The 112,928-nt window shown below is 63.9% G+C and carries 113 protein-coding genes and 1 riboswitch (1 of these 114 cut by a window edge); of the genes, 78 read left to right on the top strand and 35 right to left on the bottom strand.

Translation table 11 applies throughout. From position 1 onward, the window contains the following. The 40 genes from murB to leuD all read left to right on the top strand — a co-directional run. On the top strand, positions 1-723 hold the 3' portion of the coding sequence (gene murB / locus ACZO3G_RS01445) for a UDP-N-acetylmuramate dehydrogenase (protein ID WP_101550809.1). 186 nt of this gene lie to the left of the window's left edge; only the last 723 of its 909 coding nucleotides appear in the window; its start codon lies off the left edge, out of view; its stop codon occupies positions 721-723. A 33-nt stretch (positions 724-756) separates the two neighbouring features. Beyond that, the gene (gene rapZ, locus ACZO3G_RS01440) at positions 757-1,623 is read left to right on the top strand and encodes an RNase adapter RapZ (RefSeq protein ID WP_276874324.1); all 867 of its coding nucleotides are present in this window, start codon (positions 757-759) and stop codon (positions 1,621-1,623) included. Between the two features lie 2 nt (positions 1,624-1,625). Further along, complete coding sequence (gene whiA / locus ACZO3G_RS01435; RefSeq protein ID WP_101550805.1) at positions 1,626-2,561, top strand: DNA-binding protein WhiA; 936 nt, start codon at positions 1,626-1,628, stop codon at positions 2,559-2,561. After that, positions 2,558-2,878 (top strand): putative heavy metal-binding protein, encoded by a 321-nt coding sequence (locus tag ACZO3G_RS01430; RefSeq protein WP_101550803.1) that lies wholly within the window; start codon positions 2,558-2,560, stop codon positions 2,876-2,878. Before whiA ends, ACZO3G_RS01430 begins: the two co-directional genes overlap by 4 nt. Before the next feature lie 33 nt (positions 2,879-2,911). After that, a complete protein-coding gene (locus ACZO3G_RS01425; RefSeq protein ID WP_277138410.1) occupies positions 2,912-6,445 on the top strand; it encodes a DNA polymerase III subunit alpha in 3,534 nt (1,177 codons plus the stop codon). Positions 6,446-6,618: 173 nt separating this feature from the next. Continuing rightward, positions 6,619-7,608 carry a 6-phosphofructokinase gene (gene pfkA / locus ACZO3G_RS01420; RefSeq protein WP_101550799.1) on the top strand — a complete coding sequence of 330 codons (990 nt, stop codon included), beginning with the start codon at positions 6,619-6,621 and terminating at the stop codon, positions 7,606-7,608. 177 nt (positions 7,609-7,785) lie between these two features. Beyond that, positions 7,786-8,508 carry a 2-C-methyl-D-erythritol 4-phosphate cytidylyltransferase gene (gene ispD / locus ACZO3G_RS01415; protein WP_101550798.1) on the top strand — a complete coding sequence of 241 codons (723 nt, stop codon included), beginning with the start codon at positions 7,786-7,788 and terminating at the stop codon, positions 8,506-8,508. After that, positions 8,505-8,987, top strand: coding sequence for a 2-C-methyl-D-erythritol 2,4-cyclodiphosphate synthase (ispF, locus tag ACZO3G_RS01410; RefSeq protein ID WP_347295265.1), 483 nt, complete (start codon positions 8,505-8,507; stop codon positions 8,985-8,987). Before ispD ends, ispF begins: the two co-directional genes overlap by 4 nt. 162 nt (positions 8,988-9,149) lie before the next feature. After that, on the top strand, positions 9,150-9,380 hold the full coding sequence (locus ACZO3G_RS01405; RefSeq protein WP_158595512.1) for a putative Se/S carrier-like protein: 231 nt from the start codon (positions 9,150-9,152) through the stop codon (positions 9,378-9,380). Between the two features lie 4 nt (positions 9,381-9,384). Then, positions 9,385-10,530: an aminotransferase class V-fold PLP-dependent enzyme gene (locus ACZO3G_RS01400; RefSeq protein ID WP_276873027.1), complete on the top strand. Its 1,146-nt coding sequence runs from the start codon at positions 9,385-9,387 to the stop codon at positions 10,528-10,530. Positions 10,531-10,658: 128 nt separating this feature from the next. Then, positions 10,659-11,549 carry a diadenylate cyclase CdaA gene (gene cdaA, locus ACZO3G_RS01395; RefSeq protein WP_242970832.1) on the top strand — a complete coding sequence of 297 codons (891 nt, stop codon included), beginning with the start codon at positions 10,659-10,661 and terminating at the stop codon, positions 11,547-11,549. Continuing rightward, positions 11,539-12,843 (top strand): CdaR family protein, encoded by a 1,305-nt coding sequence (locus ACZO3G_RS01390; RefSeq protein WP_276873025.1) that lies wholly within the window; start codon positions 11,539-11,541, stop codon positions 12,841-12,843. The genes cdaA and ACZO3G_RS01390 overlap by 11 nt, the downstream gene beginning before the upstream one ends. A gap of 61 nt (positions 12,844-12,904) precedes the next feature. After that, a complete protein-coding gene (locus tag ACZO3G_RS01385; RefSeq protein ID WP_276873023.1) occupies positions 12,905-14,494 on the top strand; it encodes an NAD(P)/FAD-dependent oxidoreductase in 1,590 nt (529 codons plus the stop codon). Between the two features lie 151 nt (positions 14,495-14,645). Then, entirely contained in the window at positions 14,646-15,344 is a 699-nt protein-coding gene (locus tag ACZO3G_RS01380; RefSeq protein ID WP_101550785.1) for a hypothetical protein, read from the top strand. Positions 15,345-15,490: 146 nt separating this feature from the next. Continuing rightward, entirely contained in the window at positions 15,491-16,642 is a 1,152-nt protein-coding gene (locus ACZO3G_RS01375; protein ID WP_101550783.1) for a THUMP domain-containing class I SAM-dependent RNA methyltransferase, read from the top strand. A 146-nt stretch (positions 16,643-16,788) separates the two neighbouring features. Next, positions 16,789-17,736: an ATPase, T2SS/T4P/T4SS family gene (locus ACZO3G_RS01370; protein WP_276873020.1), complete on the top strand. Its 948-nt coding sequence runs from the start codon at positions 16,789-16,791 to the stop codon at positions 17,734-17,736. Next, a complete protein-coding gene (locus ACZO3G_RS01365; RefSeq protein ID WP_276873018.1) occupies positions 17,730-18,245 on the top strand; it encodes a stage III sporulation protein AB in 516 nt (171 codons plus the stop codon). The genes ACZO3G_RS01370 and ACZO3G_RS01365 overlap by 7 nt, the downstream gene beginning before the upstream one ends. 131 nt (positions 18,246-18,376) lie before the next feature. After that, positions 18,377-18,574 carry a stage III sporulation protein AC gene (spoIIIAC, locus tag ACZO3G_RS01360; protein WP_006875388.1) on the top strand — a complete coding sequence of 66 codons (198 nt, stop codon included), beginning with the start codon at positions 18,377-18,379 and terminating at the stop codon, positions 18,572-18,574. A 1-nt stretch (position 18,575) separates the two neighbouring features. Next, complete coding sequence (locus ACZO3G_RS01355; RefSeq protein ID WP_101550777.1) at positions 18,576-18,971, top strand: SpoIIIAC/SpoIIIAD family protein; 396 nt, start codon at positions 18,576-18,578, stop codon at positions 18,969-18,971. Further along, entirely contained in the window at positions 18,971-20,170 is a 1,200-nt protein-coding gene (locus ACZO3G_RS01350; protein ID WP_277138411.1) for a stage III sporulation protein AE, read from the top strand. Before ACZO3G_RS01355 ends, ACZO3G_RS01350 begins: the two co-directional genes overlap by 1 nt. Before the next feature lie 49 nt (positions 20,171-20,219). Next, a complete protein-coding gene (locus ACZO3G_RS01345) occupies positions 20,220-20,717 on the top strand; it encodes a hypothetical protein (protein ID WP_276871921.1) in 498 nt (165 codons plus the stop codon). Beyond that, positions 20,714-21,301 carry a hypothetical protein gene (locus ACZO3G_RS01340; protein ID WP_146021703.1) on the top strand — a complete coding sequence of 196 codons (588 nt, stop codon included), beginning with the start codon at positions 20,714-20,716 and terminating at the stop codon, positions 21,299-21,301. Before ACZO3G_RS01345 ends, ACZO3G_RS01340 begins: the two co-directional genes overlap by 4 nt. A 76-nt stretch (positions 21,302-21,377) precedes the next feature. Beyond that, positions 21,378-21,923 (top strand): SpoIIIAH-like family protein, encoded by a 546-nt coding sequence (locus tag ACZO3G_RS01335; protein ID WP_158595510.1) that lies wholly within the window; start codon positions 21,378-21,380, stop codon positions 21,921-21,923. A gap of 189 nt (positions 21,924-22,112) precedes the next feature. Beyond that, positions 22,113-22,487, top strand: coding sequence for an Asp23/Gls24 family envelope stress response protein (locus tag ACZO3G_RS01330; RefSeq protein ID WP_172439211.1), 375 nt, complete (start codon positions 22,113-22,115; stop codon positions 22,485-22,487). A gap of 78 nt (positions 22,488-22,565) precedes the next feature. Then, positions 22,566-23,081, top strand: coding sequence for a transcription antitermination factor NusB (gene nusB, locus ACZO3G_RS01325; protein WP_101550764.1), 516 nt, complete (start codon positions 22,566-22,568; stop codon positions 23,079-23,081). Positions 23,082-23,085: 4 nt separating this feature from the next. Further along, the gene (locus ACZO3G_RS01320; protein WP_276871925.1) at positions 23,086-24,033 is read left to right on the top strand and encodes a tRNA (adenosine(37)-N6)-threonylcarbamoyltransferase complex transferase subunit TsaD; all 948 of its coding nucleotides are present in this window, start codon (positions 23,086-23,088) and stop codon (positions 24,031-24,033) included. Further along, the gene (xseA, locus tag ACZO3G_RS01315) at positions 24,027-25,238 is read left to right on the top strand and encodes an exodeoxyribonuclease VII large subunit (RefSeq protein ID WP_276871927.1); all 1,212 of its coding nucleotides are present in this window, start codon (positions 24,027-24,029) and stop codon (positions 25,236-25,238) included. The genes ACZO3G_RS01320 and xseA overlap by 7 nt, the downstream gene beginning before the upstream one ends. Then, complete coding sequence (gene xseB / locus ACZO3G_RS01310) at positions 25,235-25,444, top strand: exodeoxyribonuclease VII small subunit (RefSeq protein WP_101550761.1); 210 nt, start codon at positions 25,235-25,237, stop codon at positions 25,442-25,444. Before xseA ends, xseB begins: the two co-directional genes overlap by 4 nt. Next, a complete protein-coding gene (locus ACZO3G_RS01305; protein WP_276871929.1) occupies positions 25,431-26,312 on the top strand; it encodes a polyprenyl synthetase family protein in 882 nt (293 codons plus the stop codon). Before xseB ends, ACZO3G_RS01305 begins: the two co-directional genes overlap by 14 nt. A 33-nt stretch (positions 26,313-26,345) precedes the next feature. Beyond that, positions 26,346-26,855 (top strand): divergent PAP2 family protein, encoded by a 510-nt coding sequence (locus tag ACZO3G_RS01300; protein ID WP_101550757.1) that lies wholly within the window; start codon positions 26,346-26,348, stop codon positions 26,853-26,855. Positions 26,856-26,872: 17 nt separating this feature from the next. Next, positions 26,873-28,738 carry a 1-deoxy-D-xylulose-5-phosphate synthase gene (gene dxs, locus ACZO3G_RS01295; RefSeq protein WP_276871931.1) on the top strand — a complete coding sequence of 622 codons (1,866 nt, stop codon included), beginning with the start codon at positions 26,873-26,875 and terminating at the stop codon, positions 28,736-28,738. A gap of 16 nt (positions 28,739-28,754) precedes the next feature. Then, positions 28,755-29,555 carry a TlyA family RNA methyltransferase gene (locus ACZO3G_RS01290; RefSeq protein WP_276871935.1) on the top strand — a complete coding sequence of 267 codons (801 nt, stop codon included), beginning with the start codon at positions 28,755-28,757 and terminating at the stop codon, positions 29,553-29,555. Positions 29,556-29,579: 24 nt separating this feature from the next. Beyond that, complete coding sequence (locus tag ACZO3G_RS01285; protein WP_101550751.1) at positions 29,580-30,431, top strand: NAD(+)/NADH kinase; 852 nt, start codon at positions 29,580-29,582, stop codon at positions 30,429-30,431. Between the two features lie 101 nt (positions 30,432-30,532). Further along, entirely contained in the window at positions 30,533-30,994 is a 462-nt protein-coding gene (locus ACZO3G_RS01280) for an arginine repressor (protein WP_101550749.1), read from the top strand. A gap of 40 nt (positions 30,995-31,034) precedes the next feature. Next, positions 31,035-32,711 carry a DNA repair protein RecN gene (recN, locus tag ACZO3G_RS01275; RefSeq protein ID WP_276871937.1) on the top strand — a complete coding sequence of 559 codons (1,677 nt, stop codon included), beginning with the start codon at positions 31,035-31,037 and terminating at the stop codon, positions 32,709-32,711. An 88-nt stretch (positions 32,712-32,799) separates the two neighbouring features. Further along, positions 32,800-34,026 (top strand): tyrosine--tRNA ligase, encoded by a 1,227-nt coding sequence (tyrS, locus tag ACZO3G_RS01270; RefSeq protein WP_276871939.1) that lies wholly within the window; start codon positions 32,800-32,802, stop codon positions 34,024-34,026. Between the two features lie 26 nt (positions 34,027-34,052). Beyond that, positions 34,053-34,682, top strand: a complete 630-nt coding sequence (locus ACZO3G_RS01265; protein ID WP_101550743.1) for an ECF transporter S component — start codon at positions 34,053-34,055, stop codon at positions 34,680-34,682. Positions 34,683-35,084: 402 nt separating this feature from the next. Then, positions 35,085-36,614 carry a 2-isopropylmalate synthase gene (locus tag ACZO3G_RS01260; RefSeq protein WP_101550741.1) on the top strand — a complete coding sequence of 510 codons (1,530 nt, stop codon included), beginning with the start codon at positions 35,085-35,087 and terminating at the stop codon, positions 36,612-36,614. Between the two features lie 157 nt (positions 36,615-36,771). Next, positions 36,772-38,031 carry a 3-isopropylmalate dehydratase large subunit gene (gene leuC, locus ACZO3G_RS01255; RefSeq protein ID WP_276871941.1) on the top strand — a complete coding sequence of 420 codons (1,260 nt, stop codon included), beginning with the start codon at positions 36,772-36,774 and terminating at the stop codon, positions 38,029-38,031. A gap of 15 nt (positions 38,032-38,046) precedes the next feature. After that, a complete protein-coding gene (gene leuD, locus ACZO3G_RS01250; protein ID WP_276871943.1) occupies positions 38,047-38,541 on the top strand; it encodes a 3-isopropylmalate dehydratase small subunit in 495 nt (164 codons plus the stop codon). Between the two features lie 46 nt (positions 38,542-38,587). On the opposite strand, the gene larC is transcribed toward leuD, so the two are convergent. The 3 genes from larC to larE are packed head-to-tail and all read right to left on the bottom strand — an operon-like array spanning position 38,588 to position 41,463. Next, the gene (larC, locus tag ACZO3G_RS01245; RefSeq protein WP_276871945.1) at positions 38,588-39,949 is read right to left on the bottom strand and encodes a nickel pincer cofactor biosynthesis protein LarC; all 1,362 of its coding nucleotides are present in this window, start codon (positions 39,947-39,949) and stop codon (positions 38,588-38,590) included. Next, complete coding sequence (gene larB / locus ACZO3G_RS01240; protein WP_276871946.1) at positions 39,946-40,704, bottom strand: nickel pincer cofactor biosynthesis protein LarB; 759 nt, start codon at positions 40,702-40,704, stop codon at positions 39,946-39,948. Before larB ends, larC begins: the two co-directional genes overlap by 4 nt. Positions 40,705-40,716: 12 nt before the next feature. Next, positions 40,717-41,463, bottom strand: coding sequence for an ATP-dependent sacrificial sulfur transferase LarE (larE, locus tag ACZO3G_RS01235; protein WP_276871947.1), 747 nt, complete (start codon positions 41,461-41,463; stop codon positions 40,717-40,719). Between the two features lie 332 nt (positions 41,464-41,795). Here larE and ACZO3G_RS01230 point away from each other — a divergent pair, with 332 nt between their 5' ends. From ACZO3G_RS01230 to ACZO3G_RS01210, 5 genes are read left to right on the top strand one after another with little or no spacing between them, the layout of a single operon-like run. Beyond that, positions 41,796-42,773 carry an ABC transporter permease gene (locus tag ACZO3G_RS01230; RefSeq protein WP_121585645.1) on the top strand — a complete coding sequence of 326 codons (978 nt, stop codon included), beginning with the start codon at positions 41,796-41,798 and terminating at the stop codon, positions 42,771-42,773. Beyond that, positions 42,770-43,660, top strand: a complete 891-nt coding sequence (locus ACZO3G_RS01225) for an ABC transporter permease (RefSeq protein WP_101550727.1) — start codon at positions 42,770-42,772, stop codon at positions 43,658-43,660. Before ACZO3G_RS01230 ends, ACZO3G_RS01225 begins: the two co-directional genes overlap by 4 nt. Then, a complete protein-coding gene (locus ACZO3G_RS01220) occupies positions 43,645-45,189 on the top strand; it encodes an ABC transporter substrate-binding protein (RefSeq protein WP_276871951.1) in 1,545 nt (514 codons plus the stop codon). Before ACZO3G_RS01225 ends, ACZO3G_RS01220 begins: the two co-directional genes overlap by 16 nt. 13 nt (positions 45,190-45,202) lie before the next feature. Continuing rightward, positions 45,203-46,225 carry an ABC transporter ATP-binding protein gene (locus ACZO3G_RS01215; protein ID WP_276871955.1) on the top strand — a complete coding sequence of 341 codons (1,023 nt, stop codon included), beginning with the start codon at positions 45,203-45,205 and terminating at the stop codon, positions 46,223-46,225. Next, on the top strand, positions 46,218-46,955 hold the full coding sequence (locus tag ACZO3G_RS01210) for an ABC transporter ATP-binding protein (RefSeq protein WP_486846701.1): 738 nt from the start codon (positions 46,218-46,220) through the stop codon (positions 46,953-46,955). Before ACZO3G_RS01215 ends, ACZO3G_RS01210 begins: the two co-directional genes overlap by 8 nt. A 103-nt stretch (positions 46,956-47,058) precedes the next feature. On the opposite strand, the gene ACZO3G_RS01205 is transcribed toward ACZO3G_RS01210, so the two are convergent. Continuing rightward, the gene (locus ACZO3G_RS01205; RefSeq protein ID WP_146021702.1) at positions 47,059-47,358 is read right to left on the bottom strand and encodes a hypothetical protein; all 300 of its coding nucleotides are present in this window, start codon (positions 47,356-47,358) and stop codon (positions 47,059-47,061) included. A gap of 301 nt (positions 47,359-47,659) precedes the next feature. Here ACZO3G_RS01205 and ACZO3G_RS01200 point away from each other — a divergent pair, with 301 nt between their 5' ends. The 3 genes from ACZO3G_RS01200 (at position 47,660) to sigG (ending at position 50,160) form a co-directional block, all read left to right on the top strand. After that, entirely contained in the window at positions 47,660-48,475 is an 816-nt protein-coding gene (locus ACZO3G_RS01200; protein ID WP_276871960.1) for a sigma-E processing peptidase SpoIIGA, read from the top strand. 50 nt (positions 48,476-48,525) lie between these two features. Further along, a complete protein-coding gene (gene sigE, locus ACZO3G_RS01195; RefSeq protein ID WP_277138435.1) occupies positions 48,526-49,218 on the top strand; it encodes an RNA polymerase sporulation sigma factor SigE in 693 nt (230 codons plus the stop codon). A gap of 171 nt (positions 49,219-49,389) precedes the next feature. After that, positions 49,390-50,160, top strand: a complete 771-nt coding sequence (gene sigG, locus ACZO3G_RS01190; protein ID WP_101553215.1) for an RNA polymerase sporulation sigma factor SigG — start codon at positions 49,390-49,392, stop codon at positions 50,158-50,160. Between the two features lie 44 nt (positions 50,161-50,204). Here sigG and ACZO3G_RS01185 read toward each other — a convergent pair whose 3' ends face one another. Beyond that, positions 50,205-51,590, bottom strand: coding sequence for a sodium-dependent transporter (locus tag ACZO3G_RS01185; RefSeq protein WP_101550717.1), 1,386 nt, complete (start codon positions 51,588-51,590; stop codon positions 50,205-50,207). Positions 51,591-51,771: 181 nt separating this feature from the next. On the opposite strand from ACZO3G_RS01185, the gene ACZO3G_RS01180 reads away from it, so the two are divergent. The 21 genes from ACZO3G_RS01180 to hisE all read left to right on the top strand — a co-directional run bounded on the left by ACZO3G_RS01180 (position 51,772) and on the right by hisE (position 72,482). After that, on the top strand, positions 51,772-52,071 hold the full coding sequence (locus ACZO3G_RS01180; RefSeq protein ID WP_101550715.1) for a YlmC/YmxH family sporulation protein: 300 nt from the start codon (positions 51,772-51,774) through the stop codon (positions 52,069-52,071). Between the two features lie 198 nt (positions 52,072-52,269). Then, positions 52,270-53,022 (top strand): 30S ribosomal protein S2, encoded by a 753-nt coding sequence (rpsB, locus tag ACZO3G_RS01175; protein ID WP_101550713.1) that lies wholly within the window; start codon positions 52,270-52,272, stop codon positions 53,020-53,022. 44 nt (positions 53,023-53,066) lie between these two features. Continuing rightward, complete coding sequence (tsf, locus tag ACZO3G_RS01170; RefSeq protein WP_101550711.1) at positions 53,067-53,987, top strand: translation elongation factor Ts; 921 nt, start codon at positions 53,067-53,069, stop codon at positions 53,985-53,987. Positions 53,988-54,186: 199 nt separating this feature from the next. Next, positions 54,187-54,909 carry a UMP kinase gene (gene pyrH / locus ACZO3G_RS01165; protein ID WP_101550709.1) on the top strand — a complete coding sequence of 241 codons (723 nt, stop codon included), beginning with the start codon at positions 54,187-54,189 and terminating at the stop codon, positions 54,907-54,909. Further along, a complete protein-coding gene (frr, locus tag ACZO3G_RS01160) occupies positions 54,902-55,456 on the top strand; it encodes a ribosome recycling factor (RefSeq protein WP_121585636.1) in 555 nt (184 codons plus the stop codon). Before pyrH ends, frr begins: the two co-directional genes overlap by 8 nt. A gap of 20 nt (positions 55,457-55,476) precedes the next feature. Beyond that, positions 55,477-56,193, top strand: a complete 717-nt coding sequence (gene uppS / locus ACZO3G_RS01155; protein WP_276873636.1) for an undecaprenyl pyrophosphate synthase — start codon at positions 55,477-55,479, stop codon at positions 56,191-56,193. Between the two features lie 38 nt (positions 56,194-56,231). Beyond that, a complete protein-coding gene (locus tag ACZO3G_RS01150) occupies positions 56,232-57,065 on the top strand; it encodes a phosphatidate cytidylyltransferase (protein ID WP_158595508.1) in 834 nt (277 codons plus the stop codon). A gap of 28 nt (positions 57,066-57,093) precedes the next feature. Further along, on the top strand, positions 57,094-58,251 hold the full coding sequence (locus ACZO3G_RS01145; protein ID WP_276873645.1) for a 1-deoxy-D-xylulose-5-phosphate reductoisomerase: 1,158 nt from the start codon (positions 57,094-57,096) through the stop codon (positions 58,249-58,251). Between the two features lie 94 nt (positions 58,252-58,345). Further along, positions 58,346-59,371 carry a M50 family metallopeptidase gene (locus ACZO3G_RS01140; RefSeq protein ID WP_101550696.1) on the top strand — a complete coding sequence of 342 codons (1,026 nt, stop codon included), beginning with the start codon at positions 58,346-58,348 and terminating at the stop codon, positions 59,369-59,371. Positions 59,372-59,386: 15 nt separating this feature from the next. Next, positions 59,387-60,421 carry a flavodoxin-dependent (E)-4-hydroxy-3-methylbut-2-enyl-diphosphate synthase gene (gene ispG, locus ACZO3G_RS01135; protein WP_276873649.1) on the top strand — a complete coding sequence of 345 codons (1,035 nt, stop codon included), beginning with the start codon at positions 59,387-59,389 and terminating at the stop codon, positions 60,419-60,421. A 20-nt stretch (positions 60,422-60,441) separates the two neighbouring features. Beyond that, positions 60,442-64,785, top strand: a complete 4,344-nt coding sequence (locus ACZO3G_RS01130; protein ID WP_277138412.1) for a PolC-type DNA polymerase III — start codon at positions 60,442-60,444, stop codon at positions 64,783-64,785. A gap of 163 nt (positions 64,786-64,948) precedes the next feature. Beyond that, complete coding sequence (hisZ, locus tag ACZO3G_RS01125; RefSeq protein WP_276871723.1) at positions 64,949-66,160, top strand: ATP phosphoribosyltransferase regulatory subunit; 1,212 nt, start codon at positions 64,949-64,951, stop codon at positions 66,158-66,160. Then, positions 66,157-66,804: an ATP phosphoribosyltransferase gene (hisG, locus tag ACZO3G_RS01120; RefSeq protein ID WP_101550689.1), complete on the top strand. Its 648-nt coding sequence runs from the start codon at positions 66,157-66,159 to the stop codon at positions 66,802-66,804. The genes hisZ and hisG overlap by 4 nt, the downstream gene beginning before the upstream one ends. Next, on the top strand, positions 66,801-68,096 hold the full coding sequence (gene hisD / locus ACZO3G_RS01115; protein ID WP_276871721.1) for a histidinol dehydrogenase: 1,296 nt from the start codon (positions 66,801-66,803) through the stop codon (positions 68,094-68,096). The genes hisG and hisD overlap by 4 nt, the downstream gene beginning before the upstream one ends. Continuing rightward, positions 68,086-69,153: a pyridoxal phosphate-dependent aminotransferase gene (locus tag ACZO3G_RS01110; protein WP_276871719.1), complete on the top strand. Its 1,068-nt coding sequence runs from the start codon at positions 68,086-68,088 to the stop codon at positions 69,151-69,153. The genes hisD and ACZO3G_RS01110 overlap by 11 nt, the downstream gene beginning before the upstream one ends. A 12-nt stretch (positions 69,154-69,165) precedes the next feature. Then, the gene (hisB, locus tag ACZO3G_RS01105) at positions 69,166-69,744 is read left to right on the top strand and encodes an imidazoleglycerol-phosphate dehydratase HisB (RefSeq protein ID WP_276871718.1); all 579 of its coding nucleotides are present in this window, start codon (positions 69,166-69,168) and stop codon (positions 69,742-69,744) included. Position 69,745: 1 nt separating this feature from the next. Continuing rightward, positions 69,746-70,348, top strand: a complete 603-nt coding sequence (gene hisH, locus ACZO3G_RS01100) for an imidazole glycerol phosphate synthase subunit HisH (RefSeq protein WP_276871717.1) — start codon at positions 69,746-69,748, stop codon at positions 70,346-70,348. Then, positions 70,345-71,070 carry a 1-(5-phosphoribosyl)-5-[(5-phosphoribosylamino)methylideneamino]imidazole-4-carboxamide isomerase gene (hisA, locus tag ACZO3G_RS01095; protein ID WP_276871713.1) on the top strand — a complete coding sequence of 242 codons (726 nt, stop codon included), beginning with the start codon at positions 70,345-70,347 and terminating at the stop codon, positions 71,068-71,070. Before hisH ends, hisA begins: the two co-directional genes overlap by 4 nt. Further along, positions 71,064-71,834 carry an imidazole glycerol phosphate synthase subunit HisF gene (gene hisF / locus ACZO3G_RS01090; protein ID WP_276871712.1) on the top strand — a complete coding sequence of 257 codons (771 nt, stop codon included), beginning with the start codon at positions 71,064-71,066 and terminating at the stop codon, positions 71,832-71,834. Before hisA ends, hisF begins: the two co-directional genes overlap by 7 nt. Next, complete coding sequence (gene hisI, locus ACZO3G_RS01085) at positions 71,827-72,156, top strand: phosphoribosyl-AMP cyclohydrolase (RefSeq protein ID WP_101550674.1); 330 nt, start codon at positions 71,827-71,829, stop codon at positions 72,154-72,156. The genes hisF and hisI overlap by 8 nt, the downstream gene beginning before the upstream one ends. After that, on the top strand, positions 72,156-72,482 hold the full coding sequence (gene hisE, locus ACZO3G_RS01080) for a phosphoribosyl-ATP diphosphatase (protein ID WP_101553214.1): 327 nt from the start codon (positions 72,156-72,158) through the stop codon (positions 72,480-72,482). Before hisI ends, hisE begins: the two co-directional genes overlap by 1 nt. Positions 72,483-72,540: 58 nt before the next feature. On the opposite strand, the gene ACZO3G_RS01075 is transcribed toward hisE, so the two are convergent. The 4 genes from ACZO3G_RS01075 to asd are packed head-to-tail and all read right to left on the bottom strand — an operon-like array spanning position 72,541 to position 75,798. Next, positions 72,541-73,011: an ACT domain-containing protein gene (locus ACZO3G_RS01075; protein ID WP_101550672.1), complete on the bottom strand. Its 471-nt coding sequence runs from the start codon at positions 73,009-73,011 to the stop codon at positions 72,541-72,543. A 19-nt stretch (positions 73,012-73,030) separates the two neighbouring features. Then, positions 73,031-73,780 (bottom strand): 4-hydroxy-tetrahydrodipicolinate reductase, encoded by a 750-nt coding sequence (dapB, locus tag ACZO3G_RS01070; RefSeq protein WP_101550670.1) that lies wholly within the window; start codon positions 73,778-73,780, stop codon positions 73,031-73,033. A 24-nt stretch (positions 73,781-73,804) separates the two neighbouring features. Then, positions 73,805-74,692 (bottom strand): 4-hydroxy-tetrahydrodipicolinate synthase, encoded by an 888-nt coding sequence (gene dapA, locus ACZO3G_RS01065; protein WP_101550668.1) that lies wholly within the window; start codon positions 74,690-74,692, stop codon positions 73,805-73,807. A gap of 26 nt (positions 74,693-74,718) precedes the next feature. Beyond that, a complete protein-coding gene (gene asd, locus ACZO3G_RS01060) occupies positions 74,719-75,798 on the bottom strand; it encodes an aspartate-semialdehyde dehydrogenase (RefSeq protein ID WP_276871708.1) in 1,080 nt (359 codons plus the stop codon). 130 nt (positions 75,799-75,928) lie between these two features. Next, a riboswitch (Lysine riboswitch) is annotated at positions 75,929-76,103 on the bottom strand. A 131-nt stretch (positions 76,104-76,234) separates the two neighbouring features. Between asd and queA the strand changes: the two genes are divergently transcribed. From queA to ACZO3G_RS01020, 8 genes are all read left to right on the top strand, one after another. Beyond that, entirely contained in the window at positions 76,235-77,266 is a 1,032-nt protein-coding gene (gene queA / locus ACZO3G_RS01055; protein WP_276871706.1) for a tRNA preQ1(34) S-adenosylmethionine ribosyltransferase-isomerase QueA, read from the top strand. Between the two features lie 306 nt (positions 77,267-77,572). Beyond that, positions 77,573-78,703: a tRNA guanosine(34) transglycosylase Tgt gene (gene tgt / locus ACZO3G_RS01050; RefSeq protein WP_276871703.1), complete on the top strand. Its 1,131-nt coding sequence runs from the start codon at positions 77,573-77,575 to the stop codon at positions 78,701-78,703. Between the two features lie 101 nt (positions 78,704-78,804). Next, on the top strand, positions 78,805-79,128 hold the full coding sequence (gene yajC, locus ACZO3G_RS01045) for a preprotein translocase subunit YajC (RefSeq protein WP_121585618.1): 324 nt from the start codon (positions 78,805-78,807) through the stop codon (positions 79,126-79,128). Positions 79,129-79,190: 62 nt separating this feature from the next. Beyond that, a complete protein-coding gene (locus ACZO3G_RS01040) occupies positions 79,191-79,589 on the top strand; it encodes a TIGR04086 family membrane protein (RefSeq protein WP_276871700.1) in 399 nt (132 codons plus the stop codon). 102 nt (positions 79,590-79,691) lie between these two features. Further along, entirely contained in the window at positions 79,692-79,838 is a 147-nt protein-coding gene (gene scfA, locus ACZO3G_RS01035) for a six-cysteine ranthipeptide SCIFF (protein WP_101550656.1), read from the top strand. Between the two features lie 93 nt (positions 79,839-79,931). Further along, entirely contained in the window at positions 79,932-81,296 is a 1,365-nt protein-coding gene (gene scfB, locus ACZO3G_RS01030; protein ID WP_276871698.1) for a thioether cross-link-forming SCIFF peptide maturase, read from the top strand. A 16-nt stretch (positions 81,297-81,312) separates the two neighbouring features. Next, a complete protein-coding gene (gene proC, locus ACZO3G_RS01025; protein WP_242970829.1) occupies positions 81,313-82,116 on the top strand; it encodes a pyrroline-5-carboxylate reductase in 804 nt (267 codons plus the stop codon). A gap of 180 nt (positions 82,117-82,296) precedes the next feature. Continuing rightward, positions 82,297-82,893 carry a stage II sporulation protein M gene (locus tag ACZO3G_RS01020; protein ID WP_276871696.1) on the top strand — a complete coding sequence of 199 codons (597 nt, stop codon included), beginning with the start codon at positions 82,297-82,299 and terminating at the stop codon, positions 82,891-82,893. On the opposite strand, the gene ACZO3G_RS01015 is transcribed toward ACZO3G_RS01020, so the two are convergent. From ACZO3G_RS01015 to ACZO3G_RS01000, 4 genes are all read right to left on the bottom strand, one after another. Next, positions 82,879-83,904 carry a tyrosine recombinase XerC gene (locus ACZO3G_RS01015; protein ID WP_277138413.1) on the bottom strand — a complete coding sequence of 342 codons (1,026 nt, stop codon included), beginning with the start codon at positions 83,902-83,904 and terminating at the stop codon, positions 82,879-82,881. The genes ACZO3G_RS01020 and ACZO3G_RS01015 overlap by 15 nt on opposite strands. Positions 83,905-84,062: 158 nt before the next feature. After that, positions 84,063-84,752 carry a DUF6873 family GME fold protein gene (locus ACZO3G_RS01010; protein ID WP_101550646.1) on the bottom strand — a complete coding sequence of 230 codons (690 nt, stop codon included), beginning with the start codon at positions 84,750-84,752 and terminating at the stop codon, positions 84,063-84,065. 93 nt (positions 84,753-84,845) lie between these two features. Beyond that, positions 84,846-86,036, bottom strand: coding sequence for an ABC transporter permease (locus ACZO3G_RS01005; RefSeq protein WP_101550643.1), 1,191 nt, complete (start codon positions 86,034-86,036; stop codon positions 84,846-84,848). Further along, entirely contained in the window at positions 86,026-87,129 is a 1,104-nt protein-coding gene (locus tag ACZO3G_RS01000; protein WP_276871694.1) for an efflux RND transporter periplasmic adaptor subunit, read from the bottom strand. Before ACZO3G_RS01000 ends, ACZO3G_RS01005 begins: the two co-directional genes overlap by 11 nt. 210 nt (positions 87,130-87,339) lie before the next feature. On the opposite strand from ACZO3G_RS01000, the gene ACZO3G_RS00995 reads away from it, so the two are divergent. Continuing rightward, entirely contained in the window at positions 87,340-87,525 is a 186-nt protein-coding gene (locus ACZO3G_RS00995) for a hypothetical protein (RefSeq protein WP_101550639.1), read from the top strand. On the opposite strand, the gene radA is transcribed toward ACZO3G_RS00995, so the two are convergent. The 22 genes from radA to ACZO3G_RS00885 all read right to left on the bottom strand — a co-directional run. Further along, positions 87,499-88,884, bottom strand: a complete 1,386-nt coding sequence (gene radA, locus ACZO3G_RS00990; RefSeq protein WP_276871686.1) for a DNA repair protein RadA — start codon at positions 88,882-88,884, stop codon at positions 87,499-87,501. The genes ACZO3G_RS00995 and radA overlap by 27 nt on opposite strands. Before the next feature lie 15 nt (positions 88,885-88,899). Further along, the gene (locus tag ACZO3G_RS00985; protein ID WP_276871684.1) at positions 88,900-89,652 is read right to left on the bottom strand and encodes an N-acetylmuramoyl-L-alanine amidase; all 753 of its coding nucleotides are present in this window, start codon (positions 89,650-89,652) and stop codon (positions 88,900-88,902) included. A 50-nt stretch (positions 89,653-89,702) separates the two neighbouring features. Further along, the gene (locus ACZO3G_RS00980; RefSeq protein WP_276871683.1) at positions 89,703-90,506 is read right to left on the bottom strand and encodes an HAD-IIB family hydrolase; all 804 of its coding nucleotides are present in this window, start codon (positions 90,504-90,506) and stop codon (positions 89,703-89,705) included. Then, positions 90,503-91,426 (bottom strand): RluA family pseudouridine synthase, encoded by a 924-nt coding sequence (locus ACZO3G_RS00975; RefSeq protein ID WP_276871682.1) that lies wholly within the window; start codon positions 91,424-91,426, stop codon positions 90,503-90,505. Before ACZO3G_RS00975 ends, ACZO3G_RS00980 begins: the two co-directional genes overlap by 4 nt. Beyond that, the gene (gene lspA / locus ACZO3G_RS00970; protein ID WP_276871681.1) at positions 91,419-91,922 is read right to left on the bottom strand and encodes a signal peptidase II; all 504 of its coding nucleotides are present in this window, start codon (positions 91,920-91,922) and stop codon (positions 91,419-91,421) included. Before lspA ends, ACZO3G_RS00975 begins: the two co-directional genes overlap by 8 nt. Positions 91,923-91,993: 71 nt before the next feature. Further along, positions 91,994-94,792, bottom strand: coding sequence for an isoleucine--tRNA ligase (gene ileS / locus ACZO3G_RS00965; protein ID WP_276871680.1), 2,799 nt, complete (start codon positions 94,790-94,792; stop codon positions 91,994-91,996). A 44-nt stretch (positions 94,793-94,836) separates the two neighbouring features. Further along, positions 94,837-95,583 (bottom strand): DivIVA domain-containing protein, encoded by a 747-nt coding sequence (locus tag ACZO3G_RS00960; RefSeq protein WP_101550624.1) that lies wholly within the window; start codon positions 95,581-95,583, stop codon positions 94,837-94,839. A 43-nt stretch (positions 95,584-95,626) separates the two neighbouring features. Then, a complete protein-coding gene (locus ACZO3G_RS00955) occupies positions 95,627-96,388 on the bottom strand; it encodes a YlmH family RNA-binding protein (protein WP_101550623.1) in 762 nt (253 codons plus the stop codon). Continuing rightward, positions 96,388-96,837 (bottom strand): cell division protein SepF, encoded by a 450-nt coding sequence (locus ACZO3G_RS00950; protein WP_101550622.1) that lies wholly within the window; start codon positions 96,835-96,837, stop codon positions 96,388-96,390. Before ACZO3G_RS00950 ends, ACZO3G_RS00955 begins: the two co-directional genes overlap by 1 nt. A 21-nt stretch (positions 96,838-96,858) precedes the next feature. Next, positions 96,859-97,587 carry a YggS family pyridoxal phosphate-dependent enzyme gene (locus ACZO3G_RS00945; RefSeq protein WP_277138414.1) on the bottom strand — a complete coding sequence of 243 codons (729 nt, stop codon included), beginning with the start codon at positions 97,585-97,587 and terminating at the stop codon, positions 96,859-96,861. After that, on the bottom strand, positions 97,568-98,794 hold the full coding sequence (locus tag ACZO3G_RS00940) for a biotin/lipoyl attachment domain-containing protein (RefSeq protein ID WP_101550620.1): 1,227 nt from the start codon (positions 98,792-98,794) through the stop codon (positions 97,568-97,570). The genes ACZO3G_RS00945 and ACZO3G_RS00940 overlap by 20 nt, the downstream gene beginning before the upstream one ends. A gap of 21 nt (positions 98,795-98,815) precedes the next feature. Continuing rightward, entirely contained in the window at positions 98,816-99,061 is a 246-nt protein-coding gene (hfq, locus tag ACZO3G_RS00935; RefSeq protein ID WP_101550618.1) for an RNA chaperone Hfq, read from the bottom strand. A gap of 86 nt (positions 99,062-99,147) precedes the next feature. Further along, on the bottom strand, positions 99,148-100,101 hold the full coding sequence (miaA, locus tag ACZO3G_RS00930; RefSeq protein WP_276872524.1) for a tRNA (adenosine(37)-N6)-dimethylallyltransferase MiaA: 954 nt from the start codon (positions 100,099-100,101) through the stop codon (positions 99,148-99,150). 1 nt (position 100,102) lies between these two features. After that, the gene (gene mutL, locus ACZO3G_RS00925; RefSeq protein ID WP_276872523.1) at positions 100,103-102,064 is read right to left on the bottom strand and encodes a DNA mismatch repair endonuclease MutL; all 1,962 of its coding nucleotides are present in this window, start codon (positions 102,062-102,064) and stop codon (positions 100,103-100,105) included. A 20-nt stretch (positions 102,065-102,084) separates the two neighbouring features. Further along, positions 102,085-104,688 (bottom strand): DNA mismatch repair protein MutS, encoded by a 2,604-nt coding sequence (mutS, locus tag ACZO3G_RS00920; RefSeq protein WP_276872526.1) that lies wholly within the window; start codon positions 104,686-104,688, stop codon positions 102,085-102,087. 47 nt (positions 104,689-104,735) lie between these two features. After that, a complete protein-coding gene (locus ACZO3G_RS00915; protein ID WP_101550612.1) occupies positions 104,736-105,143 on the bottom strand; it encodes a YlbF/YmcA family competence regulator in 408 nt (135 codons plus the stop codon). Positions 105,144-105,177: 34 nt separating this feature from the next. Then, on the bottom strand, positions 105,178-105,648 hold the full coding sequence (locus ACZO3G_RS00910) for a pyridoxamine 5'-phosphate oxidase family protein (RefSeq protein WP_101550610.1): 471 nt from the start codon (positions 105,646-105,648) through the stop codon (positions 105,178-105,180). A 19-nt stretch (positions 105,649-105,667) separates the two neighbouring features. Continuing rightward, positions 105,668-107,083: a tRNA (N6-isopentenyl adenosine(37)-C2)-methylthiotransferase MiaB gene (gene miaB, locus ACZO3G_RS00905; RefSeq protein WP_277138416.1), complete on the bottom strand. Its 1,416-nt coding sequence runs from the start codon at positions 107,081-107,083 to the stop codon at positions 105,668-105,670. Positions 107,084-107,209: 126 nt separating this feature from the next. Further along, on the bottom strand, positions 107,210-108,412 hold the full coding sequence (locus ACZO3G_RS00900; RefSeq protein ID WP_276872521.1) for an FprA family A-type flavoprotein: 1,203 nt from the start codon (positions 108,410-108,412) through the stop codon (positions 107,210-107,212). A 65-nt stretch (positions 108,413-108,477) separates the two neighbouring features. After that, the gene (gene rd, locus ACZO3G_RS00895; protein WP_101550606.1) at positions 108,478-108,636 is read right to left on the bottom strand and encodes a rubredoxin; all 159 of its coding nucleotides are present in this window, start codon (positions 108,634-108,636) and stop codon (positions 108,478-108,480) included. A gap of 110 nt (positions 108,637-108,746) precedes the next feature. Further along, positions 108,747-111,563 carry an excinuclease ABC subunit UvrA gene (uvrA, locus tag ACZO3G_RS00890; protein ID WP_276872520.1) on the bottom strand — a complete coding sequence of 939 codons (2,817 nt, stop codon included), beginning with the start codon at positions 111,561-111,563 and terminating at the stop codon, positions 108,747-108,749. Between the two features lie 19 nt (positions 111,564-111,582). Beyond that, positions 111,583-112,928: helicase-related protein (locus ACZO3G_RS00885; RefSeq protein ID WP_486846688.1), on the bottom strand; the 1,346-nt coding region annotated here is incomplete at its 5' end.

Here is a 112,928-nt window from a genome sequence, read left to right as displayed (position 1 = left end):
ACGATCATCGGCAGGGGATCCGACCTGCTCGTCTCGGACGAGGGGATCCGGGGCGCGGTGCTCTCCTTCGACGAGCAGGCCGCGAAGCCCGGGATGCAAGGCCCGGAGACGATCTTCTGCCCCGCGGGCGCGAGCCTGACGGCGCTCTGCGTCTTCGCGTGGCAGCGGGGGCTGTCGGGGCTGGAATTCGCCTACGGCATCCCCGGCAGCGTGGGCGGCGCGGTCTATATGAACGCGGGCGCCTACGGCGGCGAGATGAAGGATGTGCTTGAAAGCGTCCGCTGTCTCACGCCAGAGGGCGGGGAACGCGTCCTCGGCGCCGCGGAGCTGGAGCTCTCCTACCGGCACAGCTGGTTTACCGGCCGTCCCGGGCATCTCATCACCGGCGCGGCTTTCCGGCTCCAAAAGGGCGACCCCGCCGCCATCCGTGCCAAAATGGACGATCTCATGGAGCGCCGGAAGCAGAAGCAGCCGCTCGAATACCCGAGCGGCGGCAGCACCTTCAAGCGTCCGGCCGGCTCCTACGCGTCGGCGCTCATCGACCGGTGCGGGCTCAAGGGCCGCCGGGTGGGCGGCGCGATGGTCAGCGAAAAGCACGCGGGCTTCGTCATCAACTACGACAACGCCACCTGCCGCGACGTGCTCGCGCTCGTCGAACTGGTCCAAAAGGAAGTGCTGGAGAAGACCGGCTATACGCTCGAATGTGAAATCAAACTGCTCTGAGAGCGCCCGCCAGGCGGGCGGAAAAGGAAGCCTATGGAATTTGTAATCATCACCGGCATGTCCGGTTCGGGAAAATCCCGCGCGATCGCGGCGATGGAGGATATCGGCTACTACTGCGTCGACAACCTCCCGCCCAAGATGGTCAAATCCTTCACCGACCTGTGCCTCCAGGCGGAGGATAAGGTGGATAAGGTCGCGCTCGTCATCGACGCGCGCAGCCGGGAAATTTTCGGGGACATCTTCGAGGGAATCGAGGAGTTTCTGGAGGCGTCGAGCGGGTTTCAGACCCTCTTCCTCGACTGCGAGGACGCGACGCTCATCCAGCGGTATAAGGAGACCCGCCGCACCCACCCGCTGATGGACGACGAAAACACCTCGATCGAGGAGGCCATCGCGGAGGAACGGCGGCTGCTCTCCCGGCTGCGGGAGTGCGCCGACTATGTGATCGACACCACCTACCTCTCGGTCAACCAGCTGCGGGAAAAGGTGGTCGGCATCTTCCTCGACGACAAAAACCAGGCGATGCTCGTCAACTGCATGTCCTTCGGCTTCAAATACGGCCTGCCCAAGGAGGCGGACCTCGTCTTTGACGTGCGCTGCCTGCCGAACCCCTTCTACGTGCCCGAACTCAAGAGCCTGACCGGCCTCGATGCGCCGGTGCGGGAGTACGTCCTCAAATGGGAGCAGGCGCGGAAGCTGATCCCCAAGCTGTTCGACCTCGTCGACTACCTGCTGCCCCTCTACCGGGACGAGGGGAAGACCCAGCTGACCATCGCGGTCGGCTGCACGGGCGGGAAGCACCGCTCGGTGGTCTTCGCGCAGCTTCTGGAGGAGCACATGCAGGAACAGAAGGTGCGCAGCACCGTGACCCACCGGGATATCGCCAAGCGCAAGGAGTAGCCATGTCGTTCGCCTACCGCATCAAAAGTGAAATCTGCAATAACAGGCCGTTTCGCCAGCGCCGCAGGTGGGCGCTCGCCTACGGCCTTTTGCTGTTCGGACGCGCGTTCGGGCCGGAGGAGATCTCGCTGCACACCGAGCACAAATTCGTCGCGCGGCTCTACGCGGACAGCATCTCCGACCTGGTGGGCCTCGGCGGGAGCATCACCCTGCGGGAGGTCAAGCGCAAGGACCGCCGGAGCGTCTACCTCGTGACGGTGGACAGCCTCTCCGACCGGGTCGCCGTGCTCTCCCGTTTCGGGTGCAGGGCGGGGGAGGACCCCCGCCGCATCGACTTCGCGCATGTCCCCGAGGAGGAGGCCGCCGCCTTTTTGAGCGGGGCGTTTCTGGCGTGCGGCGCGGTGTCCGACCCGGAAAAGGGCTACCGCGTCGAATTCGCGACCCAGCACCAGCCGCTCGCGGACGACCTCGCGGCGCTGCTCGCGGAATATCTCGCGCCGCCCAAGCGCACCGTCCGCCGCAACGACTACCTGCTCTACTACAAGGAGAGCGAAAACATCGAGGACCTGCTGACCTACCTCGGCGCGCCCAAGTCGTCGCTCGAACTGATGGAGGTCAAGATCGTCAAGGAGCTCCGCAACCGGGTCAACCGCGCCACCAACTGCGAGACGGCCAACATCTCCAAGACGGTCAACGCGGCGCTCTCCCAGATCGAGGACATCCGGCTGATCGAAGCGTCGGGAGGCATCGGTTCGCTCGACGAGGAGCTGCGGGAGCTCGCGCGGCTGCGGCTGCAAAATCCGGACATGTCCCTGCGGGAGCTGGGCAAGGCGCTTACGAGCCCGATCTCCCGGTCGGGCGTCAACCACCGCCTGCGGCGGATATCCGAATACGCCGCGGAGCTTCGAAGGAAAGAGCACAGGGAGGAACAGGCATGATTCTGACGACGACCCCTTCGGTGGAAGGGAAGCATATTACGGAATATCAAGGCGTCGTGTTCGGCGAGGTGATCGCGGGCGTCGATTTCATCAAGGACTTCACCGCCGGGCTCTCCAACTTCTTCGGCGGCCGTTCGGGGACCTATGAGGAGGAGCTGCTCCGGGCGCGGGAGGAAGCGATGCGGGAGCTGGAGGAGCGCGCGCGGGCGCTCGGGGCCGACGCGGTCGTCGGGATTGACGTGGATTACGAGGTGCTCGGCGCGAACAACGGCATGCTCATGGTGACCGTGTCGGGCACGGCCGTGCGGCTCGGATAGGGCGTAAGAGGAACGGGCAAAGGGGGAACGGAAATGGCCGATTTTGCGCATCTGCACGTACATACCGAATACAGCCTGCTCGACGGCGCCTGCCGGATCGAGCGGCTGGTCGAGCGGGTCAAGGCGCTCGGGCAGTCGTCCGTGGCGATCACCGACCACGGCGTGATGTTCGGCGCGATCGACTTTTACAAGGCCGCCAAAAAGGCGGGCGTCAAGCCGATCATCGGGTGCGAGGTCTATGTCGCGCCGCGCACCCGCTTCGATAAGCAGCACAAGGTCGATTCCTCCCCCTACCATCTCGTGCTGCTCTGCAAAAATAACACCGGCTACCAGAACCTGATCAAGATGGTGTCCGCCGGGTTCGTCGAGGGCTTCTACTCCAAGCCGCGCGTCGATCACGACCTGCTCGAGGAGTATCACGAGGGGCTCGTCTGTCTGTCGGCCTGCCTCGCGGGGGAGATTCCCCGGATGCTCGCCGCGGGGGATTATGACCGCGCGAAGGAGACGGCGCTCTGGTACCAAAACGTCTTCGGCGAGGGAAATTACTATATCGAGATCCAGAACCACGGCATCCGGCTTCAGGAGCAGATCCTGCCCGACCTGCTGCGGCTCTCCAAGGAGACGGGCATCGGCCTCGTCGCCACCAACGACGCCCACTACATCGAGAGGGCGGACGCCAGGATGCAGAGCGTGCTGATCTGCATCCAGACAAACACCACGGTGGACGAGCCGGGCGACCTCGAATTTGAGACGGAGGAATTCTACGTCAAGAGCCGTGACGAGATGGCCGCGCTCTTCCAGAACTACCCCGGCGCGCTCGACAACACCCTCAAAATCGCGGAGATGTGCAACGTCGAGTTCGAGTTCGGCAATACCAAGCTCCCGCTCTTCGTCGCGCCGGGCGGGGAGGACAACCTCTCCTACTTCAAGCGCCTCTGCTACGAGGGCCTGCGCCGCCACTACGGCGATCAGCCCGACCCGGCCGTCGCGGAACGGCTGGAGTACGAGCTGGACGTGATCATCAAGATGGGGTACGTCGACTACTACCTCATCGTCTTCGACTTCATCAACTACGCGAAATCGGTCGGCATCCCGGTGGGGCCGGGCCGCGGTTCGGGCGCGGGAAGCCTCGCCGCCTACTGCATCGGCATCACCGGCATCGATCCCATCCGCTACAACCTGCTCTTCGAGCGGTTTTTGAACCCCGAGCGGGTCAGCATGCCCGACTTCGACATCGATTTCTGTTACGAGCGGCGGCAGGAGGTCATCGACTACGTCGTGCGCAAGTACGGCGCGGACCATGTCGCGCAGATCATCACCTTCGGGACGATGGCCGCGCGCGCGGCCATCCGCGACGTGGGGCGGGTGCTCGGCGTCCCCTACCAGCAGGTGGACGCGATCGCCAAGCTCGTGCCGAACGAGCTGAAGATGACGCTCGACCGGGCGCTTTCGGTCTCGGCGGACCTCAAGCAGATGCGCGAGAGCGACCCCAAGGTGGCCGAGCTGCTCGACATGGCGCGCAAGATCGAGGGGATGCCCCGCCACGCCTCGACCCACGCGGCGGGCGTCGTCATCACCCGCGACCCGGTGGACAGCTACGTGCCGCTCTACAAGGCGGAGGAGACGATGCCGGTCACCCAGTTCACGATGACGACGCTTGAGGAGCTCGGGCTGCTCAAGATGGACTTCCTCGGCCTTCGCACGCTGACGGTCATCAGCTACGCCGAGAAGGAGGCCGCCAAACGCAGTCCCGGCTTTCGCGCGGACAGCATCCCGCTCGACGATCCCGACACCTTCGCGATGCTCACCAAGGGGCAGTGCGTCGGCGTCTTCCAGTTCGAGTCCGCGGGCATGCGCAACGTGATCGCCCAGCTCGGCCCCGAGTCGATCGAGGATTTGATCGCGGTCATCTCCCTCTACCGCCCCGGGCCGATGGAGTCGATCCCCACCTACATCCGCAACCGCCACAACCCCGGGCTCGTCACCTACAAGCACCCGCTCCTCAAGCCGATTCTCGACGTGACTTACGGGTGCATCGTCTACCAGGAGCAGGTCATGCAGATCTGCCGCGCGCTCGGCGGCTACTCCTACGGGCGCGCCGACCTCGTGCGCCGCGCGATGTCCAAGAAGAAGCACGATGTGATGGAGAAGGAGCGGGAGGTCTTCGTTTCGGGCGCGCAGGCCAACGGTGTGCCCCGCCAGACCGCGAACGAGATCTTCGACGAGATGAGCTCGTTCGCCTCCTACGCCTTCAACAAATCCCATGCGGCGGCCTACGCCTTCGTCTCCTACCAGACGGCCTACCTCAAATGCCACTATCCGCGCGAGTTCATGGCGGCGCTGCTCACGAGCGTGCTCGACAACACCGACAAGGTCATCGAGTATATCGGCGAGTGCGGCCGCATGGGCATCAAGGTGCTGCCCCCCGACGTCAACATCAGCGGCGAGGGCTTCACGGTGAGCGGGGACGCGATCCGTTTCGGCCTGCTCGCGGTCAAGAACATCGGCCGGGGCTGCATCCGCGAGCTCATCGCCGAGCGGGAGGAGAACGGCCCCTTCCTCGACTTCTCCGACTTCTGCGAGCGGATGTACGGCAAGGAGACGAACAAGCGCGCGGTCGAAAGCCTCATCAAATCGGGCGCGCTCGACTGCGCCTGCAAGAACCGCCACAGCATGCTGGAGGGTCTTGAGGCGATCCTCGACGACATCGACGCGGCCGCCAAGCGCAATATTTCCGGCCAGATCAACCTCTTCGACAACCCCGACGTGGGGATCAAATCCGCCCACCAGCTTCCGCGTGTGGAGGAATATGAGCCCTCCGAGCTGCTTGCGATGGAGAAGGAGACGACGGGACTCTATATCAGCGGCCATCCAATGGCGCGCTTTGCCGAGATGATCGAGCAGGAGCACTGCACGCTGATCGCCGACATTTCGAACGCCGAGGAGCGGGGGAGCCATATCGCCGACGGCGCGTCGGTGCGCGTGGCGGCGATCGTCTCCTCCAAGCGGCTCAAATCGACCCGCGGCGGGGAGATGATGGCGTTCGTCATGCTCGAGGACACGAGCGGCAGCATCGAGATGCTGGTGTTCCCGAAGGTGCTCACGCAGTATTCCCACAAGTTCGCGGAGGGCAGCGTCGTCATTGTGCGCGGCAGGGTGTCGATGCGCGAGGAGGAGGACGCCAAGCTGATCTGCGAGGCCGCCGCCTCGCCCGGCGAGCCGCTGCCCGAGGGTTCGCCCGCGGGGGCGGGCCGCTATTCCGGCGCGCCGCGCCGCGAACGGGCGCCGCAGGCGCCCGCACGGCCCGCCGCGCCCCGCAGCAAAAACGCCGGGGCCTACCTGCGCATCGACAGCGCGTCGGCGCCCGTCTACGACCGGGTGAAAAACCTGCTTTCGATCTTTTCGCCCGAAAACGGCGGGACCGGCCGGGACGCCGTGTACTTCTATTTCAAGGACACGGGGAAATACAACGTGGCCGCGCACGCCCTATGGGTAGATTACAACCCCGTGCTCGAGCGGGAGCTCAAGAAGCTGCTCGGCGCGGAAAACGTCGTATATAAACAATAAATTTCGCGGGTTTTCTTTGAAATTATCCAGTACTATGATAAAAATTAATCAGGTTGAATCAAATCGCTTGCACAAAAGGGACGAATCTTCTATAATTATTTCGGTAAAATGCCGATAATCGGGCATAAGTAAGATTAGAACGCGGATTTTCCGCAGACGGAGGATGCGAGGATATGGAAAACAAGCAGAAAGCGATTGGCGTATTGACCAGCGGCGGTGACGCCCCCGGCATGAACTCGGCGATCCGCGCCGTCGTCAGGGCCGCCCTTCATAAGAACATGCGGGTGATCGGCATCCGCCGCGGCTACAGCGGGCTGCTTGCCCACGATATGTTTGAGATGAACCTGCGCAGCGTCAGCGACACGCTCCACCGCGGCGGCACGATGCTCTATTCGGCGCGCTGCCCCGAGTTCCGCGACGACAAGGGCGTGGAGCGCGGCAAGGAGGCCTGCCTCCAGGCGGGCATCGACGGGCTGGTCGTCATCGGCGGCGACGGCTCCTTCCGCGGCGCGCGCGACCTCTCCCTCAAGGGGATCCCCTGCATCGGCCTGCCCGGCACGATCGACAATGACATCGCTTCGAGCGACTATACGATCGGCTTCGACACGGCGGTCAACACCGTCATGGACATGGTCGATAAGCTGCGCGACACCTCCCAATCCCACGACCGCTGCTCGATCGTCGAGGTCATGGGCCGCCGCTGCGGCGACATCGCCCTGCACGCCGGCATCGCCTGCGGCGCGGTTTCCATCCTCGTGCCCGAGGTGCCCTTCTCGATCGACGCGATCGTCGAGAAGATGCAGCGCACCCTGCGCACCGGCAAAAAGCACTTCATCGTCATCGTCGCCGAGGGCGTGACCAGCTCGGACGGCGTCGGTACGGTCCACGACATCGCCGAGGAGATCGAGGCGCGCACCGGCGTCGAGTCCCGCGCCACGGTGCTTGGCCATGTGCAGCGCGGCGGCGCCCCGACCGCCCGCGAGCGCGTGCTCGCCAGCGAGATGGGCTACCATGCGGTCGAGCTGCTTGAAAAGGGCATCGGCAACCGCGTGGTCGTCTGCCACGAGAACAAGATCGTCGACTACGAAATCCTCGAGGCCCTCAGCATGAAGAAGGAATTCAACCGCCACCTCTACGACATCGCGGACGCGATCAGCATCTGATCTGAAAGAAAAAGGCCCCCGGAAGCGCCTGCGCTTCCGGGGGCCTTTTTTTCCGCGCGCGGATTTGCTATAATAGGACAGGATTGGCCCCGCCGCCGGGACGGGCGCGCGGGCGTATCAAAATTCGCGCAAATTTTTCTTCCCCGGGCGCTATCATGAAAAAAGGGGGTGGCGGACATGCTCTTTAACCGGAAACTGGAAAAGCCCCGCGTTGCGGCGGTCATCGCCGCGGCGGGGGCTGCCTCGCGCATGCAGGGGATCGACAAGCAGTTTGAGGAGATCTGCGGGGTCCCGGTCGTCGTGCGCACAATGCTCGCCTTTTCCGACAGCGACTGGATCGACGAGATCATCGTGGTCGCCCGCGCGCAGGATATCCCGACGATGCACGCCCTGATCCGCGCCTGGGGGGTCCCGAAGGTGCGTTCGGTGGTCGCCGGCGGCCAGACCCGCCAGCAGTCGGTCCAAAACGGCGTCGAGGCCGTCGGGTACGAGACGCAGTACGTGGCGGTCCACGACGGCGCGCGCCCGCTTGTGAACCAGCAGGTCATCGCGGACGCGGTGATCGACGCCGTCCGCTACGGCGCGGCGGCGGCGGCCGTGCCGGTGACCGACACCGTCAAGGTCGCGGATGAAAACCGGCGGATCCTTTCGACGCCCGACCGCAGCACCCTGTTCGCGGTGCAGACGCCACAGGTGTTCGAGCTCGAGCGCTACCGGCTGGCGGCGCGGAGGGCGGAGGAAACGGGGATGGACTATACCGACGACTGCCAGATGCTCGAGGCGGCGGGGTACCCGGTCTATCTCGCGCGCGGGGACTACGACAACATCAAAATCACGACGCCGGTCGACCTCGTGGTCGCGACGGCGATGGTGGAGGCGGCGGAGGGGGAACGCATATGAGCGGCATGAGAATCGGGCACGGCTACGACACGCACCGGCTCGCGGAAGGACGCAGGCTGGTGATCGGCGGGGTGGAGATCCCCTGGGAAAAGGGATTGCTCGGGCATTCGGACGCGGACGTGCTCGCCCACGCGGTGATGGACGCGGTCCTCGGCGCGCTCGCGCTCGGAGATATCGGGGCGCAGTTCCCCGACAGCGATCCGGCCTATGAGGGCGCGGATTCGGTCGCGCTGCTCGGGCGGGTGCGCGCGATGGCCGAGCAGCGGGGCTGGAAGATCGGCAACGTGGACGCGACGGTCGTCGCGCAGGCCCCGAAGCTCGCGCCATACATCCCGCAGATGCGGCGGCGGCTGGCCGACGCCTGCGGGGTCCCGGCGGAGGATGTGAACGTCAAGGCCACCACCGAGGAGCATATGGGCTTCACCGGGAGCGGGGAGGGCGTCAGCGCCCACGCGGTCTGCCTGCTGATGAGGCGCTGACTTTCCGGGGCGTTCCTGCATATGATGATACAGCGGTACCTGCACGCGTTTTGACGCGCGGACTGTACCGCTGTATTTTCTTTTGCCCGCGCAGGCGGGAATACACAGTCGGCAATGCGGCGCGTCCGCATCCATGATTTCATAGCAGGGAGAACGATGCTTATGACAAATATAGATCAGGCCGTGCTGGTGGTCCGTTCCGTCACCAGCGCGATGAAGGGCCAGAAGCTCTTGGAACAGAATGGGATTTCCGCCTATGTGGAGCGCAACACCGCGCCCAACAGCAGACAGGGCTGCGGGTACGGGCTCAAAATCCGCGGCGACGTGGCCGCCGCCGCCGGAATCCTGAGCGCGGCGGGGATCAAGGTCTCGGAAATCCAGCGGGGAGGGTGACCGGATGATCTATTTCGACAACGCGGCCACCACCTTCCCCAAACCCGCTTCCGTCAAGGACGCCGTGGATACGGCGCTGATGCGTTACGGCGCCAACCCGGGACGCAGCGGGCACGACCTGTCGGCCGAGACCGCCAAACAGGTGTTCGAGGTGCGCTCGAAGGCCGCGGAATTTTTCGGCGCGGCGGACGTGGAGGACGTCGTCTTCACCCAGAACTGCACCTACGCGGTCAACACGGTCGTCAAGGGGCTTTTCAAGCCGGGCGACCACGTCATCATCTCCGACCTCGAGCACAACGCGGTCCTGCGGCCGGTCCACGCGCTCACGGTGCAGGGGATCATCACCTACACGGTCGCGGAGACCTTTTCGGACGACGAGGAGACGGTGAACGCCTTCCGCTCCTGCATCCGGCCGAACACCCGCGCGATCATCGTCACGCACGGCTCCAACGTGTTCGGCGTCAAGCTGCCGATCGCGCGGCTGGCGCAGCTCGCACGGCAGTATGGGCTCTACTTCGCGGTCGACGCCGCCCAGACGGCCGGGATCGAGCCGATCGACGTCAAGGGGATGCAGATCGATTTCCTCTGCACGGCCGGGCACAAGGGGCTTTACGGTCCCACCGGGACCGGGCTGCTCATCACCTCGTGCGGCAAGCGCCTGCGGCCGCTCGCGGAGGGCGGGACGGGCAGCGTCTCCTACGATTACCTGCAGCCCGATTTCATGCCCGACCGCTTCGAGGCGGGCACCCTCAACACGGTGGGCATCCTCGGCATGGGCGCGGGGATCGACTTTATCCGCCAGAGCGGAATGGAGCGGATCGCCGGGTTTGAGAGCGGGGTGGCCCGGTGCGTTTACGAGGAGCTCTGCGGGGTGAAGGGCGTCCGCCTTTACACGCCCGCCCCCCAGCACGGCAAAAACCTGCCGGTATTCAGCTTCAACATCGACGGCCTCGGCTCGGAGGAGACGACCGCGAAGCTCAACGAAATGGGGTTCGCGGTCCGCGGCGGGCTGCACTGCGCGCCGCTCGCGCACAAAAAATTCGGGACCAACCACGGCGGGACGGTGCGCCTGAGCGTCGGCGCCTTCAACACGCCCGACCAGGGAAGACAGTTCGCGCAGGCGGTCCGGAAGATCGCATATGAGAAATAAAGCCAACCGCGCCATGCGCCAAAAAAAAGATTGATTTGCTGTGGATATGTGATAAAATATAAAAAGGGATTTATGCGGCCGGAATGGTTTCCGGCCGCATCGTCCGAACGTCGAAGGGGAATGAATGTATGGCCGAGCTCTGGTACAACATTGTCAGAACGTTCAGCACGTTTGAGTGGAAAGACGCGCTGGACATCCTTGTCATGGCCTTTTTGATCTACCAGGGCATCAAGCTGGTGCGCGAGACGCGCGCCGCGCAGCTTGTCAAGGGCATCGCGATGCTGCTGCTGCTCTACCTGCTCGCGCAGGCGCTCGAGATGAAAGCCATGCAGTTCATTACAAAGAATATTTTGCAGATCGGCGTCTTGGCGCTCGTGATCGTCTTCCAGCCGGAGCTGCGGCGCGCGCTCGAACAGGTCGGGCGTTCCCGCATCGGCAAGCTGCAGGTCTTTTCAGGCGGGATGAGCGAACAGGAGACGCGCGCCAAATGGGTGAAGTTCATCAACGCCCTGGTGGAGGAGGCCTCCTCCCTCTCGCGCCAGAAGATCGGCGCGCTCGTCGTCATCGAGCAGAAGACCAAGCTCGGCGACATCATCAAGACGGGCACGGTCGTCGACGCCGACCCCACGCCCGAACTGATCGGAAACATCTTTTTCCCCAACTCGCCGCTGCATGACGGCGCGATGATCGTCCGCGAGGGAAGGCTCCACGCCGCGGGCTGTTTTCTGCCGCTCTCCGATAACCAGGAGATCAGCCGCGAATTGGGCACCCGCCACCGCGCGGCGCTCGGCATGAGCGAAATGAGCGACGCGATCGTCGTGGTCGTGTCGGAGGAGACCGGCTTCATCACCGTCTGCCGCAACGGCAAGCTGGAACGGGGGCTTTCCACCGCGCGCCTGCGGGAATATCTGGAAGCGGAGCTCACCCCCGAAAAAGCCGCCGCCGAGCCTTCCGACAAGCGTTTTGACCGCAAGCGGGGGAAGAAGAGCCCCGAGGGGGAAGATACGAATGAAGTTTAACTTTGGACGCCTCCTGGACAACCGGAGGCTGCTCATGATCCTTTCTCTGGTGACGTCGGTCATCATCTGGCTGGTGATCGTCTACTACGTCGAGCCGGATAAGGTTCAGACCATCCGCAACGTTCCGGTCACCATCACCGCCGACCAGGTGGACGCGCTCGCCGCGCTCAACCTGCGCATCGTCGACAGCGAGATCGAAACGGTCGACGTGCGCATCGAGGGCGCGCGCCCCGTCGTCGGCGCGGTAAAGCCCGCGGATGTGGACATCCGCGCGGACCTCTCCGGAATCACCGCACCGGGCAGCTTCGACGTCGTCCTCTCGGGCGGCAAGACGGGCAACTACAGCGCGGGGGATAAATTCGGCAAGGGCTTCACCCTCGCGCAGACCGACGCGATCAGCCCCACCACCGTGCGCGTGCGGGTGGACCGCCAGGCGCAGAAGACCTTCCAGGTCGCCACCGACATCGAAGGGCTCCAGACGCCCGAGGACTACGTCCGCGGACAGACGAAGGTCAGCCCGCGGGAGATCACGATCTCGGGCCCGGAAACCGACGTCGGACGGATCGACAAATGCGTCGTTTCGATCAGCTTTGACGCGCCGATCACCTCCAGCAAGACCCGCACCGGCCAGATCGTCCTCTACGACGCCGAGGGCAACGAGCTCGACAGCAGTCTGCTGACGATGAGCGCCGAAACGGCGGATGTGACCATCCCGGTGCTCAAGCAGAAGGAACTGCCGGTCAGCGTCGAATATCTGAACGTCCCGTCGGGCTTCCCGATCGACTGGCTGGAGGATGAATACTCCGTCGCATCCCTGCTGGTCGCCGGGCCGGAGGAGCTGATCGACGCCTACAGCCAGCTCGACATGGGGTTCATCAACATTAACGAGATCACCATCGACAGCAACTTTTTCTCCTTTGATGTGAAGGGCTTTTTGCCCTCCGGGTTCACCAACCTCTCGGGGGTCGACACGGTCATTGTGACGATCAAGACCGCCGACATGCTCGAAGGCAACTATACGATTCCTGGCGACAACATCCGGGTCACCAACGTCCCGGTCAACTACAGCGTCACGGTGGAGTCCCCGAGCATTTCGGGGGTGCACATCATCGGGGACGCGGATGTGATGGCGACGCTTTCGGGGTCCGATCTGGTCGCGGAGGTCGACATGTCCACCAAGGACGTCTCCTCGCCCGGACCGTATACCATGCCGGTGCGGATCTCTGCGCCGGGCAAGGGGCTGGCGTGGGCGAGCGGCGACTACACCGTGCTCGTCAACATCAGGGAGCGATAGACAAACCATCCCGAGGGCGCCCGGCCTGCCGGACGCCCTCGTTTTTTGCGGAGGAGGACTTATGCCGATCATCGTCCATTCGATCACGACCTCGCTGGAGGAACCCGCGGAGGCCGCGCTTTCCCGCGCGGCCTCGCTGCTGGGCGTGCGGGCGGCGGACGCCTGCATCGTCAAAACGTCGCTCGACGCGCGCAAGCGGGACGACATCCACTTTGTGCACACCGTGGCGCTCACGCTCGGGACCCCCGCGGAGGAGGAGGCCGCCGCCTCCCGCTGCGCCGACCGACGGGTCTCCCTGCGGCGGGAGGAGCCGCTCGAGATCCCCCGCGGGACGCGGACGCTGGAACACCGTCCGGTGGTTGTAGGCTTCGGACCCGCCGGGATGTTCGCCGGGCTGCTGCTCGCGCAGAACGGCTACCGGCCGGTCATCCTCGAGCGAGGCGGGGAGATGGACCGGCGGGTCGCGGCGGTCGAGCGGTTCTGGAGGGAGGGGACCCTCGACCCCGGAACGAACGTGCAGTTCGGGGAGGGGGGCGCCGGGACCTTCTCGGACGGCAAGCTGACCACCCGCATCGGCGACCCGAAATGCGGCTGGGTGCTCCGGGAGTTCGTGCGGTTCGGCGCGCCGGCGGAGATCCTCTACCGGGCGAAGCCCCACATCGGTACCGACCGGCTGCGCGAGGTCGTCAAAAACCTGCGCGCGGAAATCTGCTCGCTCGGCGGGGAGGTGCGGTTTGACACCGCGCTGACCGACCTTGTGGTGACGGGCGGACGGCTGCGCGGCGCGCGCACCTCCGCCGGGGAGATTCCCGCCGACGTGCTGTTGCTCGCGGCGGGACACAGCGCGCGGGACACCTTTGAGATGCTCCTGCGGCGCGGTTTTGCGATGGAAGCCAAGCCCTTTTCGGTCGGCGTGCGGATCGAACACCTCCAGGCGGAGATCGACCGGGGGCTCTACGGCGATCACGCGGGACACCCCGCGCTGCCGCCGGGAGAGTATCAGCTTTCCCACCGGGTGGGGGAGCGCGGCGTCTACACCTTCTGCATGTGCCCGGGCGGCGTGGTCGTGCCCGCCGCGTCGGAGGAGGGGATGACGGTCACCAACGGGATGAGCTACCACGCGCGCGACGGGAAGAACGCCAACGCGGCGGTGGCCGTCTCGGTCACGCCCGCCGACTACGGCGGCGGGCCGCTGGGCGGGGCCGCGTTCCAGCGGGAGCTGGAACGGCGCGCCTACGCCGCCGGGGGCGGCGGCTACCGCGCGCCCGCGCAGGACATCGGGCACTTTTTCGCGGGGAAGGCGGGGCTCGACGCCGCGCGGGTGCAGCCGACCTACGCGCGCGGGGTGACGCCCTGCGACTTTCACGAACTCCTGCCGGGGTTCGTCTCGTCAATGCTCGAAACGGGGCTGCGCGCCTTCGGGAAAAAGCTGCCCGGCTTCGACGCGCCCGGCGCACTGCTCACCGGCATCGAGACGCGGACCTCCTCGCCCGTGCGCATCCTGCGCGGGGAGGATTACCAGGCGCCGGGGGCCGGGGGGGTCTATCCCTGCGCGGAGGGCGCGGGCTACGCGGGCGGCATCATGAGCGCGGCGGTGGACGGTATCCGCGCGGCGCTTGCCGTCATGGCGGAATACCGGCCGTTCGATTAGGACCGGCAGGGCAGTGGCAGCAGCAGCCGCACAGCATAGAATGGTAGTGTCCGGTGCGCCGCCCCACGGGCGGGGCGCGGACGTTGTCATCCCGGCTGTGCGGTGGTTTTGCCGCTGGGGATGGCAGTATCTCTGACTGAGGAGGTCTGCCATGAAAATCGGTGTCGCGTTTTCCGGCAGCGGCGCGGGCGCGGCGGCGGCAAACGTCTTTGTCGACGAGCTGCTAAAGCGCTCCGTTGCGGTCGATATGCTCTCGGCGACCTCGCTGGCGGCGGTTCCGTCGCTGCTGTGGTCGCGCGGGGCGGGGCCGGAGGAGCTCGAAGAGCTGATGACCCTGTTTTCGGCGTCGCAGACGCCGCAGCTGGGACTCCGGCAGCTGGATCGGATGGGGATGTTCCGCGCGCCCGCGGTGTGCGACCTTGCGGTCAGCTGTGTCGATGCCTCCACCGGCATAACGGTGATCTATTCCGACACGCTGCACTCGGACGCGTGGAACCTCAAAGTCCTGCCGCTTTCCGGCAACGAACCGGCGGCGCTCGCCTGCGCGCTGAGTCCCTACCGGGACAGCGAGCCGTTCGTCCACGAGGGAATGCGGCTGTGCGACTTTTCCGTTCGTTACGGCTGCCCGTTTTTCCCGCTCAAGATGGCGGGGATGGAGCGGATCCTGTCCGTCTCCTTCTCGGGAGGCGAATCCCCCGCGCAGGTCGCCGCCGACACCCTGTCGGCGCTGACCGGCAAAAACGCCGACCTGCATTACGACCTGCGGTTCGGCGGCGCGGATATCCCGGAGAAGATCCGGGCGTTCATGGAGGAGCATATCGCCGAGATCTACGAGAAACTGCTCTTTTAGAGCGCAGGGACGGCCCGCGAAAGCGGGCCGTCCCTTTCTGCCGAGATGTGTCTTTTTTCTTTTGTGGATTTATGCTATAATCCTATTATAAGAATGTAAAAAGAATCCCCGCGCAAATGGATGGCGCGCGGCCGGAAAGGACCACCATGGATAAAAAAGTGACGATTACCTGCCCCTGCCTCTTTGGGCTTGAGAGCGTGCTCTCCTTCGAGGTCAAAAAGCTCGGCGGGGAAAACATCACCGTCTCGGACGGGCGGGTGACCTTTGAGGGGAACCTCGCGATGGTCGCCAAGGCGAACATCTGGCTGCGCACCGCCGAACGGGTGGGGATCGTGATCGGGAAGTTCCGCGCCGAGACGTTCACCGAGCTTTTCGACGGGACGGCCGCGCTGCCGTGGGAGGACTTCATCGGGGTGGACGACCAGTTCCCGGTGAAGGGCTGGTCGCGGAATTCCAAGCTGTTCAGCATGTCCGACTGCCAGTCGATCATCAAGCGCGCGATCGTGCGGCGGTTTGAAAACGTCTACCACAAGGAGATTTTCGCCGAGACGGGCGCGATCTACCAGGTGCAGTTTTCCATCCTCAAGGATACGGTGACGCTGCTGCTCGATACGACGGGCGCGGGGCTCCACAAGCGCGGCTACCGCGCCAACGCGAACGAGGCGCCCATCAAGGAGACGATCGCGGCCGGCATCGTCGACCTCGCGCGGGTGCGGGGGGATTCCCTCGTCTACGACCCGATGTGCGGCTCCGGCACCATCGTGATCGAGGCGGCGCTCAAGGCGCTCAACATCGCGCCGGGCATCCGGAGGCGGTTCGCGGCGCAGAGCTGGAAGTGCTTCCAGAACGGCGTCTTCGACGAGGTGCGCCGGGAGGCTTCGGCGCAGGTGCGACGCGACGCGGTCTTCGAGGCGTTCGCCAGCGACATCGATCCCGAGGCGGTGCGCCTGACGCGGGAAAACGCCGCGAAGGCGGGAGTCGCCGGGCGCATCCATGTCCGGCAGGCGGACATCAAGGATTTTGCGCCCGAGATTCCCGAGGGGCGCAGGGGGGTCCTCATCACCAACCCGCCCTACGGGGAGCGGCTGCTCGCGGCCTCCGAGGCGGAGGAGATCTGCCGCACGATGGGGCAGGTTTTCCCGCAGCGTGACGACCTCGGCTATTACATCATCAGCCCGCACGACGATTTCGAGGGGGTCTTCGGGCGGGAGGCGGTCCGCCGCCGCAAGCTCTATAATGGCATGATCAAATGCCAGGTCTACATGTATTTTAACAGCAGGCACGGGGAGAAGGCCTGACCTTCCCCCGAAACGGAATCAGGATTTTATTAGGCCGCCCGCGGAGAAATCCGCGGGCGGCCCTTTTGCGCCTGTCCGGTCTCCGGTTCTAAAAAAGCGGACGGGCTAATAAGATAGGAGGGAAGACTGGAAAAGGACGTGATGAAATGAAGGAAGACGAACGCTACCTCTCCGCGGCGGCGACCCTTGGGGAACGGGTGCGGCGGGTGCTTTCGCGGGTCCCCGCGCAGATCGCGGCGGAGGTGACGGAAATCCGTTTGCGGACGGGAAAGCCCCTCGGGCTGATGGCGTCGGCCAAGGTGCTCTTTGTGGATGAAAACGGCGGGGTCTCCGACCGGCCCGCGCTGAACGCCTTTCTCCTGACCAAGGCGGACATGCAGGACTCCTTTGTGACGCTGTGCGGCTGGGCGGTACACAGCCACCAGCGGGAGCTGTGCGACGGCTACCTCTCGGTACGCGGCGGACACCGCGCGGGCATCGCGGCGACAGCCGTGGCCGAGGAGGGGAAGGTGACCGCCGTGCGGGACATCACCTCGATCAACCTGCGCGTCGCGCGGGAGATCTACGGGGCGGCGGACCCGCTCGTGCGGGGCTGCTTCTGGGACAGGCCGTGCGGCGTGCTCATTGTCGGGCCGCCCGCCAGCGGCAAGACGACGCTGCTGCGCGACACGGCGCGCCAGCTCTCCTCCGGTTCCCCCGGCGGCTACCTTAAGGTGTGCGTCGTCGACGAAAGCGGGGAGATCGGCGCGGCCTCGGGCGGCGTCGTACAGAGCGAGCTGGGGCCCTGCTGCGACCTGCTTTCCGGCTACCCGAAGGCGAAGGGGCTGCAGATCGCGGTGCGCTACCTCTCCCCGCAGGTGATCGTCTGCGACGAGATCTGCACCGACGGCGAGGTGGAGGCGGTGGCCGCCGCCGCCAACAGCGGCGTGGCGGTCGTGACCTCGCTGCACGCCGCCGACTACGAGGAATTTCTGCGCAAGCCGCAGGCCAGGCGGCTGTTGGAGACGGGCGCGTTCCAAAAGCTCGTGCTGCTGGAGGGCGCGGAAAGCCCCTCGAAAATCCGGGAGATCAGGGAGGTGCCGGCGCCATGCTGATGATATTGAAGGTTTGCGGAATGCTGCTGGTGGTCGCCTGCACCACCTCGATCGGAATTTCGATGGCGCAGGCGCTTTCCCGCCGTGTACGGGAGCTGGAGGGCTGCATCGCCCTGCTGACGGGGATGGAGGGGGAGCTTTCCTACAGCCTGGCGCCTCCCGACGAGGCCGTCGCGCGGCTGGAGGAGCGGGAATCGGCGCAGGAGGCGCCCTTCCTGCCCGCCTGCGCTGCCCTCTGTCGGAAGGGAACGCCCTTTCCGCAGGCGTGGCGGGAAGCGGTGGCAAAGCAGGGCGGGAGCCTCACCCGGGAGGACGCCGCGATCGTCGAGGCGCTGGCCGACACCCTCGGGCAGTGCGACCTCGACGGGCAGCTCTCGAGCCTTTCCCACGCGAAGGCGCTGCTCGCCATGCAGCTGGCCGCGGCGCGGGAACGGTGCGAATCCCACGGCAAGCTCTACCGCACGATGGGCCTTTTGGCGGGAGCCTTTGTGGTGGTCTTTTTCATTTGATGCCTGTACTGCGAAAACAGGCCGCCTGCGGGGGCCGGGGAAGCATCCGGAAAAAAGAGTTCTGAACCGGGAGGGACAGGCATATCTATAATGCAAAGGACAAGTTTGGCGGGAAAGGACGATGAAAGATTATGGATGTGGATTTGATCTTTAAAATCGCGGCGATCGGGATCATTGTGGCGGTCCTCAACCAGGTGCTGATCCGCTCGGGGCGGGAGGAACAGGCGATGATGACCACCCTTGCGGGGCTGATCGTCGTGCTGATGATGATCATCGTGCAGATCAACACGCTGTTCGAGACGGTCAAGAGCGTCTTTGGGCTCTACTGACATGAATATGATGACGATTACCGGGCTGGCGATCGTCGCGGTCGCGCTCGGCACGGTGCTCAAGCAGAAAAACCCCGAGTACTCCCTGCTGCTTTCGCTGACGGCGGGCGTTCTGATCCTCGGGATGATCATCACCTCCGCGCTGCCGCTTTTCGAGCGGATCCGGTCCCTTTTCGAGGCGACGGGCGCCAAGGCGGAATACGTGCAGATTCTCTTCAAGGCGCTGGGGCTCTGCTTCATCACCCAGATCGCCTGCGACGCCTGCCGCGACCTCGGGGAGACGGCGATCGCCTCCAAGGTGGAGACGGCGGGCAAGCTGTCGGTGCTGCTCGTCAGTTTGCCGCTCTTTGAAAAGATCCTCGGCATCGCGGGCGGCCTGATCGGGGGTGCGGGATGATGCGGCGGCTTGTGGGGTTTTTCGCGGCGCTGTTTTTGGCCGGCCTCTGCGGGACGGGCGCCTTCGCGGTGGAGCTGGTCACCTGGGACAGGCCCGGCGACGCGGCGGAGGCGTGGGGCTACGCAGGCGCGGGGGAGGGGGATTACGACCTGAGCCGGGAACTCGACGCGGTGGGCGCGGACGAGCTGCTCGGCGAACTGCCGGACGACGCGCAGGATCTGATGGAGCGCACCGGGCTGCACGGCATCGACTACAAGGAGCTGCTCGCTCTCTCGCCCGAGGCGTTCTTCCGGGAGATCTGGGGGCTCGTGAAGGAGCGCATCCGCCTGCCGCTGACCGTCTTCGGCGCGGTGCTCGGCACGGTGCTGCTCTGCGCCATGCTCGACGGGCTCAAGACCTCCCTCTGGGAGGGGACGCTGTCGACCGTCTTCGCGGCGGTGGCGGTGGTGTGCGTGGCGGCGTCGATCGTCTCGCCGATCATCGACTGCATCACGACGACCGCCGCGGCTATCCGCGACTACTCCAACTTCGTCCTTGCGTTCATCCCGATCTTTTCATCGATTGTCACAGTCGGGGGGCAGGCGGTCACCGCCACCACCTACACCGCCTTCCTCTTCATGGCCTGCCAGGTGGTCTCGCAGGTGGTGGCGGGAATCTTCGTGCCGCTGATGGGGGTCTACCTCGCCTTCTGCGTGGTCGGGAACCTCGCGCCCGGCGTCGACGTGTCGGCGGTCGCGGGCGCGATCAAATCGGCGGTGTCGTGGGCGCTGGGGCTGCTGCTCACCCTCTTCGTGGGGCTGCTCTCGCTCCAGACGATGGTTGCGTCGGGCAGCGACACGGTCGCCTCCAAGGCGGCGAAATTTCTGATTGGCAGCTTTGTACCGGTGGTGGGCGGCGCGCTCTCCGACGCCTTCGTCGCGACGCAGGGGTACCTGAGGCTCCTCAAGGCGACGGTCGGCGTGTTCGGCATCCTGATCGCGCTGATGACCTTCCTGCCCGTCTTCCTGCAGACGGTGCTGTGGTATTTCACCGTGAACCTCGCGGGGGCGGTGAGCGAGATGCTCGGCGTAAAGCCGGTGGCGAGCATCCTCAAAAGTTCCTCCGCCACGCTGGGCATCCTCATCGCGGTCATCCTCTGCTTCGCGCTGCTCATCGTCATTTCGACCTCGCTCGTCATGATGGTGTCCACCGGGGTGTAGGACGGGGTTTTCGGGGACGTGTCATATTTTCGCGGGGAGGGAACGTATATTGGATAGTGTCAGGCAGTGGGCGTTCGGCATCTGCGCCGCGGCGATCGCCTGCGCGCTCGCGCAGCTCATCCTGCCGAAGTCCAGCATGCAGCGGGTCTTCAACATTACCTGCGGCGTCTTTTTCCTCGGGTGCCTGCTTTCGCCGGTCGTGCTGCCGTCCGCCTCGGTCGAGCTCACGCCGCCGGAATCGGTCCAGCGGCGGATCGAGGAAAAGGCCGGACGGCTTGAGAGCGCGGTGGAGGAGGGCGCGCAGGAACGCGCGACCGAAAGCGTGCGGCTGGAGGCGATGCGCGCCCTGCGGGACATGGGCGTCAGCTACAACAAAATTTACATAAATGTACATGACGACGGGCAGGGCGGCATATCTATTAGTGAGTGCGAGGTGGAGCTCGACCGCAGCTATCTGCCCCGGCACGACGAGATCCGCGCCGCATTGACCGAACGCCTCGGCGTCAGGGTACTGATTGGATATGACGACAAAGGAGTGACCTCATGAATGGGACCAGATTGGGCGCGGGACTGCGGGAAAAGCTGGACGCGGTCTTCAAGGGAAAGCACAGCCGCACCCTACTATTCGTCGGGATAGCCGGCATGGCGCTGATCTTCCTTTCGACGGTGATCCAGACCGGAGGCTCCAACAAGCCGAATCCCAGCGTCGGGGCGGGGCAGCTTACCTCGCAGGAGTATGTGGCGCAGCTGGAGGATCGGCTCACCGGGATCGTGGGGAGCATCGAAGGGGTGGGCCGGTGCCAGGTGATGGTCACGGCCGAAAGCGGCGTCGAATATGTCTACGCGGTGGAGGAGACGCAGAACGTCAACCGCACCAACAGCTATAACGGCGACGAGGTGGCCCGGGAGACCCAGCAGGAGAATACCGAGCAGAAATACATCGTCGTCGATGCCGGGAACGGCAAAAAGGAGGCGCTCGTCAAAACCGAACGGCAGCCCGCCATCCAGGGGGTCGTCATCGTGTGCGAGGGCGCGGGGAGCATGGTGGTGCAGGAACGGGTGACGCAGGTGGTCACCACCGCGCTCGGAATCCCCTACAACAAGGTGTGCGTCACCAAGCTCAGCAAATGATTCGTGCATACCCTGCGGCGGCAGCCCGCAGTTTATGGCCATAAGTTCAGTTTATCAAAAGAGGAGGAACCCCCGTATGAATATGATTATCGGCAAAAAACAGATCATCCTGGCATCCCTGGTGGTAGGGCTCGGGCTGGCCGTCTACGTCAACTATCAGTTCGCCAGGACGGACGGCGACCTGACCGCGACCGGCGCGCTCGCCAATGACAAGAACTACGGCGACGCCCAGCTGGTCGACGCGAACGACCCGACGGTGGACGACATCGACGGCGAGGCCTATTTTGCCGAGGCAAAGGTCACCCGCCAGCGCTCCCGCGACGAGTCGGTCGAGACCCTCAAGAATATGATGGCCAGCGCGGACGTCGACCCGGACATCAAGGCGGAGATGGCGCTCAAGGCCACCGAGATCGCAAAGTCGATCGAGACGGAGGGCAAGATTGAAAACCTCATCAAGGCCAAGGGCTTCGAGGACTGCATGGTCTACTACGACACCGACAACGTCGACGTGGTGGTCAAGACGGAGGGGCTCGAAGCGGACCAGGTGGCCCAGATGAAGGATATCATCCTCAAGGAGACCAGCATCCCGGTCGAGAACATCTCGATCGTCGAGATCAGTTAGCCCGCAGCCGGAATCTTCACCAAAAAAGCCTGCTGAAAAGCAGGCTTTTTCCTTCTCCTTTCTTTGCGGAAAAGATTGCATATACGGTTGTATATTCGGAATTTTATGATATAATATTCCTGTATGCTACACTGGCTCCCGAAAAACAATCGGACACATCCGTTTCTCGCCATACAAAGGAGAATGATTATGCAGAGTCACGACCAGAATCAGGCGGCAGGCAATCTCAAGATTTCCCGCGAGGTGATCGCCACCATCGCGCGCTACGCGGCGCTGGAGATCGAAGGGGTGGACTCCCTCGCTTCCTTTGCGACCAATCTCAAGGGCTGGCTGCTCAAAAAACAGTCCGCCAAGCCGATCGGCATCGACCTGTCGGACGACGTGGCCGTCATCGAGCTCCATGTGAACATCAAGGCGGGCGTCAACATCCCCGAGACCGCCGAGAAGATCCAGTCGGCCGTCAAGGAGGCCGTCCAGAACATGACCGGGATCGCCGTTTCGCGGGTCAACATCAACATCGCCGGCATCGTCTTTGCCGAGCCCGCCGAGCAGACGGAAGCCTGACCAAAAAACGATTCACTGCCCTCCGAGGCCCCCTTGGAGGGTATTCTTGTTGCAGACGTACAATTAGGAGAGGACAATATGAAACGAAGCGAATCCCGCGAGCAGGCCTTTATGCTGGTATTTGAGCGCTCCTTCAAGGAGGAATCGGTCGACGAGATCATCGAGGAGGCCGTGATCGGCCGCAACCTCGAGGTGGATGATTATGCATACCGCCTTGCAAGCGACGTCTGCGATCATCTGCCCTGGCTTGACGAGACGATCACCGCCCACTCGAAAAAGTGGAAGCTCAACCGCATGTCGCGCGTGGCGCTGACCATCCTGCGGCTGAGCCTGTGGGAGATCGACAACGTTGACACGGTGCCGGTCGGCGCCTCGATCAACGAGGCGGTCGAGCTGGCCAAAAAATACGGCAGCGCCGACGACTTTTCCTTTGTCAACGGGGTGCTCGGCGCCTATGTGCGCGCGAAGGGGCAGGATGTGCCCGAGGCGCGCCGGGCCGAGGAGGAGGCCGCGGCTTCGGCCGGGGAGGCGAAGGCGGAGGACGAGGCGGTCCGCGCCGCCAAAGAGGCCGCCGCCGAAACGGCGGCGGAGTAACGCGATGGCCTGGTACCTCGGAATCGACACGAGCAACTACACCACCTCCGCCGCCCTCTATGATTCGGAAAGCGGCGCGGTGCGCCAGCAAAAACAGCTCCTTCCGGTGAGAGAGGGGGAGCTCGGCCTGCGGCAGAGCGACGCGGTCTTCGCGCATGTCAAACAGCTCGGCGCGCTGGTCGAGGCCCTCTTTGAAGCGGGGCCCCCGCCGCTCGCGGGCGTCGGTGCGTCGGTGCGCCCGCGTGACGCCGAGGGCTCCTATATGCCCTGCTTCCTCGTCGGGGAGGCGGTTGCCCAATCGGTCGGCGCCGCCTGCGGCGCGCCGCTCACGCGGGTATCCCACCAGTCGGGACACATCGCGGCGGCGCTTTTTTCCGCCGGCCGGCTCGACCTGATCGGAAAGCGGTTCGCGGCCTTCCACCTGTCGGGCGGCACGACCGAATGCCTGATCGCCGAACCGGGCGGGCCGTGCGGCTTTACCGTGCGGCTCTTCGCCCGTTCGCTCGACCTCAAGGCGGGGCAGGCGGTCGACCGCGTGGGCGGGATGCTCGGCCTGCGGTTTCCCGCAGGGCGGGAGCTCGAACGCCTCGCGAAGGAATCGGAAAAGACCTACCGGGTGCGCCCGGTGATGAAGGGGGCGGACTGCTCCCTCTCCGGGATCGAGAACCGCTGCCAAAAGATGAAGCTCGACGGGGAGGCGGACCGCGATATCGCGCGCTACTGCCTCGACAGCATCCTCGCCGCCCTCTGCGGCATGACCGAGGCGGTCCGGGCGCGGTTCGGCGAGCTGCCCATCCTCTACGCGGGGGGCGTCATGTCCAATTCGATCATCCGCGAGGCGGTGACCGCGCGGTACGGGGGCTATTTCGCCGATCCGCAGTTTTCCTCCGACAACGCCGCCGGGGTCGCGATTTTGGCGTCGCGCGCGGGAGAGGGGGGGACGGCGTGCTGAAGAACCCCACCGTTGTTTCGGTCTCCCAGCTCAACCGCTATGTGAAATCCCTCCTTGAATCGGACCACGTCCTTTCGGGGCTGATGGTCCGGGGGGAGATCTCCAATTTTACCCGGCACTACAAGTCGGGGCACCTCTATTTCACGCTCAAGGACGATTCCGCCGCCGTCAAGGCGGTGATGTTCCGCAGCTACGCGGCGCGCGTGCCCTTTTCGCCCGAGAACGGCATGTCGGTGATCGTGAGCGGTTCCGTCTCCCTTTACGAGCGGGACGGCAGCTACCAGTTCTATGTGACCGATATGCAGCCGGACGGGATCGGCGCGCTCCACCTGGCCTATGAGCAGCTCAAGGCGAAGCTCGCGGCCGAGGGGCTCTTCGACGAGGCGCGCAAGCGCCCGCTGCCGCCCTATCCCGAGCGGATCGGCATCGTGACGAGCGAGGGCGCGGCGGCGCTGCAGGATATGCTCAATATCCTCTCCCGCCGCTACCCGGCGGCAACGGTCGTGCTCTGTCCCGCGCAGGTGCAGGGGGCGGGCGCGGCAAGGACGCTGATCGACGGCATCCGCGCCCTCAACGCCGCCAAAGCCTGCGACCTGATCATCATCGGGCGGGGCGGCGGCTCGATCGAGGACCTCTGGGCCTTCAACGACGAAGCCCTCGCGCGCGCGATCGCGGCGAGCGGCATCCCGGTGATTTCCGCCGTTGGGCACGAGACCGACTTTACAATCGCCGACTTCGCGGCCGATTTGCGCGCGCCGACCCCCTCCGCCGCGGCGGAGCTCGCCGTGCCCAACATGGCCGACCTGCAATATTACCTTGCCGATCTCGGCGCGCGCTGCCACGGGGCGGTCGTCCGCCGTATCGAGGGGACGGAGCTCCGGCTGCGTCAGCTGCGCGCCGGGCTTACGACCCCCGAGGGGATCCTGCGCGCCTGCGGACTGCGGCTGGACGCGTTGGAACGGGAGATCCGCGCGGGCGTTCTGCAAAAGCTGGACGGCGCGCGAAACCGCCTGCAATATCTCGGCGCGCTCGTGGAGGAGCGCAGTCCGATGAAGATCCTCTCCCGCGGCTACAGCCTGACGAGCGCGGACGGGCGCACCGTCCTCTCGGCGGAACAGGTGAAGCCGGGGGACCTGCTGACGACGCGGGTCGCCGACGGAGAGATCTTGTCGAAAGTGACCGGGACGAATAGGAGGACGACATGACCAAGACGATGACGCTGGAAGCCGCAGTCGCGCGGCTTGAGGAGATCGCCGCGAAATTGGGCGGCGACGTTTCGATCGACGACGCGGTCAAGCTCTATGGCGAGGCTGTAAAGCTGCTGGACTTTGCAAACGGAAAGCTGGAGGCCGCGAAGCTCAAGGTCGAAAAGCTGGCGGCGCCGAAGGAGACGGAAGATGAACCGGTATGAGCAGCAGCTCGCGTCCTACGCGACGCAGGTAAACGACGCGCTGCGGGAACGGCTGCACTTCGACCGGGAGCTGCGGCAGATCGTGGTCGTCGACGCGATGCGCCACAGCCTGCTCGACGCGGGCAAGCGGCTGCGGGCGGCGATGGTGCTCGAGTTCGGGCGGCTCACCCACGCCTCCCGGGAGGGGGCGATGGCGCTGGCCTGCGCGATCGAGATGATCCACGCCTACTCTCTCATCCACGATGACCTGCCCTGCATGGACGACGACGATTTCCGCCGCGGCAAGCCCTCCTGCCACAAGGCGTTCGGCGAGGCCAACGCCCTGCTCGCGGGGGACGGGCTGCTCACGCTGGCGTTTGAGACGGCCGCCGACGCGCCCCTTTCCGACGTGCAGCGGGTGGAGGCGGTCCGCACCCTCGCTAAGGCGGCGGGGGTGCGCGGGATGCTCGGCGGCCAGGTGATCGACCTCGGCTGCGAGGGCAAGCCGGTCGACCTCGAGACGCTGAATACCCTCTACGCGCTCAAGACGGGCGCGCTGCTGCGCGCCTCCGCGCGGCTCGGCTGTCTCGCGGGGAACGCGGGGGAGGAGCTCCTGGAGACGGCGGACCGGTATGCGCGGGCGTGCGGGCTGGCGTTCCAGATCACCGACGACATCCTCGACGTGGCGGGCGACGCCGAAAAGCTCGGCAAGCCGACCGGCAGCGACGAGGAAAACCACAAGACGACCTATGTCACCCTGCTGGGGCTTTCGGGCGCGCGGGAGCGCGCGCGGGAACTGATCGGCGAAGCCGGGGAATGCGTCGCGGCGATCCCCGGCAATGAATTTCTGCTGTGGGTCGCGGAGATGATCCTCGGCAGGGACCACTAAAGCATCCGGACAACCGCCGGACTGGAGGAAGTTATGAACCCATTGAGAGTACTGATCAGCAACTATGTCATCGACGTGGGGTTTCTCGCGTGGTTCGCGGCGCAGCTGCTGAAGACGATCCTGGCCTATATCCCCAGCCGCAAGATCATCTGGGAACGCATGGTGGGCTCGGGCGGGATGCCCAGCTCCCATTCGGCGCTGGTGTGCGCGGTGTCGGTGGGCGTGGCCAAAAAGCTCGGCTACGCCTCCCCGGAGTTCGCGCTCTCGCTGGCGATGGCGGGCATCGTCATGTACGACGCGATGGGGGTGCGCCGCGCCGCCGGGGAGCAGGCGAAGGTGCTCAACAAGATGGTTATCGACTTCAAGGAGATCTTCCAGATGCTCAAGGAGGAGTTCGACGCGCTCGCGCGCGGCGAGGACGCGCCCGAGGAGCGCGGCGGCCCGAACAAGCGCCTCAAGGAATTTTTGGGGCATACGCCGCTGGAGGTGCTCTGCGGTGCGGCGCTGGGGATTCTGATCGCCGCGCTGATCCCGGCATTCTGATAAAGTGGGGTGTTCCTTTGGCTAAATATAATCTGCTCAACCGCCTGGAGCTGCCCGGCGGCGTCAAGCGGCTGAATCCGGAGCAGCAGAAGATCCTCTGCTGGGAAATCCGCCAGAAGCTGCTGCATACCCTTTCGGAGAACGGCGGCCACCTCGCCTCCAACCTCGGCGTGGTGGAGTTGACCGTCGCCCTGCACACCGTTTTCGACGTCCCGCAGGACGCGATCGTATGGGATGTGGGGCACCAGTGCTACGCGCATAAGATGCTGACCGGCCGGCTCGGGGCGTTTTCGACCATCCGGCGGGAGGGGGGGCTCTCCGGCTTCCCGCGCCCGGGTGAGAGCGGCTGTGACGCCTTTATCGCGGGGCACGCGAGCACCTCGATCTCCGCCGCCTGCGGGCTCGCGACGGCCAAGGCGCTCTCGGGCGACCGGCACCACGTGGTCGCGGTGGTCGGGGACGGCGCGTTTACCGGCGGAATGATCTACGAGGCGCTCAACAACGCCGGGCGTACCGGAAACCGGCTGATCGTCGTGCTCAACGACAACGATATGTCGATCTCCAAAAGCGTGGGCTCGCTCGCGCGTTATCTCGCCTCCAAGCGGACGAGCGAGGGGTACTTAAACCTGAAAAACCGGGTGGAGGACGCGCTGAAGAAGATCCCCGTCGTCGGCAGGGAGCTGCGCGATGTGATCTCCGACTCCAAGGCGGCCTTCCGCCAGCTGCTCTACCATTCGAACCTCTTCGAGGATTTCGGCTTCGACTATCTCGGTCCCGTCGACGGGCACGACATCCCCTCGCTCGTGCAGGCGCTGCGCCGCGCGAAGGAGCTCGAGAAGCCGGTCGTCCTGCACGTCAACACCGTCAAGGGCAAGGGCTGCGACTTCGCGGAGAAAAACCCCGCCCGTTACCACGGGGTGGGCGGCTTCGACCGGGCGAGCGGGAGGCTCAAGGCCCCCTCCGAGAGCTTTTCCTCGGTGTTTGGGCGGGAGCTGGTCCTGCGCGCGCGCCGGGATCACAAAATCTGCGCGATCACCGCCGCGATGGAGGAGGGCACGGGCCTCTCCGCCTTTGCCGCGGAGTTCGGCCCGAAAAACCGCTTCTTCGACGTGGGGATCGCGGAGGAACACGCGGTCACCTTTGCCTGCGGGCTCGCCGCGGGCGGGATGAAGCCGGTGTTCGCGGTCTATTCGACCTTTTTGCAGCGCGGGTTCGACCAGATCATCCACGACGCGTCGATCGAACGGCAGCACATCGTGCTCGCCGTCGACCGGGCGGGGATCGTGGGGGAGGACGGGGAGACCCATCAGGGGCTTTTCGACGCGGCGTTCCTTTCGGAGATCCCCGGCGTGACGGTCTATTCCCCCGCAACCTACGGCGATCTGCGCTACGCGCTTGACCAGGCGTTCGACTGCTGCGACGGGGTCGCGGCGGTGCGCTACCCGCGCGGTGGGGAGATCCCGGTGGACGAACGCCTCGGCTACCGGCCGGGGGAGTGGTTCCACCACAGAAGCGGCGGCCAGACGCTGATCGTCAGCTACGGGCGCGCCTTCGGGGAGGCTTACGGCGCGATGGAGCTGCTCGCCGCCGAGGGGAAAAAGGCCGACCTGCTGAAGCTGCACCGCATTTCGCCCATTCCGGACGCGTGCGTACAGCTCGCGAAGAAATACCGCGCGATCTACTTTGTGGAGGAGGGCGTCCGGCAGGGGGGCATCGGGGAGCATTTCCTCGACGCGCTCTCGCGGGTGCGCTACCGCGGCCGCATGACGATCGGCGCGGTGGAAAATCCCTTCATCCCCGCGATGCCCGCCGATTCGGCGCTCAGGCGCTGCGGGCTCGACGCGCACACGGTTGCGCGCGCGATTTCGGAACTCTACTTCTGACCTGACGGAGGACGACGTGAAAAAACGACTGGATGTCCTGCTGGTGGAGCGCGGGCTCTTCCCGAGCAGAGAAAAGGCGAAGGCGGTCATCATGGCGGGGCAGGTGTATGTCGACTGCCAGAAGGCCGACAAGCCGGGCATGGACGTGGAGGAGGCCGCCGCGCTCGAGGTGCGCGGGGAGACCCTCCGGTACGTCAGCCGGGGCGGCCTCAAGCTCGAAAAGGCGATGCGGGTCTTTCCGGTCGTGCTCGAGGGGAAAACCTGCATGGATATCGGCGCGTCGACCGGCGGCTTCACCGACTGCATGCTGCAAAACGGCGCCGAAAAGGTCTACGCGGTCGACGTCGGCTACGGCCAGCTCGCCTGGAAGCTGCGGACCGACGGACGGGTCGTCAACCTGGAGCGCACCAACATCCGCTATGTCACCCGCGAACAGGTGCCCGACCCCATCGATTTCGCGAGCGTCGATGTGTCCTTCATCTCCTTGAAGCTCGTGCTGCCCGTGGCGGCGGAGCTGCTGCGCGGTGGCGGCGGGATGGTCTGCCTCGTCAAGCCCCAGTTTGAGGCGGGGCGCGGCAAGGTGGGTAAGAAGGGGGTCGTGCGGGAGCGCGCGACCCATGTGGAGGTGCTGGAAAACGCCGTCGGCTACGCGGCGGAGAACGGTTTTTCGGTGGCCGGGCTCGACTTTTCGCCGGTCAAGGGGCCGGAGGGCAACATCGAATACCTCATGTACCTCCGCAGGGAGGAGGGGGGCTCCCTCCCGGAACGTGAGGAGATCGCGGCGCTGGTGGAGCGTTCCCACGCGGCGCTTGACTGAATCTTTGGAAGGGATGTGGTGCGGATGGAGCAGAAAACCGTATTAATCATGCCGAACCTGTCCAAATATAATACTGTCTGGCTGATGAAGGCGATCATCGGGCAGCTGCGCGCCGCCGGGTGTGTGCCGGTCATGGACGAGCGGTTCCGGGGCCAGTTCGGGGAGGTCGGCTACGGCGCCTTCGACCGGCAGATCGCCGCCTGCGACGTGGTCGTCACGGTCGGCGGAGACGGCACCATCCTGCACGCGGCCAAGCACGCGGTCGAATACCAAAAGCCGATCCTCGGGATCAACACGGGCAGGCTCGGATACCTCGCGCAGGTGGAGCCCAACGAGCTGGAATACCTCGCGCGGCTTTCGAGCGGGGATTACACGATCCAGGACAGGATGCTGCTCGAGGTGGAGATCGACGGGGTCCCGGGCGTGCGCCACGCCCTCAACGACGTCGTGATCTCCAAGGGGGAGCTCTCGCGGCTGGTCGACCTTGATATCGAAAGCGGCGGCCGCCCGGTCGGCAGCTACCGCGCCGACGGGCTCATCTTCGCGACGCCCACCGGCTCGACGGCGTACTCCCTCTCGGCGGGCGGCCCGATCGTCGACCCGGCGATCGGCACGATCCTTCTGACGCCCATCTGCCCGCACTCCCTCTACGACCGGTCGGTGCTCCTTTCGCCCGACATGGAACTCACGGTGCGCAGCCGGTTCGTCAACAACCCCGACAGCATTCTCGTCAGCGTGGACGGGGAGAGCTTCGCGGGGCTCGGCGCGGACCGGACGGTGCATATCCGCCGCTCGGAGAAGGCGGCGCGGTTTATCAGTTTCCCGGAGAAGAGCTTCACCGACATCCTCGGGAAAAAGCTGAAGGCGCGGGGTTAGGCCCCGTGCGAAGGGGTCCCCGCCGTCCACCGGCTGCGCGCGGCGAGGACGGAGCACGGACAAATTGACGCCGGCGCGCAGCGGCGAAGGGGAAGAATCGTATGAAAGCAAAACGTCACGCCAAAATCCTGGAACTCATCAATTCCCGGCCGATCGACACGCAGGACGAGCTGCTGGGCCTGCTGCGCGAAAGCGGCTTTTCGGTGACGCAGGCGACCGTATCCCGGGATATCAAGGAGCTGCGGCTAGTCAAGACGCTGACCCCCGACGGCAAATACCACTACGCGGCGCACGCCGACCTTCCCAAAAGCGAAATGTCCAATAAGTTCCTGCTGATCTTCTCCGAGTCGGTCAAGGAGATCGATTCGGCGGGCAACATGCTGGTGATCAAATGCTTCACCGGCATGGCGAACGCCGTCTGCGCGGCGCTCGACACCCTCCACTGGAGCGGCGTGGTCGGGACCCTTGCGGGGGACGACACGATCTTCATGGTCATGCGGGACGACCACAACGCGCGCGAACTGGTGCTGCAGCTCCGCAAGATGATGAGCGCCGGCCAGTAGGGGCGGCGCGTTTTCAATGCCGGAATAACGGGGTGAGAAGATGCTTTCACAGCTCTACATAAAGAATATCGCGGTGATCAGCGAGGCGGCGATCGATTTTACCGGCGGCCTCAACGTCTTTACCGGCGAGACGGGCGCGGGGAAAACGATCCTGATCAGCGCCATCAACGCCGTGCTGGGGGAGCGCACCTCCAAGGAGATCATCCGCACGGGGGAGGAGAAGGCGGTCATCTCCGCCCTCTTCACTGGGCTTTCGCCAGCGGCGGCCGCCGCGCTCGGGGAGGCGGGATACCCGCCCGAGGAGGACGGCGTGCTCATCAGCCGGGAGATCACGGCGGACGGGAAATCGGCCTGCCGCATCGACGGCAGGCCCGCCACCGCCGCGATCCTCAAAACCGTTGCGGCGCACCTCATCAACGTGCACGGCCAGCACGACAACCAGCAGCTGCTCTCCCCGGCAAAGCACCTCGGCTTCATCGACGGGTACGGCGAGCTGGAGCCGATGCTGGAGGAATACCGGAACGCCTATCGCGCCTATTCCGCCGCCAGGCGGGAGCTCGAGCAGATCGACACCGACGAGGCGGAGAAGGCGCGCCGCATCGATCTGCTGGGCTACCAGATCGGGGAGATCGACGCGGCGCAGCTCACGCCGGGGGAGGAGGACGAGCTGCGCGCGCAGCGCAAGCTCCTCAAGAACGCGCTGGCCGTCACCGAGGCGCTCGGCGGCAGCCTCGCGGTGCTCGACGGGGACGACGAAACGCCGGGGCTCTCCTCCCAGCTCGGCGCGCTGGTCGAGCAGATGGAGCGGGCCGCCCGGTATATGGACGCGGCCCGGCCGGTCAGCGAGCGGCTGACCGAGCTCTCCTACGAATTCGAGGGCTTTGCAAGCGACATCCGCGGCCTGCTCGAGGGGTTCGACTGCGATCCGCGCCAGCTCGACGCAATCGAAAACCGCCTCGACCTGCTCTACGGCCTCAAAAAGAAATACGGCGGCACGGTGGAGGAGATCCTCGCCTTCCGTGACCGGGCGGCGGCGGAGCTCCGGAAGATCGAGACGTCGGACGAGCGCGCGCGGCAGCTCCAGCAGGAGCTTTCGGGGCTGCTTGCCGAGGCGGCGTCGCGCGCCGAAAAGCTCTCCGCGGCTCGCGGGGACGCCGCCGGGCGGTTTACCGCGCGGGTGATGGAGGAGCTCGCCTTTTTGGACATGCCCTCGGTGACCCTCACGGTGCGCCGCCAGGAGAAGCCGCTCTCCGGCGACGGGATCGACGAGCTGGAGCTCTATATCTCCACCAACGTCGGCGAGGAGCCGCGTTCGCTCGCGAAGATCGCGTCGGGCGGCGAGCTCGCGCGCATCATGCTGTCGGTCAAGAACGTGATGGCCGGGCGGGACGACATCGGCACCCTCATCTTCGACGAGGTGGACACCGGCGTGTCCGGCCGCGCCGCCCAGAAGATCGGCCACAAGCTGCGGCAGGTCGCCGCGGACCGGCAGGTGATCGTCGTCACCCATCTGGCGCAGGTCGCCGCCCACGCGCAGCACCACCTGCTCATCTCGAAAACGGCCCGCGGCGACCGCACCTTCACGTCGATCATCCCGCTCGAGGGGGAGGACCGGGTGCGGGAGCTCGCGCGCATCACCGGCGGCGAAACCCTCAGCGAAATCGCGCTCGAACATGCCCGCGAGATGCTGCGGGAGGCGGACGGGGCCTTCCGGTAGGGGTTGTACTTTGTGCTTTTGCATGCTATACTGGTAAAAATCCGCCCAGCGGATGGTAACAAAGAAATTTTAACAAGGGGAAAGATCGATGACAGTATTTGAAGAATTAACCCGACGCGGCCTGATCGCGCAGATGACCCACCCGGAAAAGATCGAGGAGCTTCTGAATAACGAGAAGGTCACCTTCTATATCGGGTTCGACGCGACTGCGGACAGCCTCCATGTCGGCCACTTTCTTCAGTTGGTTGTGATGCGCCGCCTCCAGCTCGCGGGACACCGCCCGATCGCGCTGCTCGGCACGGGGACCACCCTCATCGGGGACCCGACCGGGCGCACCGATATGCGCAAGATGCTCACGCCGGAGGCGATCAACTATAACGCCGAGTGCTTCAAGCGCCAGATGGAGAAGTTCATTGACTTTTCCGACGACAGGGCGCTCATGCTCCGCAACGGCGACTGGCTCTGCAAGCTCAACTACATCGAGCTGCTCCGCGACGTGGGCGTCTATTTCTCGGTCAACCAGATGCTCACGATGGACAGCGTTAAGACCCGCCTGGAGCGCGGGCTCTCCTTCCTGGAATTCAACTATATGATCATGCAGAGCTACGACTTCTTAAAGCTGCACCGCGACTACGGCTGCCGGATGGAGCTGGGCGGCAACGACCAGTGGGCCAATATCCTCGGCGGTATCGACCTGACCCGCCGCGTCACGGGCGACGAGGTCTATGGCATGACCTTCACGCTGCTCACCACCAAGGAGGGCAAGAAGATGGGCAAGACGGAGAACGGCGCCGTCTGGCTCGACCCGGAGAAGACCTCGCCCTACGAGTTTTTCCAGTACTGGCGCAACGTCGCGGACGCCGACGTTATCAACTGCCTCAAGCTGCTCACCTTCCTGCCGATCGAGGAGATCGAGGCGATGGAGGATTGGGAGGGCAGCCAGCTCAACCAGGCCAAGGAGACGCTCGCCTACGAGCTGACCAAGATGGTGCACGGCCAGCAGGAGGCCGACAAGGCGCTGGCCGCCGCGCGCGCACTTTTCGGCGCGGGCAGCCAGAGCGACGACATGCCCACGACCACCCTTTCGGCCGCTGACCTTGCCGGTGGGAGGATCGCGGTGGCGGACCTGCTCGTGAAGACCGGGCTCGCGCCCTCCAAGGGGGAGGCCAAGCGCCTCATCCAGCAGGGCGGCGTGTCTGTCGACGATGAAAAGGTTTCTGACTTTACAGTTGAAATCGGCACGGACGCCTTTGAAAAGGGCCACGTGATTCTCAAAAAGGGCAAGAAAATCTACCACAAGGTCCTGCTGGGCTGAACCCTGGCGCGCTGGGAGGCGGCGAGATGAAGGAATCCCTTTCCCGCACAAAATATCTCTCGATGCTGGGGCTGCTGGCCGCGATGGAGATCGTGCTGACCCTCACGCCGCTCGGGTTCATCCCGCTCGGCGTGACCAAGGCGACGACCCTGCACATCCCGGTCATCCTCGGCGGCGTGCTGATGGGGCCGCTCGCGGGAGGCATCCTGGGCGGCGTGTTTGGGCTGCTCAGCGTGATCACCAACACCTTCCAGCCGACGATTACCTCCTTTGTGTTCACGCCCTTCTATTCGCTCACCCCCGAATACAGCGGGAACCTGTGGAGCCTTGTCATCGCGATCCTGCCGCGGGTGCTGATCGGCGTCTTTTCCGCGTGGGTCTTCCGCCTGCTGCGCAGGGCCTTCAAGGGGGATACGGCCGCGTTCCTCGGCGCGGGAATCGTCGGCGCGATTACGAATACCGGCCTTGTAATGGGCGGCATCTACCTCTTTTTCGGCGCGAGCTACGCCGCCGCCAAGGGGATCGCGCGGACCGCGCTGCTCGGCGTGATCATGGGCGTCATCGGGCTCAACGGCGTGCTTGAGGCGGTGATCGCCGCGGTGCTGACCGTCGCGCTTGGTAAACCGCTGGCCACGGTGCTCCGCCGGATGCGTTGAAAATTTTGGGAAATTTACGTCTTGACAAACGCGGCTTTGCGCGTTATCATGTCTAACAAGATGAATACGTCAAAGGTGTTGACGGGGAACAAAACACATCCCGCGCGTTTGCAGAGAGCCGCCGGCCGGTGCGAGGCGGTGCCGCGAATGTGAATAACTCGCCCCCGAGCTGCCGGTCGAAAGCTCCATTTGCGATTAGAACCGGACGGAACCCCGCCGTTAGATGGGGAGCGCATTGTTGGATGCGGTCGAGCGGGCTGCCTATGGCGGTCAATGAGAGTGGTACCACGGAAGTTTTTCAAAACCTTCGTCTCTTTTTTGGAGAGGCGAAGGTTTTTTTGTTTTCTCCGCGATCCGCGCTGACGTTTCTCGAAATCTGATTACGGGAAAGGGGAAATCACCATGAGCACAAGAACGGTCAAGATTTTCGACACCACCCTGCGGGACGGGGAACAGTCCCCGGGATGCAGCATGAACTTCAACGAGAAGCTGGAGATGGCGCGCCAGCTCGAGCGGCTGGGCGTGGACGTCATCGAGGCGGGCTTCCCGGTCTCGTCGCCCGACGACTTCCGGGCGGTCGAGGCGATTGCCAAGATCGTCAAGAATTCCACCGTCGCGGGGCTCGCGCGCTGCGTCGAGGGGGACATCCAGCGCGCGTGGGACGCGGTCAGGCACGCCGCGCATCCGCGCATCCACGTCTTTCTCGCGACGAGCGACATCCACATGAAATACAAGCTCAAGATGACCCCCGACCAGGTCGTCGCCCGCGTCGCCGAGATGGTCCGGTTCGCGCGCAGCCTCTGCCCGGACGTTGAATTTTCGGCCGAGGACGCCTCCCGCAGCGACCGCGACTTCCTCGTCAAGGTGTTCGACACGGCGATTGCGGCGGGCGCCTCGACAATCAACATCCCCGACACGGTCGGCTACAGCACCCCGAACGAGATGTACGACCTCGTCGCCTATGTAAAGGCGCACCTCCAGAATCCCGCCGTGGACATCTCGGTCCACAACCACAACGACCTCGGCATGGGGGTCGCGAACACGCTGGAGAGCATCCGGGCGGGCGCGACGCAGGTCGAATGCACCGTCAACGGCATCGGCGAACGTGCGGGCAACGCCGCGATGGACGAGATCGTCATGGCGCTCAGGACCCGCGGGGATTTTTACGGATGCACAACGGGCATCAACACCCGCCAGATCTACCGCACGAGCAAGCTGCTCTCCACGATCATCGGCGTGGGAATCGCGCCCAACAAGCCGATCGTCGGCGCGAACGCCTTCGCGCATGAGAGCGGCATCCACCAGCACGGCGTGCTCGCCGAACGCACCACCTACGAGATCATGAGTCCCGACGACGTGGGCATCTACCAGAACAAGATGGTGCTCGGCAAGCACTCGGGTAAGCACGCGTTCGCCGACCGGATCGCCGAACTGGGCTACCGGATGTCCGACGAGGACATCGCCGAGGCGTTCGAGCGTTTTAAGGAGATGGCCGACCGCAAGAAGGAGATCACCGACCGCGACATCGAGGCGCTCGTCGGCAACGCGGCGATCTCCGACGTGAAGGAGACCTACGGGCTGAAGAGCTTCGTCGTCAATTCGGGCACCGTCATCTCCGCGACGGCGGTCGTGCGGCTCGTACGGGACGACGGGGAGGAAAAGGAGCATGTGGCGCGCGGCGAGGGCCCGATCGACGCGGCCTTCAACGCGATCGACCGCATCGTCAAGATGGACACCAAGCTGGAAAACTGGACGATGCAGGCGGTTACCGAGGGCGAGGACGCGCTCGGCGAAGCGATCTGCAAGATCAGCTGCAACGGCCACACGGTCACCGGGCGCGGCCTGAGCCCCGACATCCTCGAATCCTCCATCCGCGCCTACGTCAACGCAATCAACAAGGCGATTGCGATGGAAGAAAAAGCCATGATATAATAGCCGTAAAGCGGCTTATTATACGGCTTATGGCCAAGGCGATACGCGGGCCGCGCCCGCTCCCGCCTTCATGGCCGATTATACCATTCACGCTGCGCGTCCATGGTATCATAGCCGCAGACGGTGGAAAACACTCTGATGGAAATGGGGAATTGACATGGGAATGACGATGAGCCAGAAGATTCTGGCCAAAAAAGCGGGCCTCGACTCCGTCGCGCCCGGCCAGCTCATCAACGCGGACGTCGACATGGTGCTCGGCAACGACATCACCACGCCGGTCGCGATCGACGAGTTTGAAAAGTACGGCTTCGACAGCGTCTACAGCAAAACGGGCATCTCGATCGTGCTCGACCACTTCGTGCCCAACAAGGACATCAAGGCGGCTCAGCTCTCCAAGCGCTGCCGGGAGTTCGCCGGGAAATACGGCATCGAACATTTCTTCGACGTGGGCCGCATGGGCATCGAGCACGCGCTGCTGCCCGAGCAGGGGATCGTCGCGCCGGGCGAGCTGATCGTCGGCGCGGACAGTCACACCTGTACATACGGCGCGCTCGGGGCCTTCTCGACCGGCTTCGGCTCGACCGACATGGCCGCCGCGATGGCCACCGGCAAGTGCTGGTTCAAGGTGCCCTCCGCCATCCGCTTCAACCTGACCGGCAAGCCGGGCAGGTGGGTGAGCGGCAAGGACGTCATCCTGCACATCATCGGGATGATCGGCGTGGACGGCGCGCTCTACAAATCGATGGAGTTCGGCGGCGAGGGGCTGGGAAACCTCTCGATGGACGACCGGCTGACAATCGCGAACATGGCGATTGAGGCGGGCGCGAAAAACGGCATCTTCGAGGTGGACGAGGTGACGCTCGCCTATGAAAAGGGCCGCGTGGACCGTCCCTTCGAGATCTGCGCGCCCGACCCGGACGCGGTCTACGACGCGGTCTATGACATCGATCTCTCCGCGATCAGACCGACCGTCTCCTTCCCGCACCTGCCGGAGAACACCCGGACGATCGACGAGGTCGGGGAGGTGAGGATCGACCAGGTGGTCATCGGCTCCTGCACCAACGGCCGCATGAGCGACCTGGCGGCAGCCGCCGAAATCCTGCGCGGCAGGAGGGTGGCGGACGGGGTGCGCTGCATCGTCATCCCCGGCACCCAGCAGATTTACAAGGAGGCGATGGAGGCCGGATACCTCTCCGACTTCATCGAGGCGGGCTGCGCCGTCTCGACGCCGACCTGTGGCCCCTGCCTCGGCGGTTATATGGGCATCCTCGCGGAGGGGGAGCGGTGCGTCGCGACGACCAACCGCAACTTCGTCGGCCGCATGGGGCATGTGAAGAGCGAGGTCTACCTCGCGTCGCCCGCCGTCGCGGCGGCCAGCGCCGTGGCCGGGAAGATCGCCGGCCCCGACAGCCTGTAAGGGAGGAATCAACCAATGAAAGCTACCGGAACCGTCCACAAATATGGGGACAACATCGATACCGACGTCATCATCCCCGCGCGCTGCCTCAACATCTCCGACCGCGGGGAGCTCGCCTCCCACTGCATGGAGGACATCGACGCGGAGTTCGTCAAAAAGGTGCGGCCGGGCGACATGATCGTCGGCGGCTGGAACTTCGGCTGCGGCTCCTCCCGCGAGCACGCGCCGATGGTCATCAAGGAAAACGGCGTCTCCTGCGTGATCGCCAAGACGTTCGCGCGCATCTTCTACCGCAACGCGATCAACATCGGCCTGCCGATCCTCGAGTGCGAGCAGGCGAGCGACGCGATCCAAAACGGCGACCGCGTCGAGGTGGACTTCGATACGGGCGTCATCCGAAACCTCACGCGGGAGGAAAACTACACCGCCGCGCCTTTCCCCGCGTTTATAAAAGAGATCATCGACGCGGACGGCCTTTTGAATTCCATCCGCCGCAGGATGGGGAAATGACAAAACGCCCGCCGGCCACCAAGTGGCCGGCGGGTGTTTTTCGCTTTCATGCTTCGGATTCGCAGGCGGCGACGGCATGCCGCCAGACCGTTTCAAACGGAACGCCGTGCGCCTTGGCGGCGGCGAGCACGTCGGCGTACTCCGGCTTCTCCTTGGAGACCCCGTGGCCGCTGCTCCGCTTGACGCAGATGGGGCCGTAGGGGGTGTCCACCGTCGAAAGGGAGGACCGCAGCACCGTGCGGCGGCAGGTGTGCTCCCGCACGCCGAGGGTCGAGGTGTGCAGGAGCATGGCGTCGACCACCGCCTGCTTCTGCGCGGGGCGGGCAAGGCAGGTGAGCATCACGCCCGGCCGGTTCTTTTTCATCTGGATGGGGGTCAGGAAGACGTCGAGCGCGCCCGCAGCAAAGAGCAGGTCGACCGCCGCGCCGACCGCCTCGGGGGTCATGTCGTCGAGGTTGCAGCGGAGCTCGCAGGTTTCGTCCATGCCGCCGTCCTCCTCGCCGAGGAAGGCGCGCAGGCAGTTGGCGCGCTCAAATTCCTTGCTGCCCATGCCGTAGCCGATCTTTTCCGCCGCCATGACGGGCATCGGGCCGAAGGAGGAAACAAAGTGCCGCAGCAGCGCCGCGCCGGTCGGGGTGCAGAGCTCGCCGCGCACCTCGCCGCCGTAGGCGGGCACGCCGCGCAAAAGGTGGGCGGTGGCGGGCGCGGGCACGGGCAGAACCCCGTGCGCGCAGCGCACGAAGCCGCTTCCGACGTGGACGGGGGAGGCGGCGACGCGGTCCGCGCCGATCAGGTGGAAGAGCAGGCAGCAGCCGACGATGTCCGCGACCGCGTCCATCGAGCCGACCTCGTGGAAATGCACCTCCTCGGCCGCAACGCCGTGCGCGTGGGATTCCGCCTCGGCGATGAGACGGTAAACGGCGATCGCGTCCGACCGGACCTCGGCGGGCAGGTCGAATCCTTCGATCAGCGCGCGGATATTGGAAAAGCTGTAGTGATGATGCCCGTGCGGATGGCTGTGGCCCTCTCCGTGTTCGTGGTCGTGTTCGTGCGTGTGCGGCGCCTCCCCGCCGTGCTCATGCTCGTGAAGATGCCCGCGGTCATGGGGAGCCTCTCCGTGGTCGTGCTCATGGGGGTGCTCATGGACGTGGGGCGCCTCCTGCACATGGGGATGGGCATGGCCGCCGACGTCCTCGCTCTGCTCCTCCTCGCCGTGCACCCTGACGCGGACGTGGGTGCCGGTGATGCCGCATTTTTGCATGGGCTCGCGCGTGATCTCCACGCCGGGGATGCCCAGCGCGTTCATCCGGGCGAGAAAGGGCGCGGGATCGGGCAGCAGCTCGAGCAGCGCGGCCATCAGCATGTCGCCCGCCGCGCCCATCTGGCATTCGAGATAGAGCGTCTTCATGATTTCGTCCCTCCCATGTGGTTGATCATGCTGGCAAGATAGCCCGCGCCGAAGCCGTTGTCGATGTTGACGACCGACACGCCGCTCGCGCAGGAATTGAGCATCGAGAGCAGAGCGGAGAGCCCGCCGAAATTCGCGCCGTAGCCGATGCTGGTGGGCACGGCGATGACCGGGCAGTCGCACAGCCCGCCGATCACGCTGGCGAGCGCCCCCTCCATGCCCGCGACGGCGATCACCACGCGGGCGCTCATGAGCACGTCCAGCCTTGCGAGAAGCCGGTGCAGCCCCGCGACCCCCACGTCGTAGAGCCGCTCCACCGGGTTGCCGAGCGACTCGGCGGTGACGGCGGCCTCCTCCGCGACGGGGATGTCGCTCGTGCCGCCCGTCGCGACGACGATCCGCCCCCCCGTGTCGGGCGCAGGACGCTCCCCGGCGAAGGCGATGCGGGAGACGGGGTCGTAGCTGATCTCGATTTCCGCCGCGACCGCCTCCGCCGCCTCGGGAGAGAGGCGCGTGATGAGCACGCCGCTGCCGCGCGCCAGCATCGAGCGGGTGATGCCGACGATCTGTCCGGGCGTCTTGCCGCTGCCGAAGATGACTTCGGGGATGCCCTGCCGCAGGGCGCGGTGGTGGTCCACCTTCGCGTAGCCCAGATCCTCAAACGGGCACATCTTCAGGTCCAGCATCGCCTGCTCGGGCGTGACCGCCCCCGCTTTGACCTCCTGCAAAATCTGTAAAATCCGGTCCTGTTCCATCAAGTCGTCTCCTTAACCGCGCGGCCGCAGATCGAGCAGCACCGCGTCAAAATCGGGGGATAGCGCGTCCAAAATCGACTGCCGCGCCAGAAGCGCGCGGGAAAGCTGCCCCTCCGGGAGCTGGATGCGCGCCGCGCCGCAAAAAAAACGCACCCGAAAATCGGTGAACCCGAGGGAGAAGAGGGCGTTTTCGGCGCGTTCGGTCTTTTCCAGCAGGCCGGGGGTGATCGGCGTGCCGGTGGGGACCCGGGTGGCAAGACAGGCATAGGCGGGCTTATCGTGGGTGAAAAGCCCCGCCTCGCGGGAAAGTCGGCGGATCTCCGGCTTGGAGAGGCCCGCCTCCCGCAGGGGGGAGCGCACCCCAAGCTCCGCGAGCGCCTTCATGCCCGGCCGGTCGCTGCCGTCGTCCGAGGCGTTGGTGCCGTCGCAGAGCACCTCGAATCCGTCGGCGCGCGCGGCCTCCCACAGTCGGGTGAAGAGCGCGCGCTTGCAGTGGTAGCAGCGCAGCGGCCCGTTCTCCGCGACGCCGGGGACTCCAAGCACGTCGTATTCGACGATGTGCAGCGGCACGCCGAACTGGCCCGCGAGCTTTTGGGCGTCCTCCAGCTCGAACCGGGGCTGGAAGGGCGTCTTCAAAAAGTAGGCGGCCGCATCGCAGCCCGCCGTCTTGGCGGCGTAGAGCAGGTAAGCGGAATCCACCCCGCCGGAGAACGCGACCGCTACCCGCGGGTGCGCGGCAAAAAAGGATTCGAGAGGCATCCCAAAGACCTCCTGTCGACAAAAAAAGGCTCACGAAGCGTGAGCCTTCTGGCGGTTTTCTCCGTGGCTTGACCACAGACAGCGCACTTCCTGTGCGTTACCAGTTTACAATAACGGGACCGGTTTGTCAATCGCGGCTGCTTGACAAATCCGTTTCATTCGGGTATCCTTAGTGAGGTCCGCAGAAGCGGACGCGTGCGCCGCCCACGAAGGGACGGCAGGCAGTATAGACGATTTGACGAATGAAATCATGAAGATTTTCCCGCGGGCAACGCGGGGGATTTTTCATGGTTTTTTCTTTTGCGTCAAATTTGGCGGGGGAGGGTGAAAAGATGAAGCGCGCGGTGAAAAATGCGGTCAGGCGGGCGCTGGGGTTTGTGCTGGCGCTGTTTCTGCTTTCCCTCGCGGTCTTTTTCCTCTCGCGGCTTTCCCCCGGCGACCCGCTGCGCTCCTACTACGGCGAGAGCGCGGAACGCCTCAGCGAATCCGAGCGCGCCGACGCGCTCGACCGGCTCGGGCTGGACCGACCGATCATCGTGCAGTATGGCGCGTGGCTTCAAAACGCGCTCCGGGGCGACTTCGGCGTCTCCTTCCAGTATAAGCGGGACGTGATGACGGTGATCGGCGGCGTCTACGGGAACACGCTGCTGCTCGGCGTGACCGCCTACCTGCTGACCTTCGGGCTGGCGCTGCTGCTGGGGGCCTTCTGCGCGCTGCGGGAGGATTCGCCGGCCGACCGCGCCGTCCGGCGGATCGGCACCGTGACCGGCTGCATCCCTTCCTTCTGGCTGGCGCTTCTGCTGATCCTGCTGTTCAGCGTCGAGCTGGGCCTGCTGCCCTCGAGCGGGGCCTACGACATCGGCAGGCCGTACGACCTTTTGGGACGCCTGCGCCATCTCGTCCTGCCGCTCGCCGTGCTGGTGCTCGGGCACCTCTGGTACTACGCCTACCTCATCCGCAACCGCCTGCTCGACGAGGTGCGGCAGGACTATGTCCTGCTCTGCCGCGCGGAGGGGCTCAGCCGCCGCAAAATCCTTTTCACCCAGTGCCTGCGCAACGTCCTGCCCTCCTATTTCGGGTTGATGGCGGTGTCGATCCCGCATATTCTGGGCGGCACCTACATCGTGGAAAAGGTGTTTTCCTATCCGGGGCTGGGCACACTCTGTTTTGAAAGCGCGAAATATCACGACTACAACATGCTGCTCGTCCTCTGCCTTATCACCGGCGCGGTCGTCATGCTCGCGGGCATGGCGGCGCGGGCGCTGGGCGGGGCGCTCGACCCGCGCATGAGGGGGAGGGGCGCGCGATGAATTTTCTGCCCGGCGACTTCTCCTTCGCGCCCGCGCCCCCCGGCGCGGCACCGCCGCTGCCGCCACCGAAGCCGCGCGCCAAACGGCCGTGGGCCGCATTCTGCCTGCTCGGGCTGATCCTGCTGGGGTGCGCCCTCGCGGGCGCGCTCGCGCCGCGCGACCCCGGATACCTCGACCTATCGCACATCGGCGCGCCGCCCTCGCCGGAATTCTGGTTCGGCACCGACCCGATGGGGCGCGACCTCTTTTCCATGATCTGGCACGGGGGGCGGGTGTCCCTCCTCGTGGGGTGCCTCGCGGCCGCGATATCAACCGCGATCGCCCTGCTCTACGGCAGCGTCAGCGGAGTCGCGCCCGCTAAGGCGGACGCCGCGATGATGCGTTTCATCGAGCTTTCCCTCTCGGTGCCGTCCATCCTGCTCGTCATCTTTTTGCAGGCGGTCATCGGCCGCCAAAGCCCGGCGGGCATCGCGCTGGTCGTCGGCGTGACCGGCTGGATGCAGATGGCGCAGGTCGTGCGCGGAGAGGTGCGCAGGCTGCGGCACAGCGCCTACGTCCTCGCGGCGCGCACGATGAAGGCGGGCTTCTGGCACATCCTGCGGCGGCACCTGCTGCCGAATCTCCTGTCGCCCCTCATGTTCATGGTCGTCACCAACATCAGCGCGGCGATCGCAACCGAATCGACCCTCAGCTTCCTGGGGCTCGGCCTGCCGGTCGGCGTCGTCTCGTGGGGGAGCCTGCTCTCCCAGGCCGACCGGGCGCTCCTGTCCGGGAGCTGGTGGGTCATCGTCATACCGGGCGTCTTTCTGATTACGACGCTCGTCTCCATCACCGACATTGGAAATTACATCCGCAGGGAGGGTAACAAAACATGCAGCAATCTGTAACGCGCCTCCTCGCCGTCCTGCTGGCGGCGGTCCTCTTCCTCCTGCCGGGCTGCGGCGCGGCGGGCGGGGAACCGGAAGAAACGACCCTCGTCTATGGCAGCGGGGACTACACGAGCATCAACCCCGCGCTCTATGAGCACGGGGAAGTGAACCTGCTGCTCTTTTCGGGGCTGACCGCCCGCGACGGGGAAAACAAGATCATCCCCGGGCTGGCGGAAAAGTGGGAGTACGACCGCGACAGCCTCACCTACACCTTTACGCTCCGGAAGGGCGTCAAATGGCACGACGGCGAACCGTTCACCGCCGCAGACGTAAAGTTCACGCTGGAAGCGATCCTCGCCCCCGAGAACCTTTCGGAGATCGCCTCCAACTATGAGGACATCGCGGCGATCGAGACGCCCGACGACCACACCGTGAGGATCACGCTTTCCTCACCCAACGCCGCGATGCTCGATTACCTCGCGATCGGAATCCTCCCGAAGCACCTGCTCGAGGGGAAGGACCTCGTCACCGACCCCTTCAACCAGGCGCCGGTCGGGACCGGCCCCTACAAGCTTGTCTCATGGGACGCGGGCCAGAGCATCGTGCTCGAGCGCAACCCCGATTACTACGCGGGCACGCCGAAGATCGGCCGGATCATCTTCAAGATCGTGCCCGACGAGAAGGCGCGCGCCATGCAGCTTCGGTCGGGGGAGCTCGACCTCGCGCAGGTGTCCCCGCAGGACGCGCGGTCGTTCGGGGACGCGGAGGGCTTCACCGTCTACGACATGAAGACCTCCGACTACCGGGGGGTCCTCTATAACTTCAGCCATCCGCTCTTCGCCAAATACCGCGAGCTGCCCAACGCGCTCAGTTACGCGGTCGACCGGCAGGCGATCGTCGACAGCGTCCTGCTCGGCAAGGGCCGGCCCGCCTACTCGCCCCTCCAGTCCGGCCCCTACAACAATCCCGCCGTTGAAAAGTTCCAGTACGATCCGGTCAAGACCCGTGCGATGCTCGAAGCGGCGGGCTGGCGGCAGGGCTCCGACGGCGTCTACCAGAAGGACGGCGACCGGCTGGCCTTTACGATCCACTGCCCCGAGGGGGACCCGGTGCGCGTCGACATGGCGAACATCTGCGCGCAGCAGTTCTCCGAGGCGGGCGCGGACGTGACCGTTTCGATCGATTCCGAGATCGACTGGGCGGGGCAGGCCGCCTATCTGATCGGCTGGGGAAGCCCCTTCGACCCCGACGACCACACCTACAAGGTGTTCGGCACTGGGCAGGCGGCCAACTACGGGAACTACTCCAACCCCCGTGTGGACGACCTGCTCGGGAAAGCGCGCGGCACCGACGTCTCCGCCGACCGGATGAAATACTATCAGGCGTTCCAGGAGGCGCTGACCGACGATTTGCCCTACACCTTCCTGGCCTATGCCGACGCCGTCTACGTCGCGAAGGACCGGGTGCAGGGGATCGCGCCCGACACGGTCCTCGGCCACCACGGGGTGGGCATCTTCTGGAACGTCAAAGACTGGACGCTCGCCTGAAGGGGGAATGACCATGGACGCGCTGCTTGAGGTGCGGGATCTGAAGATCGCGTTTGACTCCCCGCGCGGCGTCATCCGGGCGGTGCGCGGCGTCTCCTTCTCCCTTTGCGCGGGGGAGACGCTCGCGGTCGTTGGGGAGAGCGGCTGCGGCAAGTCGGTGCTCTGCAAGAGCCTGCTCGGCCTGCTGCCCCACCGGGGGCGGGTCGCGGGCGGGAGCATCCTCTACGCGGGGCGGGACCTCGCCGCGATGGGCGAGCGGGAGCTCGAGGGGATCCGCGGGAAGGAGATCGCGCTCGTGCTGCAAAACCCGATGTCCGCGCTGAACCCCTCCCTGCCGGTGGGAAGCCAGATCGCCCGCGCCGCCCGCGCGCACGGAGGGATCTCCCGCGACGGGGCGAAGGCGCGCGCGCTCGAGCTGATGGCCCTGACCGGCATCCCCGAACCCGCGCGGCGGTACGGCGACTATCCGCACCAGTTTTCCGGCGGGATGCTCCAGCGCTGCGTGCTCGCGTCGGCGCTTGCCTGCGGCCCGAAGCTGCTTGTCGCCGACGAGCCGACCACCGCGCTCGACGCGACCGTGCAGGCGCAGATGCTCGATCTGCTGCGGGACATCCAGCACCAGACGGGCACGGCGATCCTCTTTATCACCCACGACCTCGGCGCGGCGGCCCGGATCGCCGGGCGCGTCGCCGTCATGTACGCGGGCAGGCTCGTCGAGATCGGCACCGCGGAGGAAATCTACCACGACCCGCGCCATCCCTACACCTGGGGGCTGCTCGCGTCCGTTCCCTCCCCGGAGGGGACGGGGGAGCTCTTCAGCATTCCAGGCGCGCCTCCCGACCTGCTCCATCCACCCGCAGGCGACGCGTTTGCCCCGCGGAATCCCTGGGCGCTGGGTGTCGACTGGCGGGAGGAGCCGCCCTTCTTCCGCGTTTCCGATACCCACTATGCCGCGACCTGGCTGCTGCATCCCGACGCGCCGCGCGTCGACCCGCCCGCCGGGATTGGGGAAAGGCGGGTGAGCGCCGGTGGATGAGCCGCGGCTTTCGGTATGCGGGCTGCAAAAACGCTTTTTGTCGGGCGGCGCGGAGATCCGCGCGGTCGACGGCGTGTCCTTTTCGATCGGGCGCGGGGAACTCTTCGGGCTCGTCGGGGAGAGCGGCTCGGGCAAATCGACCGTCGCCCGCTGCGTCGCCGGGCTCTGCCGTCCGGAGTACGGAGAAATCCGCCTCATGGGGAGCTTCCAGATGATCTTCCAGGACGCGTCCGGCTCCCTCAATCCGCGCATGACGGCCGAGGAGCTGATCTGCGAGCCGCTCGATATCCTGCGCAGGGGCGGGCGCGCCGAACGCAGGGAAAGGGCGCGCGAACTGCTCGGGCTGGTCGGCCTCGGCGAAGAGCTCGCCGGCTGCTTTCCGGGCGGCCTTTCGGGCGGGCAGCAGCAGCGGATCGCGGTGGCGCGGGCGCTCGCGCCCGACCCCGATCTCCTGCTCGCCGACGAACCCGCCGCCTCGCTCGACATGTCGGTACGCGCGCAGATTTTGAACCTCTTCCTGCGCCTGCGGCGGGAGCGGGGCATGTCCGTCCTGCTGATCTCCCACGACCTTGCCGCGGTGCGGCGGGTCTGCGGGCGCATCGGCGTCATGAGGGCGGGAAAGCTCGTCGAGCTGGGGGAGACCGCGGAGGTCTGCGGGCGTCCGCGCCACCCCTATACACGGGCGCTGCTCGAGGCGGTGCCGGCGCCCGACCCGGACTGTTATCAGTAGTCGGGGCGGCCGTATGGTTGTAAAGCGATAAAAAAGGTGCGCAGCGGTTGCTGCGCACCTTTTTTATGTTCTGCACGGGCGGCGCGGTCCCGAGACCGGGAGGTCAGCAGCCGCACTTTCTCCTCGCGCAGTAGAGGTCCTTGCAGCAGAGCCACCGCGGATGGGCGAAGTCGGGCCAGAAGGTATTCCGGCAGTCCTCGGGGAACATCCCGCAGCAGCCGCTCTGGTCGCAGCAAAGCCTCATCTGGCGTCCGTTGTCGGACGTGACATCAACCGGATACCAGCAGCAGTCGCTGTTGGGACGGCATCCGCTGACGGGCTGGATGCGGCATTCGTCCATCTTTTTCCGGCAGCAGTTGCAGCCGCAGTTGCAGCGGTTCCTGTTGTTACAACAACAAGCCATTAACGATCACACCTTTTTCTCAGAATAAATGTATCAAAAGCACAGCTCACAGGGATAAGAACGCCGCGCGCGGTCCCGTGCGGCAGGAAAGGGCGGGCAGGGAGCCCCGCCGGACGCTCAGATACAGTTGCTGTTCTCTCTCATTGTATGCGGGAGGGGCCCATCGTGTTAGCCCGCGCGGGGCTTTGGAGAAATCCGATGATTTGTCCCGCGATTTCGACAGAAACAAAACTTGTCCGCTCTCTATAATAGTCCTGTTGGACAATATCAGCTTGGAACTTTTCGAGGGGGCGGGGCGGTTATGACAGTTTATGCCGATGTGCTGGTGGTGGTGAATTATATCGTCAATCTCTTGCTCCTGCTCGCCTCTGCCAAGCTGCTTGGCGTGGTGACATGCCGCTGGAGGCTGTGCGCCGGGGCGCTCGTCGGCGCGCTCGGGTCGCTCGTCATCTTCCTGCCCTATGTCGGGATGTGGTTCCAGGCCCTCTATAAAATCCTGCTCGCCCTGGCGATGGCGGCGGCCGCCTTCGGCGTCCGCCCGTGGCAGAGGCTCGCAAAGGCCCTTTTTGTGACCTTTGCGGTGAGCTTCCTCTTCGCGGGGCTCATGCTGGCGCTCTCCCACCTGCTCGCGCCCGCCGGGATGATCTTCTATAACGGCGTGGTCTACTTCGACATCTCCGTGCTGGCGCTCATCCTCTCCACGACCGCCGCCTACCTGCTCCTATTGCTCTTCGAGCGGCTCTTCGCGGGCCGGGTCGACGAGCACCGGCTCTATGAGATCACCGTGACGGCAGGCGGGAGGGCGGTCTCCTGCAAGGGGCTTGCGGATACCGGCAGCGATTTGCGGGAGCCTTTTTCCGGCGCGCCGGTCATCGTCTGCGACCGGACGCTGGCGGAACGGGTCCGTCCGCCCGAGCACGCGGGCTTCCGGGTGATCCCCTGCCGGACGGTGACGGGGGAGGGGGCGCTCGAGGGGTTCCGGCCCGATGAAATCCAGATCACCGGAGGAGGCAGGACGATCCGGACCTCCGACGTCTACATAGCGGCGAGCCGCGAACCGATCAGCGGGGAATACCAGGCGCTCATCAACCCGCAGATCATCGACCGGGCGCATTAGGGAAGGGGCGTATTTATTTGATCACGACATTACGGGCGCGGGCGGCCGGGCTGTTCGGGCGGCTGCGCGAAATCATCCGGCGGCTGTGGCGGCGGCGGGCCTACTACATCAACGGCCCGGAGACGCTGCCCGCTCCGCTCTCCAAGGAGGAGGAAAAGATCGTCTTCCGCAAGCTCGAGGAGAACGACGAGGGCGCGAAGGAGACATTGACGGTACATAATCTGCGGCTGGTCGTCTACATCGCCAAAAAATTCGAGTCGACCGGCATCTGCGTGGAGGACCTCATCTCGATCGGGACGATCGGGCTGATCAAGGCGGTGAACACCTTCTGCCCGCAGAAGAACATCAAGCTGGCCACCTACGCCTCCCGCTGCATCGAAAACGAGATCCTCATGCACCTGCGCAAAAACCAGTCGCACAGGAACGAAATCTCGATCGACGAGCCGCTCAACATCGACTGGGACGGCAACGAGCTGCTTCTTTCGGATATTCTGGGCACCGATCCGGACAGCATCAACCGTCCCATCGAGGACGAGGCGGAAAAGAACCTCCTGCTCGGCGCGATCAGCCATCTCGACGAGCGCGAACAGCTCATCATGAAGCTGCGGTTCGGCCTGCTCGGCAGCGAGGAGAAGACCCAGAAGGAGGTCGCGGACATCATCGGTATCTCCCAGTCGTATATCTCGCGGCTGGAAAAGCGCATCATCAAAAAGCTCAAGAAGGAGCTGGAAAAGACCCTGTAACGGCACCCCGCTTTACAGGAAGGCCCCGGCACGGAATCTCCGTGCCGGGGCCTTCCTGCGCGTCCCGGAAAATGCTGCCGCGCCGGTCAAGCAATTTTTGGAAAGCGTATGTTTGCAAATTCCCCTGCTCATACTGAATTTAGAAAGATTCGGGTGAGCGGGGTGCGAAACGTGTATTACAACAAGGTGGAAATCTGTGGGATCAATACGGCCAAGCTGACCGTTTTAAAGGAAAAGGAAAAGATTGAGCTGTTGAAGCGCATCCGGCAGGGGGACCAGCAGGCGCGCCAGGAGATGATCAACGGCAACCTGCGGCTGGTGCTGTCGGTCGTGCAGAAGTTCACCAACCGCGGCGAAAATCTGGACGATCTCTTCCAGGTGGGATGCATCGGACTGATCAAGGCGATCGACAACTTCGATCCCAACCAGAACGTGCGCTTTTCCACCTACGGGGTGCCGATGATCATCGGGGAAATCCGCCGCCACCTGCGCGACAACAATTCGGTGCGGGTAAGCCGTTCGCTGCGCGATCTCGCCTATAAGGCGATGCAGGCGAAGGAGACGCTCATCAACCGCAACTCCAAGGAGCCGACCGTCGACGAGATCGCGGCGGAGATGGGCGCCAAAAAGGAGGACGTCGTGCTCGCGCTCGAGGCGATCGTCGAGCCGATGTCCCTCTACGAGCCGGTCTATTCGGACGGCGGGGACACGATCTACGTGATGGACCAGGTGGGGGACAAGGGCGGCGAGAGCGACTGGATGGACGAGATCGCGATCAAGGAGGCGATGAAGAGCCTCGGCGATCGGGAGAAGAGGATCCTCACGCTACGCTTTTTCGTCGGCAAGACCCAGATGGAGGTCGCCAAGGAGATCGGCATCTCACAGGCGCAGGTCTCCCGGCTGGAAAAGGGCGCGCTCGACTGGATCAAAAAACACATCTAAAATAGGAAGCCGCCCGCGGGCGGCTTCCTTTTTCTTTTCATGGATCAGCGCATGAACAGCGCCTTGAAAATCTTGTCCCAGTAGCCCTGCACGAAGAGGATCAGCACGATGATCGGCAGGATGTAGGAGACGTAGATCCGCGACCATTTGGGGAATTTGACGCCGTTCCCGGTGTCCGCCTCGGTGAGGAAGTTTTTCCAGCCCCATCCGTACCGGGAGGTGCAGAAGAGTAGGTAGACGAGGGAGCCGAGCGGCAGCAGGTTGTTGCTGACGATGAAGTCCTCGAGGTCGAGCACCGCGGAACCCGCGCCGAGCGGGACAAAGCCGCTCCACAGGTTGTAGCCGAGCACGCAGGGGATCGAAAGCAGGATGATCGCCACGAAATTGACGGCAACCGTCTTTTTGCGGGTCCAGCCCCACAGGTCCATGCCGAAGGAGACGATGTTCTCGAACACCGCGATGATGGTCGAGAGGGCGGCGAAGGACATGAAGACGAAGAAGAGCGCGCCGAACACCCGTCCGCCGGGCATCTCGTTGAAGATATTGGGCAGGGTGACGAAGACGAGGCCGGGGCCCTGCGCCGAGTCGACGCCGAACGCCGAGCAGGCGGGGAAAATGATCAGGCCCGCCATCAGCGCGACGAAGGTGTCGAGCAGCGTGATGCTGATCGACTCGCCGGTGAGAGAGCGGTCCTTGCCGATGTAGCTGCCGAAGATGGCCATCGCGCCGATGCCGAGGCTGAGGGTGAAGAACGCCTGCCCCATGGCGGCGGAGACGACGGTGGTGATGCCCTGGTCGGCCATCTTGCCGAAATCGGGCATGAGGTAGAACCGGAGTCCTTCGCCCGCGCCCGGCAGCGTGACCGAGCGCACGACGAGCACGACCATGATGAGCAGCAGGCAGCTCATCATCGCCTTGGTGATCTTTTCCACGCCGTTCTGCAACCCCATCGAGCATACGCTGAAGCCGATCACGACGACGATCACCATCCAGATCATCATGAGCAGCGGGTCGCCGAGCATGCCGTTGAAGATGCCGCCGACCTCTTCCGGGGTCTTGCCGACGAACTCGCCGCCCGCCATCTTCACAAAGTAGATAAGCATCCAGCCGCCGACGGTCGTATAGAACATCATCAGCATGTAGTTGCCGAGCATGGCGCCGTATTTATACAGGTGCCATTTGCTGCCCTTGGGCTCGAGCACGTCGAACGAGCGGGCGGCGCTCTTCTGGCTGGCGCGGCCGACCGAGAACTCCATCACCATGATCGGCAGGCCGAGGATGACGAGGAAGAACAGGTAGATCAGCACGAACGCCGCGCCGCCGTACTGTCCCGTGATGTAGGGGAACCGCCAGACGTTGCCGATCCCGATGGCGCAGCCCGCCGAGATCAGCAGGAAGCCGAGCCGCGAAGAAAATTTTTCCCTTTGCACAAAAACACCTCCGTCCCGGCAGGTCCCTGCTCTGCCGGGGATTTCCGTTTGCGGGGTTTACAAATTGTTCATAAAGTTTATCATAAGGGATTTCCAACCAAATGTCAATTGATTGGCGGAAGAACTATTTCCCCAAACGCGCACATATACTTTTATCAAATCAGCACAAGGGGGAAGGGCCATGTTTTGCCGGATGGGGGACCTTCGGAACAAATACGTCATCAACGTGCGCAACGGCAGCAAGCTCGGGTACGTCTCGGACGCGGAGATCGACACGGCGGCCGCCGCGGTCACGGCGATCGTCATCCGCGGCAGGCTGCGCTTTTTCGGGCTGCTCGGCCGGGAGGAGGACACCATCATCCGCTGGCAGGACATCGAGGTGATCGGGGAGGACACCATCCTCGTCAACCACACCCTTCCGGCGCAGGAAAATACGTCGGGCGGGCGCGGAAAGTGGTTCCGCATCCTGGAGGACGACTAAACGCCCCGAAACCGTGCAAAATATTGGTGCGGCGGGAAATTCATACTTGCATTTTTCCTCTCTTTGTGGTAATATATTACGGCTGGCATACTGCTGGTAACACACACACCGCGCGATCATCTGATCGGTGTCCCGGTCCGGGATGATGGGATGAGATGAACGTGGTGGCGGAATTTAACCGAAAGAGAGGAATTTATCATGGGCGTAGTATCAATGAAACAACTGTTGGAGGCGGGTGTCCACTTCGGCCACCAGACCCGGAGATGGAACCCGAAGATGGCCCGTTACATCTTCACCGAGCGCAACGGCATCTACATCATCGACCTCCAGAAAACCGTCAAAAAGCTGGACGAGGCCTATATGTTCGTCCGCGACATGGCTGCGGGCGGCGGGAACCTCCTGTTCGTCGGCACCAAGAAGCAGGCGGGCGATTCCGTCCGCGACGAAGCCACCCGCGCTGGCGCTTACTATGTCAACGCCAGATGGCTCGGCGGCATGCTGACCAACTTCAAGACCATCCGCCGCCGGATCGACCGCCTCGCGCAGCTGCGCAAGATGCAGGAGGACGGCACCTTCGAGCTGCTCCCGAAAAAGGAAGTCAGCAAGCTCAACCTTGAGATCGAGAAGCTCGAGAAGTTCCTCGGCGGCATCAAGGACATGAAGAAGCTCCCGTCCGCCCTCTTCGTCGTCGACCCCCGCAAGGAGAAGATCGCCGTCGCCGAGGCGCGCAAGCTGGGCATCCCCATCGTCGCGATCGTCGACACCAACTGCGATCCCGATGAGATCGATTACGTGATCCCCGGCAACGACGACGCGATCCGCGCCGTCAAGCTGCTGTGCGCCACCATGGCCGACGCCCTCATCGAGGGCCGCCAGGGCAGCACCGAGGTCGCCCCGGAAGAGGCCGCCGCGAAGGAGAACGAAACCGACGAGGCTCCCGCCGACAAGTAATCCCGGCTTTTTGGACGAATAAAAGATATATGGAGGTTTCACGAATGGCATTCACTGCAAAAGACGTACAGGCGCTGCGTGAGCAGACCAATTGCGGCATGATGGACTGCAAAAAGGCTCTGACCGAAGCGGATGGAGATATGGAAAAAGCGGTTGAGATTCTCCGTGAGAAGGGGCTCGCCGCGGCCACCAAGAAGGCCGGCCGCATTGCGGCCGAGGGCGTCGTCCTCGCGATGGTCGACGACGACACCAAGGTCGGCGTTGTGATCGAGGTCAACTCGGAGACCGACTTCGTCGCGAAGAACGACAAGTTCATGGACTTCGTCAAATCCTGTGCCAAGACCGTCGCGGCCCACAAGCCCGCCGACGTCGACGCGCTTCTGAAGCTCCCCGCGGTCGGCATGAGCATGACCGTCGAGGAGGAGCTCCGCGACAAGATCCTCACGATCGGCGAGAACATGAAGGTCCGCCGCTTCACCTATGCCGAGGGCCCGCTCGTCACCTACGTGCACGGCGGCGGCCGCATCGGCGTCATGGTCACCTTTGAGACCGACGTCGCGGACAAGGAGGGCTTCCAGGCCTACGCGAAGGACGTCGCGATGCAGGTCGCGGCGATCAATCCGCTCTTCCTCGACGAGGCTTCCGTTCCCGCGGACGTCATCGAGAAGGAGAAGGAGATCCTCACCGCGCAGATCGCCAACGACGAGAAGCTCAAGAACAAGCCCGCCCAGATCATCGCCAAGATGGTCGACGGCCGCATTGGCAAGTACTACAAGGAGAACTGCCTGCTGGACCAGCCGTTCGTCAAGAACGGCGACATCACCGTGGCGCAGTACACCGAGGAGACCGCCAAGGAGCTCGGCGGCTCGATCAAGGTCACCGGTTTCGTCCGCTATGAGAAGGGCGAGGGCCTTGAGAAGCGCGAGGACAACTTCGCCGACGAAGTTGCCAGCATGATCAAATAAAGATTTTCCCGTCGAAAGGCGGCCGGTTATCCGGCCGCCTTTTTTGTATGGGTGGGGGAAATTAATCGCGGCGCGCCCTTTACTTTGACGGGTGATTATTGTAAAATAGAAGGGATGTAATTTCCCCCTCCGGCCCACGGGCCGGATTGCATAAACGGGGCGCGGAAGCGTCAAAAATAACCATTCCGGGAGGTCATGTATGCCACTGAAGTATAAACGGGTCCTGCTGAAGCTCAGCGGGGAAGCCCTCGCCGGGGAGAAAAAATTCGGCATCGATTACAGCGTCGTGCGCGGCATCTGCGAGAGTATCAAAAAATGCGCCTCGCTCGGGGCCGAGATCGGGATCGTGGTCGGGGGCGGCAACTTTTTCCGCGGCAGGGACGCGGGAAGCATGGACCGCACCCGCGCCGACCACATGGGGATGCTCGCCACCGTCATGAACTCCCTCGCGCTGGCCGACGCGCTTGAGGCGCTGGGGGTGCCCGTGCGGGTGCAGACCGCCATCACCATGCAGCAGATCGCCGAGCCCTACATCCGCGGGCGCGCCGTCCGCCACCTCGAAAAGGGCCGGGTCGTCATCTTCGGCTGCGGCACCGGCAACCCCTATTTTTCGACCGACACCGCCTCTTCTCTGCGCGCCGCCGAAATCGACGCGGACATCATCCTCAAGGCGACGATGGTGGACGGCGTTTACGACTGCGACCCCAACAAGTTCGACACCGCCGTGCGGTATGACAACGTTTCCTTCCAGGAGGTGCTGGAGAAGGGGCTGGGCGTGATGGACAGCACGGCCGCCGCGATGTGCCGCGACAACCGGATTCCCGTCCTTGTATTCAGCCTCGCCGACCCGGACAACATCCTGGCCGCGATCGAAGGCAAAAATATCGGAACCATCGTGAAGGAGGATGACTCAGATGAATGAACGGCTGAACCCCTATAACGAAAAGATGGAAAAGACCATCCGCGTGCTGGAGGGCGAGTTCGCGACCATCCGCGCCGGAAGGGCCAATCCCGCCGTGCTCGACAAGATCACGGTCGACTACTACGGCACCCCCACGCCGGTCCAGGCGATGGCGGCGATCTCGGTGGCGGAGGCGCGCATCCTGGTGATCCAGCCGTGGGACAAATCCACCCTCAAGCCGATCGAAAAGGCGATCCAGGCCTCTGATATCGGCATCAACCCCACCAACGACGGTTCCGTCATCCGCATCGTCTTCCCGCCGCTGACCGAGGAGCGCAGGAAAGAGATCTGCAAGCAGATCAAGAAGCAGGGTGAGGAGGCCAAGGTCGCGATCCGCGCGATCCGCCGCGACGCCAACGAGAAGTTTAAGGCGCTCAAAAAATCGAGCGAGATCAGCGAGGACGACCAGAAGGACCTCGAGGAAGCGACCCAGAAGATGACCGACAAATTCTGCAAGCGGATCGATGAAATTGCCGCGAAGAAGGAGAAGGAAATCCTCGAAATCTGATTCCGGAACGGAGTGTATCCATGTCGAATACGCAGCCTGCCGGCACCCTGCCCCGCCACATCGGCATCATCATGGACGGGAACGGTCGCTGGGCGAGCCGCCGCGGCCTTCCGCGCAGCGCGGGGCACAAGGCCGGGGCGGATACCTTTGGCAAAATCGCAAAATACTGCCGGGAGATCGGCGTCCCCTACCTGACGATCTACGCCTTTTCCACCGAAAACTGGAAGCGGCCCGCGGACGAGGTGGAGGGGCTGATGGATCTTTTGCGCAGGTACCTGAACGAGATGTTCAAGCACCGGGAGGAGGACGCGCGGCTGTGTTTCCTGGGGGAACGCGGCCCGCTTTCCGACGATATCCGGGAGATGATGGCGCGCGCGGAGGCCGAGAGCGCCAAAAACACCGCGATCACCATCAACATCGCGCTCAACTACGGGGGCCGGGACGAGATCGTTCACGCGGCGCGCGCGCTTGCGCGCAGATGCCTTGCCGGGGAGCTTTCTCCCGACGAAATCGACGAAGAGGCGTTTGCCGGCGCGCTCTACACCGCCGGCCAGCCCGACCCCGACCTGATCATCCGCCCGAGCGGGGAACAGCGCACCTCCAACTTCCTGCCTTGGCAGGCGGCCTATGCCGAGCTGGTGTTTATGGATGTGCTCTGGCCGGACTTTACCCCCGGGCATCTTGACCGCGCCATCGAAGAATACCAGGGGCGGTCGCGGCGGTTCGGCGGCCTGTAAATGTCACCCCGCAAAACGGCGGAGGATGGGAGAGTTCTATGAAGGTAAGAATCATCAGCTCCATGATCGGCCTTGTGCTGCTGTTCGTGGTCTTTGTCTTTTTTGATACGGTGCTGACGAACCTTGTGATCGCCTTTATCTGCGCGCTGGCGGTCTACGAGCTGCTCGCCGCGACCGGCTGCACCAGGGATAAGCTCGTGGCGGCGCTGTCGATCGCGTTCGCGGCGGTGATCCCGCTTTTTTCCGTGCAGTGGATCGCCCGGCACATCATGCCGATCTGCTACCTCTATGTGGTGGCGATTTTCGCCGTGCTGCTGCGCCGCCACAGCCTGCTGCGTATCGAGCAGATCGCGATGAGCTTCCTCTTCAGCCTGGTGGTGCCTTTTTCACTGACCACGATGATTTACATGCGCGACCATTGGGGCAAGGCGCTGGGCATCTTCTACGTGCTCGTGACGCTGGGCAGCGCCTGGCTGAGCGACACGGGGGCCTATTTTACGGGGCGCGCGTTCGGGAAGCATAAGCTCGCGCCCGTCATCAGCCCGAAAAAGACGGTGGAAGGCGCGATCGGCGGGATCGTCTTCGCCGAGATCGCCATGCTGCTTGTCGCGCTCCTCTACGGCGCCGTTTCGGGCTGGCTGGGCGTTCCCATCGCGGTCAACGTCCCGGCGCTGCTCTGCATCGTGCCCTTCCTGTCGGCGGCAAGCATGATCGGGGACCTGTCGGCCTCGGTCATCAAGCGGCAGTTCGGCGTCAAGGATTACGGCTCGATCATGCCGGGGCACGGCGGGATCATGGACCGGTTCGACAGCGTGCTGATGGTCGCGCCGCTGGTGTTCATCTTCAGCCAGCACGTCCATCTGGCGGCGTGAGTACATATCAATGAAGGCGGGGCAGAATTTGAAGAAAACAATCGCGCTTCTGGGGTCGACCGGTTCGATCGGCACCCAGACGCTTCGTTGCTGTAAAAATCTCGGATACGGGGTCGACGTGCTTGCCGCAAACAGGAACGCCGCCCTGCTGGAAACGCAGGCGAGGGAGTTTCACCCTCGCTGTGTTGTCGTTTCGGACAAAACGGCCTACGCAGACCTGAAGACCCGCCTCGCGGATACCGATATCCGCTTGCTGGCGGGCGTCGAGGGGATGTGCGAGGCCGCTTCGCTTCCCGGCGTCGACGTGGTGTGCAACGCGGTGGTGGGGATGGTCGGCCTGCGGCCGACGCTCGCCGCCATCGCGGCCAAAAAGACGGTCGCGCTCGCCAACAAGGAGACGCTCGTCGCGGGCGGACGGCTCGTGATGGACGCGGCGGAGGAAAACGGCGTGGACCTGCTGCCGGTCGACAGCGAACACAGCGCGATCTTCCAGTCGCTGCAGGGCAACGACCGCGCGGCGCTCAAAAAGATCATCCTCACGGCGTCGGGCGGGCCGTTCCGCGGCAAAACCGCCAAGGAGCTCGAAGGGATGACCGCAGCGGACGCGCTCCGGCACCCCAACTGGTCGATGGGCGCGAAGATCACCGTCGATTCCGCGACGCTCATGAACAAGGGGCTCGAATTCATCGAGGCGATGTGGCTCTTCGGGCTGTCGCCCGACCAGATCGAGATCGTCGTGCACCCGCAGAGCGTCGTCCATTCGGCGGTGGAGTACGCCGACGGCGCGGTGATCGCCCAGATGGGCACGCCCGACATGGCGGTGCCCATCCAGTACGCGCTGACCTGGCCGCACCGTGCGCCGACCGACGCGAGGCGTCTGTCGCTGACCGACTACGGCAGTCTCACCTTCGAAAAACCCGACTGCGGGACGTTTGCCTGCCTGGACATCTGCATCGAGGCGGCAAGGCGCGGCGGGCTCTATCCCTGCGCGGTCAACGCGGCCAACGAATACGCGGTCGGGCGCTTTCTGGCCGGGGGGCTCAAATTCCTCGACATCGGGCGGTGCGTCGGGTACATATTGGAGCGTTTTTCCTGTAATGCCGATGAGCTTTACACACTGGAAGAGGTGCTCGAGGCGGAGGATGCTGCGCGCGCGCTTGCCGAGGCGTACTGCACGCGCCGGTAATCCGCCGGAATATTGCGCGCGGCGGTAAGAATACTATGATAGTAGCGCCGCCGTATTCGGGCGATTTTATGTGGATTGGAATGTGTTGCGTTCTATGAGTATTGTCTTTCAGGTCGTTGTCGCGGTTTTCGTCTTCGGGCTGCTCATCTTCATCCATGAGCTCGGCCATTTTACGGTCGGCAAGCTCTCGGGGATGCGGGTCAACGAATTTGCGCTCGGCATGGGCCCCGCGATCTGGTCCACCCAGCGCGGCGAAACCAAATATGCCCTGCGCGCCCTGCCGATCGGCGGCTACGTCGCGGTCGAGGGGGAGGACGAGGACAGCTCCGACCCGCGCGCCTACTGCAACGTGCGGCTGTGGAAGCGGATCCTCTTCGTCTGCGCGGGCGCGCTGATGAACCTGCTGTTGGGCTTTGTCATCCTGTCGATCCTCGTCGGGATGCGGCAGAGCCTGCCTACGACGGTGGTCGGCGGATTCCACGAGGGCGCGCAGAGCAACGCGCGGCTCCAGGCGGGGGACCGGATCCTCCGGGTCAACGGCAGCCGCGTCTTCACCTCCAACGATATCTCCTTTTCCATGGTGAGCGACAAGGACGGCGTGGTCACCTTTACCGTCCTGCGCGGCGGGGAAAAGCTCGAGCTCAGGGATATTGACTTCGGCATGCAGGTCATGGAGGACGGCGCCAAGGTCATCAACCTCGACTTCTACGTCGATTCCGTGCCCAAAACCTTTTGGAGCAGCGTGCAATATACCATTTTATGGATGTTTTCAATCGTTCGTCAGGTGTGGATGTCCTTCATCAACCTGATCACCGGCAACTTCACCCTCGCGGAGCTCTCCGGGCCGGTGGGGGTTTCGACGGTCATCGGGCAGGCGAGCATGGCGGGGATCAAGACGCTTCTGCTGCTCGTGGGGTTCATCACCGTCAACATCGGCGTCTTCAACCTCCTGCCGGTGCCCGCGCTCGACGGCGGGCGGCTGCTCTTTTTGCTGATCGAGCTGGTGATCCGCCGGCCGGTCAACCCGAAATACGAGGGAATCATCCACACGGCGGGGTTCGTCCTGCTGATGGGCCTGATGCTGGTGGTGACCTTCAACGATATCCTGCGATTCTTTTAGACGGGACGTGAACGGATGACAAGGAAAGTGAACATCGGGAATGTGACGATCGGCGGCGGAAGTCCCATCGCCGTGCAGTCGATGCTGAACGTGCCCGCCGGGGACGTGGCGGGCAGCGTCGCGCAGGCGCGGGCGCTCGAGGCCGCGGGCTGCGACATCATCCGCGCCGCCGTGCCCGACCGGGAGGCGGTTCGGCTGGTGCCCGCGATCAAGGCGGCGGTCTCCGTTCCGCTTGTCGCGGACATCCACTTCGACTACCGCATCGCGCTCGACTGCGTGGCGGCGGGGGTGGACAAGATCCGCCTCAACCCCGGCAACATCGGCGGGGAGGACCGCGTAAAGCAGGTTGCGGACGCGTGCAGGGCGGCGGGGGTGCCCATCCGCATCGGGGTCAACTCCGGTTCGCTGGAAAAGCACATCCTCGCGAAATACGGCGCGCCGACCCCCCAGGCGCTGGTCGACAGCGCCCTCTACCATGCGCGCCTTCTGGAAAAGTTCGACTTCACCGACGTCGTCGTGTCGATCAAGTCGTCGCATGTCCCGACAATGATCGAGGCCTACCGGCTGGCCGCGGAGCAGCTCGGCTGTCCGCTCCACCTCGGCGTGACCGAGGCGGGCACCGCGCGCATGGGGCTCATCAAGTCGGCGGTGGGCATCGGGTCGCTGCTCTGCGACGGCATCGGCGACACCATCCGCGTCTCGCTGACCGCCGACCCGGTCGAGGAGGTGCGCGCCGCGCGCGACATCCTCAAGGCCGTGGGCAGGGGCAGGGGGCCGGAGATCGTCTCCTGCCCGACCTGCGGGCGCACGAAGATCGACCTCATCTCCCTGGCGGGCAGGGTGGAGGAGGCACTGGCGGGCTGCCGCAAGGACATCAAGGTCGCGGTCATGGGCTGCGTCGTCAACGGGCCGGGAGAAGCGCGGGAAGCGGACATCGGCATCGCGGGCGGAAACGGGGAGGCGCTCCTCTTCAAAAAAGGGGAGCCGGCCGGGAAATACCCCGAGGACCGGATCGTGGACGTGCTGCTTGAGGAGATTGAAAAACTGTAGGGTTTGAGGAGTTGTCTGTTTTGGCGTCATTCATCGAGATATTCGGCGATTACATAGAGCTCGTCCCCGGCTGCGCCGCCGCGCGCGGCGAAATCTGCGGGCTGCGGCTCGACCAGGCGCGGCGCGCGCTGACCGTCACGCTCGTGCTGGACGAGCTGGTGCCGCGCGGCGCCTTATCCGAGCTCGGCCGCAAGCTGGAGGGCGCGCTCACCCTCGACACGGCGGCCGTCTGCCCGCGCTATCCGGGCGGGCTCTTTTCGAGCGACTACCTGCCCGAGATCATCGCCCGCCTCGGCGGCGAGGGGGTGCCGGTCAACGGCTTTTTCACCGGCAGCCGCGCCGACCTCTCGGGCGACACGCTGCGCGTCTACCTCAGCCACGGCGGCGGTCCCTTCCTCGAGGAGATCCACTGCGGCCAGAAGATCTCCGCCGTCATCCGCGAGGAGTTTGGACGGGAGGTGCAGGTCCTCTTCGACGGGGTGCTCGAGGTCGCGCCCGACAGCGACATCTACCATGAGACGATGGACAAGGCGCGTCCGGCGCCGATCAAATATACGCCGCCCTCGCCCCAGCGGGCGGAAAAGAAGCTCGAAAACGGCGCCGTCGTTCCCGCGGCGGCGCGGCTCAGCTTCGACGCGCACGACCTGCCCTTCGAGCCCGGCTCGATGGTCGCGCTCTACGGCAACCCGCCCAAGGGCCGTCCGGCCGAGATGGCGGGGGTGAACATCGAAAGCGGCAACGTCACCGTCTGGGGGGACGTCTTCAAGATCGACCGGCGTACCAGCCGGGACGAAAAGACGCTCATCCTTTCGATCTACTTCACCGATTACACCGGCTCCTACTGCGCCAAGGTCATCGGGCGGATGGACAAGAAGATCAAGGCGCTCGACGAGCTCAAGGTGGGGGACACCGTCGTGATGTACGGCCTGATCGAGTACGACCGTTTCGACCATGAGAACGTCCTGCGCCCCGACAGCATCGCCACCGTAAAGAAGGTTCCCCGCCGCGACACCGCCGAGGAGAAGCGGGTGGAACTGCATATGCACTCCAACATGTCCGCGATGGACGGCCTGACCCCGGTGGATAAGCTCGTCCGCCGCGCCTACGAGTTCGGCCACAAGGCGGTCGCGATCACCGACCATGGGGTCGTACAGGCGTTCCCCGACGCGGTGAACGCCCAGAACGCGATCCGCAAAAAGGGCGGTGACATCAAGATCATCTACGGCGTGGAGGCCTATTTCGTCGACGACGTCGTGCAGGCGGTGAGCGGACATGCCGCCGGAGACTTCGACCGGGAAATCATTGTCTTCGACCTTGAGACGACCGGCCTTTCCGCCGCGACCGAACGGATCACCGAGATCGGCGCGGTCAAGCTGTCGGGCGGGGAAGTGGTCGACCGCTTCAACACCTTCGTGAACCCCGAGCGGGCGATCCCGCCCAAGATCACCGAGCTCACCGGCATCACCGACGACGACGTGCGCGGCGCGCCCTCCGAGGCGGAGGCGCTCGCCTCCTTCTACGAGTTCTGCGGCGGGGACGGGGCGGTGCTCGTCGCGCATAACGCCCCCTTCGACACGAGCTTCCTGAAGCAGGCGGCGCGCCGGTGCCACATGCCCTACCACTTTACCGCGATCGACACGGTCATCCTTTCGCGCTCCCTGTTCCCCGAGCTCAAAAAGCACAAGCTCGACCTCGTCGCCAAGCACCTCGGACTGGGCGACTTCAACCACCACCGCGCCTGCGACGACGCGGAGATGCTCGCACGGATCTTCCTGAGGATGATCGACATCCTCAAATCCGAGAAGGGCTGCAAAAGCATCGACCGGATCAACACCTCGCTCGCGGCGGTCGACGTGAAAAAATCCCCTACATACCACCAGATCATTCTGGTCAAAAATCTCACGGGGCTCAAAAACCTCTACCGCCTCGTCTCCCTCTCCCACCTCGACTGCTACTCGCGCCATCCGCGCATCCCCAAATCCAAGCTGATGGAGCACCGCGAGGGGCTCCTGATCGGCAGCGCCTGCGAGGCCGGGCAGCTCTACCGCGCGATCATCGAGGGCAAGAGCTGGGGGGACCTCTGCGACATCGCCAGGTTCTACGACTATCTGGAGATCCAGCCGCTCGGCAACAACGAATTCATGGTGCGCAACAACACCGTGCCGGATGAAAACGGCATCAAGGAGTTCAACGAGACGGTCGTGAAGCTCGGTGAAAAGCTGAACATCCCCGTCGTGGCGACCTGCGACGTGCACTTCATGGACGCGGGCGACGCGAAGTTCCGCGCCATCCTGATGGCGGGCATGGGCTTTTCCGACGCCGACCAGCAGGCGCCCCTCTACTTCCGCACGACCGATGAAATGCTCAGGGAGTTCGAATACCTCGGCCCCCAGAAGGCGCACGAGGTCGTCATCGATAACCCCAACCGCATCGCGGACATGATCGAAAGCGACGTCAAGCCGATCCCCAACGGCACCTTTACCCCGACGATCCCCGGCTCGGAGGAGGACCTCCAGCGGATCACCCGCGAGCGGACGATGAAGATGTACGGCTACGAGGGACAGGTCCCCGAGCTGGTGTCCAAGCGGCTCGAGCGGGAGCTCGGCTCGATCATCAAGCACGGCTTCGCGGTGCTCTATATGATCGCGCAGAAGCTCGTCGCCAAGAGCGAGGAGGGCGGCTATAAGGTCGGCTCCCGTGGGTCGGTCGGCTCCTCCTTTGTGGCGACAATGGCGGGCATCTCGGAGGTCAACCCCCTGCCGCCCCACTACTACTGCCCCAATTGCCGCCACAGCGAGTTCTTCACCAAGGGCGAGGTGGGCTCCGGCTTCGACCTGCCCGAAAAGAACTGCCCCAAATGCGGCACGAAATATAAGCAGGACGGCCACGACATCCCGTTTGAGACCTTCCTCGGGTTCGACGGGGACAAGGCGCCTGACATCGACCTCAACTTCTCGGGCGAGTACCAGAGCAAGATCCACAAGTACACCGAGGAGCTTTTCGGTCCGACCCACGTCTTCAAGGCGGGCACCATCTCCACCGTCGCGGAAAAGACCGCCTACGGCTTTGTGAAAAAGTACGCGCAGGAGCGCGGGCTCGTGATGACCCGCGCGGAGGAGGAGCGGCTCGCGCTCGGCTGCACCGGCGTCAAGCGGACGACCGGCCAGCACCCGGGCGGCATGGTCGTCGTGCCCTCCAACCACGAGGTGTTCGACTTTACGGCGGTGCAGCGCCCCGCCGACGACGCCAACTCGGACATCACGACCACTCACTTCGACTTCCATTCGCTGCACGATACGATCCTCAAGCTCGACGAGCTCGGGCACGACGTTCCGACGATGTACAAGTACCTCGAGGATATGACCGGCATCGACGTGAACGACGTGCCGATGAACGACCCGGAAGTTATGAGCCTTTTTTTGAAACCGGACGCGCTCGGCGTCACGGCGGAGGAGATCGACTGCAACACCGGCACCCTCGGCATCCCCGAATTCGGCACCAATTTTGTGCGCGGGATGCTCATCGAGGCGCAGCCGAAGAACTTCTCCGACCTTCTCCAGATCTCCGGCCTCTCCCACGGCACCGACGTGTGGCTCGGCAACGCGCAGGAGCTCATCCGCAACAGGACCTGCACGATTTCCGAGGTCATCGGAACACGTGACAGCATCATGACCTATCTGCTCCTCAAGGGGCTGGAGCCCAAGATGGCGTTCAAGATCATGGAGATCACCCGTAAGGGCAACGCGCCCAAGCTGCTGACCGAGGAGCACATGATGGCGATGAAGGAGCACGGGGTGCCCCAGTGGTACATCGACAGCTGCCTCAAGATCAAATACATGTTCCCCAAGGCGCACGCCGCGGCCTACGACATCGCTTCCATCCGGCTCTGCTGGTTCAAGGTGCACCATCCGCTGGCCTTTTACGCGGTCATCTTCACCGTGCGCGGCGACGACTTCGACGCCGAGGCGGCGGTGCAGGGCAAATCCGCGACCAAGCGCAAAATCCAGAACCTGCTCGCGATGGGCAACGACCGTTCCGCCAAGGACGAGGGCACGCTGACCATGCTGCAGATCATCCACGAGTGCCAGGCGCGCGGCTTTGAATTTTTGCCGGTCGACCTCTACAAGAGCCACTACAAGCTCTACGAGGTGGAGGATGGCAGGATCCGCCTGCCCTTCATGGCGCTCAAGGGAGTCGGCGAGGCCGCCGCCAAGAGCCTGTGGGAGGAGGCCAAATCGGAATCCTTCATCTCGGCGGACGACATCTCTAACCGCGCCGGGGTCTCCAGCGCCGTCGTCGAGACGCTGCGCGCCGCGGGCGCGCTCGGTGACCTGCCCGCGACCTCGCAGGTCACCTTCTTTTGAATCGTGCCGGTGGAGGCTTTGTAGCGGGCGGGGCGCCCGGGGAGCCGATAAATGGACGTTTGGCGCAAAAACCGGGAGAATCTTTGTGCAAGGTGTTGACAAGGATATTTCACTATGCTAATATATTAGCAAGTTAAAGCAAGACGCAAAACGGGAGGTTCCCATGAAACATTACGATAAGGTCACCCCCGACGGCACCCGCGATCTGCTCTTCGACGAGTGCGTCTCGCGGGAAGAGGTAGTGAGCCGCCTCATGGCGATGTTCCGTTCGCGCGGCTACCGGCAGGTCATCACCCCCGCGATCGAGTTTTACGACGTGTTCGGCTCCTCCGCTGCGCATTTCCCGCAGGAGAACATGTATAAGCTCTCGGACACCCGCGGGCGGCTGATGGTCGTGCGGCCCGACTGCACGATCCCGATCGCGCGGCTGGTGGCGACCCGCCTCACCGGCATGCCGATGCCGCTGCGCCTCTACTACTGCGAAAACGTCTACCGCGTCGAGCATACGATGCGCGGCAAACCGAGCGAGATCTACCAGGCGGGCGTCGAACTGATCGGCTCCAACTCCCTGCGCAGCGACCTCGAGATCGTCGAGCTCGCCGCGTCGGGGCTTTCGGACATCAACGGGGAGAGCTTCCGGATCGAACTCTGCCACATCGGCTATTTCAAGGCGCTGATCGATTCGCTCGACGCCGGCGCGGACACCAAGGAGGCCATCCGCCAGTGCATCGAGCAGAAGAACTACCCGGCGCTTTCCGACCTGCTCGCGCCCTTCGGCGACAGCCGCGCGGCGGCCGCGCTCGGCTACCTGCCCCGGCTGTTCGGCGGGGAGGAGGTCTTCGGGAAGGCGTATGAGCTCTTCTCCGAAAACGGCGCGCTCGAGTGCCTCGACTACCTGCACGGGCTCTACGAGGACCTCCGCCAGCTCGGGCTGGAGGACCGCGTGATTATCGATCTCGGGCTGGTCAACCAGGCGGAGTACTACACCGGGCTCATCTTCCGCGGCTATTTCGACGGCATCGGCGAGCCGGTGCTCTCGGGCGGCCGGTACGACAACCTCCTCGGCGAATTCGGCGCGCCGCTCTCGGCGACCGGCTTCGCGGTGAACATCGACCCGGCGGCTCAGGTCGTCGGGGAACCCGCTCCGCAGACGCCCGACATCCTCGTCTTTTCCGACGAGCGGCACCTGCCCGAGGCGGTCAACTACATCAAATCGCTGACGGAGAACGGCCTTGTCGCGGAGAACTGCGTCTACGACGACTTCGACGCGGCCGCCGACTACGCGCGCAGGCGCGGCATCCGGCAGCTCCACGTCGTGGACGACGCGATCGAGGTGGTCGACGTCGAGACGCTGAAAGGGGAGGGCGCGCGATGATAAAACCCATTCGCATCGCCCTGACCAAGGGGCGGCTCGAAAAGGACACGGTCGAGATGTTCGAGCGTCTCGGCTACGACTGCACCGCCGTCCGGGAGAAGGGCCGCAGGCTCATCCTGCCGGTCGCGGGGACGAATCTCGAGATCGTGCTCGCCAAGGCGGCGGACGTCGCCACCTACGTCGACAACGGCGTCTGCGACATCGGCGTGGTCGGCAAGGACACGATCATGGAGATGGGCGGCACCTTCTACGAGGTGGCGGACCTCGGTTTCGGCAAATGCCGGTTCGCGCTCGCCCTGCCGCAGGGGGTCGACTTCTACGAAGGGTACCACACCCGGCGCATCGCCTCCAAATATGTGAACGTGGCGCGCGGCTTCTTTGAACGCAAGAACATGGACGTCAGCATCGTGAAGATCGAGGGCTCGGTCGAGCTCGCGCCCATTCTGGGGCTGTCCGACGCGATCGTCGACATCGTCGAGACGGGCACCACCCTGCGGGAAAACGGGCTGGTGGTCGCCGAATACATCTGTGACGTCAGCGCGCGGCTGATCGTCAACATCGCGAGCCTCAAGCTGCGCAAGGCGGAGATCGAGCCGCTGATCGCGCGCATCGAGGACTATCTGGCCGGGGAGGAAACGGAATGATACCGATTGTCAGGGCGGACGGCGCCGCCGAATGGGAACTGCTCGCGTCGCTGCGGCGGCGCAGCGGGGAAGTGGACCGGAAGGTGACGGCGGCCGTCACCGAGATCGTCGACGCCGTGCGGGAGCGCGGAGACGAGGCGGTGCGGGAATACACGATCCAATTTGACGGGCGGTGTCCCGAAGCCTTCGAGGTGAGCCGCGACGAGATCAACGACGCGCTCACCCTCGCGGAGCCCGAGTTTGTCAACGCGATGCTCGCCGCGATGGAAAACATCGCGGCCTTCCACAACCGCCAGAAGCAGCAGAGCTTCATCGACACGCAGGAAAACGGCGTCATCATGGGCCAGCGGGTGCGCGGGCTCTCCCGCGTCGGGCTCTACGTGCCGGGCGGTACGGCGGCCTATCCCTCGTCGGTGCTCATGAACTGCATCCCCGCGCGCATCGCGGGGGTGGGGGAGATCGTCATGGTCACCCCGCCGCGAAAGGACGGCACCGCGAACCCCGACATCCTCGCCGCCGCCGCGGTGGCGGGGGTGGACCGGGTCTTCCTGATGGGCGGCGCCCAGGCGGTCGCCGCGCTCGCCTACGGCACCGCGTCGGTGCCGCGCGTCGACAAGATCGTCGGCCCGGGCAACATCTATGTGGCCACCGCCAAGCGGCTGCTCTACGGTACGGTGGACATCGACATGATCGCCGGGCCGAGCGAGATTCTCATCGCGGCGGACGACACCGCGAATCCCGTCTATCTCGCGGCGGACATGATGAGCCAGGCGGAGCATGACGTGCTCGCCTCGTCGGTCCTGCTCACGACGAGCGAGCGGGTGGCGGAGGAGACGGCCGCCGAGCTTTCCCGGCAGGTGGAGAGCCTTTCCCGCGCCGGGATCATCCGCCAATCGCTCGCGGATTACGGCATGATCATCGTCTGCCGCAGCGAGGCGGAGATGATCGCGCTCGCCAACGAGCTCGCGCCCGAGCACATGGAGATCATGACGGCCAACCCGCTCGAATACATCGGGAAGATCGACAACGTCGGCTCCCTCTTTCTGGGGCAGCATTCGCCCGAACCGCTGGGGGATTACTTCGCCGGCCCCAATCACGTCCTGCCGACCTCCGGCACCGCGCGGTTCTTTTCACCGCTCGGGGTGGACAGCTTCCTCAAGCGGTCGAGCTTCCTCTACTACACCCGAGAGGCGCTCGCCGAGGCACAGGTGCCCATCGTACGCCTCGCCGACAAGGAGGGGCTCACCGCCCACGCCAATTCTGTCAAAGTGAGGTTTCCCGATGTCTGGTAACCGCTATGAGCTTCCCCAAAAGCTCCAAAACCTGACTCCCTACGATCCGCTGACCGGGAACTACCGCATCCGGCTCGATGCGAACGAGAGCTTCCTCTCGCCGCCGCCCGAGCTGATGGAGGAGCTCATGGCCGCGGTCATGGCGGTCGACTTCAACCGCTATCCCGACCCCTACGCGGTGGAGCTCTGCGAAAAATGCGCCGCCTTCTTCGGCGTTGATCCGTCGATGGTCGTCGCGGGCAACGGCTCGGACGAGCTGATCGGGCTGATCGTCAGCTGGTTCACCGAACCGGGCGACACAATGGCGGTTGTGCGCCCCGATTTTTCGATGTATTCCTTCTATGCGCAGCCCTGCGGGCTGCGCCTGCTGGCGATCGACAAGGACCCGGACACCCTCGCGCTCGACGCGGACGCGCTCATCGCCCGCGCGAGGGAGGCGGACGCGCGGCTGCTCATCTTCTCCAATCCCTGCAACCCAACCTCGCTCGCGGCGACGCGGGCGGACGTCCTCAAAATCGTCGACGGGCTGCCCGGTTGCCTCGTCGTCGTGGACGAGGCGTATATGGATTTTGCGGAGGGCTCGATTTTGCGATTGGCGGGGGAGCGCGACAACCTGATCGTGCTCAAGACCTGCTCCAAGGCGTTCGGCATGGCGGCTATCCGGCTCGGCTTCGCCGTCGCGAACCCGGTCCTGATCGGCGCCGTCAAGGCTGCGAAATCCCCCTATAACGTCAACTCGATGACCCAGGCGGCCGGGTGTGTGCTCTTTAGCCATCCCGATTACCTCGCGGGTTGTGCGGATGAGATCAAGGCGTCGCGGGACGCGCTCTGCCGGGAGCTTTCGGCGCTCGCCGGGGAAAAATCCGACATCCTCGACGTGCGGCCCACCTGCGCGAACTTCGTGTTCCTGCGCCTGACCGACGCCAAGGGCGTCTATGAGGCGCTTTTGGCGCGCGGCATCGCCGTGCGGCTGATGGGCGACCGCCTGCGCGTCTCCGCGGGCGCGCCGATCGAAAACCGCGCGCTGCTTTCCACCCTCAGGGGAATTTTACGATAGGGGGCCAAACCGATGCGTGAATCCACCATTCGGCGCACGACCAGGGAGACCGATATCGAGCTGACGCTCAGCCTTGACGGCAAGGGGCGTTTTACCGGCACGAGCGGGATCGGCTTCTTCGACCACATGCTCGCCGCCTTCGCGGTGCACGGGGGCTTCGACCTTGCGCTCAACATGACCGGCGACCTTGAGGTCGACTGCCACCACTCGGTGGAGGACGTGGGCATCGTGCTCGGGCAGGCGCTCCTGAAGGCGCTCGGCGGCCGGGACGGGATCGCCCGTTACGGCAGCTTCCTGGTCCCCATGGACGAGGTGCTCGCCTTCTGCGCGCTCGACATCAGCGGCAGGCCCTTCCTCGTCTTCGACTGCGCCTACCGGAACCCGTCGGTCGGCGCGTTCGACTGCTGCATGACGGGGGAATTCTTCCGCGCCTTCGCGCAGAACGCCGGGATCACCCTGCACCTGCGCGTGCCCTACGGCGAAAACGATCACCACAAGATCGAGGCCCTCTTCAAGGCGGCCGCGCACGCGCTTCGCATCGCGGTTTCCCCCGCGGGCGAAGGGGCGCTCTCCTCCAAAGGGGTGCTCTGATATGATCGCGATCATCGACTACGGCGCGGGCAACCTCTTCAGCGTCCAGAACGCGCTGACCTATCTCAACGAAACCTTCTGCATCACGCGCGACCCGGCGATGCTAGAGGGGTGCGACGGGATGATCCTACCCGGCGTGGGCGCGTTTCCCGACGCGATGAAGCGCCTGCGCGCCTCCGGGCTCGTCCCGGTGATCCAGGCCGAGGCGCAAAAAAAGCCGCTGCTCGGCATCTGCCTTGGGATGCAGATGCTCTTCGAGCGCAGCTTTGAATTCGGGGAGACCGAGGGGCTGGGGCTCATCCCCGGAAGCGTGCGGCTTCTTGACGCCGGCGGGCTGAAGATCCCGCACATGGGCTGGAACGATTTGACGGTGCTCCATCCCTGCGAGCTGACCGGCGGGACAAAGACGGGCGACTACGTCTATTTCGTCCACTCCTTCTGCGCGGATACGCCGGAGGAAAACATCTCCTGCCACACCGTCTATGGCGAGCGCGTCCCCGCGCTCGTCTGCCGCGGCAGCGTCTACGGCGCGCAGTTCCACCCGGAAAAGAGCGGGGAAGTGGGGTTAAACATGCTCAAAAACTTTGCGAGGTTGTGCCAATGATCATTTTACCTGCGATCGACATCAAGGACGGCTGCTGCGTGCGCCTGCGGAAGGGGGACTTCTCGACGGCCCACAAGGTCGCCGAAGACGCGGGGGAGACCGCCGCGTCCTTTCTCGCGGCGGGCGCCAGGTGGATCCACATGGTCGACCTCGACGGAGCGAAGGAGGGCGAAGTGAAAAACGCGCCGCTCTTTCTGGAGATCGCCAGGACCTCCGGGCTCAAGGTGGAGCTGGGAGGCGGCGTCCGCGACCGGAAAACGATCGAATACTACCTGGAAAACGGAATTTCCCGGGTAATCCTGGGCTCCATCGCGGTCAAGAACCCCGCCCTCGTGCGGGAGGCGGCCGCCGCCTACGGCGACCGGATCGCCGTGGGCATCGACGCGAAGGAGGGAATGGTGGCCACCGAGGGCTGGCTCGACACGAGTAGCGTCGGCTATCTTGATCTCGCCAAAGAGATGGAGCAGGCGGGTGTCAAGACGATTATCTTTACAGATATTTCCCGGGACGGGATGCTCGGCGGGCTCAACCTGGAGCAGCTTGCCGCGCTCGAAAAGGCCGTCTCCTGCAACATCATCGCGAGCGGCGGCGTGCGGGACCTGCGCGACATCGAGGCGTGCGGACGCCTCGGTCTCCACGGGGTCATCTGCGGCAAGGCGCTCTACACGGGAAGCCTCTCCCTGCGGGAGGCTATCGAAACGGCGGGTGATCAACCATGTTAGCCAAACGCATCATCCCATGCCTCGACGTGCGCGACGGCGTGGTGGTCAAAGGGGTCAACTTCGTCGGCATCAAGGAGGTCGGCGACCCGGTCGACTGCGCGATCGAGTACGACCGGCAGGGCGCGGACGAGATCACCTTCCTCGACATCACCGCGACCCACGAGGGCCGCAGCACAATGATCGACGTCGTGCGGGAGACGGCGCGCAACGTCTTCGTGCCGCTCACCGTCGGCGGAGGTATCCGGTCGGTGGACGACTTTCGCGCGCTGCTGCGCGCGGGCGCGGACAAAATTTCGGTCAACTCCGCGGCGGTGCGGGACCCGAAGCTCATCAGCGAGGCCGCCGAACAGTTCGGCAGCCAGTGCGTCGTTGTGGCGATCGACGCGCGCAGGCGGCCGGAGGGGGGCTTCACCGTCGTCGTGAACGGCGGGCGGATCGACATGGGGCTCGACGCCGTCGAGTGGGCAAGAACCTGCGAGCGGCTCGGCGCGGGGGAGATCCTGCTCACCTCGATGGACACCGACGGCTGCAAAAACGGCTTCGATCTCGAGCTCACCCGCGCGGTGTCCGACGCGGTGCGGATTCCGGTCATTGCGTCGGGCGGCTGCGGGAAGCTCGAGCACTTCTCCGAGGTCTTCGAGCGGACGGGCGCGGACGCCGCGCTCGCCGCGTCCCTCTTTCATTTCCGCCAATTGACGGTCGGGGAGGTCAAGGACCACCTCGCCGCGAAAAATATCCCGGTCAGGAGGCAGCGCGATGCGTGATCTGGACGTCTATTTTCAGAAATCCGAGCTCATCCCCGCAATCGTGCAGGAGGCGGGCACCGGCGAGGTGCTGATGCTCGCCTACATGAACCGCGAGAGCCTGCAAAGGACCCTCGAGACGGGGTATACCTGGTTCTGGAGCCGATCGCGGCGGGAGCTTTGGAATAAAGGCGCGACATCGGGGCATCTTCAAAAGGTGGTGGACCTGCGCGCCGACTGCGACGACGACACGCTGCTCGTCACGGTGGAGCAGACAGGCAACGCCTGCCATACCGGCGCGCACAGCTGTTTCTTTAAAGAGATCTGGGAGGGAAAAGCATGATGAACGACGTATTGAACGGCCTATACGAGGTGGTGCTCGACCGGCGCGACCATCCGCAGGAGGGCTCCTACACCTGCTACCTGTTTGAAAAGGGCCTCGATAAGATTCTCAAAAAATGCGGCGAGGAGTGCAGCGAGGTCATCATTGCCGCCAAAAACGGCAAAAACGAGGAGACCGAGGAGGAGATCTGCGACCTCATCTACCACCTGCTCGTGATGATGGCCCAGCAGGATATCCCGCTCGCCCGCATTGAGGAGATTCTGGAGGCGCGCCGGCAGAAGATCGGCAACCTCAAACAGTTCCACGAGAGCGACCACAACACCTGAAGGTAAAAAGGCCCCGCAGCGGCAACGCCGCTGCGGGGCCTTCCGGTTTCAACCGGGGTCAGTCTGCCTTGACGCCGAACGCCTCTTCAAGCGCGCGGACCGCCTCGTCGCAGCTCGACTGCGGCACCAGCAGGGAAATCTCCACCTCGCCGGTGCTGATGAGGGTGAGCTCCGCGTCGGTCCCGGCGACGGCGGCGATCGCGGCGGAGGCCACGCCGTACCGCTCGCGCATCTCCTCTCCGTAGAGCTCGATCTTGCAGTTTCCATTGCTCACCATCGGCTTGAGCTCGTGCGCCGCCTGGAATCTGGTGGCGAGCCCGAGCACCTCGATCAGCTGGCTGGAATGCAGCGTGAAGGAGATGTCGATCCGGTGCCCCTGGGGCGCCGTCTGGCTGATCATGTCGAGGTTCACCTTTGCGTCCGCCAGCTGGGTAAAGATCGACGCGAGCACCCCCAAGTCGTTGGGGACCCTGCGGAAGGTGACGAGCGCCACATCCTCGGTCACGGTAATTTTCGATACGCCGTTCATATCCAATCCTCCATCCTTTTTACACCAGATCGCCCATGCTGTAAAGGCCGTTTTCCTTCCCGCAGAGGAAGAGCGCCGCGTTGATGCTCCCCGTGGCGAAAACCTCCTTGCTCATCGCCGAATGGGAGAGGGTCAGCACCTCGTCCCGCCCGGCGAAGATCACCTCGTGTTCGCCGACGATCGTGCCGCCGCGCACCGCGTGCAGGCCGATCTCGTTTTTGCCGCGCTTGCGGCGCACCGCATGGCGGTCGTAGACGTACTGCGGCTCCTCCGGGAGCACGCCGGAGATCGCGTCCGCGAGCATGAGCGCGGTGCCGCTGGGCGCGTCGATCTTCTGGTTGTGGTGCTTCTCGATGATCTCGATATCGAACTGCCCGCCCAGCACGGCCGCCGCCTTTTTGGCGAGCTCGACGAGCAGGTTCACCCCCAGCGACATGTTCGCGGTAAAGAAGAGAGGGACCCGCGCCGATGTCTCGCGGATGAGCGCGACCTGGTCGGAGGAGAGCCCCGTCGTCGCGATAACGGCGGGCGTGCGGGTGGCCGCGGCATAGTCGAGCAGGGGAGCGAGGGCGCTGGGGTGGGAGAAGTCGATGATGACGTCGGCCTCCACCTGGCACCCGGCGGGGGAGGTAAAGACGGGGAACGCGTCCAGCACCTCTCCGCTCACGTCGATGCCCGCGACGACGGTGCAGTCGTCGCGCCCCTTGACGCAGGAGGCGATCATCCGCCCCATCTTTCCGTTACAGCCCGATAGTACGATCCTTTTCATTTGAACCTCCAGATGCGCGGGGCCTCAGATCAGTCCCGCGGCCTTCATTTCCCGTTTGAGCAGCTCACGGTTCTCCTCACCGAGCCCGGTGAGGGGCAGGCGGCAGGGGCCGGCCTGCCAGCCCATCATCGCCACGGCCTCCTTGACCGGGATGGGGTTGACGTCGCAGAAGAGCGCGTTGATGAGAGGCAGGAGCTTCACCTGCAAATCGGCGCTCTCCCTGACCTTGCCGTCGAAATAGAGCTGGCAGATGTCGTGGGTCTGGCGCGGCGCGACGTTGGAGAGCACCGAGATGACCCCCTTGCCGCCGAGCGAGAGGATCGGCACAATCTGGTCGTCGTTGCCCGAATAGATGTCGAGCCCGTCGCCGCAGAGGCTGCGGATCATCGCGATCTGCGAGATGTTGCCGCTGGCCTCCTTGGCCGCGACGATATTCGGATGCTTCGAAAGTTCCAGGTAGGTCTTCGGCTGGATGTTCATGCCCGTGCGGCTGGGGACGTTGTAGAGGATGACGGGCAGGTCCACGGTGTCCGCGACCGCGAGGAAGTGGCGGACCAGCCCCGCCTGCGAGGTCTTGTTGTAGTAGGGGGTCACGAGCAGCAGCCCGTCGGCGCCCGCCTGTTTGGCCTCCTTGGAGAGCCAGAGGGAGTAGTCGGTGTGGTTGCTGCCGGTGCCCGCCACGACGGGGACGCGTCCCGCCGTGCGTTCGACGGCGTAGCGGATGGCCTTGACGTGTTCCTCGTCGGTGAGGGTGGAGGCCTCGCCGGTCGTGCCGACGATGACGATCGCGTCGGTGCCGTTGTCGATCTGGTAGTCGATCAGTTCGCCGAGCAGCTCCCAGTTGATCGAAAGGTCGTCGTGCATCGGCGTGACGATTGCGACGCCAGCGCCGGTGAAAATGGTCTTCTTCATTGGTCCATCAGCCCTTCCGGTTAAATTCAGTCAAAATAGCCCTTTGCCGCGAGCAGCTCGGCCAGCAGAACGCCGCCGCCCGCCGCCCCGCGCAGGGTGTTGTGGGAGAGGCACACAAATTTGTAGTCGTACTGGGTGTCCTCGCGCAGCCTGCCGATCGACACCGCCATGCCGTTTTCGAGGTTGCGGTCGAGCCTCGTCTGCGGGCGGTCCGGCTCCTCGAAGTAGCGCAGGAACTGTTTGGGGGCGCTGGGCAGGTCGAGCTTCTGCGGCTCGCCCGCGAAGGAGGCCCACTTTTCCTTGATTTCATCGATCGAGGGCTTTTTGTCAAAGCTCACGAAGACCGCCGCCATGTGCCCGTCCGAGCAGGCGACCCGCAGGCATTGGGCGGTGATCGACGGACTTTCGACCGGAACGATCACGCCATCTTTGATGGAGCCCCAGATTTTGAGCGGCTCTCGCTCGCTCTTTTCCTCCTCGCCGCCGATGTAGGGGATGACGTTGTCGACCATCTCCGGCCAGCGCTCGAACGTCTTGCCCGCGCCGGAAATCGCCTGGTAGGTGCAGACGAGGGTCTTCGTCACGCCGTAGTCCGTCATGAGCGGGTGCAGCGCGGGGACGTAGCTCTGCAGCGAGCAGTTGGACTTGACGGCGATGAAGCCGCGTTTGGTGCCGAGGCGCGCGCGCTGGAAGGGGATGACCTCCGCGTGCCCGGGGTTCACCTCAGGGATGATCATCGGCACGTCGGGGGTCATGCGGTGGGCGGAGTTGTTGGAGATGACGGGGCATTCCGCCTTGGCGTACGCCTCCTCGAGCGCTTTGATCTCGTCTTTTTTCATATCGACCGCGCAGAAGATGAAATCCACCTTCGAGGCGACCGCCTTTACGTCCGACGCGTCGAGCACGACCATCTTTTTGACGGCCTCGGGCATGGGAGTGGACATCGCCCAGCGGGAGCCGACGGCCTCCTCATAGGTTTTGCCCGCCGAGCGGGGAGAAGCCGCGAGCACCGCAACCCGAAACCACGGATGGTTTTCCAGCAGGGAGACGAACCGCTGGCCGACCATGCCGGTCGCCCCGACGACCCCGACCTGATACTGCTTCATAGGGAACAACTTCCTTTCCATAGCCGTCTGATCCGGCAATAAAAAAACCGGTTGAAAACCGGCATGAATTGCACTATAATAGAGAAGTTATCGGCGCGTGCGAACGCGCGGAATCCGCCGCGTCCAACCGCCCCGCCATAGCTCTCCATCACAGTTCAATGATGACAGTCGCATGCCTTTCGGCGATGCGCCCAGGGAACGGCCGCCAGGCGTCCCCTTCGGCGTCTGTCCCTTTCACACGGCTTTTCAACGACTCTGGCAGTCTCTTTCCGGCTACTGATGAAAGACGCGCCTCTACCGGCTCGGTTTATTACTAGTTATATTATCATCGAAGCCCTCTTATGTCAACAAATTTTGATGATTTACCGCAATAAAACCAATGCTTATCCGGCGATGTCGGAAAAATGCGTTGAATCTGTCAGGAAGGATCCGCCCCATGCTCAAGACATCCGATTTTTACTTCGACCTGCCGCAGGAGCAGATCGCGCAGACCCCCATCGAGCCGCGCGACCACTCGCGCATGCTCCATCTCTTCCGCGAGACGGGGGAGCTCGAACACCGGCATTTTTACGACCTGCCCGACTACCTGGAAGCGGGGGACACGCTCGTCATCAACACCTCCCGGGTCATCCCCGCGCGCCTCTTCGGCGTGAAGGAGGGCACCGGCGGGCATATGCAGTTCCTCCTGCTCGACCAGAAGGAGAAGGACGTCTGGGAGGTCATGGTGAAGCCGGGGAAAAAGGCCAAGACGGGCGCGCGGTTCGTCTTTGGCGGCGGGCTGCTCGTCGGGGAGATTCTCGCCACCGTCGAGGGGGGAAACCGCCTCGTGCGGATGCACTACGAGGGGACCAACATCTATCCCATCCTCGAAAAGATCGGCAATATGCCCCTGCCGCCCTATATCACCGCCGAGCTCGAGGACAACGAGCGCTACCAGACCGTCTATTCCAAGCAGCTCGGATCCGCCGCCGCGCCCACCGCGGGGCTGCACTTCACCACCGAGCTGATGGACAAGCTGCGCCACAAGGGCGTCAACATCGCCGAGGTGATCCTCCACGTCGGCATCGGCACCTTCCGGCCCGTCAAGGTGGAGGACGTGACCAAGCACCACATGCACTCGGAGCACTACCATCTGCCGAAGGAGACCGCCGATCTCATCAACGAGACCCACGCGCGCGGCAAACGGGTGATCGGGGTGGGCACCACGAGCTGCCGCACGGTGGAGTCGGTCGCGACCAAGCTCGGCGAGGTCCGCGAGGACGACGACGACACGAGCATCTTCATCTATCCGGGCTACCGGTTCAAGGTGCTCGACGGGCTCATCACCAATTTCCACCTGCCCGAAAGCACCCTCATCATGCTGGTGAGCGCTTTCGCGGGCTATGAGCACACGATGCGCGCCTATGAGACTGCCGTGAAGGAGAACTACCGGTTTTTCTCCTTCGGCGATTCCATGCTGATCCTCTAAGGGAAAACTTTTGTAAAAGTTTTCCTTAGAACCTTTTCAAAACTTCCGGTTCAGGCCGGCCGCCGCGAATGGACGCACGCGCCGTCCGTGAGGTGGAGGATTTTTCCGGCGCGGAAAGCGCCCGCGATTACGGGCGGCGGACGGCCTGGCAAAAGCTTTCTGGGCCCTAGGGACTTTTCCAGGGCCCTCATGCAAAATTTCCGGCGCGGAAAGTGCCCGCGATTACGGGCGGCGGACGGCCCGATCAAAGTTTTCGGGGTCCAGGGGGGCTTTTTCAAAAGCCCTCCCTGGGAAGGAGGAGCGATTTTGTATACCTTATTAAAGCAGGACGGACACGCCCGCCGGGGGACCTTTGAGACGGTGCACGGCACCGTACAGACCCCCGCCTTCATGAACGTCGGCACCTCGGCCGCGATCAAGGGCGGGATCTCGTCGACCGACCTCGTGGAGCTCAAATGCCAGGTGGAGCTCTGCAACACCTACCACCTGCATGTGCGCCCGGGCGACGACGTCATCCGCGCGATGGGCGGGCTGCACAAGTTCATGAACTGGCACCGTCCGATTTTGACCGACAGCGGCGGGTTCCAGGTGTTTTCCCTCGCCAAGCTGCGCAAAATCAAGGAGGAGGGCGTCACCTTCGCCTGCCACCTTGACGGCAAACGGATTTTCATGGGCCCGGAGGAGAGCATGCGCATCCAGTCGAATTTCGGCTCGACGATTGCGATGGCCTTCGACGAGTGTATCGAAAACCCCGCGCCCTACGACTATACCGAGCGTTCGATTGCCCGCACCACCCGCTGGCTCGTCCGCTGCAAGGAGGAGATGGCGCGCCTGAACGCCCAGCCCGACACCCTCAACCCGCGCCAGATGCTCTTCGGCATCAACCAGGGCAGCACCTACGCCGACCTGCGCGTGCGGCACATGCAGGAGATCGCCGCGCTCGGGCTGGACGGCTACGCGATCGGCGGGCTGGCGGTGGGGGAGACCGCGCAGGAGATGTACGACACGATCGAGGCGGTCGAGCCGCATATGCCCGCGGACAGGCCCCGATATCTGATGGGGGTGGGCACGCCCGTCAACATCATCGAGGGGGTCTACCGGGGCATCGACCTCTTCGACTGCGTGATGCCCAGCCGCAACGCGCGGCACGGGACGCTTTTCACCTGGGACGGCATCCGCATCCTGCACAATGAAAAATACAAGACCGACGAGAGCCCTCTCGACGAGCACTGCGGGTGCCCGACCTGCCGGAATTTTTCCCGCGGCTACCTGCGGCACCTTTTCCGCGTGAACGAGATGCTCGGGATGCGGCTGGGCGTCCAGCACAACCTCTACTTCTACAACACGCTGATGGAAAAGATCCGCGAGGCGATCGAGCAGGGGACCTACGACGCCTTCCGCCGGCACTGGGTGCCCATTCTGGGACGGCGCATCTGAAGGGATTTATCTGTATCTTTATACAAATTTTCCTTGCAAGACAGGCCCGGACACGCTATAATAGTACAAGTATCCTGAAAGAGAATTTTGGAGGTATTACCATGAACGAACAGACGATGGCCACCCTTGGCAGCTTTTTGCCGCTGATTTTAATTTTTGTAATCTTCTACTTTATGCTCATCCGTCCGCAGAAAAAGCGCGACAAGGAGACCCAGCAGATGCGCGCCAACCTCGAGGTGGGCGATGAGATCGTTACGATCGGCGGCGTGATCGGCACCGTCGTCGTCATCAAGGACGATTACCTCCTGATCGAGACCGGCTCCGACCGCAGCAAAATCCGCATCGCGCGCTGGGCCATCCAGGCGAACAACACACCGCACGAGTCCGCCGCTCCGGAGAAGAAGGACAAGAAGAAGGAGAAGTAAGCCGTGCCCGGCATATTGGGCGGCTTCCCTGAATATCCTGTAACAGTAAAGGGGGAGTTCAGGTGAGACAGCCCGACGTTCACGGCGCGAAGCGCTTCATCCGGCCGGTTACTTACGGCATTTTATTCGGTGCAGGCGCGTGCTTCCTGCTGCTTCTGATCATGTCCGCCGTGATGGGGCTGCGGGATATTCCGCAGTCGGCCGTCTCGCTGATCGCCACGCTGATCTTTGTGTTCGGCGGATTCGTCGCGGGGTATGTCTCCGCCGCGTTCGCGCGCGAAAAGGGCATGCTGCTCGGACTCTGCTGCGGCGCCTGCCTCTTCGTGATTCTGAGCCTTGCGAGCCTCGCCGTCGACGGCGGCGGGTTCGGCATGGTGGCGCTCACAAAGCTGGCCGCGGTTTTGCTCGCGGCGGCGCTCGGCGGCATCATCGGCGTCAACCGGCGTAAAAAATTCCGCTGAAAACGGGCCGGCCGGAACCGATTTCCGGGCCTGCCGGCTTGAATTACCAGCGGGGATATGCTATACTTGTTGGCAGAAATCAAAAGAAACGAGGGGATACCAATGAAACATATCAAGACGATCAACAGCGCGAACCTCAAGGAATCCGCCGTCAAGGGCGGCTGCGGCGAGTGCCAGGCCTCCTGCCAGTCGGCCTGCAAGACCTCCTGCACCGTCGCCAACCAGAAGTGCGAGAACAAGAATAAGTAAAAAAGGCATGGCAGTTTTTTAACTGCCATCCTTTCTTTATCGTGGTTTTGGGCAGTCGGACGACTGCCCTTATCTTTATGTGGGGAGATTGGAATGATACACCAGTACAGACTCAACGGCTACAATATCGTGCTCGACGTCAACTCCGGCGCGGTGCACCTCATGGACGACCTTTCCTTTGATCTGCTGGACATGCTTGGGGATCCGATCCCCGAAAGCTGTCCCGGGGAGGCCTTCGACCGCTTTACGCCCCAATACGCGCGGGAGGAGGTCGAGGACGCCTTCCGGGAGCTGCTCGCGCTCCAGAAAGCGGACCAGCTCTGCTCGAGCGACGATTATGACCAGTTCGCAAAGCTCATGACCCCGTCTCCGGTCAAGGCGATGTGCTTACATATTGCGCACGACTGCAACCTGCGGTGCAAATACTGCTTCGCGGACACGGGCGAATATATGGGCCACCGCGAGCTGATGTCCCTGGAAGTGGGGAAGGCGGCGATCGATTACCTCATCAAGTACTCCTGCGGTCGCCACAACCTCGAGGTGGACTTCTTCGGCGGCGAACCGCTCATGAATTTCGAGGTGGTCAAGGAGATCGTCCGGTACGCCCGCTCGCTCGAGCAGGAGCATGGCAAGCTCTTCCGGTTCACGATCACGACGAACGGCCTGCTGCTCGACGACGACAAGATCGATTTTATCAACCGGGAAATGTCCAACGTCGTGCTTTCCATCGACGGGCGCCGGGAGGTCAACGACCGGGTGCGGGTGCGCGTCGACGGGCGCGGCAGCTACGACAGCATCCTGCCCAAGTTCCAGAAGCTCGTCGAAAAGCGCAGGAACGGTCCCTACGACCAGTACTACGCGCGCGGCACCTTCACCAAATACAACAAGGATTTCGCGGAGGACGTGCTGCACCTCTCCGACATGGGCTTTGACCAGGTGTCGGTCGAGCCGGTCGTCACCGATCCGGCGGAGCCCTACGCGCTGACCGGGGAGGACCTGCCCGAGGTGTTTGCCGAATATGAGCGGCTCGCGAAGATCATGATCGAGCGGCACGGCACGCCGAAGGATTTCAATTTCTTCCACTTCATGCTTGACCTCGACCAGGGGCCCTGCGCGATCAAGCGGCTGCGCGGCTGCGGCTGCGGCAACGAGTACGTCGCGATCACCCCGTCGGGCGACGTCTACCCCTGCCACCAGTTCGTCGGCCACGACGGCTGGAAGATGGGAAACGTCTTCGACCAGTCGCTCGACTTCGACCTCAAGTGCAAATTTGCCGCCGCGACCGTCTACGGCAAGCCCGAGTGCAAAAACTGCTGGGCCAAATTCTACTGCTCGGGCGGCTGCAACGCCAACAGCATGCAGTACAGCGGCGACATCCTGAAGCCCTACAAGCTCTCCTGCGAGCTGGAAAAAAAGCGGCTGGAGTGCGCTATTATGATCAAAGCGGCGACGCTTTAAGAGGGGAGGACCTCCTGTGGACTGCAAGATCGGATTTATCGGCGCAGGCAACATGGCCGGCGCCATCATCGACGGCATCACCGGCTCGGGGATGCTCGCACCGGCGCAGGTCGCCGTCTATGACATCCGCGAAAGCCAGCGGGAACACTACGCGGCGCGCGGGTTCAAGGTGTCTGCGAGCGCGGCGGCGCTCGTGGACGGCTGCGACTATGTCGTGCTTTCTGTAAAGCCGCAGAACTTTGCGGATGTGCTGGCCGAAATCAAAGGCCATCCGCGCCCCGAAACGGTGTTCGTCACGATCGCGGCGGGCATCAGCGCGGAATTCATCAAGGAGGCGCTCGGCTGCGACGCAAAGGTCGTGCGGGTCATGCCCAACACGCCGCTGCTCATCGGCTGCGGCTCCACGGCGATGAGCCGGGTCGCGCCCGCCACCGAAGAGGAGTTCGCGTTCGTCAAGTCGGTCTTTGCGTCGGCGGGCGGCGTCGAGGAGGTTTCCCCGGACAAGATGAACGAGGTCATCCCGCTCAACGGCTCGAGCCCCGCATATATCTATCTCTTCGCGAAGGTATTCGTCGACCGGGCCGTCGAGCTCGGCTTCGACGCGGACGTGGCCAACCGGCTCTTCTGCAACACGCTGATCGGCTCGGCCAGGATGATGCTCGAGTCGGGGAAGAGCCATCAGGAACTGATCGACATGGTCACATCACCCAAGGGGACGACCTTTGAGGGGCTCGCGGCGCTCGAACGCTGCGGCTTCGACAAGGCGCTGATCGCCTGCTTTGACGACACGGTGCGCCGCGCCTATGAACTCGGGAAATAACCGGACGGGGGAGGCATAAAATTTAGCGAAATCGCATATCCTTTCCTGAGGCAAAAGGAAAGGATGGTTGCAATGAGCTTTACCGCCGCGGATTGGGACAAGATTTTACAGCAGCAGAGGACCGCACGTGGACTTCCGCCCCTACAGCCGATGCGTCCGGCATCGGAGGGGCAGGTTTCCATGCGGTCCTCTTTGTTTTCCTCGCGCAGTTTATCCACCTGGGCGCTGGGGCTCTGCTTCCTGGCGGGCCTGCTGATCGGCACGCTGCTCGTCAGCCGGTCGGGGCCGGACACCCGCGCGGCCCTTCAGGTGATCCTCGGGGGCTATGTGGAACGGCGGCAGACGCTGGCGTTCGCCTCGATCGCCGCGTCGACCTTCTGCTCGACCTTTGCGGCGCTGGCGGTGCTCTTCTTCTGCGGTTTCTGCACGATCGCCCAGCTCATCATCTTTGCCGTGCCACTTTTCAAAGGACTCGGGTATGGATTCTCGATCGGCATGCTCTACGCGCAGTACGGCACGTCCGCGATCCGCTACGTCGCGTTCCTGCTGCTCCCCACGATGTTCCTGAGCACCCTGCTGCTGATCCTGGCGAGCCGCTCGTCGCTGCGTCTGTCGGTCACGCTGCTGCGTTCGGCCCTCGTCGCGCCCGATGAAAACGGGTCGCGAAGAATCAAACGTTACTGCGTGAAGTACTTAATCTTTACAGGAATATGTTTGTTGATCGCGCTGTTCGACGCGCTGCTCGTGACCCGTTTCGGCGGGCTATTCGTCCTCTGAGTCCGGGACCTTCGGCACCTTTGACCTTTTCTTGGGCGCGACCCCCGAAAGCGGCGATTGTTTCGCCGCTTTTTCCATCTGCCGGTCGGAGACGTGGGTATAGATCTCGGTCGTGGAGAGGCTCACGTGCCCGAGGATCTCCTTGAGCACGCGGATATCCACGCCGCCGTGCTGGTACATGAGCGTCGCGGCGGTGTGGCGCAGCTTGTGCGGCGAATAGCCCTGGCCGGAAAGCCCCGCGTTGCGCAGGCATTCCTCAATGATCTGCTCGACCCGCCGGGGCGAGATCCGTGTACCACGGGAGGAGAGGAACAGCGCGTCGCGGTCTTTGACGCCCTGCGCCGGCTTCCGCTTCACAAGATAGGCGTCCAGCGCCTTTCGACAGGCATCGTTGAGGTAAATCACGCGTTCCTTGTTGCCTTTGCCGAGCAGCTTGATCGTGTCGTCGCGGATGTCGTAGAGGTTGATGCCGACCAGCTCGGAAAGCCGCATGCCGCAGTTGAGAAAGAGGGTCACGATGCAGAAATCCCGTTCGTAGCTCGGCGACGCCGGATCGACGTGGGTCAGCAGCTCGAGGCTCTCTTCCAGCGTCAGGTAGCGCGGCATCGACTTGCGCACGGACGGCACCTCAAGGTTTTCCACCGGGTTCGTCTTGAGCACGCCCGATTTGACCGTCAGGTAATTGAAAAGAGCCCGGATGGACGATACCTTGCGCGAGCGGGTCTTGGCGTTGTTGTCCCGGTCAGAGGCCGCGTAGTTGAGGAACTGGTAGACGTCCGAGAGGGTAATGGAGGCGACCGTCTCGAGCGGGATATCCCTGATCGAGAGTTGGTCGAAGAACTCCGGGTCGTCGGGGTTGCCGTTCACGAGCTTGACGCACTTGATGTAGCGCAGAAAGGTGCGCAGATCGATATAATAGGCGTCGACCGTGCGCTGGGAACGGCCTTTGATCGTCAGCATATAAAACAGGAATTCACTGAGATAGTTTGGGCAGTCGGCGTAGTTGGCCATTGTGAAACCCTCCAGTCTTTTAGGAGACTTTGCGAGCGCCGCGAAGGCGGAGCCCGCAGCGCGGGCGGAGCCTTTGGGTGCCCAGGACTGCGCTAAATTTTTATTTAGCGAAATAACCTCCATCAAAAGAATACCACATCCCCATCGGAAAGTCAAGGTCACCTCCGCGCATCTTCCTCCAACAGCGGCAAAATGGACCCCACATCGTAAAGCGGGCCGTCGGTCAGCTTCAGCGGCTCAACGCCACGGCTATGTAAAAATTCCTTGATCCGTTCTCCGTCCGGATGCGCGCCGAGCGAGCCGGTGAACGCCAGCAGCTTCCTCCCGAGCAGACCGGAACAGCCTCCGATAAAGCCGGTGTCATAACCCGGCAGCAGAATCCGCCCGGCTTGGATCTTCAGCACGTTCAGGCCGTGCCGCTTTGCCGCTTGCGCAATTGACGGGTCCTGGGTGATGATCGAGCGTTCGTCCACGGCGCAGACGGAGCATTTGGCATAGCCCTGGTTCACCGGAACCAACGTGATCCCCACTTCCCCGCAGTAATTTGTGATTATTTTATCAATCTTATCTTTGCCGCCGATGCAGACCTTCCCGACAACCGCGCAGTTGAGCGGTACGTCCCCCGGATAGTCCGGCGTGAGCGGCCCTGCGGCTTCAACGGAAAAGCCCCGTTTCCGCAGGGCCTCCAAAAGGCCTTCCCTGCCCCGCCCTGCCGCCACGGCAATACGCGCCCCGCCGAGGTGGCAGAGCTGTAAATCCGCGTGGCAGGCGACCGGCGCGGGAAGGCCGGGATATTCCGGTACCCTCAGGCAGGCGATCCCGCGCGCTTCGAGCGCAGCGATCAGCATTCCATACCGCTCCCCCACCGCGCAGAGACGCACCGGCCCCTCCGGAAGATTGCTATTCTGGACAAACCGCATGGTTCCACCGTCCCACAGGTCTTATTCGGTGCGCAGGGCGTCCACCGGGCGCAGACGCGCGGCGACCGTCGCTGGGTAGACGCCGAACACCATGCCGATGCCGACCGTAAGCGCGACGCTCACAGCGATGAGCGCCGGGTTCACCGACATGGCCACCCCGATGAGGGCGCAGCCGGCCCAGACGAGCGCAAGGCCCGCCGCCACTCCCATGATACTCCCGATCAGCGAAATCGTAAAGGCCTCGATCAGGAATTCGAGCAGGATGGTCCGGCGGGTCGCGCCGATCGATTTTTTGATGCCGATCTCGCGGGTGCGCTCGTTGACCGACACGATCATCACCGTCATGATGCCCAGGCCCGCCACCACGAGCGACACCGCCGCAATCGCCGAGAGCACGATGGTCACCACGCCGAGGAGGTTGTCAAGGGTATCCTTCTGCTTGGAGATGTTCTCCGCCTTAAAGCCGCGCTCGATGTTGTGGAACCGGTTGACCGACGCGCTGAGCTGCTCGGCCGCCGCATCGATGTCCGCCGAGTCCCGCAGGGTGACGGCGATCTGTCCGAAGGAGTCCTCCCCCGTGTACCGCTGGACGGTCGTATAGGGCAGGTACGCGAAGGAGGGGATCACGTCCCCCACCATGTTTTGCAGGATGTTGCCGCCCGACGAGGCGATCCCGACGATCTCAAGGCGCACATAGCTGCCGCCGATCATCGCGTCAAGGGATTTCCCGACGACGTTGTCCCGCTTGTAGAAGAGCTCGGCCACGTTGCTGTCGATCACGCAGACGTCCGCCGCCCCGGCGATGTCCGCTGCGTCCAGCATCCGCCCGTATTTCGGCGTGAGGGAAATCACCTGGTTTTTCCCGTCGTCCACCCCCCACAGCACCGCGTTGGCCACCAGCCCGCGCATCCGGATGCTGCTGTAGCTCACGACGATCGGCGTGGCGCTCTCCACCTGCGGGCTTTTGCGGAGCAGCGCGAGGTCCTCCTCCCCCATTTTGAGGCTGGTAAACTTTTTATCGGCGCTCACCGTGACGCTGCCGAGCCCCAGCGAATTGAGCTCGTCGGTGATCGCGCCCTTGCCGATCTCCCCGATCGAGCCGATCAACACGACCGAAGCCACGCCGATTGCGATGCTTGCGATCGTCAGGAAGCTGCGGAACCGTTTGCGCCCGAGATTGCGGATGCTGCACACGAAGCTGTCAAAGAACATCCTGACGCTCCCCCCTCTGCAGGTTTACTAGGGCGCCTTCCTTCCCCGCCGCTGACGCGTCGGCAAGCAGCACGTCCGAGGGGCCGAGCCCTTCGGTCACCTCGACTCCCTCGAGCAGCTCGACCCCCGTCTGGATATCCCGCCGCACGGCGCGGGAGCCCTCCGCCAGGTAGACGTATTCCACGTTGTTTTCGTCCTGCCGCACCGCCTCATACGGCACCGTCAGCATCGTGCGCCGGGTGTCCGTGACGATCTCCGCGCGCGCGGTAAAGCCAGCCTTGAGGTCGTTATCCGGGTCGTCGATCGCGATCTCCACGTCGACCACCGTCTCCTGCGCGGTGCCGCCCGTCAGCTTGCGGGCCACCGGGGCGATCTTCCGCACGTGCCCCGTATATTCCCGCCCGGGAAAGCCGGTGCCCGTAATGACGGCCGGGTCCCCGACCTTCACGTCCGAAATGTACGACTCCCCCACCGTGACCATCGCAGCGAAGCTGCCGGTGTCGGAGATGGTGACGACCGGCTTCGCGGTCCGGGAGAGCACCCCGCTCTTGATGCCCACCTCGGTCACGACGCCGTCCATCGGCGCGGTGATCGTCTCGGGGACGTAGAGGTAGGGGTTCTGCTCGACCGGGACGCCTCCCGCCGCCTCATAGACCTCCTGGAGGCTGCCGAGGTCCAGCCCCGTGCCGAAGGCGGAGGATTGCAGCGCCGAATAAAGACCCGCCAGATCCGCCGTCTCCTGCGAAATCGCACCCGCCGCCATACCCGAGACGAGGCTCGAGGCGGGGATGCTCTGTTCCAGCACGCTCTTGGTGGTGTCCGCGTCGATGACAGCAAGCACCTGGTCCTGCCGCACATAGTCGCCCACCGAAACGTTCACCGCCTGCGCGATGACCGGCGTGTCGAGGTAGACCTCCCGCACGTTCTGCGCTTCGATGGTGCCGGTGGCGTTGATGCGCTTCTCATAGAGCGTCTCCCGCGGTGTGATGCACGCCACCGTCGGCACGGCGCGCAGGACAACAAGCGGCGCGGCCGCGGCCGCGCCGAACGAGCCGGCGGCCAGCAGCAGCGCGGCGATACGTTTAAAAATCAATGGCGAAACCCCCATCACGGACGAACATCCGGTCCAACTTCATCAAAAATTACGAAGTTAGTGTTCGTCCGCGACGGGGGTTTTATTCTCCGCGCCCGGAGGATTTGCCGTGCTTAATCGGCGCGGAAATGGTGATACTAATGGCTGCCGCACCGCTGCGGAAACGGCGCGGCGCGCAAATGAAGAATCTGTGTTTGGAGTGTGAGTTTCATGGCAAGTCCCAAGGAACGAAAGGTGCGGCTCATCCCCTGCGACAAGGACTGTTACTACCAGCAGCAGGGCTACTGCTCGCTCGACGACATCAGCTACATCACCAGCTGCGACGGAAACGGATGCGGCTACTTTACCCGCACCGACCCCTATGCCGAACTAACGGATGACCGCGATGGCCTGTGAAAGATTCTGCACCCCGATCAGGTTGAGCCCGGGCATCCCGCGCAGGTCAATCTGCTTCACGCAGTGCTTGGGCACCACGCAGGTGGTGAACCCGAGCCGGTAGCTCTCGCTGACCCGCTGCTGGATGCTCCCCACCGCGCGCACCTCCCCCGCGAGCCCCACCTCGCCGAAGGCGGCCAGATCGTCCGGCACGCTCTTGTCGAGCAGGTTGGAGATGAGCGCCATCGCGACCGGGAGGTCCGCGGCGGGCTCGTCCAGCCTGAGCCCGCCGACCACATTGATGTACGCGTCGAGATTTCCGAAGAAATACCCGCAGCGTTTTTCCAGCACCGCGATGAGCAGCGCGGCGCGGTTGTAATCGAACCCCGCCGCCTGCCGCCGCGGATTGCCGAATCCCGTCTTGGAGACGAGCGCCTGCACCTCCGCGAGGATGGGGCGCGTCCCCTCCATCACGCAGGCCACGCAGGTCCCGGACACCCCCTTCGGGCGGCCGGAAAGCATCATCTGGGAGGGGTTCGGGACCTCCCGCAGGCCGTCCTGCGCCATCTCGAAGACGCCGATCTCGTTGGTCGAGCCGTAGCGGTTTTTGACCGCGCGCAGGATACGGAAATTCTGCTGGCGCTCCCCCTCGAAGTAGAGGACCGCGTCCACCATGTGCTCGAGCACCTTCGGCCCTGCGATCGCGCCGTCCTTGTTGACGTGCCCGACGATGAAGACGGGCACCTCCATGCTCTTGGCAATGCCGATGAGCACCTGGGTGCACTCGCGGATCTGCGTCACGCTGCCCGCCGACGAGGTGAGCGCGGCAAGGTTCATCGTCTGGATCGAGTCGATCATCACCATGTCGGGCGACAGCCGCCGCACCGTCTCGAGCACGCTTTCGATGTCGGTCGTGGCGCAGATATAGAGGTTGTCGCTCGCAACGCCCAGCCGGTTGGCGCGCAGCTTGAGCTGGCGCGCGCTCTCCTCCCCCGATACATAGAGGATTTTGAGTCCCTCGCAGAGGTACTCGCAGATTTGCAGCAGCAGCGTCGACTTGCCGATGCCCGGATCGCCCGAGAGCAGCGTCACCGAGCCCGCGACGATCCCGCCGCCGAGCACCCGGTCGAGTTCCCCGACGCCGGTGACGTACCGCTGGCTGTCGTCCGACGAAATCTCCGAGAGCTTTTTCACCGTGCTCTCCCGCACCGTGGGCGCGCTCCCACCGGCCGAACGGGACTTCGCCGACGAGACCTGCTGGCGCACCTCCTCGGTCATCGAGTTCCACTCGCCGCAGTCGGGGCAGCGCCCGTACCATTTGGCCGACTCGTAGCCGCAGCTCTGGCAGACGTAGACGCTCTTATTTTTGGTTACAGCCATCCTTCACATTCCTTTTTATTCGAGTTCCCGGTAGACCGCCGCCTCCGCCGGGGTTTGCAGCCCCAGATATTCCGCCGTCGAAGAGAAGATCGCAAAGGCGATCTTTTTTTGGTAGTCCGCGTCGATCAGCTTGTAGGCGTCGTCCGGATTGGAGAGGAACCCGCACTCGATCAGCAGCGCGGGCATCGGGGCGTTATAGATGAGGTAGACGCTGTCCCCGCAGGGCTTATATTGGCGGGTGTTCTCCGGCTGAAGCATCTCCACCATCCGCCGCTGGGTGATCTTCGCAAGCGCCTCGCTCTGCGGATTTTTCGGCCCGTAGAAGACCTGCGCGCCGAAATACTGAGACTGCGGGAACTTGTTCTGGTGGATGCTCAGCAGGATGCAGTTGTCGTAGCTTTTCGCAAGCTCGAGGCGGTTGTGGATGTCCGAATTCTTCCGCTTGCGGATGGTCGTGAGCGACGGGTCCTCGAGCGTCTCGTCGCTGTCCCGTGTGAGCACCGCGTCGAACCCGTTCACGGTGAAGAGGTCGTAGAGCTTGCGGGCAATCGAAAGGTTCAGATCCTTCTCGACGATCCCGTCCACGCCCGTCGCGCCCCCGTCGAAACCGCCGTGCCCCGCGTCGATCACGATGGTGGGCAGCTCCTGTTCCTCCCCGGCAAAGACGGGCGTGACCGCCATGATCTCCGACACCGAATGTACCATTAGGGAAACCGCCGCCAGCCCGAAGAGCAGGACCGCCGCGGCAGTCGATTTTTTCCATTTCATGCGCATCCCCCCGCTCCAATCTATGCGGAGGGGACGGGGCATTATGCCGGTCAGCGGCGTTCGAGCGCTTCGATGAGGTCGGCGAGCGCGCCGTCCTCACAGCGCCCGAAGATGCCCCGGCAGAGATAGCGCACCGCGTCGGGCGCCTCGGCCGTGGTGGCGGCAAAACCGGCCGCCGCGAGCATCCCGGCGTCGTTGTAGTAGTCCCCCATCGCGACCGTACGCGCGGGAGGAATCCCAAGCAGGTCCATCAGTTCTGTCAAGGCCGTCCCCTTTTCAGCTTCGGCGGGCAGCATTTCGACAAACGGACGGCCCGTCCGGAAGAACCGCACGTCCTTCCAACCCTGCGCATTGCCGAACTCCTCGACCCGCGCGGTCCATTCGCAAGGCATCGCCATGACCGCCTTGAGGAAGGGGCCGCGCGCCTTTGTAAGCGCCTCTTCGAGGATCGGCATGTTTTCCCGGCCGAGGTATTCGCGGACATAACCGGGCCCGGAGAGCGCGACGATCTCCCGCTCCCGCATCAGCGCGAAGCCCGCACCGGGAAATTCCCGCATCAGCGCGGACAGGTAACCGGCATAACTGTCGGGCAGATAACGCGCGCGGAGCACCTTTTCGGCGGCGAAATCATAGATCGCGCAGCCGTTGTAGAGGATGCAGGGCGCGTTCACCGGAAGCTGCTCCACATAGGGGCGCGCCGAGGCGATCGAACGCCCGGTGGCGACGGAAAACCTCCCGCCGGCGGCGGTAAACCGCCGCAGCGCCTCGATGTTGCGCGGCGGGATGGGCGCGGGAAAGTTCATCAGCGTCCCGTCGATGTCGCTGACGAGCAGCAGATCGGAAAGCTTTGTCAAGGATGGTCCCCCCTCAGGCTGTCGAGAAACGCGGTGTAATAAGCGGGAAGCCCGCTTGTGAACTCGAGATATTCCCCTGTGCGCGGATGGATAAAACCGATCGCGCGGGCGTGCAGGCACTGCCCGCTGAGCCGCGCGATCACCTTTTTCGGCCCGTAGACGGGGTCCCCCGCAACGGGATGGCCGATGTGCGCCATGTGCACGCGGATCTGATGGGTGCGCCCCGTCTCGAGCCGCAGCTCCAGATCGGTAAACCCGGTAAACCGCTCCCGCACCCGGTAGTGGGTCACGGCGGGGCGGGAGTTCCGCTCGGTCACGCACATCTTCTTGCGGTCGGAGGGATTCCGCCCGATCGGCGCGTCGACCGTTCCCTCCCCGATGGAAAAGCCGCCGTAGACGACGGCGTTGTAGATGCGTGTAAAGCTGTGCGCCTTGATCTGCTCCGCGAGCAGATTGTGGGCGAAATCGTTCTTGGCGACGATCAGAAGTCCGCTCGTATCCTTGTCGATCCGGTGGACGATCCCCGGACGGATGACGCCGTTGATCGACGAGAGCCGCCCGGCGCAGTGGAAGAGCAGCGCGTTCACGAGCGTGCCGTCCCAGTTGCCCGGCGCGGGATGCACGACCATCCCCTTGGGCTTGTCGACGACCAGCAGGTCGTCATCCTCGTAGACGATGTCGATGGGGATGTCCTGCGGGACGACGTCGAGCGGCTTTGCGTCCGGCACCTCGACGGCGAGCTCCTCGCCGCCCCGCAGCCGGTAGTTCTTCGCGACCGCCTTCCCGTCCGCGAAGACGGCACCGTCGTCACACAGCCTCTGCACGACCGAGCGGGAGAGATCCTCCGCCGCCCCGGCAATCCAGCGGTCGACCCGCTCCCCCGCGTCCGCCTCGTCGGCGGCGAAATAGCGCTTATTCAACGCTCCCGCCCTCCGGGGCTTCCGGAGCGGGCGGGACCTTTTTGTCCCTGCCCTCGAGGAAGAGCAGCCAGACCGCCAGCAGGATCGTCCCGACGACCACGCAGCAGTCGGCAAAGTTGAAGACCGGGAAGTGGAAGAGCGGCGACACGTCGAGATAGTCGACGACAAACGCCCGGAAGATCCGGTCGATCAGGTTGCCGAGCCCGCCCGCGACAATGAGCCCCACGCTCCACATGGCGAGCTTGTGGCGGATTTTTCCGCTGATGAGCAGCCATACGGCCACCGCGATGACCGCGAGGGTGACGATGGAGAGGAGCCCCACCCGCCCCTGGAAGATGCCGAACGCGGCTCCGCGGTTCTCCACGTAGGTCAGTTGGAGAAGGCCGGGGATGAGCGTCACCGACGGCGCGCCGGGCAGGGCGGCCAGCACCCACAGCTTGATGAGCTGGTCGGCGAGCACGAGCAGCGCGGACACGATCAAAACAATTGCTGTCATAAAATGTCCTCCAACAGAAATTTGCGGCGCTTAAAGGAATTTAAGCGCCGCAAACTGATTTCTAACCGTGTTTAACCAACGATCCCGGCGCAGCGCGCGCAGAGCTCGGGATGCTTCGCGTCGGAACCGACCGTGCCGCTGTAAGCCCAGCAGCGCGGGCAGTGCGCCCCGTCCGCATGGGCGACGGTGACGGAAAGCCCTTCGACCGCGCCCTTGAACGAGCCTTCCCCGCCCCGTTCGAGCGAAACGGCGGAGACGATGAAGACAGGCGCGAGTTCGTCCATGACCGAGGCGAGGAAATCATAGAGCTCCCCGTCGCAGTGGAGGGACACTTTCGCCTCGAGCGACTTGCCGATCGTCTTGGCGGCGCGGGCCGCCTCGAGCGCGCCGAGCACGTCGTCGCGCACCAGGTGGATGCGGTCCCACTTCTCCATGAACGCCTCGTCGACCATGCCGTCGACCGCCCTGGGCATCTCGTTGAACATGACCGAGCCGGCGTCATAGCCGGAGTCGGCGGGCAGATAGCTCCAGATCTCCTCCGCGGTGAAGGGGATGATCGGCGCGATGAGCAGCGTGAGCCCGCGCAGGATCGTGTAGATCGTCGTCTGCGCGGCGCGGCGGTCGGCCGATTCGGCCGCCTCGACATAGAGGCGGTCCTTGATCACGTCGAGGTAGAAGTTCGACATATCGATCGTGCAGAAGTTGTGGAGCGCGTGGTAGATGATGTGGAATTCAAACCGGTCGTAGGCCCCGGCGCACTGCTTCACGAGGTCGTTGAAGCGGGAGAGCGCCCACAGGTCGAGCCCGGACAGCTTCTCCTTCGCAACGAGGTCCCGGTTGGGATCAAAGTCGGAGATGTTGCCGAGGATGAACCGCGCGGTGTTGCGAATTTTGCGGTAGACCTCGGAAAGCTGCTTTAAGATGTCCTTGGAGATGCGGATGTCCGCGTGGTAATCGGCGGAGGCGACCCACAGGCGCAGGATATCCGCGCCGTACTGGTCGGTGATCTCGCTGGGCTCCATGCCGTTGCCGAGCGACTTGGACATCTTGCGGCCCTCGCCGTCGACCACCCAGCCGTGGGTGCAGACGGTCTTGTAGGGCGCGACGCCCTGCCACGCGACCGAGGTCAGCAGCGACGACTGGAACCAGCCGCGGTACTGGTCGGTGCCCTCGAGGTAGAGGTCGACCGGCCATTCCAGGCTGGGATTGTCGTGGATGACCGAGGCATAGGACGTGCCGGAATCGAACCAGACGTCCATGATGTCGGTCTCCTTGGTGAACTCCTCGCTGCCGCAGTATTTGCACTTGGTGCCCTTGGGCAGGATGTCCTTCGCGTCGGTGGTGTACCAGGCGTCCGAACCCCCGTGCGTGCGGAAAAGCTCCGCGACGGCGGCGATGCTCGCCTCGTCGACATGGTATTTGCCGCATTTTTTGCAGTAGAAGATCGGGATCGGAACACCCCAGGTGCGCTGGCGCGAGATGCACCAGTCGCTGCGGTCGCGGACCATGTTGATCATGCGGCCGCGGCCCCACTCGGGGATGAAGTTGACCTTTTCGATCTCCTCCACCGTCTGCTCCTTGATGTCGTCGACCGAGCAGAACCACTGCTCGGTGGCGCGGTAGATGATCGGCTCCTTGCAGCGCCAGCAGTGCGGGTACTGGTGGATGATCTTCTCCATCGCGAAGAGGTTGCCGGTGGATTCCAGCTTTTGGGCAATCGCCTTGTTGGCGGCGTCGGTCGAAAGGCCCGCGAACTCGCCCGCGAGCTCGGTCAGCTTGCCGAACTTATCGACCGGCACGACGACTTCGATCTCGGGATAGTGCTGCGCGCAGACGTCGAAGTCCTCGACGCCGTGGCCGGGCGCCGTGTGGACGCAGCCTGTGCCGCTCTCGAGCGTGACGTGGTCGCCAAGGATGACCGGCGACTGCCGGTCGAGGAAGGGATGCTGGTAGGTGATATACTCGAGTTCCTCGCCCAGGCAGACGCCGAGAATCTCGTAATCCTCGATCTTGGCCGCCTTCATCGACGACTCGACCAGCTCCTTGGCCATGACGTAATATTCCCCGCCCGCCTTCACGACGCAGTACTCAAACGCCGGGCCGACGCAGATGGCCATGTTGCCGGGCAGCGTCCAGGTGGTCGTGGTCCAGATGACGATATAGGTCTTGGAGAGATCCTCCGCGCCGAGGCGCGCGAGCACGCCCTTCTTGTCGTCGACGACATTGAATTTCACATAGATCGAACGGCAGGGATCCTCCTCGTATTCGATCTCCGCCTCGGCGAGCGCCGTTTCGCACTGAGGGCACCAGTAGACCGGCTTGAGGCCCTTGTAGATATAGCCCTTGTTGGCCATCGCGCCGAAGATCTCGATCTGGCGCGCCTCGTATTCGGGCTTCAGCGTCAGGTAGGGGTTGTCGTAGTCCGCGAGGGTGCCCAGGCGCTTGAATTCCTGCTTCTGGTTCTCGACGAAACGCAGCGCGAAATCGCGGCACACCTTTCGGAGCTCGACCGGGGTGATGTCGCTCGAAACGCCCAGCTCCTTAATCGCCTTGAGCTCGATGGGCAGGCCGTGGGTGTCCCAGCCGGGGGTGTAGGGGGCCTTGTATCCGGACAGGTTTTTCTGGCGAATGATGATGTCCTTGAGCACCTTGTTGAGCGCGGTCCCGAGGTGGATGTTCGCGTTCGCATACGGCGGGCCGTCGTGGAACATATAGAGCGGCTTGCCCTCGTTCTTTTCGATCATTTTGTCGTAAAGGCGCTCACGATCCCATTTTTCGACCATGCCGGGTTCCTTCTGCGGCAGCCCGGCCCTCATCGAGAAGTCGGTCTTGGGAAGGTTTAATGTTTTGCTGTAATCCTGTTCGGACATTGGGCTGTTCTCTCCTTGTTTTGTCTATTTCATCTTGACGGAAATTATTTCCTGCGCTTGTCGTCGTCGCGCTTGATGTCGAATTCCTTGCCGAATTTGAGCGGGCCGAACCGCGATTCCCGTTTGGGTGCGGGCGCCGGGTCGGATTCGTAGGCGTCCTCGCTGTATTCAAGGCGCTCCTCCGAATAGCTCAACGGGGCGTCCACCGGCAGCGGGATCGCATACTCGTCCACCGGCTCGACGGGAGGCGGCAGCTCGTCGACAGGCTCCTCAAAGACGGGCTGCTCCGGCTGGGGCTGGGGTTCCGGCTGTGGGGCGCTCTTCTTCATCGCCGCTTCCACGATATTCTCGTCCACGGGGATGGAACTGATGAGCTCCAGATGCTGCTTATAGACGAGCTGCAGCTTGCTCTTGAAGGTCGCGACCTCCCGCTGCAGCCGGACGAAGCCCTGCTGCTGCCGCTCGATCTCCTTCTTGGCGTTCTCCACGAGCTGCACGGCCTGCGCCTCGGCGTCCTCAAGGAGCGACTGCGCCTTGGCCTTGGCCTCCCGCACCACGCTGTCGCCCAGCTTCTGGGCGCCGAGCAGCGCCGCGCGCAGGCTCTCCTCGTCTTCCTTGTACTCCTCGAGTTTGTCCGCGAGAACCATCATCTTCTTTTCCAGGTCCCGCTTTTCCTCTATCAGTTCACCGATGTCGCTGGCAATCTGCCGCAAATAGCTGTCGACTTCCTCCGCGCGGTAGCCCCGCCCCTTGGAAAACTGCTTGTTCGCGATCTCGTTTGGATTGAGCACAGTGGAACATCCCCCTTATATCATTCATCGGAATCGTACCGGATCATACATATTTTTTGCAGAGCAGGTGCAGCCGCCCCTTTTTCGTCTCCGAAAGCACCTGCGCGACCAGATATTTCCCATAGCCGCGGACGCTCAGCACGTCCCCCTCGCAGAGCATGCGGGAGACCTCCTGTTCGGGCGCGCCGTTGAGGGACACCGCCCCCGAGCGCACCGCCTGCGCGGCCTTTTCGCGGGAGAGGTGGAGCAGCGCCGCGGCCACGCAGTCGAGCCGCAAGGCGCTCACATTGATGGGGACGTCGGCATAGCGGTACAGCGCCGGCAGCGCATCGGGAAGCCCCTCCCGAACCCTGACGCCGCAGCGTCCGACCTTGGCAAGCTCATTCAGGACGACGGGCGCGACCGCATCGGTCACGAAGCAGACGGCGAGCCCCTCCCCCATGAGGATGTCCCCCACCGCCTCCCGGCGGATCTCCAGCCCCGTGAGGGAGCCCAAAATATCCCGGTGGCCGATGGGGTCCTCCGCCCGGAAGGTGAGCGTGAGCGGGACGATCGGGAACGCCGCCTCGTCCGGCTCCTCGTAGGGGGCGAAAACGCCGAGCATCACCCGTTCCCCGCCGGGATGCCCGCCGAAAAACGAGTGATTCGGATACGCGCAGGACGCGGCCGCCCGCCGCGCCAGCGCGAGCTGGTGCATGTCCAGGAAGCCGGTGAAGCGCGTCACGTATTTTTGCTGCGCTATGGTAAACAGGTCAAGGATGTGGGCGGTGAACGCCTGGTCCTGCCTGTCCGCCGCGAAAGCCATCAGAAGAAGACGCCGTTGCTCTCGAGCTCGTCGAGCAGGTCGCCCATGATGTCGACATTGTAGGGAGTGATGATGTAGGTGCTGTTGGCGACGCGCTTGATCTGGCCGTTGTTGGCGTAGGCCACGCCCGAGAGGAAATCGATCAGCCTGCGGGAGACGTCCTTATTGGTCGACTCGAGGTTGAGCACGACGGTGCGCTTGTCGTTGAGGTGGTCCGCCACGGCGGAGGCGTCGTCAAACCGCTCGGGCTTTACGAGCACCACCTGAAGCTGGGTGGTCGCGTGGATGTTGACAACCTTGTTGCCGCGCTTCTCTCCGTGCACCGCGGGCTCCTCGCGGACGGGATCGGGGCGGGGATTGTCGTTGGAGATGAAATCCACGTCCTCGTCCTCGTAGTACTCGTCCTCCGGAATCCCGATGAAGTTCTTGAACTTATCCATAAGTCCCATAAAAACATCCCTCTCAGTTTCTCATTGATGGCCGGCATAGGCCCTGCGCCCAAACAGCGCGGTTCCAATCCGAACAAGGCTGGAGCCGTGCTTGATTGCCAACAGGTAGTCGTCCGACATCCCCATAGACAAAAAATCCATACTGATATTATCTATTTTTTTCTGCCCGATGTCAACAAATAGTTTATACAAACTGGAAAAATAACGTTCTCTTTCGAGATCGTTTTCGCAGACCGGCGGGATCGACATCAGTCCCCGCACACAAATCCCGCCAACCGAGGAAACCTCTTCCAGAAATTCCGGAAGCGCTTCGGGCGACACGCCGGATTTTGTCAGTTCGCTTCCAATATTTACTTCCACGAGGCAGTCCATCTTTTTCCCGAGCTTTGCGCACTGTTTTTCGATCTCCCGCGCGAGCGGGAGGCTGTCCAGCGACTGGATCATCGTCACCTTATCCGCGATCTGCCGCACCTTGTTGGTCTGCAAATGCCCGATGAAGTGGATCTCCGCCCCGTCCTTCCGGTAGTCGTCATATTTGGAGAGCAGCTCCTGCGCGCGGTTTTCCCCGAGCAGCCGCACCCCCGCGCCGATCGCCTCGTTGACCCGCGCGGCCTCGACCGTCTTGGTCACCGCCATCAGCCGCACGTCCGCCGGGTCCCTGCCGCATTTCGCGCAGGTCTCGGCTATACGCTCGGTAATATCCCTCACCGTCGCGGCGACGGCCCCTTCGTCAGGCCGGTTTTCCGTCATAAAGCTGCGCCCCCTCGATGACCACATCGTCATATTGCTGGAGGCAGTCGGGCTCGGCCTCGGGATTGGCTTCCCGGCAGACCACGAACCCCGCCCCCTCGTAGAGCACGTCCACCGGGCGGAAGGCGAGCTTTTCGCCCCGGATGATGTAAACGCCCTTCTGGATGCCCTCGAACCGGATGGCCGAGCTGCTCACCCGCAGCCCGGAGATGGATTTGAATTTGACGTCCGCCTGCGCAGTGCGCAGATTGACGAGCGCCTCGTTGATATAGTCGCTGCGGAAGACGACGACCGCGCCGCCCTTCTCCTGGTCCTTGTTGACGTTCCACACCACCGCCTCCACCGGGCTTGTCCCGCTGAGGTGGAAATCGAGGGTGACAAGCGCGCCCTCCCGGTATTTGGAGACATCCTCCTCCGGGACGGCGGCGGCAAAGTACCAGTTGTGGCCGAGCATCAGCTTGCCCACCCTTGTGGAATTGGTCTTGACCGGCGTGTTCATCAGCCGGGCCAGATCGTCCGGGAGCAGCTCGTCGAGGTTTTCAAGGTCCGCCTTGCCCTCAAGGCCGTCGATCGTCCGGATGAAATACCCGGGGCGCGGGGCCGTGATCGTCTCGGGCTCCTCCTTGATCTGGGAGGAGTAGTACCGCTCCTCCGATTCGAGCCGCTCGATCTCGCCGGCAAAGCTGCTCTGCTTTCCGGTCGCGACCTGCTTGGTGTTGAGCAGCAGGAGCAGATTGTCCGCCCCGCCGGAAATCTGGGAAAAGCTGTTGCCGTCCACCTGGCGGATGATGCCGCCCAGTTCGCTGAAAATCTGCCGGTTGAGCACGTCGGTGTGCGCGTAGGAGGTGGTGCCGGGGTCCTGCGCCTTTTCGAGCTGTTCCCGCTGGTGGGAGAGTTCCCGCACCATCCGCACGTTTTCCGCGTCCTTCTCGCTCCGGTAGACCTCGGCGATCGCGGTGCCGTTGGAGACTTTGGTGCCGTCGCTCGTCAGGTAGGTCGCCACGCCCTTGCCGATCCAGTCGTCAAGCAGCTGTTCCTCGCGCAGGGCGATGCCCGTGATCCCGGCGGTTTCCGCGACCGTGTAGGTATACACCGTCTCGGTTTTGTACTGGGAGGTGAAATACCGCCACGCCTGATAGCCGACGTAGCTGAGCAGGAAAAGCGCGAGCAGCCCCATCACGAGCCTTTGGGTCAACGTATTTTTCATATCCGGTGTTCCGCCTGATTTCTATTCGTTCTCTTTGTCGCCCTCGACCGACTCCAGGATGCTGATCGTCTTGGAGGGAATGATCGTGGAAATCGCGTGCTTGTAGACCAGGTTCTGACGCCCCTCGCAGTCGAGGATGACAGTGAAGGAGTCGAAGCCGCGCACGACCCCCTTGAACTGGAAGCCGTTGGTCAGGTAGATCGTCACGGTGATCTTCTCGCGGCGGGCCTGGTTGAGGAAAACATCCTGTAGATTCAGCTGTTTCATGGTACCTCCCCTGTTGCAGAGCAACAAAATCAGTGTTGTGTCCGTTTTCTCTTTCTGTATCGTGTCTTTGCTTTCAGAATATTATATCACAAAAGAATGCTGTTGTGAACCAGTTCGACCGCCTTTTGTGCCAGCTCCGCGGGGGAGGAAAACTCGTCCGCGCAGAGCCACCGGATGCGTCCGTCCCGCCGAAACCAGGTGAGCTGCCGCTTGGCATAGTTGCGGGTGGCCTGCTTGAGCCGCGCCACACACTCCTCAAGCGGCGCCCGCCCCTCCAGATAGGGCTGCAGCTCCTTGTAGCCGATCGCCTGGCGGGCCGTCCCGCCGCAGCGGCGGCTGACCTCCCGCGCCTCGTCGAGCAGGCCGCGTTCCATCATGAGGTCGACGCGCCGGTCGATCCGCTCGTAGAGCTTTTCGCGGTCGCGAAAGCAGATGCCGAGCATGCAGGGCTCATAGCGCGCGGGCGTGAGCCGGGAACGGCGCTGGTGCTCGCTCATCGGGATCCCCGTCACCCGGTAGACCTCCAGCGCGCGCAGCACCCGTCCGAGGTTATTGGGGTGCAGCCTTTCCGCGAGCGCGGGGTCCACCCCGCGCAGCTCTTCGAGCATCGCTTCGCCGCCGCGTTCCCGCGCCTGCGTTTTCAGTTCCTCCCGCACCTCCGGCGAGGCGGGAATCTCCCCATAGTCGAGGTTGTCGACGACCGCGCCGATGTAGAGCCCCGTCCCCCCGGCGAGGATCGGCAGCCTCCCCCGCGCGGCGATCCCGTCGATCGCCGCGTGCGCGAGCCGCGCGTAATCCGCCACCGAGAAGGCCGCGCCGTCCGGCTCGATGAAGTCGATTAAATGGTGCGGAACCCCCTTCATTTCGGCTTCGTCCGGTTTGGCGGTCGCGATGTCCATCCCGCGGTAGACCTGCATTGAATCGGCGGAGACGACTTCCCCGCCGAACCGGAGCGCCAGCTCGACGGCCAGGGCCGTCTTGCCCGACGCGGTCGGGCCCGCCACCACGACGAGCGGGAGTTTTCCATCCTGTATTTCCATATCAGCCCAGCCTGCCAAATTTCTTTTCGATCTCGTGCCGCCGCATACGGACGGACACCGGCCGCCCGTGCGGGCAGTGGTCCGCGTCGCCGTCCTGCCGGAGCATTTCGATGAGCTCCGCGAGGCTTGGCGCGGGGGTCCTGTCGTGCGCCTTGATCGCCGCGCGGCAGGCGACCGTGTGGTAGAAGTCCTCGAGCTGGCGCGGCAGCAGCTTCCCGCCCCCGCGCAGCAGCTTGTCCGCGCATTCGGAGACGATCCCCGCGATGTCCGTGTCCGCGAGGATCGGCGCGACCTCCCGCACCAGCACGAACCCGTCCCCGAAGTCCTCGACGGGAATGCCCGCGCCCGCCAGCAGCGAAGCGTTTTCCAGCACCGCCGCGTGCTCCTCCGGGGAGAGCTTCACCGAGACGGGGGTAAGCAGCATCTGCCGGTCCTCCCCGACCCCGCCCGCCACGATCCGGTTGAAGAGCAGGCGTTCGTGCGCGGCGTGCTTGTCCACGAGCACCAGCTCGTCCCCGCGCTCGAGCAGCACATAGGTGCCGAACAGTTCTCCGATCACCCGCGCGTTCTCATAGGGGTCGGGCGGCGCGGCGGGTCCTTCCTCCGGGATGCCCAAAGAGGCGGCTTCCGCCGTCTCCGGCGCCGGCTCCTTGTCAAAAAAGAGGGTCACCGGCTCGGCGTGAAAGGTGAGCGCCGGCGGCGCCGTTCCCACGGCGGGCGGCGGGCTCTCCAGCGACAGCGGCGCGTCATAGTCGGAGGGCGGCGGCACGTCTGCACCCGCGCGCACCGGCGCGGCAGGCGCGGGGCGGTAGGTGTATTCGAGCACGGAGGGGGCCCGCTCCGCCTTGAGCCGCTTTTCAAGCAGCTCCTTATATTCGCCGACGCTCAGCCGCTGCTGTGCCGGCGCGGCCTGATCCGGATTCGCCTTAAAGGGATTATACTTTACATCCTCTGCCCTGATCTCGGGCGCGAGCCTGTTCGCGCCAAGCGCCGTCTTGCAGCCGTAATAGACGAGGTCGAAGATGCTCTTTTCGTTTGCGAAGCGCACCTCGATCTTCGCGGGGTGCACGTTCACGTCGACCGCTTGGGGCGGGACCGTGAGGTTCAGCACGCAGGAGGGGTATCGCCCCACCATCAGCGTGTTGCGGTAGCTCTCCTCGAGCGCGGCCATGCAGGTTTTCGAGCGCACGAAGCGGGTGTTGATGAAGAAATTCTGAAGCCCGCGCGAGCCGCGCGCGAAGGAGGGCCTGCTGATTACCCCGTCGAGCGTGAGGCCGTTCGCCTCATAGCGGACGGGGACCGCGTTTTCGGAAAACTCCCGGCCGAGCACGCACCGCACCGTCGAGAGCACCTGCCCGTCCCCCGGCGTCTGCAGGCGCACGACGCCGTCGCGCAGGAACTTGACGGCCACTCCGGGATTGCCGAGCGCCGCCTTTTCGACGGCGGCGGCGACGCTGTTGCCCTCCGAGACGTCCTTTTTTAGGAACTTCATCCGCGCGGGGGTGTTGAAGAAGACGTCCCGGACGGTGATCGTCGTGCCGGTCGGGCAGCCCGCGTCGGAGAGCTCCCCCGGTTCGCCGCCGGAGATCGTATAGCGCGTCCCGGCGATCTCCTCCGCCGTGCGGGTGAGCAGCTCGACCCGGCACATCGCCGCGATCGAGGCGAGCGCCTCGCCGCGGAACCCCATCGTCATGATGCGGGTGAGGTCCTCCTCGTTTTTCACCTTGCTCGTCGCGTGGCGCAAAAAGGCGTTCTCCACGTCCTCCCGCGCGATGCCCGTGCCGTTGTCGGTCACGCGGATATACCGGATGCCGCCCCCCTGGATCTCGACGGTGACCTTGGTCGCCCCCGCGTCGACGGCGTTTTCCACCAGCTCCTTGACGATTGACGCGGGGCGCTCCACCACCTCGCCCGCCGCGATCAGCTCGGCGACCTGTTTGTCCAGCACGTTGATCTTTGCCACTCCGCGTCCCCCCTTTCGTCCTAATCCTTGAGCAGAGATTTCAGTTCATAGAGCTTGTTGAGCGCCTCGATCGGCGTGAGCGTGTTGACGTCCACCTGCCGAAGCGCCGCCTCGACCTCCGAGGGAATCACCGCCTCAAAGGAGATCTGCGGCCCTTCCGCGGCCGCGGCGTGCTTCTTCTTCGCGGGCGAGACCTCCTTGCCCTCCTCGAGCTGGCCGAGCACCTGCCGGGCGCGCCGGATGATCCAGTCGGGCACGCCGGCGAGCTTGCTGACCTCGATGCCGTAGCTGTCGTCCGCGCCGCCCGGCACGATCCGGCGCAGGAAGGTGAGCTCGTCCCCCCGTTTTTTGCAGGCGATGTTGTAGTTCTTGACGCCGGGCAGCTCCGATTCGAGCTCGGTCAGCTCGTGGTAGTGGGTGGCGAAGAGGGTCTTGGCCCCCACATGGCGCTTGTCCGCAATATATTCTATCACGGCGCGCGCGATGCTCATGCCGTCAAATGTCGAAGTTCCACGGCCGATCTCATCCAAAATGAGCAGGCTCTTGGGGGTGGCCTCCTTCATGATCTGCGCGACCTCGGTCATTTCGACCATGAAGGTCGACTGCCCGGACGAAAGGTCGTCCGACGCGCCCACCCGCGTAAAGATGCCGTCAACCACGCCGATCGACGCCGACGCGGCGGGTACGAAGGAACCCATCTGCGCCATCAGCACAATAAGCGCCGTCTGACGCATGTAGGTCGATTTACCGGCCATATTGGGGCCGGTGATGATCGCGATCTGCTTGTCGGTGTTGTTGAGCGCCGTGTCGTTGGCGACGAAGGGCGCGCCGTTCATCAGCTGCTCGACGACCGGGTGCCGCCCCTCGCGGATACAGATTTCATCGGAGAAGTTCACATCGGGGCGGCAGTAGCCGTTCGCCTGCGCGACCGCGGCCAGCGCGCAGTAGACGTCGAGCCGCGCCACCGCGGAGGCGGTGGCCTGCACCCGGTGCAGCTCCGCCGATACGGCCTCGCGCACCTCGTCGAAGAGCTTCGCCTCCAGATAGGTGATCCGCTCCCCGGCGGTGAGGATTTTTTCCTCAAGCTCCTTGAGCTCCTGGGTGATGTAACGCTCGCCGTTCGCAAGCGTCTGCTTGCGGATATAGTCGTCGGGCACCATCGACAGGTTGGATCTCGTAACCTCTATGTAGTAGCCGAACACCCGGTTGTAGCCGATTTTGAGGTTCCGGATGCCGGTGCGCTCCTTCTCCCGCGACTCGATCTCCACAAGCACCTGCTTGGTGTTGTGCACGAGGGAGCGCAGGCCGTCCAGCTCTTCGTCGAAGCCCTCCTTGATGACGCCGCCGTCCTTGAGCGCAATGGGCGGCTCGTCGACGACCGCGCGGGAGAGGAGCCCGCAGACGTCCTCGAGCGGATCGATCCGGTCGTGAACCTCCTTCAGATAGGCGCTCGCGCAGCCGGCAAGCCGTTCCCGCAGGCCGGGCAGCGCCCGGCAGGTGAACTCGAGGGATTTGAACTCGCGCGGCGTGGCGTTGCCGTAGATGACGCGGGTCATCAGCCGCTCGAGGTCGAAGATGCCCGAAAGGGCGTCCGCGATGTCGCGGCGCAAAATCGTGTCGTCCACGAGCTCCTCCACCGCGTTGAGGCGCTTATTGATGGCGGCGGGGTTCACGAGGGGCTTGTCGAGGTAGCTGCGCAGCAGCCGCTTGCCCATCGCGGTTTTGGTCTTGTCCAGCACCCAGAGCAGCGTTCCGCGCTTTTCGCCCGTGCGCATCGTCTGGGTCAGCTCGAGGTTGCGCCGCGCGGTCAGGTCCAGCACCATGTACTGCTCGGGGTTCACATAGCCGACGTCGGTGATCCGTTCGAGCCCCTTCTGCTGCGTCTCGTAGAGGTAGGAGAGCAGCGCGCCGAGCGCGCGGACCGCGCTCTCCTTCCCCTCGAGCCCCAGTTCCTTCGGTTCCCTGGAAAAGTGCCGTTCAATGAGCGCTTCGGCCTCCCGCGGCTCGAACCGCTCGGAGTCGCACAGGTCGGCGACGCAGTGGAGCTTCTCCTTGATAAAGGAGGTGACCTCCTTCTTGTCGAGCAGCCCGTCGTTAAAGATGATTTCGCTCGGGCTGTACCGCCCGAGCTCGTTAATCAGCTCGCCCTGCGCCCCCGCCTCAAACTGGGAGACAAAGAGCTGGCCGGTCGAAATATCGGCGCAGGCCAGCCCCCAGCCGCCCGCGTCGCAGAGGATGCAGGCGATGAAATTATTCGTGTCCTCCGAGAGCATGTTGCTCTCGATGAGGGTCCCCGGCGTGACGACGCGGATGACGCTGCGCTTGACGACGCCCTTGGCGTCGGCGGGGTTTTCCATCTGCTCGCAGATGGCCACCTTGTAGCCCTTCCTGATGAGCCGCGAGATGTACGCGTCACACGCGTGGTAGGGCACGCCGCACATCGGGGCGCGCTCCTCCTGCCCGCAGTCCCGCCCCGTCAGGGTGAGCTCGAGCTCCTTTGACGCGAGGATCGCGTCGTCGTAAAACATCTCGTAGAAGTCGCCGAGCCGGAAGAAGAGGATGTGGTCCTTGTGCTGTTCCTTTACGGCGAAATACTGCTGCATCATCGGGGAGAGCTTCTGCATATCAACGTTCATCCACGCCGACCTCCGGTGGTTATTTTGTCAGTGGTTCAGTGGCAGCCGGAGCAGGAGGAGCAGCTGCCCGAGCATCCGCCGCTCTTCTGTTCGATCTGGTCGGGGTCCTCGCCGTCGAGGCTCCCGCGCAGGATCTGCATGACGAAATCGACCAGCCCGTCGACCTCGTTTTTGGCGTCGTTGTAGGCGCTCATGTTCTTGTTCGCCATGATCTGCGCGTAGAGCTCCTTGACCTCGCCGTTGATCGCCGTGATCTTCTCCTGGTCCTTCTCGCTCTTGTTGATCTCCCCATTGAGATCGATCCGCTTGAGGTTGAATTTGCCGATGAGCGACTGGAGCTCCTCGTCCGAATCGTTCATCTGCTGCGCCACCATGAGGCGGAGATACCGCTCGTCCTGCTGAATCGCCTTTCCGAGCTGGCGTGCCGTTGCAATAACATCCATTGTTTTTTCCTCTGCTTTCTATTTGAAATTTTATTTATGCGTGTTCTTTGCAGGAGAGGGTCTCCACCTCCAGCTGAAAAACACAGACCGCGTTGAGCATCGCGTCGGGGAAATCCCAACCGCCCTTTCCCGTGCTGTGGAGCATGACCGCCTGCAAGGCGGCCCGCTTTTCCTCCGGGGCCTCGATGACCGAGACGCGCCCCGTCCCGACGACGCTCCGGTAGCGGGCGGAGTTCCTGCACGCGACCTCCGCCTCGATGAGCTCGTAGCCGGTATCCAGTTCGAACCCGGCCCGGGGGGACCTCAGGATGCAGTCCATCTTCCGGCCCTCTTTGGCCCCGTGAAAATAGAAGGTCCGTTTTCCCTCTTTTTCATCATAACCAAAATCGAGCGGGACGATGTAAACCTCTCCGTTGTCATAAAAACCCAGCCTGCAGCAGTGGCAGGCGCGGATGATCGCGTCGATCCGCTCCGGATCGGTCACTTCCCTGTCTTTCCTTCTCATGGTTCCTCCCCGCCTCCTGTCACGCCAGGCTTCCGAAGAGCGCCCAGTTCAGCGCGCGCTCGATCTTGACGTTCACAAACCGGCCGATCGCCTCGCGCGGGCCGGTGAATTCGACGATGTCGTTGCTTTCCGTGCGCCCGGAGAGCCAGCCCCCGCCGGAGCGGCCCTCCCCCTCGGCGAGCACCCGCACCGTGCGGCCGACCATCCCCGCCTGGATTTCCCCGCGGATTTCGCTCTCCGCGTCGAGCAGCTCGCGGAACCACCGGGATTTTTCCTCCGCGGGGACCGGGTCGTCCATCAAGGCGGCCTTCGTCCCCGTGCGGGGAGAAAAGAGGAAGGTGTAGAGGGTGTTGTAGCGCACCCGCCTCACCAGCGCGAGGGTCTCCTCAAAGTCCTCCCGCGTCTCGCCGGGAAAGCCGACGATGATGTCGCTCGAAAAGGTGACGCCGGGGATCGCCTCGCGCGCGTAGTCGATGAGTTCGAGGTAGCGCTCCGCCGTATAGCGGCGGTTCATCGCCGCGAGCACCCGGTCGCTGCCGCTCTGCACCGGCAGGTGGATGTGGCGGCAGACCTTTTCGCTCGACGCGATCGTATCGATCAGCTTTTTCGTACAGTCCTTCGGGTGGCTCGTCATGAACCGCAGCCAGAAATCCCCCTCCACGGCGTCGACACGGCCGAGCAGGTCGGAAAAGTCGACCGGCTCGGAAAGCCCCTTGCCGTAAGAGTTGACGTTCTGGCCGAGCAGAGTGATCTCCCGGTAGCCGGAGGCGGAAATCTCCCGGGCCTCCCGCAGCACGTCCTCCGGGTTTCTGCTGCGCTCCCGGCCGCGCACATAGGGCACGATGCAATAGGTGCAGAAATTGTCGCACCCGTACATGATCGGCAGGTTCGCCTTGATGGCGCCGTCCCTGCGCAGCGGCAGCCCCTCGATGATCTCCCCGTCCCCCGGCGCCACCGAAAACTGCCGCCGCTCCCCCGAAAGCCGCCGGAAGAGCAGCTCGGGCAGCGTGTGCAGCGCGTGGGTGCCGAACACGAGGTCGACGTAGGGGTAGCTCGCACGAATCCGGTCCGCGACCGCCTGCTGCTGCATCATGCAGCCGCAGAGCCCGATCAGCATGCCCGGGCGGGCGCGCTTGACCTTTTTGAGGGCGCCCACGTTGCCGAACACCCGGTCCTCGGCGTTTTCCCGGACCGCGCAGGTGTTGTAAATGACCAGATCCGCGCAGCTTGGGGAATCGGTGAAGCCGTAGCCCATCTCCGCGAGCATCCCCGAGAGCTTTTCGCCGTCCGACTGGTTCTGCTGGCAGCCGAACGAATGGACGAACGCCGCCGGGGGATGGTCGTAGCGCCGCGCCAGAAGCTCCCGCACCTGCCGGGCGAACTCCCGCTGCCGCGCGATCTGTGCGGACGATGCCGCCGCCTGTTCCGTTGCCAAAACGCGTCCTCCCCGAAATCAATTTGCATACCGTATTATCATATCATTTTCGACGGTTTTTTTCAAGGGAAGGAAACAGGAAAGGAGGGATTCCGCGGAATCCCTCCTTTCTCCTGACCGTACACGTTACAGCGACTCGCCGAACGCCTTGCCGAGTTCCCTCGCCCTGGCGAGGTCCTCCTCCGAAGGCACGAAGCAGACCTTGTATCCCTCGCCGAAGAGGCTCATCCTGAGCCCCGCGAGGCGGGCGGACAGGTTGGGCACCGCCTCGCCGCTCCAGCCGTAGGAGCCGAAGACGAACACCGGCTTTTTCTTGTTGTTGACCGCGTCGACGTGGGCCAGCAGCATCCAGGCGGGCGGCACCGCGTCGCCGTTGATCGTCGGGCTGCCGAGCGCGAACGCGTCGGACGAATTGAGCAGCGCGGCCAGCCTGCCCATGTCGTGTTCGATGATGTCGAAGCAGTCGACCGCCGCGTCCGGCTTCGCCTCCAGGATGCCTTCGCGGATCGCGGAGGCGATCTTGCGGGTGTTGCCGTAGGCGGAGGTGTAGAAGACGGGCACCGTCAGGCGCTCGTTCTTCTGCGGCTGGCTCCACTCGGCGTACCGTTCCTTCGCGTACTCGAGGCGGCAGCCCTTTGTGAGGACCGGTCCGTGGCTGTTGCAGCAGAGCTCCACCGGCAGGTCCTTGATCTTTTCAAGCCCCGCGAGCACATAGGGCTTGAAGGGTCCGAAAATCGCGTCGTAGTAGTTTTTGAAGGCCGCCTCGTACTTGGAGGGATAGGCCATATTGTAATCGAAGGTGTAGGGCTCGCAGTAGTGCGCGCCGAGGAAGTCGCAGGAGAAGAGCGCCTTCTCCTCCTCCACCCAGGTGAACATCGAATCGGGCCAGTGGAGGAAGGGCGCGTTGATGAAGCGCAGCGTCGCCCCGCCGATGTCGATCACGTCGCCGTCCTTGGCGGCCTGCACCGAAAGGTCGCCGCGGTTGGTGATGTTCTTCAGGTAGATGCTTCCCGCCCTGGACGCGATAATCGTCGCGTTGGGGATGTATTCGAGCAGCTGCGCGAGGCTGCCCGAGTGGTCGGGCTCGTTGTGGTTGAGCACCACGTAGTCGATCTTTTCGGGGTCGATCACCTCGCGGATGTTGGCCAGATACTGCTTGAAATAGGTCTTGTGGCACGCCTCGACCAGGACGTTCTTTTTCTCGCCCATAACCAGATAGGAGTTGTAGGACGTGCCGTAGTCGGTCGTCATGACGATGTCGAACACCCGCATGTTGGGGTTCAGGATTCCGACGGAGTAGATGCGGTCGGTAATTTTCACTGCTGCCATTTTGGTTTCCTCCTGTATACAAACGAGGTGACCATTTGACAGGTCAAATGGTCACGCGTCGTTCCTTATTCCGCTTCAAACTGCTCTTTGCCGACGCCGCAGAGCGGGCAGACAAAATCGGCGGGCACGTCCTCCCACTTGGTCCCGGGCGCGATGCCCTCCTCGGGATAACCCTTCTCCTCATCATAGACGAACCCGCAGATGCTACATACATACTTTTTCATGTCACAAAACTCCTTTATACCGGTTTTCAGCGGTTCCCGCTGTTTCTGCCACAAATATACCATATTGGTGTACTATTTGTAAAGCCCCAAACCGCACAAATTTGATAAATTTATAACATTTTTTTTAGGTATTGCCCCGTATAGGACTCCGGAACCTTGCAGATCTCCTCCGGCGTGCCGGCCGCGACGATGGTTCCGCCCGCGTCGCCCCCCTCGGGGCCGAGGTCGATGATGTAGTCGGCGGTTTTGATCACCTCTAAATTATGCTCAATTGTGATGACGGTATTCCCCGCGTCCACCAGCGTCTGCAAAACGTCGATCAGCTTGTGCACGTCGGCGGTGTGCAGGCCGGTCGTCGGCTCGTCAAGGATGTAGACGGTGCGCCCGGTCGGCCGCTTGGAAAGCTCGGTCGCGAGCTTGACCCGCTGCGCCTCGCCGCCCGAAAGGGTCGTGGCGGGCTGGCCGACCTTGACGTAGCCGAGCCCCACGTCGTAGAGGGTCTGGAGCTTGCGCGCGATCTTGGGCACGTTTTTGAAGAACGCGAGCGCCTCCTCGACGGTCATCTCGAGCACGTCGTAGATCGATTTTCCCTTGTATTTCACCTCGAGTGTCTCGCGGTTGTAGCGGCGGCCCTTGCACACCTCGCATGGCACGTAGATGTCCGCCAGGAAGTGCATCTCGATGCGCACGATGCCGTCGCCCTCGCACGCCTCGCAGCGGCCGCCCTTGACGTTGAAGGAGAAGCGGCTGGACTTGTAGCCGCGCATCTTGGCGTCGGCCGTCTGCGCGAAGATTTCGCGGATGTCGGTGAACACGCCGGTATAGGTCGCCGGGTTGGAGCGCGGGGTGCGTCCGATCGGCGACTGGTTGATGTCGATCACCTTGTCGACGTTCTCCATACCGAGGATGTCCTCGTGCCTGCCCGGCTTGACGCGCGGATTGGTGAGCTCCCGCGTCAGGCGCTTGAAGAGCACCTCGTTGATCAGCGAGCTCTTGCCCGAACCGGAGACGCCCGTCACCACCGTGAAGATTCCGAGCGGGATCTCCACGTCGATCTCCTTGAGGTTATTTTCCGCCGCGCCGACGATTTTGAGGCTCTTCCCGTTGCCCCTGCGGCGCTCCGCGGGCACCCCGATCCGCTTGGCCCCGGAAAGGTACTGCCCGGTGATCGATCGGGGGCAGGCCTTGATCTCGTCCACCGTGCCCGCGCAGACCACCTCGCCGCCGTGGATCCCCGCGCCGGGGCCGATGTCGACGATGTAGTCGGCGGCGTACATCGTGTCCTCGTCATGCTCGACGACGATCAGCGTGTTGCCGAGGTCGCGCAGCCGCTTGAGGGTGGCGATCAGCTTGTCGTTGTCCCGCTGGTGCAGGCCGATCGACGGCTCGTCGAGAATGTAGAGCACCCCCATGAGCGACGAGCCGATCTGGGTCGCGAGCCGGATGCGCTGGCTTTCGCCGCCCGAGAGGGTCCCGGCCGAGCGCGCCAGCGTCAGGTATTCCAGGCCGACGCTGCGCAGGAATCCCAGCCGCTCGCGGATCTCCTTGACCACGAGCTCGGAGATCATCTGCTCGCGCGGGGTGAGCTCGAGATGGTCGAGAAAGTCAAGCGCGCCCACGACCGACAGCCGGCAGAACTCGCTGATGTTGAGCCCGCCGACCGTCACCGCGAGCACGGTATCGTTCAGGCGGTTGCCGTGGCAGACGGGGCACTCGACGCTGTTCATCCAGGTGGTGATCTCCTCGCGCATCCACGCGGAATTCGTCTCGCGGAAGCGGCGCTCGAGGTTGTTGACGATCCCCTCGAAATCAGTGTAGTAGGAGCCCTTCATCGACCCGCCCTCGCGGTGCATGAGGATCTTTTCCCCCTTGGTCCCGTAGAGCAGGACCTCCACCGCCTGTTTGGGCAGGTCCTTCACCGGCACGTCGAGGGAAAAGCCGTAGTGGGCGGCGAGCCCCTCGTAGTACATCTGCGCGATGCCGCCCTCGGCGTAGTACCAGCCGGAGGCGCGGATCGCGCCCTCCCGGATGGTCAGGCGCTTGTTGGGGATGACGAGCTCGGGGTCGACCTTGAGGAAGGTGCCCAGGCCGGTGCACTTCTCGCATGCGCCGTAGGGGGCGTTGAAGGAGAACATGCGCGGGGTGAGCTCCTCAATGCTGATATCGTGGTCGGGACAGGCGTAATTGGAGGAGAAGGTCATCTCCTCCCCTTCCGCGTCGACGATCGCGATGCCGCCCGTCAGCCCGATCGCCGTTTCGAGCGAATCGGCCAGGCGGGAGCGGACTCCCTCCTTGATCACGAGCCGGTCGACGACCACCTCGATCGTGTGCTTCTTGTTCTTTTCGAGCTTGATCTCCTCCGAGAGGTCGTAGAGGTTGCCGTCCACCCGCACACGTACATAGCCCGAACGCCGCGCGGCGTCGAACTCCTTGATATGCTCCCCCTTGCGCCCGCGCACGGTGGGCGCGAGCACCTGCACCTTCGTCCCCTCGGGCAGCGAAAGCACCCGGTCGACCATCTGGTCGACCGTCTGCTGCTCGATCGGCCGGCCGCAGACGGGACAGTGCGGAACGCCGATGCGCGCGTAGAGCAGGCGCAGGTAGTCGTAAATCTCGGTAACGGTGCCGACCGTCGAACGGGGGTTCTTGGAGGTGGTCTTCTGGTCGATCGAGATCGCGGGGCTGAGCCCCTCGATGCTGTCGACGTCCGGCTTCTCCATCTGCCCCAGGAACATGCGCGCGTAGCTCGACAGGCTCTCGACATACCGCCGCTGGCCGTCCGCGTAGATGGTGTCGAACGCGAGCGAGCTCTTGCCCGAGCCGGAAAGTCCCGTAAAGACGATCAGCTTGTCACGCGGAATCTCAATGTCAATATTCTTGAGGTTGTGCTCCCGGGCACCCTTGATAACGATTTTATCCAAAGCCATAGTCTATCTTCCGTTTCCTTTATTTTGGCAGCCTGCTGGGGCGGGCGCGCTCGTCCTCCGCCCTGAGCTTTGCAATCTTGTCGCGCAGGTAGGCCGCGTGCTCGAACTCGAGGATCTTCGCCGCATTCTTCATCTCGAGCGTCAGCTTGGAGATGAGCGCCTCCCGTTCCTTGTGGCTGAGCTTCTTTCCGCGCTTGCCCTTTTTGCCCTCGACCTCGTCCCTCGTCGAGATTTCGAGGATGTCGCGCACGTCCTTTTTGATCGTCTGCGGGGTGATGTGGTGTTCCCTGTTGTAGGCCATCTGGATTTCCCGGCGGCGGTAGGTCTCGCGGATGGCGTTCTCCATCGACTCGGTGACGCTGTCCGCGTACATGATGACCCTGCCCTCGGAATTTCGCGCCGCGCGTCCGACCGTCTGCACAAGGGAGGTCTCGCTGCGCAAAAAGCCCTCCTTGTCCGCGTCGAGGATCGCCACGAGCGACACCTCCGGGATATCGAGGCCCTCGCGCAGCAGGTTGATGCCGACCAGCACGTCGAACTCGCCCAGGCGCAGGTCGCGGATGATCTCCATCCGCTCGATCGTGTCGATGTCGTGGTGCATGTAACGGATGCGCACCCCCATGTTCTCCATGTAGGCGGTCAAATCCTCCGCCATCTTCTTGGTGAGGGTGGTGACGAGCACCCGCTCCCCCTTCTGGGCGCGCTGGTTGATCTCCGAGAGCAGGTCGTCGATCTGCCCCTCGACCGGGCGCACCTCGATCTCGGGGTCGCAGAGCCCCGTCGGACGGATGACCTGCTCGACGATCTCGGCGCTCTTCTGGCGCTCAAACTCGCCCGGCGTCGCCGATACGAAGACGACCTGGTTGAGCTTCTGGTAGAACTCGTCAAAGTTGAGCGGCCGGTTGTCGAGCGCGGACGGCAGCCGGAAGCCGTATTCGATCAGGCTCTGCTTGCGGGAGCGGTCGCCGCCGTACATGCCGCGCACCTGCGGCAGCGTGACGTGGCTCTCGTCCACGAAGAGCAGGAAATCTTTCGGGAAGTAGTCGAGCAGCGTGTAGGGCGTGCTGCCCGGCGCGCGGCCCGAAATGACGCGGGAATAGTTCTCGATCCCCTTGCAGAAGCCGATCTCCTGCATCATCTCGATGTCGTAGTTGGTGCGCTCGGCGATCCGCTGCGCCTCGATCAGCTTGCCGCGCTCCTTGAAATAAGCCACCCGCTCCTCGCTCTCGCGGCGGATCTCATCGATCGCGGCCGCCATCTTCTCGGGCGGCACGATGTAGTGGGAGGCCGGGTAGATCGCCACATGGCTGACGACGTTCTTGACCTCCCCGGTCAGCGTGTTGATCTCGGTGATGCGGTCGATCT

Source organism: Anaerotruncus sp., from assembly GCF_057433415.1.
This window is presented reverse-complemented; position numbering and strand designations above follow the sequence as displayed.

What these genes read in the sequence shown, in the direction of transcription:
- ACZO3G_RS01140 (WP_101550696.1), top strand. Translation starts at nt 58,346, where the DNA reads ATGAGTATTGTCTTTCAGGTCGTTGTCGCGGTTTTCGTCTTCGGGCTG.
- ACZO3G_RS01200 (WP_276871960.1), top strand. Translation starts at nt 47,660, where the DNA reads ATGACAGTTTATGCCGATGTGCTGGTGGTGGTGAATTATATCGTCAAT.
- ACZO3G_RS01010 (WP_101550646.1), bottom strand. Translation starts at nt 84,752, where the DNA reads ATGCTGATCGCTGCGCTCGAAGCGCGCGGGATCGCCTGCCTGAGGGTA.
- mutS (WP_276872526.1), bottom strand. Translation starts at nt 104,688, where the DNA reads ATGCAGAAGCTCTCCCCGATGATGCAGCAGTATTTCGCCGTAAAGGAA.
- rapZ (WP_276874324.1), top strand. Translation starts at nt 757, where the DNA reads ATGGAATTTGTAATCATCACCGGCATGTCCGGTTCGGGAAAATCCCGC.
- leuC (WP_276871941.1), top strand. Translation starts at nt 36,772, where the DNA reads ATGGGAATGACGATGAGCCAGAAGATTCTGGCCAAAAAAGCGGGCCTC.
- uppS (WP_276873636.1), top strand. Translation starts at nt 55,477, where the DNA reads ATGTCGAATACGCAGCCTGCCGGCACCCTGCCCCGCCACATCGGCATC.
- ACZO3G_RS01375 (WP_101550783.1), top strand. Translation starts at nt 15,491, where the DNA reads ATGGATAAAAAAGTGACGATTACCTGCCCCTGCCTCTTTGGGCTTGAG.
- ACZO3G_RS01215 (WP_276871955.1), top strand. Translation starts at nt 45,203, where the DNA reads ATGGACGCGCTGCTTGAGGTGCGGGATCTGAAGATCGCGTTTGACTCC.
- tsf (WP_101550711.1), top strand. Translation starts at nt 53,067, where the DNA reads ATGGCATTCACTGCAAAAGACGTACAGGCGCTGCGTGAGCAGACCAAT.
- miaA (WP_276872524.1), bottom strand. Translation starts at nt 100,101, where the DNA reads ATGGAAATACAGGATGGAAAACTCCCGCTCGTCGTGGTGGCGGGCCCG.
- ACZO3G_RS01365 (WP_276873018.1), top strand. Translation starts at nt 17,730, where the DNA reads ATGCTGATGATATTGAAGGTTTGCGGAATGCTGCTGGTGGTCGCCTGC.
- ACZO3G_RS01305 (WP_276871929.1), top strand. Translation starts at nt 25,431, where the DNA reads ATGAACCGGTATGAGCAGCAGCTCGCGTCCTACGCGACGCAGGTAAAC.
- uvrA (WP_276872520.1), bottom strand. Translation starts at nt 111,563, where the DNA reads ATGGCTTTGGATAAAATCGTTATCAAGGGTGCCCGGGAGCACAACCTC.
- ACZO3G_RS01380 (WP_101550785.1), top strand. Translation starts at nt 14,646, where the DNA reads ATGAAAATCGGTGTCGCGTTTTCCGGCAGCGGCGCGGGCGCGGCGGCG.
- ACZO3G_RS01020 (WP_276871696.1), top strand. Translation starts at nt 82,297, where the DNA reads ATGCGGTCCTCTTTGTTTTCCTCGCGCAGTTTATCCACCTGGGCGCTG.
- ACZO3G_RS01340 (WP_146021703.1), top strand. Translation starts at nt 20,714, where the DNA reads ATGAATGGGACCAGATTGGGCGCGGGACTGCGGGAAAAGCTGGACGCG.
- ACZO3G_RS01180 (WP_101550715.1), top strand. Translation starts at nt 51,772, where the DNA reads ATGTTTTGCCGGATGGGGGACCTTCGGAACAAATACGTCATCAACGTG.
- hisF (WP_276871712.1), top strand. Translation starts at nt 71,064, where the DNA reads ATGTTAGCCAAACGCATCATCCCATGCCTCGACGTGCGCGACGGCGTG.
- ACZO3G_RS00955 (WP_101550623.1), bottom strand. Translation starts at nt 96,388, where the DNA reads ATGGCTTTCGCGGCGGACAGGCAGGACCAGGCGTTCACCGCCCACATC.
- tyrS (WP_276871939.1), top strand. Translation starts at nt 32,800, where the DNA reads ATGACAGTATTTGAAGAATTAACCCGACGCGGCCTGATCGCGCAGATG.
- ACZO3G_RS00945 (WP_277138414.1), bottom strand. Translation starts at nt 97,587, where the DNA reads ATGACGGAAAACCGGCCTGACGAAGGGGCCGTCGCCGCGACGGTGAGG.
- ACZO3G_RS01005 (WP_101550643.1), bottom strand. Translation starts at nt 86,036, where the DNA reads ATGTTCTTTGACAGCTTCGTGTGCAGCATCCGCAATCTCGGGCGCAAA.
- rpsB (WP_101550713.1), top strand. Translation starts at nt 52,270, where the DNA reads ATGGGCGTAGTATCAATGAAACAACTGTTGGAGGCGGGTGTCCACTTC.
- ACZO3G_RS01300 (WP_101550757.1), top strand. Translation starts at nt 26,346, where the DNA reads ATGAACCCATTGAGAGTACTGATCAGCAACTATGTCATCGACGTGGGG.
- ACZO3G_RS01110 (WP_276871719.1), top strand. Translation starts at nt 68,086, where the DNA reads ATGTCTGGTAACCGCTATGAGCTTCCCCAAAAGCTCCAAAACCTGACT.
- whiA (WP_101550805.1), top strand. Translation starts at nt 1,626, where the DNA reads ATGTCGTTCGCCTACCGCATCAAAAGTGAAATCTGCAATAACAGGCCG.
- dapB (WP_101550670.1), bottom strand. Translation starts at nt 73,780, where the DNA reads ATGAAAAGGATCGTACTATCGGGCTGTAACGGAAAGATGGGGCGGATG.
- cdaA (WP_242970832.1), top strand. Translation starts at nt 10,659, where the DNA reads ATGGCCGAGCTCTGGTACAACATTGTCAGAACGTTCAGCACGTTTGAG.
- recN (WP_276871937.1), top strand. Translation starts at nt 31,035, where the DNA reads ATGCTTTCACAGCTCTACATAAAGAATATCGCGGTGATCAGCGAGGCG.
- ACZO3G_RS01285 (WP_101550751.1), top strand. Translation starts at nt 29,580, where the DNA reads ATGGAGCAGAAAACCGTATTAATCATGCCGAACCTGTCCAAATATAAT.
- ispF (WP_347295265.1), top strand. Translation starts at nt 8,505, where the DNA reads ATGAGCGGCATGAGAATCGGGCACGGCTACGACACGCACCGGCTCGCG.
- ACZO3G_RS00950 (WP_101550622.1), bottom strand. Translation starts at nt 96,837, where the DNA reads ATGGGACTTATGGATAAGTTCAAGAACTTCATCGGGATTCCGGAGGAC.
- ACZO3G_RS01425 (WP_277138410.1), top strand. Translation starts at nt 2,912, where the DNA reads ATGGCCGATTTTGCGCATCTGCACGTACATACCGAATACAGCCTGCTC.
- lspA (WP_276871681.1), bottom strand. Translation starts at nt 91,922, where the DNA reads ATGACAGCAATTGTTTTGATCGTGTCCGCGCTGCTCGTGCTCGCCGAC.
- ACZO3G_RS01370 (WP_276873020.1), top strand. Translation starts at nt 16,789, where the DNA reads ATGAAGGAAGACGAACGCTACCTCTCCGCGGCGGCGACCCTTGGGGAA.
- ACZO3G_RS01265 (WP_101550743.1), top strand. Translation starts at nt 34,053, where the DNA reads ATGAAGGAATCCCTTTCCCGCACAAAATATCTCTCGATGCTGGGGCTG.
- ispG (WP_276873649.1), top strand. Translation starts at nt 59,387, where the DNA reads ATGACAAGGAAAGTGAACATCGGGAATGTGACGATCGGCGGCGGAAGT.
- rd (WP_101550606.1), bottom strand. Translation starts at nt 108,636, where the DNA reads ATGAAAAAGTATGTATGTAGCATCTGCGGGTTCGTCTATGATGAGGAG.
- hisA (WP_276871713.1), top strand. Translation starts at nt 70,345, where the DNA reads ATGATCATTTTACCTGCGATCGACATCAAGGACGGCTGCTGCGTGCGC.
- ACZO3G_RS01075 (WP_101550672.1), bottom strand. Translation starts at nt 73,011, where the DNA reads ATGAACGGCGTATCGAAAATTACCGTGACCGAGGATGTGGCGCTCGTC.
- ACZO3G_RS01015 (WP_277138413.1), bottom strand. Translation starts at nt 83,904, where the DNA reads ATGGCCAACTACGCCGACTGCCCAAACTATCTCAGTGAATTCCTGTTT.
- hisE (WP_101553214.1), top strand. Translation starts at nt 72,156, where the DNA reads ATGAACGACGTATTGAACGGCCTATACGAGGTGGTGCTCGACCGGCGC.
- ACZO3G_RS01330 (WP_172439211.1), top strand. Translation starts at nt 22,113, where the DNA reads ATGCAGAGTCACGACCAGAATCAGGCGGCAGGCAATCTCAAGATTTCC.
- hisD (WP_276871721.1), top strand. Translation starts at nt 66,801, where the DNA reads ATGATACCGATTGTCAGGGCGGACGGCGCCGCCGAATGGGAACTGCTC.
- ispD (WP_101550798.1), top strand. Translation starts at nt 7,786, where the DNA reads ATGCTCTTTAACCGGAAACTGGAAAAGCCCCGCGTTGCGGCGGTCATC.
- asd (WP_276871708.1), bottom strand. Translation starts at nt 75,798, where the DNA reads ATGAAGCAGTATCAGGTCGGGGTCGTCGGGGCGACCGGCATGGTCGGC.
- ACZO3G_RS00940 (WP_101550620.1), bottom strand. Translation starts at nt 98,794, where the DNA reads ATGAAAAATACGTTGACCCAAAGGCTCGTGATGGGGCTGCTCGCGCTT.
- ACZO3G_RS01335 (WP_158595510.1), top strand. Translation starts at nt 21,378, where the DNA reads ATGAATATGATTATCGGCAAAAAACAGATCATCCTGGCATCCCTGGTG.
- yajC (WP_121585618.1), top strand. Translation starts at nt 78,805, where the DNA reads ATGAACGAACAGACGATGGCCACCCTTGGCAGCTTTTTGCCGCTGATT.
- ACZO3G_RS01430 (WP_101550803.1), top strand. Translation starts at nt 2,558, where the DNA reads ATGATTCTGACGACGACCCCTTCGGTGGAAGGGAAGCATATTACGGAA.
- ACZO3G_RS01280 (WP_101550749.1), top strand. Translation starts at nt 30,533, where the DNA reads ATGAAAGCAAAACGTCACGCCAAAATCCTGGAACTCATCAATTCCCGG.
- ACZO3G_RS01225 (WP_101550727.1), top strand. Translation starts at nt 42,770, where the DNA reads ATGAATTTTCTGCCCGGCGACTTCTCCTTCGCGCCCGCGCCCCCCGGC.
- ACZO3G_RS01405 (WP_158595512.1), top strand. Translation starts at nt 9,150, where the DNA reads ATGACAAATATAGATCAGGCCGTGCTGGTGGTCCGTTCCGTCACCAGC.
- queA (WP_276871706.1), top strand. Translation starts at nt 76,235, where the DNA reads ATGCTCAAGACATCCGATTTTTACTTCGACCTGCCGCAGGAGCAGATC.
- scfA (WP_101550656.1), top strand. Translation starts at nt 79,692, where the DNA reads ATGAAACATATCAAGACGATCAACAGCGCGAACCTCAAGGAATCCGCC.
- hisI (WP_101550674.1), top strand. Translation starts at nt 71,827, where the DNA reads ATGCGTGATCTGGACGTCTATTTTCAGAAATCCGAGCTCATCCCCGCA.
- spoIIIAC (WP_006875388.1), top strand. Translation starts at nt 18,377, where the DNA reads ATGGATGTGGATTTGATCTTTAAAATCGCGGCGATCGGGATCATTGTG.
- ileS (WP_276871680.1), bottom strand. Translation starts at nt 94,792, where the DNA reads ATGTCCGAACAGGATTACAGCAAAACATTAAACCTTCCCAAGACCGAC.
- ACZO3G_RS01385 (WP_276873023.1), top strand. Translation starts at nt 12,905, where the DNA reads ATGCCGATCATCGTCCATTCGATCACGACCTCGCTGGAGGAACCCGCG.
- hisG (WP_101550689.1), top strand. Translation starts at nt 66,157, where the DNA reads ATGATAAAACCCATTCGCATCGCCCTGACCAAGGGGCGGCTCGAAAAG.
- ACZO3G_RS01205 (WP_146021702.1), bottom strand. Translation starts at nt 47,358, where the DNA reads ATGGCTTGTTGTTGTAACAACAGGAACCGCTGCAACTGCGGCTGCAAC.
- ACZO3G_RS01400 (WP_276873027.1), top strand. Translation starts at nt 9,385, where the DNA reads ATGATCTATTTCGACAACGCGGCCACCACCTTCCCCAAACCCGCTTCC.
- hisZ (WP_276871723.1), top strand. Translation starts at nt 64,949, where the DNA reads ATGAAACATTACGATAAGGTCACCCCCGACGGCACCCGCGATCTGCTC.
- ACZO3G_RS01355 (WP_101550777.1), top strand. Translation starts at nt 18,576, where the DNA reads ATGAATATGATGACGATTACCGGGCTGGCGATCGTCGCGGTCGCGCTC.
- ACZO3G_RS01260 (WP_101550741.1), top strand. Translation starts at nt 35,085, where the DNA reads ATGAGCACAAGAACGGTCAAGATTTTCGACACCACCCTGCGGGACGGG.
- leuD (WP_276871943.1), top strand. Translation starts at nt 38,047, where the DNA reads ATGAAAGCTACCGGAACCGTCCACAAATATGGGGACAACATCGATACC.
- ACZO3G_RS01320 (WP_276871925.1), top strand. Translation starts at nt 23,086, where the DNA reads ATGGCCTGGTACCTCGGAATCGACACGAGCAACTACACCACCTCCGCC.
- xseB (WP_101550761.1), top strand. Translation starts at nt 25,235, where the DNA reads ATGACCAAGACGATGACGCTGGAAGCCGCAGTCGCGCGGCTTGAGGAG.
- ACZO3G_RS00900 (WP_276872521.1), bottom strand. Translation starts at nt 108,412, where the DNA reads ATGGCAGCAGTGAAAATTACCGACCGCATCTACTCCGTCGGAATCCTG.
- nusB (WP_101550764.1), top strand. Translation starts at nt 22,566, where the DNA reads ATGAAACGAAGCGAATCCCGCGAGCAGGCCTTTATGCTGGTATTTGAG.
- larC (WP_276871945.1), bottom strand. Translation starts at nt 39,949, where the DNA reads ATGAAGACGCTCTATCTCGAATGCCAGATGGGCGCGGCGGGCGACATG.
- frr (WP_121585636.1), top strand. Translation starts at nt 54,902, where the DNA reads ATGAATGAACGGCTGAACCCCTATAACGAAAAGATGGAAAAGACCATC.
- ACZO3G_RS00985 (WP_276871684.1), bottom strand. Translation starts at nt 89,652, where the DNA reads ATGAAATGGAAAAAATCGACTGCCGCGGCGGTCCTGCTCTTCGGGCTG.
- scfB (WP_276871698.1), top strand. Translation starts at nt 79,932, where the DNA reads ATGATACACCAGTACAGACTCAACGGCTACAATATCGTGCTCGACGTC.
- hfq (WP_101550618.1), bottom strand. Translation starts at nt 99,061, where the DNA reads ATGAAACAGCTGAATCTACAGGATGTTTTCCTCAACCAGGCCCGCCGC.
- pyrH (WP_101550709.1), top strand. Translation starts at nt 54,187, where the DNA reads ATGCCACTGAAGTATAAACGGGTCCTGCTGAAGCTCAGCGGGGAAGCC.
- ACZO3G_RS00915 (WP_101550612.1), bottom strand. Translation starts at nt 105,143, where the DNA reads ATGGATGTTATTGCAACGGCACGCCAGCTCGGAAAGGCGATTCAGCAG.
- larB (WP_276871946.1), bottom strand. Translation starts at nt 40,704, where the DNA reads ATGGAACAGGACCGGATTTTACAGATTTTGCAGGAGGTCAAAGCGGGG.
- ACZO3G_RS01350 (WP_277138411.1), top strand. Translation starts at nt 18,971, where the DNA reads ATGCGGCGGCTTGTGGGGTTTTTCGCGGCGCTGTTTTTGGCCGGCCTC.
- ACZO3G_RS01230 (WP_121585645.1), top strand. Translation starts at nt 41,796, where the DNA reads ATGAAGCGCGCGGTGAAAAATGCGGTCAGGCGGGCGCTGGGGTTTGTG.
- dapA (WP_101550668.1), bottom strand. Translation starts at nt 74,692, where the DNA reads ATGAAGAAGACCATTTTCACCGGCGCTGGCGTCGCAATCGTCACGCCG.
- ACZO3G_RS00910 (WP_101550610.1), bottom strand. Translation starts at nt 105,648, where the DNA reads ATGAGAAGGAAAGACAGGGAAGTGACCGATCCGGAGCGGATCGACGCG.
- radA (WP_276871686.1), bottom strand. Translation starts at nt 88,884, where the DNA reads ATGGCTGTAACCAAAAATAAGAGCGTCTACGTCTGCCAGAGCTGCGGC.
- ACZO3G_RS01390 (WP_276873025.1), top strand. Translation starts at nt 11,539, where the DNA reads ATGAAGTTTAACTTTGGACGCCTCCTGGACAACCGGAGGCTGCTCATG.
- ACZO3G_RS00995 (WP_101550639.1), top strand. Translation starts at nt 87,340, where the DNA reads ATGGCAAGTCCCAAGGAACGAAAGGTGCGGCTCATCCCCTGCGACAAG.
- ACZO3G_RS01220 (WP_276871951.1), top strand. Translation starts at nt 43,645, where the DNA reads ATGCAGCAATCTGTAACGCGCCTCCTCGCCGTCCTGCTGGCGGCGGTC.
- hisB (WP_276871718.1), top strand. Translation starts at nt 69,166, where the DNA reads ATGCGTGAATCCACCATTCGGCGCACGACCAGGGAGACCGATATCGAG.
- larE (WP_276871947.1), bottom strand. Translation starts at nt 41,463, where the DNA reads ATGCCTCTCGAATCCTTTTTTGCCGCGCACCCGCGGGTAGCGGTCGCG.
- ACZO3G_RS01150 (WP_158595508.1), top strand. Translation starts at nt 56,232, where the DNA reads ATGAAGGTAAGAATCATCAGCTCCATGATCGGCCTTGTGCTGCTGTTC.
- pfkA (WP_101550799.1), top strand. Translation starts at nt 6,619, where the DNA reads ATGGAAAACAAGCAGAAAGCGATTGGCGTATTGACCAGCGGCGGTGAC.
- hisH (WP_276871717.1), top strand. Translation starts at nt 69,746, where the DNA reads ATGATCGCGATCATCGACTACGGCGCGGGCAACCTCTTCAGCGTCCAG.